Source organism: Kitasatospora sp. NPDC096128 (assembly GCF_040303105.1).
Taxonomy (GTDB): Bacteria; Actinomycetota; Actinomycetes; order Streptomycetales; family Streptomycetaceae; genus Kitasatospora.
In genome coordinates, this window is the sequence record NZ_JBEOSP010000016.1 from 24,176 (window position 1) to 136,524 (window position 112,349).

General features: G+C 72.4%; 99 protein-coding genes, 5 tRNA genes and 1 pseudogene (1 of these 105 cut by a window edge). 46 read left to right on the forward strand and 59 right to left on the reverse strand.

Annotation, left to right across the window (positions count from 1 at the left end; all coding sequences use genetic code 11):
* Positions 1-174: 174 nt before the first annotated feature.
* Both ABTY61_RS19175 and ABTY61_RS19180 read left to right on the forward strand, forming a co-directional pair.
* Complete coding sequence (locus ABTY61_RS19175) at positions 175-1,401, forward strand: hypothetical protein (protein WP_350506195.1); 1,227 nt, start codon at positions 175-177, stop codon at positions 1,399-1,401.
* Positions 1,402-1,482: 81 nt separating this feature from the next.
* Positions 1,483-2,259 (forward strand): MerR family transcriptional regulator, encoded by a 777-nt coding sequence (locus tag ABTY61_RS19180; RefSeq protein WP_350506196.1) that lies wholly within the window; start codon positions 1,483-1,485, stop codon positions 2,257-2,259.
* Positions 2,260-2,294: 35 nt separating this feature from the next.
* Here ABTY61_RS19180 and ABTY61_RS19185 read toward each other — a convergent pair whose 3' ends face one another.
* Both ABTY61_RS19185 and ABTY61_RS19190 read right to left on the reverse strand, forming a co-directional pair.
* The gene (locus ABTY61_RS19185; RefSeq protein WP_502895375.1) at positions 2,295-3,272 is read right to left on the reverse strand and encodes a helix-turn-helix domain-containing protein; all 978 of its coding nucleotides are present in this window, start codon (positions 3,270-3,272) and stop codon (positions 2,295-2,297) included.
* 187 nt (positions 3,273-3,459) lie between these two features.
* On the reverse strand, positions 3,460-3,600 hold the full coding sequence (locus ABTY61_RS19190; RefSeq protein WP_350506198.1) for a hypothetical protein: 141 nt from the start codon (positions 3,598-3,600) through the stop codon (positions 3,460-3,462).
* A 106-nt stretch (positions 3,601-3,706) separates the two neighbouring features.
* On the opposite strand from ABTY61_RS19190, the gene ABTY61_RS19195 reads away from it, so the two are divergent.
* A complete protein-coding gene (locus ABTY61_RS19195) occupies positions 3,707-4,321 on the forward strand; it encodes an RNA polymerase sigma factor (RefSeq protein ID WP_502895367.1) in 615 nt (204 codons plus the stop codon).
* Positions 4,318-5,727, forward strand: coding sequence for a hypothetical protein (locus ABTY61_RS19200; RefSeq protein WP_350506199.1), 1,410 nt, complete (start codon positions 4,318-4,320; stop codon positions 5,725-5,727). The genes ABTY61_RS19195 and ABTY61_RS19200 overlap by 4 nt, the downstream gene beginning before the upstream one ends.
* 100 nt (positions 5,728-5,827) lie before the next feature.
* Here the strand turns inward: ABTY61_RS19200 and ABTY61_RS19205 are convergent, their stop codons facing one another.
* On the reverse strand, positions 5,828-7,327 hold the full coding sequence (locus ABTY61_RS19205) for an aminopeptidase P family protein (RefSeq protein WP_350506200.1): 1,500 nt from the start codon (positions 7,325-7,327) through the stop codon (positions 5,828-5,830).
* Positions 7,328-7,452: 125 nt separating this feature from the next.
* On the reverse strand, positions 7,453-8,934 hold the full coding sequence (locus tag ABTY61_RS19210; RefSeq protein WP_350506201.1) for a PP2C family protein-serine/threonine phosphatase: 1,482 nt from the start codon (positions 8,932-8,934) through the stop codon (positions 7,453-7,455).
* Between the two features lie 622 nt (positions 8,935-9,556).
* Here ABTY61_RS19210 and ABTY61_RS19215 point away from each other — a divergent pair.
* Positions 9,557-10,237, forward strand: a complete 681-nt coding sequence (locus ABTY61_RS19215) for a bifunctional DNA primase/polymerase (RefSeq protein WP_350506202.1) — start codon at positions 9,557-9,559, stop codon at positions 10,235-10,237.
* Positions 10,238-10,454: 217 nt separating this feature from the next.
* On the opposite strand, the gene ABTY61_RS19220 is transcribed toward ABTY61_RS19215, so the two are convergent.
* The 4 genes from ABTY61_RS19220 to ABTY61_RS19235 all read right to left on the reverse strand — a co-directional run bounded on the left by ABTY61_RS19220 (position 10,455) and on the right by ABTY61_RS19235 (position 14,715).
* Complete coding sequence (locus ABTY61_RS19220) at positions 10,455-11,438, reverse strand: DUF5926 family protein (protein WP_350506203.1); 984 nt, start codon at positions 11,436-11,438, stop codon at positions 10,455-10,457.
* Between the two features lie 126 nt (positions 11,439-11,564).
* Entirely contained in the window at positions 11,565-12,152 is a 588-nt protein-coding gene (locus ABTY61_RS19225) for an ATP-binding protein (RefSeq protein ID WP_502895368.1), read from the reverse strand.
* A gap of 240 nt (positions 12,153-12,392) precedes the next feature.
* A complete protein-coding gene (locus tag ABTY61_RS19230; RefSeq protein ID WP_350506205.1) occupies positions 12,393-13,217 on the reverse strand; it encodes a glycerophosphodiester phosphodiesterase family protein in 825 nt (274 codons plus the stop codon).
* 79 nt (positions 13,218-13,296) lie between these two features.
* Positions 13,297-14,715, reverse strand: coding sequence for a purine-cytosine permease family protein (locus tag ABTY61_RS19235; RefSeq protein WP_350506206.1), 1,419 nt, complete (start codon positions 14,713-14,715; stop codon positions 13,297-13,299).
* 349 nt (positions 14,716-15,064) lie between these two features.
* Here ABTY61_RS19235 and ABTY61_RS19240 point away from each other — a divergent pair, with 349 nt between their 5' ends.
* The 7 genes from ABTY61_RS19240 (at position 15,065) to ABTY61_RS19270 (ending at position 22,950) form a co-directional block, all read left to right on the forward strand.
* Positions 15,065-17,071, forward strand: a complete 2,007-nt coding sequence (locus ABTY61_RS19240) for a S1C family serine protease (protein ID WP_350506207.1) — start codon at positions 15,065-15,067, stop codon at positions 17,069-17,071.
* Positions 17,072-17,134: 63 nt separating this feature from the next.
* Positions 17,135-17,222 (forward strand) — tRNA-Ser (locus ABTY61_RS19245).
* A gap of 130 nt (positions 17,223-17,352) precedes the next feature.
* Positions 17,353-18,180, forward strand: a complete 828-nt coding sequence (locus tag ABTY61_RS19250; RefSeq protein ID WP_350506208.1) for a MerR family transcriptional regulator — start codon at positions 17,353-17,355, stop codon at positions 18,178-18,180.
* A 46-nt stretch (positions 18,181-18,226) separates the two neighbouring features.
* Entirely contained in the window at positions 18,227-19,465 is a 1,239-nt protein-coding gene (locus ABTY61_RS19255) for an MFS transporter (protein WP_350506209.1), read from the forward strand.
* A gap of 117 nt (positions 19,466-19,582) precedes the next feature.
* Complete coding sequence (locus tag ABTY61_RS19260) at positions 19,583-20,947, forward strand: FAD-binding oxidoreductase (RefSeq protein ID WP_350506210.1); 1,365 nt, start codon at positions 19,583-19,585, stop codon at positions 20,945-20,947.
* Positions 20,948-21,403: 456 nt separating this feature from the next.
* Positions 21,404-21,733: a hypothetical protein gene (locus ABTY61_RS19265; RefSeq protein ID WP_350506211.1), complete on the forward strand. Its 330-nt coding sequence runs from the start codon at positions 21,404-21,406 to the stop codon at positions 21,731-21,733.
* Positions 21,734-22,173: 440 nt separating this feature from the next.
* A complete protein-coding gene (locus tag ABTY61_RS19270; RefSeq protein ID WP_350506212.1) occupies positions 22,174-22,950 on the forward strand; it encodes a pyridoxine/pyridoxamine 5'-phosphate oxidase in 777 nt (258 codons plus the stop codon).
* 97 nt (positions 22,951-23,047) lie between these two features.
* Here ABTY61_RS19270 and ABTY61_RS19275 read toward each other — a convergent pair whose 3' ends face one another.
* Positions 23,048-24,112, reverse strand: a complete 1,065-nt coding sequence (locus ABTY61_RS19275) for an EamA family transporter (protein WP_350506213.1) — start codon at positions 24,110-24,112, stop codon at positions 23,048-23,050.
* 163 nt (positions 24,113-24,275) lie between these two features.
* On the opposite strand from ABTY61_RS19275, the gene ABTY61_RS19280 reads away from it, so the two are divergent.
* Together ABTY61_RS19280 and ABTY61_RS19285 are read left to right on the forward strand one after the other, a co-directional pair.
* Positions 24,276-25,148: a DUF1906 domain-containing protein gene (locus tag ABTY61_RS19280; protein ID WP_350506214.1), complete on the forward strand. Its 873-nt coding sequence runs from the start codon at positions 24,276-24,278 to the stop codon at positions 25,146-25,148.
* A 183-nt stretch (positions 25,149-25,331) separates the two neighbouring features.
* Positions 25,332-26,993 carry a long-chain fatty acid--CoA ligase gene (locus ABTY61_RS19285; protein WP_350506215.1) on the forward strand — a complete coding sequence of 554 codons (1,662 nt, stop codon included), beginning with the start codon at positions 25,332-25,334 and terminating at the stop codon, positions 26,991-26,993.
* A gap of 62 nt (positions 26,994-27,055) precedes the next feature.
* On the opposite strand, the gene ABTY61_RS19290 is transcribed toward ABTY61_RS19285, so the two are convergent.
* On the reverse strand, positions 27,056-30,484 hold the full coding sequence (locus ABTY61_RS19290) for a PAS domain-containing protein (RefSeq protein WP_350506216.1): 3,429 nt from the start codon (positions 30,482-30,484) through the stop codon (positions 27,056-27,058).
* Between the two features lie 178 nt (positions 30,485-30,662).
* On the opposite strand from ABTY61_RS19290, the gene ABTY61_RS19295 reads away from it, so the two are divergent.
* From ABTY61_RS19295 to ABTY61_RS19320, 6 genes are all read left to right on the forward strand, one after another.
* Positions 30,663-30,756, forward strand: a tRNA-Ser gene (locus ABTY61_RS19295).
* A 174-nt stretch (positions 30,757-30,930) separates the two neighbouring features.
* Positions 30,931-31,006: transfer RNA gene (locus ABTY61_RS19300), tRNA-Arg, on the forward strand.
* A gap of 31 nt (positions 31,007-31,037) precedes the next feature.
* Positions 31,038-31,113: transfer RNA gene (locus ABTY61_RS19305), tRNA-Arg, on the forward strand.
* Positions 31,114-31,604: 491 nt separating this feature from the next.
* Positions 31,605-34,523: an Ig-like domain-containing protein gene (locus tag ABTY61_RS19310; protein WP_350506217.1), complete on the forward strand. Its 2,919-nt coding sequence runs from the start codon at positions 31,605-31,607 to the stop codon at positions 34,521-34,523.
* Between the two features lie 195 nt (positions 34,524-34,718).
* Positions 34,719-35,990 (forward strand): SPFH domain-containing protein, encoded by a 1,272-nt coding sequence (locus ABTY61_RS19315; protein ID WP_350506218.1) that lies wholly within the window; start codon positions 34,719-34,721, stop codon positions 35,988-35,990.
* Positions 35,987-36,985, forward strand: a complete 999-nt coding sequence (locus ABTY61_RS19320; protein ID WP_350506219.1) for a C40 family peptidase — start codon at positions 35,987-35,989, stop codon at positions 36,983-36,985. Before ABTY61_RS19315 ends, ABTY61_RS19320 begins: the two co-directional genes overlap by 4 nt.
* Before the next feature lie 56 nt (positions 36,986-37,041).
* Here the strand turns inward: ABTY61_RS19320 and ABTY61_RS19325 are convergent, their stop codons facing one another.
* The gene (locus ABTY61_RS19325; protein ID WP_350506220.1) at positions 37,042-37,995 is read right to left on the reverse strand and encodes an aldo/keto reductase; all 954 of its coding nucleotides are present in this window, start codon (positions 37,993-37,995) and stop codon (positions 37,042-37,044) included.
* 154 nt (positions 37,996-38,149) lie between these two features.
* Here ABTY61_RS19325 and ABTY61_RS19330 point away from each other — a divergent pair, with 154 nt between their 5' ends.
* Positions 38,150-38,350: a hypothetical protein gene (locus ABTY61_RS19330; RefSeq protein ID WP_350506221.1), complete on the forward strand. Its 201-nt coding sequence runs from the start codon at positions 38,150-38,152 to the stop codon at positions 38,348-38,350.
* Positions 38,351-38,404: 54 nt separating this feature from the next.
* Here ABTY61_RS19330 and ABTY61_RS19335 read toward each other — a convergent pair whose 3' ends face one another.
* From ABTY61_RS19335 to ABTY61_RS19370, 8 genes and pseudogenes are all read right to left on the reverse strand, one after another.
* Entirely contained in the window at positions 38,405-39,403 is a 999-nt protein-coding gene (locus tag ABTY61_RS19335; protein WP_350506222.1) for an endo alpha-1,4 polygalactosaminidase, read from the reverse strand.
* Between the two features lie 22 nt (positions 39,404-39,425).
* Entirely contained in the window at positions 39,426-40,121 is a 696-nt protein-coding gene (locus tag ABTY61_RS19340) for a spherulation-specific family 4 protein (RefSeq protein WP_350506223.1), read from the reverse strand.
* Positions 40,118-41,035 (reverse strand): NAD-dependent epimerase/dehydratase family protein, encoded by a 918-nt coding sequence (locus ABTY61_RS19345; protein ID WP_350506224.1) that lies wholly within the window; start codon positions 41,033-41,035, stop codon positions 40,118-40,120. The genes ABTY61_RS19340 and ABTY61_RS19345 overlap by 4 nt, the downstream gene beginning before the upstream one ends.
* Before the next feature lie 125 nt (positions 41,036-41,160).
* Positions 41,161-41,862: pseudogene (locus ABTY61_RS19350) on the reverse strand (nucleotidyltransferase family protein); the annotation flags it as partial.
* Between the two features lie 73 nt (positions 41,863-41,935).
* Entirely contained in the window at positions 41,936-42,928 is a 993-nt protein-coding gene (locus ABTY61_RS19355; protein WP_350506225.1) for an SDR family NAD(P)-dependent oxidoreductase, read from the reverse strand.
* Positions 42,929-43,009: 81 nt separating this feature from the next.
* Entirely contained in the window at positions 43,010-44,563 is a 1,554-nt protein-coding gene (locus ABTY61_RS19360) for a hypothetical protein (protein WP_350506226.1), read from the reverse strand.
* Complete coding sequence (pelF, locus tag ABTY61_RS19365; RefSeq protein ID WP_350506227.1) at positions 44,560-46,074, reverse strand: GT4 family glycosyltransferase PelF; 1,515 nt, start codon at positions 46,072-46,074, stop codon at positions 44,560-44,562. The genes ABTY61_RS19360 and pelF overlap by 4 nt, the downstream gene beginning before the upstream one ends.
* 114 nt (positions 46,075-46,188) lie before the next feature.
* Positions 46,189-48,561 carry a hypothetical protein gene (locus ABTY61_RS19370; RefSeq protein ID WP_350506228.1) on the reverse strand — a complete coding sequence of 791 codons (2,373 nt, stop codon included), beginning with the start codon at positions 48,559-48,561 and terminating at the stop codon, positions 46,189-46,191.
* Positions 48,562-48,978: 417 nt separating this feature from the next.
* On the opposite strand from ABTY61_RS19370, the gene ABTY61_RS19375 reads away from it, so the two are divergent.
* Positions 48,979-49,866, forward strand: coding sequence for a tyrosine-protein phosphatase (locus tag ABTY61_RS19375; protein ID WP_350506229.1), 888 nt, complete (start codon positions 48,979-48,981; stop codon positions 49,864-49,866).
* A 15-nt stretch (positions 49,867-49,881) separates the two neighbouring features.
* Here ABTY61_RS19375 and ABTY61_RS19380 read toward each other — a convergent pair whose 3' ends face one another.
* From ABTY61_RS19380 to ABTY61_RS19415, 8 genes are all read right to left on the reverse strand, one after another.
* Complete coding sequence (locus ABTY61_RS19380) at positions 49,882-50,832, reverse strand: RNA polymerase sigma factor SigF (RefSeq protein ID WP_350506230.1); 951 nt, start codon at positions 50,830-50,832, stop codon at positions 49,882-49,884.
* Positions 50,833-50,977: 145 nt separating this feature from the next.
* Complete coding sequence (locus ABTY61_RS19385) at positions 50,978-51,760, reverse strand: RNA polymerase sigma factor SigF (protein WP_350506328.1); 783 nt, start codon at positions 51,758-51,760, stop codon at positions 50,978-50,980.
* 333 nt (positions 51,761-52,093) lie between these two features.
* Positions 52,094-52,387, reverse strand: a complete 294-nt coding sequence (locus ABTY61_RS19390; protein ID WP_350506231.1) for a Dabb family protein — start codon at positions 52,385-52,387, stop codon at positions 52,094-52,096.
* Between the two features lie 12 nt (positions 52,388-52,399).
* Positions 52,400-52,564 (reverse strand): hypothetical protein, encoded by a 165-nt coding sequence (locus ABTY61_RS19395; RefSeq protein ID WP_188304848.1) that lies wholly within the window; start codon positions 52,562-52,564, stop codon positions 52,400-52,402.
* Positions 52,565-53,051: 487 nt separating this feature from the next.
* Positions 53,052-53,141: transfer RNA gene (locus ABTY61_RS19400), tRNA-Ser, on the reverse strand.
* A gap of 68 nt (positions 53,142-53,209) precedes the next feature.
* Positions 53,210-53,737, reverse strand: coding sequence for a tRNA adenosine(34) deaminase TadA (gene tadA / locus ABTY61_RS19405; protein ID WP_350506232.1), 528 nt, complete (start codon positions 53,735-53,737; stop codon positions 53,210-53,212).
* 50 nt (positions 53,738-53,787) lie between these two features.
* Positions 53,788-54,345, reverse strand: a complete 558-nt coding sequence (locus tag ABTY61_RS19410) for a tRNA adenosine deaminase-associated protein (RefSeq protein ID WP_350506233.1) — start codon at positions 54,343-54,345, stop codon at positions 53,788-53,790.
* Between the two features lie 329 nt (positions 54,346-54,674).
* Positions 54,675-54,911: a hypothetical protein gene (locus ABTY61_RS19415; protein WP_350506234.1), complete on the reverse strand. Its 237-nt coding sequence runs from the start codon at positions 54,909-54,911 to the stop codon at positions 54,675-54,677.
* A gap of 162 nt (positions 54,912-55,073) precedes the next feature.
* Between ABTY61_RS19415 and upp the strand changes: the two genes are divergently transcribed.
* Entirely contained in the window at positions 55,074-55,709 is a 636-nt protein-coding gene (upp, locus tag ABTY61_RS19420) for a uracil phosphoribosyltransferase (RefSeq protein ID WP_350506235.1), read from the forward strand.
* Positions 55,710-55,776: 67 nt separating this feature from the next.
* Here the strand turns inward: upp and ABTY61_RS19425 are convergent, their stop codons facing one another.
* Together ABTY61_RS19425 and ABTY61_RS19430 are read right to left on the reverse strand one after the other, a co-directional pair.
* On the reverse strand, positions 55,777-56,457 hold the full coding sequence (locus ABTY61_RS19425) for a LytR C-terminal domain-containing protein (RefSeq protein WP_350506329.1): 681 nt from the start codon (positions 56,455-56,457) through the stop codon (positions 55,777-55,779).
* A gap of 250 nt (positions 56,458-56,707) precedes the next feature.
* Positions 56,708-57,004, reverse strand: a complete 297-nt coding sequence (locus tag ABTY61_RS19430; RefSeq protein ID WP_030273186.1) for a type II toxin-antitoxin system VapB family antitoxin — start codon at positions 57,002-57,004, stop codon at positions 56,708-56,710.
* Between the two features lie 181 nt (positions 57,005-57,185).
* On the opposite strand from ABTY61_RS19430, the gene ABTY61_RS19435 reads away from it, so the two are divergent.
* On the forward strand, positions 57,186-58,745 hold the full coding sequence (locus ABTY61_RS19435; RefSeq protein ID WP_350506236.1) for a helicase HerA-like domain-containing protein: 1,560 nt from the start codon (positions 57,186-57,188) through the stop codon (positions 58,743-58,745).
* Positions 58,746-58,747: 2 nt separating this feature from the next.
* On the opposite strand, the gene ABTY61_RS19440 is transcribed toward ABTY61_RS19435, so the two are convergent.
* Both ABTY61_RS19440 and ABTY61_RS19445 read right to left on the reverse strand, forming a co-directional pair.
* Positions 58,748-59,914: a type II secretion system protein M gene (locus tag ABTY61_RS19440; RefSeq protein WP_350506237.1), complete on the reverse strand. Its 1,167-nt coding sequence runs from the start codon at positions 59,912-59,914 to the stop codon at positions 58,748-58,750.
* A gap of 86 nt (positions 59,915-60,000) precedes the next feature.
* A complete protein-coding gene (locus tag ABTY61_RS19445) occupies positions 60,001-60,759 on the reverse strand; it encodes a rhomboid family intramembrane serine protease (RefSeq protein ID WP_350506238.1) in 759 nt (252 codons plus the stop codon).
* Between the two features lie 92 nt (positions 60,760-60,851).
* Between ABTY61_RS19445 and ABTY61_RS19450 the strand changes: the two genes are divergently transcribed.
* A complete protein-coding gene (locus ABTY61_RS19450) occupies positions 60,852-61,370 on the forward strand; it encodes a YbhB/YbcL family Raf kinase inhibitor-like protein (RefSeq protein WP_350506239.1) in 519 nt (172 codons plus the stop codon).
* A 95-nt stretch (positions 61,371-61,465) separates the two neighbouring features.
* On the opposite strand, the gene ABTY61_RS19455 is transcribed toward ABTY61_RS19450, so the two are convergent.
* Positions 61,466-62,431 (reverse strand): helix-turn-helix transcriptional regulator, encoded by a 966-nt coding sequence (locus ABTY61_RS19455; RefSeq protein ID WP_350506240.1) that lies wholly within the window; start codon positions 62,429-62,431, stop codon positions 61,466-61,468.
* Positions 62,432-62,525: 94 nt separating this feature from the next.
* On the opposite strand from ABTY61_RS19455, the gene ABTY61_RS19460 reads away from it, so the two are divergent.
* Complete coding sequence (locus ABTY61_RS19460; RefSeq protein WP_350506241.1) at positions 62,526-64,094, forward strand: MFS transporter; 1,569 nt, start codon at positions 62,526-62,528, stop codon at positions 64,092-64,094.
* Positions 64,095-64,172: 78 nt separating this feature from the next.
* A complete protein-coding gene (locus tag ABTY61_RS19465; protein WP_350506242.1) occupies positions 64,173-64,394 on the forward strand; it encodes a KTSC domain-containing protein in 222 nt (73 codons plus the stop codon).
* A gap of 22 nt (positions 64,395-64,416) precedes the next feature.
* On the opposite strand, the gene ABTY61_RS19470 is transcribed toward ABTY61_RS19465, so the two are convergent.
* The gene (locus tag ABTY61_RS19470; RefSeq protein ID WP_350506243.1) at positions 64,417-65,070 is read right to left on the reverse strand and encodes an HhH-GPD-type base excision DNA repair protein; all 654 of its coding nucleotides are present in this window, start codon (positions 65,068-65,070) and stop codon (positions 64,417-64,419) included.
* 283 nt (positions 65,071-65,353) lie between these two features.
* Here ABTY61_RS19470 and ABTY61_RS19475 point away from each other — a divergent pair, with 283 nt between their 5' ends.
* The 4 genes from ABTY61_RS19475 to ABTY61_RS19490 all read left to right on the forward strand — a co-directional run bounded on the left by ABTY61_RS19475 (position 65,354) and on the right by ABTY61_RS19490 (position 69,793).
* Positions 65,354-65,701: a DoxX family protein gene (locus ABTY61_RS19475; protein WP_350506244.1), complete on the forward strand. Its 348-nt coding sequence runs from the start codon at positions 65,354-65,356 to the stop codon at positions 65,699-65,701.
* 177 nt (positions 65,702-65,878) lie between these two features.
* Positions 65,879-68,311 carry a terpene synthase family protein gene (locus ABTY61_RS19480; RefSeq protein ID WP_350506245.1) on the forward strand — a complete coding sequence of 811 codons (2,433 nt, stop codon included), beginning with the start codon at positions 65,879-65,881 and terminating at the stop codon, positions 68,309-68,311.
* A gap of 196 nt (positions 68,312-68,507) precedes the next feature.
* Positions 68,508-69,305: a VOC family protein gene (locus ABTY61_RS19485; RefSeq protein ID WP_350506246.1), complete on the forward strand. Its 798-nt coding sequence runs from the start codon at positions 68,508-68,510 to the stop codon at positions 69,303-69,305.
* The gene (locus tag ABTY61_RS19490; protein ID WP_350506247.1) at positions 69,305-69,793 is read left to right on the forward strand and encodes a DinB family protein; all 489 of its coding nucleotides are present in this window, start codon (positions 69,305-69,307) and stop codon (positions 69,791-69,793) included. The genes ABTY61_RS19485 and ABTY61_RS19490 overlap by 1 nt, the downstream gene beginning before the upstream one ends.
* 52 nt (positions 69,794-69,845) lie before the next feature.
* On the opposite strand, the gene ABTY61_RS19495 is transcribed toward ABTY61_RS19490, so the two are convergent.
* Positions 69,846-70,628 (reverse strand): ArsR/SmtB family transcription factor, encoded by a 783-nt coding sequence (locus ABTY61_RS19495; RefSeq protein ID WP_350506248.1) that lies wholly within the window; start codon positions 70,626-70,628, stop codon positions 69,846-69,848.
* Positions 70,629-70,692: 64 nt separating this feature from the next.
* On the opposite strand from ABTY61_RS19495, the gene ABTY61_RS42000 reads away from it, so the two are divergent.
* On the forward strand, positions 70,693-71,511 hold the full coding sequence (locus ABTY61_RS42000; RefSeq protein ID WP_502895370.1) for a cytochrome P450 family protein: 819 nt from the start codon (positions 70,693-70,695) through the stop codon (positions 71,509-71,511).
* A gap of 66 nt (positions 71,512-71,577) precedes the next feature.
* Positions 71,578-72,369 (forward strand): isocitrate lyase/PEP mutase family protein, encoded by a 792-nt coding sequence (locus ABTY61_RS42005; RefSeq protein WP_502895371.1) that lies wholly within the window; start codon positions 71,578-71,580, stop codon positions 72,367-72,369.
* A 31-nt stretch (positions 72,370-72,400) separates the two neighbouring features.
* Here ABTY61_RS42005 and ABTY61_RS19505 read toward each other — a convergent pair whose 3' ends face one another.
* Positions 72,401-73,177 (reverse strand): TetR/AcrR family transcriptional regulator, encoded by a 777-nt coding sequence (locus tag ABTY61_RS19505; RefSeq protein WP_350506249.1) that lies wholly within the window; start codon positions 73,175-73,177, stop codon positions 72,401-72,403.
* 277 nt (positions 73,178-73,454) lie between these two features.
* Between ABTY61_RS19505 and ABTY61_RS19510 the strand changes: the two genes are divergently transcribed.
* From ABTY61_RS19510 to ABTY61_RS19520, 3 genes are all read left to right on the forward strand, one after another.
* Positions 73,455-75,011, forward strand: a complete 1,557-nt coding sequence (locus tag ABTY61_RS19510; protein ID WP_350506250.1) for an MFS transporter — start codon at positions 73,455-73,457, stop codon at positions 75,009-75,011.
* Between the two features lie 173 nt (positions 75,012-75,184).
* Positions 75,185-76,027: an SGNH/GDSL hydrolase family protein gene (locus ABTY61_RS19515; protein ID WP_350506251.1), complete on the forward strand. Its 843-nt coding sequence runs from the start codon at positions 75,185-75,187 to the stop codon at positions 76,025-76,027.
* A gap of 9 nt (positions 76,028-76,036) precedes the next feature.
* Positions 76,037-76,759, forward strand: coding sequence for a helix-turn-helix domain-containing protein (locus ABTY61_RS19520; protein ID WP_350506252.1), 723 nt, complete (start codon positions 76,037-76,039; stop codon positions 76,757-76,759).
* A 12-nt stretch (positions 76,760-76,771) separates the two neighbouring features.
* Here the strand turns inward: ABTY61_RS19520 and ABTY61_RS19525 are convergent, their stop codons facing one another.
* Entirely contained in the window at positions 76,772-77,182 is a 411-nt protein-coding gene (locus tag ABTY61_RS19525) for a VOC family protein (RefSeq protein ID WP_350506253.1), read from the reverse strand.
* Between the two features lie 232 nt (positions 77,183-77,414).
* Here ABTY61_RS19525 and ABTY61_RS19530 point away from each other — a divergent pair, with 232 nt between their 5' ends.
* Positions 77,415-78,356: a molybdopterin-dependent oxidoreductase gene (locus ABTY61_RS19530; RefSeq protein WP_350506254.1), complete on the forward strand. Its 942-nt coding sequence runs from the start codon at positions 77,415-77,417 to the stop codon at positions 78,354-78,356.
* Between the two features lie 16 nt (positions 78,357-78,372).
* Here ABTY61_RS19530 and ABTY61_RS19535 read toward each other — a convergent pair whose 3' ends face one another.
* Complete coding sequence (locus ABTY61_RS19535; protein WP_350506255.1) at positions 78,373-79,458, reverse strand: alpha/beta fold hydrolase; 1,086 nt, start codon at positions 79,456-79,458, stop codon at positions 78,373-78,375.
* 189 nt (positions 79,459-79,647) lie between these two features.
* On the opposite strand from ABTY61_RS19535, the gene ABTY61_RS19540 reads away from it, so the two are divergent.
* The gene (locus ABTY61_RS19540; RefSeq protein ID WP_350506256.1) at positions 79,648-80,379 is read left to right on the forward strand and encodes a TetR/AcrR family transcriptional regulator; all 732 of its coding nucleotides are present in this window, start codon (positions 79,648-79,650) and stop codon (positions 80,377-80,379) included.
* A 107-nt stretch (positions 80,380-80,486) separates the two neighbouring features.
* On the opposite strand, the gene ABTY61_RS19545 is transcribed toward ABTY61_RS19540, so the two are convergent.
* Positions 80,487-81,635 (reverse strand): metallophosphoesterase, encoded by a 1,149-nt coding sequence (locus ABTY61_RS19545; RefSeq protein WP_350506257.1) that lies wholly within the window; start codon positions 81,633-81,635, stop codon positions 80,487-80,489.
* Positions 81,636-82,016: 381 nt separating this feature from the next.
* Positions 82,017-82,889, reverse strand: a complete 873-nt coding sequence (locus ABTY61_RS19550) for a helix-turn-helix transcriptional regulator (protein WP_350506258.1) — start codon at positions 82,887-82,889, stop codon at positions 82,017-82,019.
* Between the two features lie 153 nt (positions 82,890-83,042).
* On the opposite strand from ABTY61_RS19550, the gene ABTY61_RS19555 reads away from it, so the two are divergent.
* The gene (locus ABTY61_RS19555) at positions 83,043-83,474 is read left to right on the forward strand and encodes an SRPBCC family protein (protein ID WP_350506259.1); all 432 of its coding nucleotides are present in this window, start codon (positions 83,043-83,045) and stop codon (positions 83,472-83,474) included.
* A 29-nt stretch (positions 83,475-83,503) separates the two neighbouring features.
* Here the strand turns inward: ABTY61_RS19555 and ABTY61_RS19560 are convergent, their stop codons facing one another.
* Positions 83,504-84,082: a TetR/AcrR family transcriptional regulator gene (locus ABTY61_RS19560; protein ID WP_350506260.1), complete on the reverse strand. Its 579-nt coding sequence runs from the start codon at positions 84,080-84,082 to the stop codon at positions 83,504-83,506.
* Positions 84,083-84,214: 132 nt separating this feature from the next.
* On the opposite strand from ABTY61_RS19560, the gene ABTY61_RS19565 reads away from it, so the two are divergent.
* Positions 84,215-85,639, forward strand: a complete 1,425-nt coding sequence (locus ABTY61_RS19565; protein ID WP_350506261.1) for an alpha/beta hydrolase family protein — start codon at positions 84,215-84,217, stop codon at positions 85,637-85,639.
* 409 nt (positions 85,640-86,048) lie between these two features.
* Here ABTY61_RS19565 and ABTY61_RS19570 read toward each other — a convergent pair whose 3' ends face one another.
* The 3 genes from ABTY61_RS19570 to ABTY61_RS19580 form a co-directional block, all read right to left on the reverse strand.
* Entirely contained in the window at positions 86,049-86,204 is a 156-nt protein-coding gene (locus tag ABTY61_RS19570; protein WP_350506262.1) for a hypothetical protein, read from the reverse strand.
* A gap of 15 nt (positions 86,205-86,219) precedes the next feature.
* Positions 86,220-86,651, reverse strand: a complete 432-nt coding sequence (locus ABTY61_RS19575; protein ID WP_350506263.1) for an organic hydroperoxide resistance protein — start codon at positions 86,649-86,651, stop codon at positions 86,220-86,222.
* Between the two features lie 97 nt (positions 86,652-86,748).
* A complete protein-coding gene (locus tag ABTY61_RS19580; protein WP_350506264.1) occupies positions 86,749-86,925 on the reverse strand; it encodes a hypothetical protein in 177 nt (58 codons plus the stop codon).
* 152 nt (positions 86,926-87,077) lie between these two features.
* On the opposite strand from ABTY61_RS19580, the gene ABTY61_RS19585 reads away from it, so the two are divergent.
* A complete protein-coding gene (locus ABTY61_RS19585) occupies positions 87,078-88,001 on the forward strand; it encodes a helix-turn-helix domain-containing protein (protein WP_350506265.1) in 924 nt (307 codons plus the stop codon).
* A 567-nt stretch (positions 88,002-88,568) separates the two neighbouring features.
* Here ABTY61_RS19585 and ABTY61_RS19590 read toward each other — a convergent pair.
* From ABTY61_RS19590 to ABTY61_RS19630, 9 genes are all read right to left on the reverse strand, one after another.
* Positions 88,569-90,368 (reverse strand): acyl-CoA dehydrogenase family protein, encoded by a 1,800-nt coding sequence (locus ABTY61_RS19590; RefSeq protein ID WP_350506266.1) that lies wholly within the window; start codon positions 90,366-90,368, stop codon positions 88,569-88,571.
* Positions 90,369-91,732: 1,364 nt separating this feature from the next.
* Positions 91,733-92,293: an ATP-binding protein gene (locus ABTY61_RS19595; protein WP_350506267.1), complete on the reverse strand. Its 561-nt coding sequence runs from the start codon at positions 92,291-92,293 to the stop codon at positions 91,733-91,735.
* 148 nt (positions 92,294-92,441) lie between these two features.
* A complete protein-coding gene (locus tag ABTY61_RS19600; protein ID WP_350506268.1) occupies positions 92,442-93,176 on the reverse strand; it encodes a class I SAM-dependent methyltransferase in 735 nt (244 codons plus the stop codon).
* A 34-nt stretch (positions 93,177-93,210) separates the two neighbouring features.
* On the reverse strand, positions 93,211-93,897 hold the full coding sequence (locus tag ABTY61_RS19605; protein WP_350506269.1) for a class I SAM-dependent methyltransferase: 687 nt from the start codon (positions 93,895-93,897) through the stop codon (positions 93,211-93,213).
* 43 nt (positions 93,898-93,940) lie between these two features.
* Positions 93,941-95,308, reverse strand: coding sequence for a hypothetical protein (locus tag ABTY61_RS19610; protein WP_350506270.1), 1,368 nt, complete (start codon positions 95,306-95,308; stop codon positions 93,941-93,943).
* A 2-nt stretch (positions 95,309-95,310) separates the two neighbouring features.
* Complete coding sequence (locus ABTY61_RS19615) at positions 95,311-96,075, reverse strand: hypothetical protein (protein WP_350506271.1); 765 nt, start codon at positions 96,073-96,075, stop codon at positions 95,311-95,313.
* A gap of 43 nt (positions 96,076-96,118) precedes the next feature.
* Positions 96,119-96,703, reverse strand: coding sequence for a CYTH domain-containing protein (locus ABTY61_RS19620; protein WP_350506272.1), 585 nt, complete (start codon positions 96,701-96,703; stop codon positions 96,119-96,121).
* 150 nt (positions 96,704-96,853) lie between these two features.
* A complete protein-coding gene (locus tag ABTY61_RS19625) occupies positions 96,854-97,153 on the reverse strand; it encodes a hypothetical protein (RefSeq protein ID WP_350506273.1) in 300 nt (99 codons plus the stop codon).
* Between the two features lie 81 nt (positions 97,154-97,234).
* Positions 97,235-97,744 carry a nucleoside-diphosphate kinase gene (locus tag ABTY61_RS19630; protein WP_350506274.1) on the reverse strand — a complete coding sequence of 170 codons (510 nt, stop codon included), beginning with the start codon at positions 97,742-97,744 and terminating at the stop codon, positions 97,235-97,237.
* A gap of 425 nt (positions 97,745-98,169) precedes the next feature.
* Between ABTY61_RS19630 and ABTY61_RS19635 the strand changes: the two genes are divergently transcribed.
* Entirely contained in the window at positions 98,170-98,832 is a 663-nt protein-coding gene (locus tag ABTY61_RS19635; RefSeq protein ID WP_350506330.1) for an NUDIX hydrolase, read from the forward strand.
* Complete coding sequence (locus ABTY61_RS19640) at positions 98,829-99,242, forward strand: NUDIX hydrolase (RefSeq protein ID WP_350506275.1); 414 nt, start codon at positions 98,829-98,831, stop codon at positions 99,240-99,242. Before ABTY61_RS19635 ends, ABTY61_RS19640 begins: the two co-directional genes overlap by 4 nt.
* A 169-nt stretch (positions 99,243-99,411) precedes the next feature.
* On the opposite strand, the gene ABTY61_RS19645 is transcribed toward ABTY61_RS19640, so the two are convergent.
* The 5 genes from ABTY61_RS19645 to ABTY61_RS19665 all read right to left on the reverse strand — a co-directional run bounded on the left by ABTY61_RS19645 (position 99,412) and on the right by ABTY61_RS19665 (position 106,168).
* On the reverse strand, positions 99,412-100,164 hold the full coding sequence (locus ABTY61_RS19645) for a hypothetical protein (RefSeq protein WP_350506276.1): 753 nt from the start codon (positions 100,162-100,164) through the stop codon (positions 99,412-99,414).
* Positions 100,165-100,442: 278 nt separating this feature from the next.
* Positions 100,443-102,182: a relaxase/mobilization nuclease domain-containing protein gene (locus tag ABTY61_RS19650; RefSeq protein ID WP_350506277.1), complete on the reverse strand. Its 1,740-nt coding sequence runs from the start codon at positions 102,180-102,182 to the stop codon at positions 100,443-100,445.
* The gene (locus ABTY61_RS19655) at positions 102,172-103,062 is read right to left on the reverse strand and encodes a hypothetical protein (protein WP_350506278.1); all 891 of its coding nucleotides are present in this window, start codon (positions 103,060-103,062) and stop codon (positions 102,172-102,174) included. Before ABTY61_RS19655 ends, ABTY61_RS19650 begins: the two co-directional genes overlap by 11 nt.
* A gap of 248 nt (positions 103,063-103,310) precedes the next feature.
* Positions 103,311-104,132: a SpdA protein gene (locus ABTY61_RS19660; protein ID WP_350506279.1), complete on the reverse strand. Its 822-nt coding sequence runs from the start codon at positions 104,130-104,132 to the stop codon at positions 103,311-103,313.
* A gap of 242 nt (positions 104,133-104,374) precedes the next feature.
* Positions 104,375-106,168, reverse strand: a complete 1,794-nt coding sequence (locus ABTY61_RS19665) for a DnaB-like helicase N-terminal domain-containing protein (protein ID WP_350506280.1) — start codon at positions 106,166-106,168, stop codon at positions 104,375-104,377.
* A 281-nt stretch (positions 106,169-106,449) separates the two neighbouring features.
* On the opposite strand from ABTY61_RS19665, the gene ABTY61_RS19670 reads away from it, so the two are divergent.
* The 3 genes from ABTY61_RS19670 (at position 106,450) to ABTY61_RS19680 (ending at position 108,953) form a co-directional block, all read left to right on the forward strand.
* Entirely contained in the window at positions 106,450-107,154 is a 705-nt protein-coding gene (locus tag ABTY61_RS19670) for a helix-turn-helix domain-containing protein (protein ID WP_350506281.1), read from the forward strand.
* A 240-nt stretch (positions 107,155-107,394) separates the two neighbouring features.
* Positions 107,395-107,697 carry a helix-turn-helix domain-containing protein gene (locus tag ABTY61_RS19675; protein WP_350506282.1) on the forward strand — a complete coding sequence of 101 codons (303 nt, stop codon included), beginning with the start codon at positions 107,395-107,397 and terminating at the stop codon, positions 107,695-107,697.
* A gap of 11 nt (positions 107,698-107,708) precedes the next feature.
* Positions 107,709-108,953 carry a tyrosine-type recombinase/integrase gene (locus ABTY61_RS19680; protein WP_350506283.1) on the forward strand — a complete coding sequence of 415 codons (1,245 nt, stop codon included), beginning with the start codon at positions 107,709-107,711 and terminating at the stop codon, positions 108,951-108,953.
* A gap of 333 nt (positions 108,954-109,286) precedes the next feature.
* Here the strand turns inward: ABTY61_RS19680 and ABTY61_RS19685 are convergent, their stop codons facing one another.
* Positions 109,287-110,852 carry a class I SAM-dependent DNA methyltransferase gene (locus ABTY61_RS19685; protein WP_350506284.1) on the reverse strand — a complete coding sequence of 522 codons (1,566 nt, stop codon included), beginning with the start codon at positions 110,850-110,852 and terminating at the stop codon, positions 109,287-109,289.
* Positions 110,849-112,349 carry the 3' portion of a restriction endonuclease subunit S gene (locus tag ABTY61_RS19690; protein WP_350506285.1) on the reverse strand. Its footprint extends 53 nt past the window's final position, so the window shows 1,501 of its 1,554 coding nt (coding positions 54-1,554); its start codon lies beyond the right edge, outside the window — the gene reads right to left on this strand; it ends in the stop codon at positions 110,849-110,851. The genes ABTY61_RS19685 and ABTY61_RS19690 overlap by 4 nt, the downstream gene beginning before the upstream one ends.

Sequence of the window (112,349 nt, forward strand, 5' to 3'; positions counted from 1 at the left end):
CCAGGTGTCCTGGTCCTCCAGGTAGGTACCCGCGGAGAACTGGTGCACCCGGACCGCGCCCCGCCGCCCGGCGGCACCGTCCCCCGCGGACGGAGCACCGGGCGGCACGGGCGGTTCTCCTCCGTCACATAGGATGTCCGGCCGGAGGGGGCGGAACGGCGGGGAGAGGTACAGGTGCGGGGAGATCGCACGGCACGGGCCACCACCGACTACGAAGCCACGACCGGTCGGATCGCGGGTCTACCGCTCCGCAGGCACCACGTGCTGCTCACGGCGTGGACGGTGCTCTGGTTCTTCCTGGTGGAGCCCAGCGGAGGCTTCTCCTGGCACTACCTGCGCCAGGGCGAACAGCTGCTCTTCAGCAGCCAGCCCGACGGCGGCCTCTCGCTCTACGCCCACCACCCCGAGCTGCAGATCGGCCCGGTCAGCCTGGCCGCCGCCCGGCTCACCGCCCCGTTCTCGCCGCACATCGGCCAGCTGATCGCCGAGGCGGCGAGCGCCGGGCTCGGGCTGGTGATGCTGGTGCTGGTCGGCCGCACCGCCGCCCTGTACTACCTGGGCACCGGCACCAACCACCGCAGGCTCCAGCAGCGGCTGCTGATCGCCGGGCTGGCGTTCATCCCGATGTGGGTCGAGGTGTCGGTCCGCTTCGCGCACCTTGACGACGTCCTCGCGCTGTTCTTCACCACCCTCGCCGCGCACGCCCTGGCCCGCGGCAAGCCCTTCCAGGTCGCGCTCTTCCTGGCCCTGGCGGTCGATTCCAAACCCTGGGCGCTCGCCTTCGCCCCGCTGATCCTGGCCCTGCCCCGGCCCGCCTGGCTGCGCACCGTGCTCTGGTTCTGCCTGCTGGTCGCGGTCGCCTGGCTGCCGTTCTACCTGGGCAACCTGGACACCATGGCGGCGGCCAAGTTCACCATCCCGAACCAGCCCGCCTCCGCGCTGCGCTGGTTCGGGGTCACCGACCCGGCCACCCCCTGGTGGGACCGCCCGACCCAGTTCGCGCTCGGCATCGGCCTCGGCTGCGTGGCCGTCTGGCGCGGCCGCTGGCCGGCCGTGGTGCTGCTCGGCGCGGACGCCCGGATCCTGCTCGACCCGAGCGTCTACACGTACTACACGGCCTCGATCCTGCTCGGCACCCTGCTCTGGGACGCCGTCGGGCAGAAGCGGCTGGTCCCGTGGTGGAGCTGGATCGCGCTGGCCGCGCTGTACGGCGGCACGCTGTACCTGCCGTCCGACGCGGCCCGCGGCTTCGTCCGGCTCGCCTTCGTGGTGGTCTCCGCCGCGTACGTGCTGCTCTGGCCCACCCAGCGGGCCCGCCGGCCGCGCCCACCGGCGCAGGGCGGCGGGGAGGGGCGTCGCCGGACGGCCCGGCGGCGTGAGCGGGAGCTGGTCAGCGCCTGAGGCCTCCCCCTCCGGCACGGGCTTGACCCTCACGCGACGTGAGAGCGGAGGGTGGTGGTCACCACCAGGGAGGAGCTCCGGATGAACGGGGACGAGGGCTACGCGGTCGGTGCCGTGGCGAAGATCGCCAAGGTGACCGTCCGCACCCTGCACCACTACGACGAGATCGGACTGCTGTCCCCCGCGGGCCGCACCCGGGCCGGCTACCGCCGGTACGTGGACGCCGACCTCGACCGGCTGCAGCAGATCCTGTTCTACCGCGAGCTCGGATTCGCCCTGGAGGAGATCGCGGCGATCCTGGACGACGACTCGGTCAGCCCGACCGAGCACCTCCGGCGTCAGCACCAGCTGCTGACCGACCGGATCAGCCACCTCCAGGAACTCGCCACAGCCGTCGAACACGCCATGGAGGCACGCAGGATGGGCATTCAGCTGACCCCGGAGGAGAAGTTCGAGGTCTTCGGCGAGGGCTACCAGGAGGAGTGGGAGCAGGAGGCCGAACAGCGCTGGGGCAAGACCGAGGCCTGGGCCGAGTCCCAGCGCCGCACCGGCGCCTACGGCAAGGCCGACTGGCAGCGGATCCAGGCGGAGATGACCGGGCTCAACACCCGCCTGGCCGCGGCCGTCACCACGGGCGAGCCCGCCGACGGCACCGCGGCCATGGACCTGGCCGAGGAGCACCGGCAGCACATCTGCCGGAACTTCTACGACTGCACGTTCACCATCCACCGCGGCCTGGCCTGCCTCTACGTCGAGGACCAGCGCTGGACCACCACCTACGAGGAGCTCGCCCCGGGCCTGGCGCGGTGGCTGCACGACGCCATCGTCGCCAACGCCGACCGGCACGAGAAGGCCTGAGCGGCCCCTGCGGGCGAGGGGCGCGAGGTGCGGCGCTACGCCACCCCGCGCCCGAAGGAGCGCCGGTAGGCGGTCGGGGAGGTGCGCATCACCCGGCCGAAGTGGTGGCGGAAGGTCGCGGTGCTCTCGAAGCCGACCGCCGTGGCGATCTCCTCCACCGACCCCTCCGGCGACTCCAGCAGCGCCAGACTGGCCGCGATGCGCTGGGTGACGACCCAGCGCATCGGGCTGGTGCCGTTGCGGGCGGTGAAGTGCCGCAGGTACGAGCGGTCCGACATCCGGGCGGCCCGGGCCAGCACCGAGACGGTCAGCGGGTCGGCCAGGTGGTCCAGCGCCCACTGCATGCTGCGGGCGATCCCGTCCTCGTCCTCCTCGACCGGGCGGACCGCGGCCTCGATGAACTGTGCCTGCCCGCCGTCCCGGTGCGGCGCCACCACGAAGCGGCGGGCGACGCTGTTGGCGACCTTGGCGCCGTGGTCCCGGCGGACCAGGTGCAGGCACAGGTCGATCCCGGCGGCGCTGCCCGCGCTGGTCAACACATCGCCGTTGTCGACGTACAGCACGTCCGGATTGACCCGCACCCGCGGGTACCGCTGCTGGAGCAGGTCGGCGTACCGCCAGTGGGTGGTCGCCTCCTTGCCGTCCAGCAGCCCGGCGGCGGCCAGCGCGAAGGCGCCCGAGCAGATCGAGACGATCCGGGCGCCGCGCTCGTGCGCCGTCCGCAGCGCCTCGACCAGGTCGGGGGACACGTCGCCGCCGAAGGCGTTGCGCACGCCGGGGACGATGACGGTGTCGGCCGCCGCGAGGTCGTCCAGGCCGTGCCGGGCGGTCAGCGCGAAGCCTCCCACCGCGTCCAGCGGTGTGCCCGGCCGGTCCGCGCAGACCTTCAGCCCGTACCAGGGCGCGGCCAGCAGCCCGCTCAGCTCGGGGCGGGCCAGGCCGAACACCTCGACCACCACGCCGAGTTCGAACGGCGCCATGCCCTCGAAGGCGTACACCGCGAGGTCGTGCACGGGCTCCGGGCGGCGGCCGATGGTGACCGGCACCGGGCGGGGACGGGCGGGCCGGTCCTCGGTGGTCTGCTCGGTGGTCTGCTCGGCCATGCGAACCCCCTGCTCACGGGTGGCGGAATCCCGGTGAGTGTAGCCGTCGCGGCCATTCCGGAAATCTCTTCGAACCCCCCTGCAACCTCCACCCGCGTCACACGTCCATCGATACGGGGGTGGAGGGAACCGGGCCGAGGGCGGCTTCGAGGATCTCCCCGATCACGATCTTGATCAGGTGAACCGACGGGCCGGCGAAGACGCCGTCACCGTCCCGGGGGAAAGCAGAACCGCTCATGTCCATGGCCATCGGGCCGTTCGCCGCGCCACGGCCGGGACGCGGCCTCTCCGTCCCCGGAGTCCGTGGAGTCCGTGGAGTCCGTGGGTTCCGCGCCGTCCGTGGCGTGGTCGTCGCGCTGTTCGGCGCCCAGGAGGTCGACGAGCCGGGCGTCGTGCCCGCCACCGAGCAGCAGGCAGCGCAACGCCGTTCCGGCTTTCGGCTGCTGCGCGGCGGCGGCAGGCCCGCGGAGGACCGGCCCACCCTGACCGACCTGTACCACGCCCACCGGCTGGGCCTGGTCCGGATGGCCGTTCTGCTGGTCGACCATCAGGACCTGGCCGAGGACGTCGTGCAGGAGGCCTTCACCCAGCTCTACCAGCGCCACGGCGAACACCTGGACGATCTCGACAACGCGCTCGGCTACCTCCGCACCGCGGTGGTCAACGGCGCCCGCTCGATGCTGCGCCGCCGCAGGACCGCCCGGGAGTACGTGCCCCCGCACGAGGCGGACGCGCCCTCCGCCGAGGACCACGCCGTGCTCAACGACGAGCACCGGAGGGTCCTCGTCGCCCTGCAGGAGCTGACCCCCCGCCAGCGCGAGGTGCTGGTGCTGCGCTACTGGTCCGACATGTCGGAGGCGCAGATAGCCGAGGCCCTGGGGTTGTCCCGGGGCGCCGTGAAGTCCACCGCCAGCCGGGCCCTGGACGCCCTGGAAAAGCATCTGGAGAAAGTTCGATGACCGACGAGTTCCCCCGCTCGGGCGGCGCTGACCGCGACGGGCCGGACGAGACCCCGACGGAACGGCTGCTCCGTGAGGCGATGGCCGCACGGACGTCCCTGATCACCCCGCACAGCCTGCGCCCCGCCTCGCCCCCGAGGGGCCGGGTGCGGCGACTGCGCCCCGTGTACCTGGCCTCCGTGCCGATCTTCGCCCTGGCCGCCTCCGTGGCGGTCGGCCTGCTCGCCTTCCACGGCGACCCGGTCGCCAGGAAGGACGTCCCGCCGCCCCCGGCCGCCAGCCTGACGGCTTCCCCCAGCCCGACGGTCACCCCCTCCCCGACGCCCACGCCGAGCGCCACCGAGACCACCGTCGCGCAGACGGAGGCGCCGGCCGCCGACCCCACCCCGACGACGTCCCGGTCGACCACCGGTGCGCCGACGGGGCCGAGCACGCCGGGCGAGTTCCGCGGCGTCAGGTTCAAGGCGCCGGCGGGCTGGCGGATCCTGCCCTACGGCAAGGCCGACCTCCACCTGTGTGTGCTGAGTCCGGGGGCTCCGCAGGGGGCCACCGCCCAGGACTGCCGGCCGTACGGGGTGGACCTGGCGGTCTTCGACGCGGGGGCGCCGGGCTGGCCGGCGGTCGAGGACCTCGACGCCCAGGACGGTTGGAGCCACCAGCCCAACTGTCCGGTCTGGGACAACCCGCACCCGCCGGCCGCGGGCGAGTCCGTCCAGGCCGTCGGACCGACGAAGAGCACGCCCACCGTCGCCGGCCGTCCCGGGATCAAGTCGCAGTGGCAGGTGACCTGTGGCCAGGATCCCTTCACCGCGCAGGTCTGGGCCGTGCCCCAGGACCAGGTGTTCGTCTCCGCGGTCGGTCTCAAGGACGACTACCAGGCCGGGCTCAAGTCGATCGTCGACAGCCTGGACGTGAGCGGCCGCGAGTCCACGCTGTCGGCGACCCCCACCGCGAACGACGTCTCGGTCAGCATCGACGGCCTCGCGACCGGTCAGTCGCTGCGGGTGGGAAGCGCGGTCGCCACCTTCACGGTGACCTTCCAGAACACCAGCCCGCGCTCGTACGCCCAGGTGGAACCCCTGGTCTTCACGGACCGCTACGCGGGCACGCCCACCGTGCCCGGTTCGCAGCTGCCCAACGACGGCAAGCTGGAGCGGCAGGCCGACAGCGGCTGGGTGACGAAGCCGATGTCGCCGGACGCCGGGATGGCCTACGCGCAGGCACAGGACCAGGACCTGTTCGCGCTGGCCCCGGGGCAGCGCAAGACGCTGACCTACCGGCTGACCATGGGGCCCAGGAGCGGGCCGGGGGACATGCCGCTGCGGGCGCAGGCCGTGCTCCCGTACCACGGCGGTGACCTGACCGTGCTCGGCCGCCAGGACATCACGCTCAAGCTGGTCTGGTAGCGCGGAAGGGCCCGGCCCCCCGCATGGGGAGGCCGGGCCCTTCACCGGTCACCGACGGCCGGTCACCGGCTCAGGCGAAGTCGGGCGGGCTCAGGCGGGCTCAGACCAGCGAGGCCATCCAGGCCTCGACCTCGTCGGCGCGGCGCGGCAGGCCGGCCGAGAGGTTCTCGTTGCCGTCGGCGGTGACCAGGATGTCGTCCTCGATCCGGACGCCGATGCCGCGGTACTCCTCGGGCACGGTCAGGTCGTCCTGCTGGAAGTACAGGCCGGGCTCGACGGTGAGCACCATGCCGGGCACCAGCAGGGCGTCGACGTGCTCCTCGCGGCGCGAGTGGGCGCAGTCGTGGACGTCCAGGCCGAGCATGTGGCCGGTGCCGTGCAGGGTCCAGCGGCGCTGGAGGCCGAGCTCCAGGACCTTCTCGACGTCGTACACCGAGGCGTCCAGCAGGCCCCAGGCGAGCAGCCGCTCGGCGAGGACGCGCTGCGACGCGTCGTGGAAGTCGCGGAAGCGGGCGCCCGGCTTGACCGCGGCGATGCCGGCCTCCTGGGCGTCGTACACCGCGTCGTAGATCTTCCGCTGCAGCGCGGTGAAGGTGCCGTTGATCGGCAGGGTGCGGGTGACGTCGGCGGTGTAGAGGGTGTGGGTCTCCACGCCGGCGTCCAGCAGCAGCAGCTCGCCGGGGCGGACGTCGCCGTCGTTGCGGACCCAGTGCAGAGTGGTGGCGTGCGGGCCGGCCGCGGCGATGGTGCCGTAGCCGACGTCGTTGCCCTCGACCCGGGCGCGGCGCCAGAAGGTGCCCTCGATCCAGCGCTCCGAGGTGGCGACGGCCCGGCCGAGCTCGCGCACCACGTCGGTGAAGCCGTTGACGGTGGCGTTGCAGGCGGCGCGCAGCTCGCCGACCTCCCACTCGTCCTTGACCAGCCGCAGGCCGCTCAGGAACTCCTTGAGCCCGGCGTCCTCGTCGGCGTCCAGCACCTCGGCGAGCGCGGCCTCCAGGCCGGCGTCGTAGCCGCGGACGATCCGGGTCGGCACGGCGGAGTCCTTGGCGCGCTCGGCCAGCTCCTCGGCGGCCTTGCGGACGTCCCGGGCCGGCAGGCCGAGCAGCTGCTCCTGCTCGGTCAGGCTGTTCCGGCGGCCGACCCACAGCTCGCCGTAGCCGTCCAGCCAGAACTCGCCGTTCTCGCGGTCCGAGCGGGGCCGCAGGTAGAGCGTGAACTCGTGGCCCGCGTCGCCGGTCGGCTCGGCGACCAGCACGGCGTCCTCGGTCTGGTCACCGGTGAGGTGCACGTACTCGCTGGCGGCGCGGAAGCTGTAGTCGGTGTCGTTGGCGCGCACCCGCAGGTTGCCGGCCGGGACGACCAGCCGGACACCGGGGTGAGCGGCGGACAGCGCGGCGCGGCGCGCGGCGGCGTACGGGGCCTGGGCGATCGGGGTGAGGCCGTGCAGCTCGGTGTCGGCCCAGCCGGTCTTCATCGAGGCGGACAGCTCGTCCGAGATCTCGCCGTAGAGGCCGTTCTTGCGGCCCTTGAACTCCTGCGGCTCCTCGCCGCCCTCGGCCTCGGGGTTCTCGGCCACTGCGGGGGTCCGGTCCTCGGTCACGTGCAACGCCTCCTTGGGGGTGGTACCGCCGCCCTCGGGGGGAGGTGTCGGGTCGCGACACGCGCGGGCGGCCGTGCGTCCATGGTACGGACGCCCGGCCGCCCGTCGGTCCGGGGTTCGTACGGCTACTCGAAGCGCGCCGCCAGCAGCATCAGGTCGTCGGTGGCCGGGGCGGCGTCCGGGTCGGGGCAGACGGCCAGCAGGTGGGCGCAGAGCCGGTCCGGGTCGATCCGTACGTCGCGCGGGGCGTCGGCGGCGGCCCGGCGCAGGTTGGCCTGCCCGGCGTGCAGGGTCGGGCCGCAGCGGCGGGCCAGGCCCTCGGTGTAGAGCAGCAGGGTGTCGCCGCGGTCGGCGGTGAGCTCGACCCCGGGGGCCTCCCAGCAGGCCAGCATGCCGAGCGGCGCGGAGAGCGAGGTCTCCACGAACTCGGCGCCGTGCCGTCCGACCAGGACCGGCGGGCAGTGCCCGGCCCCGGCCAGGGTGATCCGGCGGTCCTCGGGTTCGATCCAGGCGTAGACGGCGGTGGCGGTGCGGGTCGGCTCGGTGGTCTTGAGCAGCAGTTCCAGGTCGCCGAGGACGGAGACCGGGTCCTCGCCCTCCAGGACGGCGTACGCCCGCAGCGCGGCCCGGACCCGGCCCATCGCGGCGGCCGCGCCCGGGGCGGAGCCGGGGCCCGCGCCGGGGCCGTCGCCGGAGACCGAGCCGACGGTGAGGCCGACGGTGCCGTCCGGCAGCGGGATGGCGTCGTACCAGTCGCTGCCGCTGGAGTGGTCTAGGCCGGCCGGGGCGAGCCGGGCGGCCAGCCGCAGGCCGGGGGTCTGCGGGAGGCGGTCCGGCAGCAGGCCGCGGCGCAGTGCTTCGGCGGTGCGCAGGATCCGTTCCGCCTCCAGCTGCTTGGCGAGCAGCGGGGCGGCGATCTCGCAGTAGTGGCGGGCCAGTTCGCGCTGGCAGGCGGTGGGTTGGGCGGGCCGGTCGTAGAACCAGACGGCGGCGGCGAGCGGGCCGTCCTCGACGGTGGCGAGCGGGAGGCCGTAGGCGCCGCCGAGGCCGAGGTGGACGGCGAGTTCGCGCAGTCGCCCGCCGACCGCCGGGTCGTCGGCGAGGTCGGCGGACTGCAGCTGTTCGGGCCGGTGGTGCTCGCTCAACAGCCGGGCGAGCATGCTCTGTTCGGTCGGGACGGTCTCCAGGGCGCCGAGGCTGGCCCGGTCGAGGCCGAGGCCGACCGGTTGGCCGGGGCCGCCGCCCGGCAGCAGGGTGACCAGGACGCCGCGGCTGGCGCCGAGCAGGGCGGCGCCGGAGGCGAGGACGGCGTCCAGGGTGGCGGTGGTGCCGCGGGCGCGGGCGAGCCGTTCGGTGTGCTCGTGCAGGCTGGTGAAATCGGACAGGCGTCCGGCCAAACGGTCCTGCACCGTGGCGGACGGCGCCGCGGGGTCGTCGGCGGTGCCGTCGGTGCCGTCGGTGCCGTCGGGGCCGCCGTCCGGCGCGTCGGTGGGGCCGGGCAGGCCCGGCGGCGGGTCGAGGACGGTGAGCCCGCCCGCACAGCCGGTCTCACCCGGCTCTACGGGCGTCGCCGGCGGCTGGGACGCCGACGCGTGGGATTTGGTCATGCCGCCACTCCTGACGCGGTGCTACGTGCCATGCGAAACCCCCAGATACGGCCAATGTGGATCGAGCACGGCCAAAGGACGCGTTTCGCCTCGATTCGCTACTACTCGTCATTGATCGACAGCAATGCCACCACTTCTACACAGCCCATTCGGGGCATGTCCAGATCCAGGACGACGCGGTGGCCTGTTCCACGTCCGCGCGACCCGGTCGGAGGGCGTGCGCCGAACGCGGTGCGCCGGTCGGGACCGGAGGCATGGAGCGAGCCGGGAACGGGCAGAACGGAGGGGACGGACCGGGCGGCCGTCCGGATCGTATGTCCGCGCCGCCCGCGATCCGGGCTGGCCGGAAGTCTCTCACTCGTACGGTGGAACCAAGCGCGCCCGGGCGGCGTCCATCCGGTCGCATACGGGATTCTCGTTCCAGGGGCTGTTCCAGTGCGCGGCCCTTCTCATGTCGTGCTCCACACCGTGCTCCACGTCGTAGCCGCGCCGTCCGCCATGCCGCCCGCCCCCGTTCCGCGCCGTCCGGGGCAGGCCGTGCCGCCGCGGGCCCGTGCGGCGGATCCCGACGGATGTCGGTGGGGCGGAGCGAACCGAGCGGTCAGGGAAAGGAACGAGCGCCATGCGTGAGAACCCGAAGAGCCCGAGGAGCCGGTCGCAGGAGTCGCAGGAGTCGCCCGAACCGCAGGGGTCGCCGGAGTCGTCCGCCCGGCTGGCCGCGGCGCTGACGGCCGCCGTCGAACACCGCTGGCCCGTGGTGCCCGGCACCGTGCTGCGCGGCGGCCGCTGTTCCTGCGGGGAGCCGGACTGCCCGGCGCCCGGCGCCCATCCGCACGACCCGTCGCTGCTGGCCGCCACCACGGACGCCCGGATGGTGCGCTGGTGGTGGGAGCGGCAGACCCCGGACGCGCCGGTGCTGGCCGCCACCGGCGGCGCGGTCTCGGCGGTCAGCCTGCCCGCGGCGGCCGGCGCCCGGGCGCTGGTCTACCTCGGCGCGCTGCGGCTGCCGCTCGGCCCGGTGCTCGCGATGCCGGGCCGCTACGCCCTGCTGGTGGCCCCGTACTCGCTCGACGCGTTGGGCGAGATGCTCGCCCAACTCCCTTGGGTGCCCGGCTCGTTGCGCTATCACGGACCGGGTGGCTTCCTGCCGCTGCCGCCCGGCGGCGGGGTCGGGCCGGTGCGCTGGGTGCTGGCGCCGCGGCCGGCTGCGGCCGGCGGGGTGCGGTTGCCGCAGGTCGGGCCGCTGCTGGGGGAGTTGGTGGAGGCGACGGTCCGGCTGGACAGCGGGCGCTCGACGTACTGACGGATCGCCTGGTGGGCCGGACTCCGGGCCCGGTGGTGCGGGGCGTTCCGGAGAAACAAAAGATCCGGCCGCTGGCGACGGGGGATGCACCAGCGACCGGACTCTTTAGACAGTAACAAGGATCCGCGCCCGCGCCAATTTCCAAGACGCCCTCCAGGCCCGGAAATTGCGGCTTCACCGCGACAATGTGACGCGTATCACCCGGATCCTGCGCACTTTAGTTCAAGGTGACCTGACGGTTCACCAGGTTCGCCCGGGCGCGCCGCTCCTCGGCGGTCAGCGGAGTCGCGTCGGCGAGGACGGCGGCGAGCCGCTCGCCGAACTCGGCGGCCGGCTTCTCGCAGTCGGCGGCGGTCATCGCGAGCGGGAGGTCCCACACCGGCACGGTCAGGCCGTGCGCGCGGAAGGAGCCCACCAGGCGGGTGTCCGGGCCGAGCGAGGCCTCGCCGGCGGCGTTCAGCCGGGCCAGCGCGTCCAGCAGCTGCTCCTCGGGGACGGTCATCACCCAGCGCAGGTGGTTCTTGTCCGGGGTGCCGCACCAGTAGGCGGCGTCGACGCTCGCGAGCTTCTCGGTCGGGATGGCCGAGGCGTTGGCGCGCTCCAGCGAGGCGGCGACCTCGCCGGTGGCGGTCTCGGCGTCCTCCAGCCAGAACTCGAAGCCGGTGTGCACGGTGGGCGTGAACGCGGCGTCGGCGTCCAGCAGGTCCTGCAGCCGGCGGCCGCCCGGGACGGTCCGGCGGGCCGGGACGGGGCTGCCCGGCTCGGTGGCCAGGGCCAGCTCCAGGGCGTCCGCGAGGTCGCGGCTGAGGTCGCCGGAGGAGGACTGGGTCTGCAGGCCGAGCAGGATCGAGCCGTCGGGGCGGCGCAGGGCCGGCCAGGCCAGCGGCAGCACGGTCGCCAGGGTCACCGACGGAACGTCACCCCCGGCGGTCGCGGCCACCCCGGCGGCCAGCGTCAGCGGCACCGTGGCGGCGGGCACCAGCTCGCGCAGCGCGACCCAGTCGGCCTCGCCCGGCAGGCCCTCGAACGGGCGGTGCACCAGCTCCTGCACCGCGTGCGAGGCCTCCCGGCCGTGGCACGCCTTGTAGCGGCGGCCCGAGCCGCAGGGGCAGTCCTCGCGGGCCCCGACCACGGGGATCTCGCCCGTGACGGCGGTGGTGGACTGGCGCTGCGGCGCCTTCTTGGCGGCCTTCTTGCCCATGCTGCGGCTCTCCCGGGGACGGTGGTCCTTTTCACCGGGAAGCCTACTGACGTTCCCCGGGCGCGCGGCAACGCGCCGGGGCGGGCGTCGAACGCCCGGGTGCCCGTCGTGCGTCGGCCCGTACGCCTACGCGCTGCGGGCGGTGTCGCCGCCGGTGCGCCGGGCGTGCCGGGCGCGGGCGGGCAGCGCCGCCCAGACCGTGACCTCGCCGGGCGCGTCGCGGACGCCCCAGTCGCTGGCCAGCTGGTCGACGATGGCCAGGCCGCGGCCGCCGCGCGAGGTCAGCGAGGGGCTGGCGGGCAGCGGCCGGGTGGCCGCGCCGCCGTCGGTGACCTCCAGGGTGAGCACGCCGTCGGCGTGCATCTGCCAGCGGACCAGTACGCCGCCGTCCGGCTCGGTCGCACCGTCCTCGGACTCCCGGCCGCCCGGCGCCGGGTGCGTCCCGGAGGGGACGCCGACCAGCACCTGGTCCACCACCTCGGCCCGGGCGCCGCGGCCCAGGGCGGGCAGCGGGCCGAGCGGACGGGCATATCGACAGGCGTTGCTCAACAGTTCGGAAAGGATCAGAACAGCATCATCGATGACCGGTTCCGGTATCTGCCGGTCACCCAGATCTCGACGCAGTCGGCGCCGTGCGACCCCGACACTCGCTGGGCCGTGCGGCACTGCCATGGTCGATGAAGTCGGCACTTCACGCGCCACCATCAACGCCACCCCCGGACCTCCTTCAGCGTATGCCGAGGGATGGATGCCCCTTGGTAATGCGTCGGAAACGACCGTCGGAGGATCCTGCGAGCCCATTTCGAGCGGCGCGACTCAGGGTCGACAAGAGGTCATTCCGCGCTCACCCTCCGTCGCCCGAACGCAAGAATTCCGGCAATAACGTGCGCGGAAGGTTTGACTGCCGACGACGGTGATCAGGTTCCCCGGGTACGGCCGGACCGCCGCACCGGCTCACCGGCCCAGCTGGGCCAGGACCTCGGCGGGCCTGTTGGTGATGATCGCGGAGACCCCGAGCTCCAGGCAGAGCTCGACGTCGGCCGGCTCGTCCACCGTCCACACGTGCACCTCGTGGCCCAGCTCGCGCAGCCGGGGGACCAGCTGCGGCTTGGCCTTGATCAGCTCGATGCCCGGGCCGGCGATCCGCGCCCCGCCCGGCAGCGGCTGCCCGGGGCGGAGCCGACCGAGCAGCGGCAGCATCCGTTCGATCAGGAACACCCGCCCGTACTCGGGCGCGGCGGCGGCCACCCGGTTCAGCGCGATCGAGGAGAAGCTCATGATCCGGGCCGACGGGCGGTCGCCCTCCCGGGTGGCGCCGATCTTGTACCGCTCCAGGGTGCGCAGCAGCTCGGCCTCGACCCGGCCGCGGAAGCGCACCGGGTGCTTGGTCTCGATCGCCAGGTCCACCGGGCGGCCGCAGTCGACCACCAGCTCCAGCAGTCGGTCCAGCCGCAGCACGCCGCGCAACTCGGGGTCGGTGCTGGGCCGGCCGGTCTTCCAGGCGCCGAAGTCGTACGCCTCCAGCTCGGCCAGGGTCATCGCGGAGACGGTGCCCCGGCCGTTCGAGACCCGGCCGATCCGGCGGTCGTGCACGCAGACCAGGTGGCCGTCGGCCGTCACCCGGACGTCGCACTCGACGGCGTCCGCGCCTTCGTCGAGCGCGCGCCGGTACGCCGCGAGGGTGTGCTCGGGCAGGGCGTGGGAGGAACCGCGGTGGGCGATCACCTGGACGGAGGGCGCGGTGCGCGCCGCCGTCGAGGGCAGGTCTGGGCTGGTCACGGCCCCAACGATAGGGGTCGGGGGTGAACCGGAGGCGAAGCCGGTGCCAACCTGCGGGGCCGGCTCCGCCTCCGGTGTCTCAGGCCCGGGCGGTGCGGCGGGTCAGCGGGGTGAGGGCCCAGGTGACCGCGGCCGGCACCAGGAAGGCGAACAGCGAGGCCGAGGTCCACTCCTGCGGGGTGAAGTGCAGGGCGTGCTGGGCCGAGGTCCAGGAGTTCACCCACCAGTCGGCCACCGCGGTCGGCGCGATGAACTGGTAGACGGCGAAGCCCAGCACCCACGGCAGCAGCATCAGCCAGCGGGACGGCGCCCGCTCGGAGAGGTCCCAGCCGTGCCGGCCGGCGCCGAAGAAGTAGTCCACCGCCAGCACCGCCAGCAGCGGCACGAACACCGAGCCGATCAGGCCGAGGAAGTTGCTGTAGGTGTCGGTGAACCGGTCGATCCGCAGGGCCAGCACCGTGGTCAGCACGCCGATCCCGCCGCTCAGCACCCGGCGGTCCACCCGCGGCAGCAGGTTCTGCAGCGACATCGCGGTCGAGTAGACGTTGGCGAAGGACTGGTCGGTCTCGCGCAGCACCAGCACCAGCAGGAACAGCCAGCCGGCCCAGACGCCGAGGAAGGAGTCGAAGATCCGGCTCGGGTCGCCGTCCGACTGCAGCAGCGCCATCAGCCCCAGCACATAGCACCAGACCTGGGCGACGGTGTAGCCGGAGAAGCTGCCCCAGAAGGACGAGCGCGGGGTGCGCGAGTGCCGGGTGTAGTCGGCGGCCATCGGGACGAAGGAGATCGACACCGCGATCATCGCGTCGGTGGCGCCCAGGAAGCCGTGCCAGTTGCCCGCGCCCGGGTCCGGCACGCCCTGCCGGCCCAGCTGGACGGTGAAGTACACCATCGCGACCCCGACCGCCGCGGCGACGAAGCGGCGCAGCACGGCGATCGAGCCCAGCGGCCAGATCGTCAGCACGGTGGTCAGCGCGCCCGCGAGCAGCACGAACAGCCAGCGGTAGCCGCTGGTGTGGGCGACGGTCTGCGCGCCCGCCGCGATGGTCAGCAGCTCGAACACGCCCCAGCCGACGCACTGGACGATGTTCAGCACGGTCGGCAGGTACGACAGCCGGGTACCGAACAGGCCGCGCAGGTTGGCCATCGCCGGGGCGCCGGTGCGGGCGCCGATCAGCGCGGCCACCCCGAGCATCGCGGTGCCGACCGCGGTGCCGGCCACGATCGCCGTCACCGCGGCGGCCAGCGACAGCTCACTGCCCTTGGCGCCGAGCACGGTCGCGGCGGTGGAGAAGCCGATCAGGCTGACGCCGAGGTTCATCCAGAGCGCGAAGTGGTCCCGGAAGCGCAGGGTGCGCGGCGGCTCGGTGTCGAGGACCAGCGGCGCCTCGACGCGGTGGTCGACCGGCGCGGTGGCCGCGGCCGAACCGGCGGGCCGGTCGGGGAAACCCTTGGACGCGGGCGCGCCCGAAGAAGAGGATGGCGAAGCAGGCGGCATGGCCGATACTCCCTACGCCGGCATTACCCGGACAGGTTCCGGCGGTCAGCGCCCCCTCGACGGTCCGCCGGTCACTGGCCTGGCGTACGGTCGACATGCGCACTCTCAGCCTGGTCGGTCCAAGCTCCCGCGTGTCAGTTTGGAGCGACAGGCTAACCGGCACGGATACGAACGCCAAAGGCCACGGGGTGCGCGGTCCGCATCGCGGGACGCCGGGCGGGGGTGGGGAGCCCCGGTCGTCGGCGGCGGCTAAGGATTCTTATGAGTTATTCAGAGGGGTCCTTACGGCAATCGAATCGCCGGTGCGAAAAACTATGGTCCTTGGTTCTGTCAGCTATGGAGGTCGTCCGTGAGCACCGAGCGCGAGGTTGGGCCCACCGGGCCGCAGGGGGAGCAGCCCGCGGGGGCTCCGGAGGCGGCGGGTGCCGCTTCCGACCGCACCGCCCAGGGCGGCCACAAGCCGACCATGGCCTTCAGCCGGGTGCCCGAGCCCAAGGCCGAGCCGACCGACGGGTCCGCGGACGGGCCGACGGTCGAGCCCGCGGCTCCGGTCGACGCGCCGGTCGACGGTGCTCCGGCCGACAGCGGGCACCAGCCGACCATGGCGTTCAGCCGGGTCCCGGAGCCTGCCGTCGAGCCCGCTGCGGCCGAGCCCGCTGCCGTCGAGCCCGTTGGGGCCGAGGCCGCCCCGGCCGAGGGCGGGCACAAGCCCACCGTCGCCTTCACCAAGGTCCCCGCGCCGGAGGCCCCGGCCGCCCCCGCCGTCGAGGAGCCGGCCGTCGACCCGGTCACCGGCTACATCGACGCCCCGCCGCCGGTGCTGCCGCCCGCGCCGCCCGCCGCGCCCGCGCCGGCTCCGGCCCCGCCCGCCGCGTACGCCCCGGCCGCGCCCGCCCCGGCCGCGCCCGCGCTGCCGCCGGGCACCCCGGGCGCCAACCCGTACGCGACCCCGACCCACGGCGTGCCCGCCGCCGGCGCCCAGGAGGGCTACGGAGTCCCGGCCGCCAACGCGCAGGAGCCGTACGGCGCTCCGGCCGCAGAGCCGTACGGCGCTCCGGCCGGCGGCGCGCCCGCCGCGCACGCCCACCACCCCTTCGGCGCCGGTCAGCCGCTCGGCGGCTGGGGCGCCGGCCACGACGCCGCCTCCGGCGGCGCGGGCTACCCCGGTGGCCCGGGCGGTCCGCTCGGCTACCCGGCCGAGTACCCCGGTGGCCCGGGCGGCCCCGGCGGCCCGCGCAAGAAGCGCGGCGGCCTGGTCGCCCTGCTCGCGGCCGTGGCGCTGGTCGCCGGCATCGCGGGCGGCGCGGTCGGCGTGGTCGCCACCGACCACAACAACAGCGGCAACTCGGCGGACGACCACCGCAGCACCACCGTCCAGGCCAGCAACACCCAGAAGAACGAGCCCGTCCCCGGGTCGATCGCCGCCATCGCCAAGACCGCGCTGCCCAGCGTCGTCACCATCAAGGCGCAGAACAGCTCCGAGTCGGGCACCGGGACCGGCTTCGTCTTCGACACCGAGGGCCACATCCTCACCAACAACCACGTGGTCGCGCCGGCCCTCAACGGCGGCAAACTGACCGTCAAGTTCGCCGACGGCACGTCCTACGGCGCCTCCGTGCTGGGCAACGCCGCGGGCTACGACGTCGCCGTGGTCAAGATCGACAACCCGCCGAAGAGCAAGCTGGCGCCGCTGCCGCTGGCCGACTCCGACAAGGTCAACGTCGGCGACACCACCATCGCGATCGGTGCGCCGTACGGCCTGGAGTCCACCGTCACCAGCGGCATCGTCAGCGCCAAGGACCGTCCGGTCGCCTCCGGCGACGAGACCGGCTCGCAGGCCTCGTACATGAACGCCCTGCAGACCGACGCCTCGATCAACCCCGGCAACTCCGGCGGCCCGCTGCTCGACTCCAGCGGTGCGGTGATGGGCATCAACTCGGCGATCCAGTCCAACGCCTCCGCCAACGGCCGGGCCGGCAGCATCGGCCTGGGCTTCGCCATCCCGATCAACCAGGCCCGGTGGGTCGCGGACACCCTGATCAAGACCGGCAAGCCGGTCTACGCCAAGCTCGACGTGCTGCGCAACGACGACTACAAGGGCGACGGCGCGCAGATCCAGACCCGGGACGTCCAGGGCCAGCCCGCCGTCACCCCCGGCGGCGCCGCCGACAAGGCCGGCCTCAAGCCGGGCGACGTGATCACCAAGCTCGGCGGCGCGCCGATCGAGAACGGCCCCGCCCTGGTCAGCCGGATCTGGACGCACAAGCCGGGCGAGACCGTCGACGTCGAGTACACCCGCAACGGCCAGACCATGACCACCAAGGTCACGCTGGGCCAGCGGGACGGCGATCAGTGACCTGCGGGCGCGCGGAATCGTGTGCACCGAACCCCGCCGGACCCGTTAGGCTGACCTCCGCCTGGAGAGCTGCCCGAGCGGCCTAAGGGAACAGTCTTGAAAACTGTCGTGGCGTGACCCGTCACCGTGGGTTCGAATCCCACGCTCTCCGCTGGTAGGAGAAACCACCTGCTCAGGGCGGGTGCCGACATCGTTCGGCACTCGCCCTCGGTGTTTTCCGGGGCGGACCGGCGGGCGGGGGTTGACCCTGACACCGTGGGAGGCGGTGGAGTGGGGGCACCATGTTGAACATCGGAGACTTCGCCGGCCACGGCCGGGTGTCGGTACGGATGCTGCGCCACTACGACGCCATCGGCCTGCTCAGGCCCGCCAGGGTGGACCCGGTCACCGGGTACCGCTCGTACGAGGCGGGCCAACTCGCCCGGCTGAACCGGGTGATCGCGCTCAAGGAGCTCGGCTTCACGCTGCAGCAGGTCCGGGCCGTCCTGGACGAGCAGCCGGACCCGGCCGAGCTGCGCGGGATGCTGCGGCTGCGGCGGGCCCAGCTCGCCGAGGCGATCGCGGCGGACGAGCGGCGGCTGGCCCGGGTCGAGGCGAGGCTCCGAACGATCGAGAGTGAGGGGACCATGTCCGAGCACGACGTCGTGGTCAAGCCCGTGCCGTCCGTCCGGGCGGCCCAACTGAGCGGTGTGGCCGCGAGTTACGAGCCGGAGGACATCACCCCGGTGATCGGCCCGCTGTTCGAGGAGCTGTGCCGACGGGTGGCCGAGGCCGGGATCCAGGTGGTCGGCCCGTCCGTCGCCCGGTACGAGGACGCGCCGGAGGGCGACGGCGCGGTGCTCATCCGGGTGGCCCTCCAGGTCGCGCCCGCCGTGCGGGACGACCGGGAGGACTTCGAGGTTATCGACCTGCCGCCGATCGAGGAGGCGGCGACCGTGGTCCACCGGGGCCCGATGGACGGGGCGGTGGGCAGCTTCCAGGCGCTGGCCCGCTTCATCGAGGAGAACGGCTACCGCTCGACCGGCTACGCCCGCGAGTGCTACCTGGAGACCCCGGACGACGTGACCGGCTGGGTCGTCGAGCTCCAGGAGCCGGTGGTCCGCGGGTAGCCGACGCTTGCCCTCGACCTGGTCGAGGGTTCTAGCGTCGCCCGGCATGACCACTTCGACCTCCGTCGGCGCGGCCCGGCGCACCGCGCTGCCCCGGCCGTACCTGCTCTGGCTGGCCGGGGCCCAGGCCGGGCTGCTGGGTGACGCCGCGTTGTCCTTCGCCCTCGGCTGGGCCGCCTCCGGGTACGGCGGCGGGGCGGCCGGGCTGGTGCTGACGGCGGTCACCGTGCCCCGTACGGTGCTGGTCCTGCTGGGCGGGGCGGTGGCCGACCGGTTCGGCGCCCGCCGGGTGATGCTCGTCGGGGACGCGCTGATGCTGGCGGTGACCGCCGGACTGGCGCTCGCGGTGGCCGGCGACCGGGGTGCGCCGCTGTGGCTGCTGGTCGGGGCAGCCGGGGTGACCGGGGCGGTCGACGCGTTCTACCTCCCGGCGAGCGGCTCGATGCCGCGTCGGCTGGTGTCCGCGGACCGGCTGCCCCGGGCCCTCGCGCTGCGACAGGCCGGCGGACAGTGCGCGGTGCTGCTCGGGGCGCCACTGGGCGGCCTGCTGGTCGCCGGGGGCGGGCTCGCGGGCGTGGCGGCGGTGGACGCGGCGAGCTTCGGGGCCGTGCTGTTGGTGCTGCTGCGGGTCCGGCCGGGGGAGCGGCCCGTGCTCCCGGCCGCCTCCGCTGCCGCGGCCGGGAAGGCGGGCCTGGTGCGGGAGGCGTGGTCGGGCGTCCGGCTCGCCCTGGGCGATCCGCTGCTGCGGGCTGCGCTGCTGCTCACCGGGGCCGCTGCCGGGGCGCTGCTGCCGGTGGTGTCGCTGCTGGGCCCGCTGCTCGCCCGGGCGCACGGCTGGGCGGCGGGCACGGCCGGGCTGGTGACCGCCGGTCAGGCGGCGGGGGTGCTCGCGGTGGCGGCCGCGGTCGCCTGGCGCGGCGGGCTGCCCCGGCCGGGGATCGGCGCCGCCGCCGGGCTCTGTACGGCCTCGGCGGGCATCGTGCTGCTGGCGCTGTCCGCCGGCCCGGCGGTGGCGGTGGCCGGCGGCGCGGTGGTGGGCGTCGGCTCGGGGCTGTTCGCCTGCCACCTCGGTCCGCTGGTGCTCGGCGGGGCCCCGGCCTCCCACCTCTCCCGGGTGCAGGCGCTGCTGACGCTGGTGCAGAGCCTCGCGCTGGTGCTGTCGACGGGGTTGCTCGGGCTGCTGGTGGACGCCACGGGCGCCGCCCCGCCCGCGCTCCTGTGCGCCCTCGCGACCGGGGCGGCCGGGCTGGCGGCCCTGGCCACCCCGGCGCTGCGCCGCGCCTGACCCGGCTGCCCGGGCTGAGCAGCCGGGCCCGTCCGGGTCCGAGGCCCACTTGCCCGCCCCCGGCCTGCCGGGCAGAGTGCGGAGGTGGCGGGGGTGCGGCGGCGAGCGGAGGCGGCGATGAGTGATCTGACGGACCGACTGGCGCGGGGCCTCCCGGCGGCGGCGGTGGTGGTGGATCCGGACGTGGCCGCCGCCTACAGCCACGACATGGCGGGCTTCTGCGCCGCCGGCACGCCCGCCGTGGTGGTCTTCCCGGAGACGGTCGAGCAGGTGCAGCACGTGCTGCGCACCGCGACCGAGCTGCGGGTGCCGGTGGTGCCGCAGGGGGCCAGGACCGGGCTGTCGGGGGCGGCGAACGCCGTCGACGGGTGCGTCGTGCTGTCGCTGGTGAAGCTGAACCGGATCCTGGAGATCGACCCGGTGAACCGGGTCGCGGTCGTCGAGCCCGGCGTGGTGAATGCCGAACTCTCGCGCGCGGTCGAGGAGTTGGGGCTCTGCTACCCGCCGGACCCGTCCAGTTGGGAGTCCTGCACGATCGGCGGCAACATCGGCACCGGCGCGGGCGGGCTGTGCTGCGTGAAGTACGGGGTCACCAGTGAGTACGTGCTCGGGCTGGACGTGGTGCTGGCGGACGGGCGGCTGCTGTCCACCGGCCGCCGCACGGCCAAGGGAGTGGCCGGGTACGACCTGACCCGGCTGTTGGTCGGCTCGGAGGGCACCCTCGGGGTGGTGGTCCGGGCGGTGCTGGCGCTGCGGCCCGCGCCGGCGCCGCAGCTGGCGCTGGCGGCGGAGTTCTCCAGCGCGGACACGGCCGGGGCGGCGGTCTGCGCGGTGATGGAGTGCGGGCTGACGCCGTCGTTGATGGAGCTGATGGACGAGGTCTCCGTCCGGGCCGTCAACGAGCTGGGGCAGATGGGGCTGCCGGAGTCGACCCGGGCGCTGCTGCTGGTGGCCTTCGACGGGCCGGACCGGGAGGCCGGCCTGGCCAGGGTCGCGGAGCTGTGCCGGTCGGCCGGGGCGACCGAGGTGGTCCCGGCCGAGGACCAGGCGGAGTCGGACCTGCTGCTGGCGGCCCGGCGGTTGGCGCTGCCCGCGCTGGACCGGCTGGGCACCACGATGATCGACGACGTGGCGGTGCCGCGCTCCCGGCTGGCCGAGATGCTCAACGGCGTCGCGGAGATCGCCGAGCGGCACGCGCTGACCATCGGGGTGGTCAGCCACGCCGGGGACGGCAACACCCACCCGATCGTGATCTTCGACGCCGCGGACCCGGAGCAGACGGCGCGCGCCCGGCGCTCCTTCGACGAGATCATGGCGCTCGGGCTGGAGCTGGGCGGCACGATCACCGGCGAGCACGGGGTGGGGCTGCTCAAGCGGGACTGGCTGGCCCGTGAGCTGGGGCCGGTCGGGCTGGAGCTGCAGCGGCAGGTCAAGGCGGTCTTCGACCCGCTGGGCATCCTCAATCCGGGCAAGATGGTCTGATTTTCCGGGCGGATATCTCTTCCCCATCCGCGTCCCTGGTCGGCCCGCATTTTCAGTACGACTTTCCGATGGTCTGTGAATGGCTGGAAAGTCGACATGGAAGGGTGGTCGAACTTTTTGGGGGCGCGTTCCTCTCTGCCCTGCGCCGGGGTGGTGCGCCCGGAGGTTCGTACGGCGCCGATGCGCTGTCGTCCGGCGCCCGGCGAAAGGCCGCCGATCGGGCGAAGTGCCAGCTCAGTAGCGGTGTGTCGGCGCACTGTCCGATTCGGTGCCCGTTATGCGCGGCCTCGGTGGATATCACGCGAACGGGCGAAAAGTGCTCCGTCGGCTAGTGCTTTGTCGATTTGTTGCGGAAGTCTTTCCCCCGGCGTCGCAGCCCGCAGGCGTTCGTCTGGCCGGCGAACCCCCGCAACCCTGCTCGACCAATGCACGATTAACAGCTTTTTGGAGGCTCACATGGCTCGCTTCAACACCCGCCGGGTGTCCGGGATCCTGCTCGCCGCCCCGCTGGCGGCGGGTCTGCTGCTGGCCGGTGCCGGAGTCGCCGCCGCCGACAACGGCGCGGGTGCCGCGGCCGGCTCCAACGCCGGCGTGGTGTCCAACACCGGTACCGGCAACGTGTTCGGCGGAGTCGACGGCAACTACGTGTCCACCCAGCAGACGGCCACCGGTTCCGGGGCCTCGAACCAGAACAACACCGTCGCGGTGAAGGACAACGCGGGCAACGTCCTGGCCGGTCAGGGCAACAAGAACGTCAACGTCATCTTCGCCCCGATCTTCAGCTGACGCCCCGGGCACCACCCCCGGCGGGGGCGCCGGAGGTGGACGGCCGCGGGCGGGCTGAGCGTCCGCGGCGGGGTTCGGAACGGTCACCGGGCGGGCTCCCGTCCCGGGTGGACCGGGGAGATCGGACGAACGCATGGACCGGCCAGCGGAAAGGGTCGCCGCGAAACCGGCCTCGTGGGCGGTGCCGCCATCGGCACCGCCCACGAGTGCGTCCGGGCCCGGGCTCCCCCTGACCCGCCCGTGCGCCCGGCCCGTGCGGGTCCCGCCCAGCGCGCGCCCCACCCGTGCGAGCGGCCAGGATCCTTCCAGCGAGGGCCCGCGCCCGGAGCCGTCGGTCCACGGCGGTACGGTTGCGCTCCGACAGCGCTCCACGTGGCCGGGCCCGGAACGGACGGCCCGGCCGGGGCGACGACCGCGGCAATCGGAAGGAAGGGCGCGCGATGGCGGCGGAGGACGAGGGCCTGACCGGCCCGGACGGGGCCAGGCCCGCACCGGAGCCGCAGCCGCAGGCGTGCCCGGCACCGCCGGACGAGCGCCGGCCCGAACCGAGGTCCGTCCCCGAGCTGCTGCTCGGCCGCCCGCCGATGGCCCGCCCGCTGCCTTCCTTCGACCCCGACGCCGCCCCCGCCGAGCCCGGCCCGCTGTTCGTGGACTGGCTCGCCACCGCCCTGGACGCCGGGGTGCTGGACCCGCAGGCCTTCACCCTCTCCACGGTCGACGCCGACGGCATGCCGGACGCCCGGGTGCTGGTGCTGCGCGACGTGGACGCGGCCGGCACCGGCTGGAACTTCTCCGCGGCCGCCGACAGCCCCAAGGGCCGTCAGCTCGGCCACCACCCGGCCGCCGCGCTGAGCGTCTACTGGCCGCAGCTGGGCCGTCAGGTGCGGGTCCGCGGCACCGTCGAGCGGGCCGCCGACCTGGTCGCCGCCGCCGAGTTCGCCACCCGCTCGCCCGCCGCCCGGGTCGGCGCGCTGGTCGGCCGGCAGAGCGAGCCGCTGGGCGGGCTGACCGAGTACGACGAGGCGGTGGCGGTCGCCCGGCGCCGGCTGGAGGCCACCCCGGACGCCGTCGCGCCCGGCCACGCGGTCTACACCCTGTGGGCGCACGAGGTGGAGTTCTGGCAGGGCGACGCCCAGCGCCGGCACGTCCGGCTGCGCTACACCCGCACCGGTCCGGTCCGCACCCCGGAGTGGTCCCGCACCCTGCTCTGGCCGTAGCGCCCGGGCGGCCCCGGCCGCCCGGTCAGTTCCGCCCGGTCAGTTCCGCCCGGTCAGTTCCGCCCGGTCGGTGCCTGCCATCCGGTCATCCGCCCGGTCAGCGCCGCCCGGTCAGCGTGGCCCCCACGCTGGCCGCGACCACACAGCCGATCCCGGCCAGCTGCGCCGCGCCCAGCAACTGTCCGAGCACCACCAGCCCGACCAGCGCGCTGACCGCCGGCTCCAGGCTGACCAGCACGCTGAACACCCGCTGGGGCATCCGCCGCAGCGCCGTCATCTCCAGCGCGTACGGGAGCACCGGCAGCAGCAGCGCCACCCCGGCCGCCGCGGCGAGCAGCGTCAGCGGGGAGGCGCCGGGGGCGGTCAGCCCGTCCCAGGCCTCGCCGAGCCCGAACGGCGCCAGGAACAGGGCGCCGACCGTCATCGACACCGCCAGGCCCTGGAAGCCGTGGAAGGCGGCGCCGACCCTGTCGGTGAACAGGATGTACAGCGCGTAGCAGCCGGCCGCGCCGAAGGCGTAGAGCAGGCCGACCGGGTCGAGCGAGCCGCCGCCGTCCCCTTCGCCGAGCAGGGTCAGCAGGACCACCCCGGCCGCCGCGAGCAGCGCCCAGAGCAGGTGGCTGGCGCGCCGGGCGAAGACCAGGGCGACCGCGAGCGGGCCGAGGAACTCGATGGTCGCGGCGGTGCCCATCGGCAGCCGGTCGATCGCCCCGGCGAACAGGAAGGTCATCCCGGCGGAGGCCATGCCGAGCAGCGCGGCCGCGGCGAGGTCGCGCGGGCGCTTGTCGCGCAGCCGGGGGCGGGTGACGGCGAGCAGGATCACCGCGGCGAAGCCCAGCCGCAGGAAGGTGGTGCCGCTGACCCCGAGCGGGCCGAACAGCGGCTTGGAGAGCGCGATGCCGGTCTGCACCAGGAACATCGCGACCAGACACAGAAGCGGCGCCGGGATCCGCTCCGGGCGCCGCAGGGCCTTGCCGATCCGGCCGGTGGACCGGCCGGGGCGGGCCCCCGGGGGCGCCGTGGATCCGGGCTCCCCACCTCGTCGCCAGCTGCCCCGTTCGCCGGCGGGCTCGCCCTTGGGGGCGGGCGGCATGGCAAGGGCCTCGGCGACGGCGGCGGCCGAGGTGGGGGCAGTGGTTTCGCCGGTGTGGGAGGTGGGCATGCTGACGAGTTTGCCGTAAGGAGTGACCAACCAGCAAGCTCGTTACAGCCCGTTCACGGAAAGCGGGACGGATGCGGACGGGTACGTCCGAAAGGGTGGACTCGAACGGGCCCCGCGGCGTGGTTGGCGCGTTCGTCCGATGGTCCGTCAGTATCAAGGCGGGGTGCGCTATCTCCGCCCCGCGGCCCTCCTCGCCGCCTCCCTCGTGCTCCTGCTGGCCACCGACGGGACGGGCGTGAGCGCCGAGGCCTCCGCCGCGGCAGCCGTCGGCGTCCCGCGCATCCGGGCCCTCCGGCTCCCCGACGGGATCGGCCCGCCCCGGATCCGCGACAACTGGAGCGGCGCCGCCTTCGACGTCTGCACCGCCCCCTCGACCGAGACCCTGCGGGCCTGGCGCGCGGCCTCCCCGTACGGGGCGGTCGGCATCTACGTCAGCGGGTCCCAGCGCGGCTGCGCCCAGCCCCGGCTGACCGCGGACTGGATCCACCGGGCGCGGGCGATGGGCTGGCGGTTCCTGCCGGTGCACGTCGGCCTCCAGGCGCCGTGCGCCGACCCGAGCCGCAAGCCCAGGCGGATCGACCCGGCCGAGGCCGCCCGGCAGGGCCGGGACGAGGCCGCCGAGGCGGTGCACGCGATGCGTGCGCTCGGCCTCGGCAAGGGCGGCCCGGTCTACCTGGACATCGAGGCCTACCCGAGGCAGGACGCCGCCTGCGGCCAGGCCGTCGTCGACTTCGCCCTCGGCTGGACCCAGGGCCTGCACGCGGCGGGCTACCGCTCCGGCTTCTACTCCAGCCTCGGCTCCGGCGTCGCCGACCTGGCCGCCGCCGCCCGGGCCGGCAGTTCCCCGCTGCCCGACGCGCTCTGGTACGCCCGCTGGGACGACCGCCCGGACACCGCCGACTCCGGCCCGCTCGGCCCGGACCTCTGGTCCTCCCACCAGCGCGTCCACCAGTACCGCGGCAACGTCCAGGAGACCTACGCCGGCGAGACCCTCACCGTCGACCGCGACCGGGTCGACGGCCCGACCGCCGGCTGAGCGGCCCCGGGGAGGAGCGGGGCCGGGTCCGGGCCGGGCCCTCCCCGGATCCGTGATCCGTGCAACGGGGTCGGGATGCTGACAGCGGGCGGACGGAACGGCACAATCGGGGACGTCCGCGCGCATTACCGCCCGGTAGGTGGGGCCGCGGAGCAGCCAGTGCCGCCAGGTCGAGGAGGACCCGTGTTCAGCACGATGCAGGACGTACCGCTCACCGTCGCCCGGATCCTCGAGCACGGGTCCACGATCCACGCCCGATCCACCGTCACCACCTGGGACGCGGCCGGTCCGGTCGTCCGGACCTACGCCGAGGTGGGCGAGCGCGCCGCGCGGCTCGCCCACGCGCTGCGCGACGAGCTCGGGGTGACCGGGGACGACCGGGTCGCGACGCTGATGTGGAACAACGACTTCCACCTGGAGGCCTACCTCGCCGTCCCGGCGATGGGCGCCGTGCTGCACACCCTGAACCTGCGGCTGCCCGCCCAGCAGCTGTCCTTCATCATCGACCACGCCGCCGACCGCGTGATCATCGTCAACGGCAGCGTGCTGCCGCTGCTCGCCGCCGTGCTGCCGGAGCTCGCACCCACGCTGAAGCACATCGTGGTGGCCGGCCCGGGCGACCGTTCGCTGCTGGCCGGCTTCGCGGGCGGCGTGCACGACTACGAGGAGCTGATCGCCGGCCGGCCCGCCGACTTCCCGTGGCAGCGCGACATCGACGAGCGCCGGGCCGCCGTGCTCTGCTACACCTCCGGCACCACCGGCGACCCGAAGGGCGTGCTCTACAGCCACCGGTCGATCTACCTGCACTGCATGCAGGTCAACACCGGCGACAACTTCGCCTTCACCCCGCGCGACACCGCCCTGCCGGTGGTCCCGATGTTCCACGTGAACGCCTGGGGCATCCCGCACGCCGCCTTCATGTCCGGCGCCAACCTGCTGATGCCGGATCGTTTCCTCCAGCCCAAGCCGATGGCCGAGATGATCGCCGCCGTCCGCCCCACCGTCAGCGCCGCCGTCCCGACCATCTGGAGCGGCCTGCTGGACGAGCTGGACGCGGGCGACTACGACACCTCCAGCCTGCGGATGGTCGTCATCGGCGGCAGCGCCTGCCCGCCCTCGCTGATGAAGGCCTACGACGAGCGCCACGGCATCCGGGTGCTGCACGCCTGGGGCATGACCGAGACCTCCCCGCTCGGCTGCTTCGCCCAGCCGCCCGGCGGCCTCACCCCCGAGGAGGAGTGGCCGTACCGGATCACCCAGGGCATCTTCCCGGCCTCGGTCGAGGCCCGGCTGATCGGCCCGGGCGGCGAGCGGATGCCGCACGACGGCGTCGCGGCCGGCGAGCTGGAGGTCCGCGGCCCGTGGATCGCCGCCGCCTACTACGGCGGCGCCGGGCAGGACCCGGTCCGCCCGGAGGACAAGTTCTCCGAGGACGGCTGGCTGCGCACCGGCGACGTCGGCACCATCACCGCCGACGGCTACCTGACCCTCACCGACCGGGCCAAGGACGTCATCAAGTCGGGCGGCGAGTGGATCTCCTCCGTCGAACTGGAGAACGCCCTGATGGGCCACCCCGAGGTGGCCGAGGCCGCCGTGGTCGCGGTACCGGACGAGAAGTGGGGCGAGCGCCCGCTGGCCACCGTGGTGCTGCGCCCGGGCGCGGCCGTCGGGCTGAAGGAGCTGCGGGCCTTCCTGGCCGAGCGGATCGCCTCCTGGCAGCTGCCGGAGCGCTGGGCGATCGTCGAGTCCGTCCCGAAGACCTCGGTCGGCAAGTTCGACAAGAAGGTGATCCGGGCCGACTACGCGGCCGGCGGGCTGGACGTCACCACGCTCGGCAAGGAGTAGCGGACGGCGCGGAGGGCCGGCCCCCGTACGGGACGGGGGCCGGCCCTCAGGCGTGTCCGGCCTCAGCCCGCGGCGGCGACGCCCGCCTCGCCCATCGCGCCGATCCGCCCGAGCAGGTCGACGATCCGGGACTGGACGTCCTCGGTGGTCGAGCGCTCGGCGAGGAACAGCACCGTCTCGCCGGTGCGCAGCCGGGGCAGCTCGCGCGGGTCGAGGTCCACCGAGGTGTAGACCACGAGCGGGGTGCGGTGCAGCCGGTCGTTGGCGCGCAGCCAGTCCAGCAGGCCGATCCGGCGGCGGCGGATCTGGAACAGGTCCATCACCACCAGGTTGGGCTGCACACTGCTGGCCCGGGCGACGGCGTCGTTCTCGTCCACCGCGTGCTCGACGTGCATGCCCCGCCGCTCCAGGCTGCTGATCATGGCGGCGGCGATGTCCGGGTCGCCCTCGACCAGCAGCACCCGCGGGGCGTGGTGCTCGCCGTCGCGCGGGGCCAGGGCGCGCAGCAGCACGGCCGGGTCGGCGCCGTACGCGGCGTCCCGGGTGGCCTGGCCGAGGCCCGCGGTGACCAGCACCGGGACCCTGCTGTTGAGCGCGGCGGTGCGCAGCGACTGCAGCGCGGTGCGGGTGATCGGGCCGGTCAGCGGGTCGACGAAGAGCGCCGCCGGGAAGGCGTTCGCCTGGGCGTCCACCTCCTCGCGGGAGCGGACGATCACCGGGAGGTAGCCGCGCGACTGGAGCGCCTGGCCGGTGGCCGGGTCGGGCTCGGGCCAGACCAGCAGTCGGCGGGTGTTGGCCAGTTCGCCGGACGCGGCCTGCGGCTGCTCGGCGTCGGGACGGTCGCTCCGGGCGGCGGGCAGTTCGGCCAGCGCGCGCGGCGCGGCCGGGGCGGGCGACTGCGGCGCGGCGGCGGGCACTGGGGCGCCGACCGGGGCGACGATCGGCCGCGGCGGCGCGAGCTCGGCCAGGCCGCTGGCGACCGGGCGCGGGCCGCTCGGCTCCTCGGCGGCGGGCAGCGCGGGCCGGGCGGGCTCCAGCGCGGTGCCGGGCTGCGGGGCGGGGGCTCCGGCCGGGGCGTCGGGGCCGGGACCGGGCGGTACCGAGAGCCGTCGGCGGCGGCCGGTCGGCGCGGTGGCGGGCTCGGCCGGGGCGGGCGCCGGACCGGTGGGCAGGGCGTGTTCCAGGCCGGGGTAGACCGGGGTGTCGCCCACGCCGGGCAGCGCGAAGCCGCCCGAGGAGTCCTCGGCGGAGGGCAGGGCGCGGCGTCTGCGCGGCTTGGCCTCGCCGCCGTCCTCGGCAGGGGCGCCGTTCGGCTGCGGGTCGGCGGCGTCGGCGGGTGCGGGGCCGAGCGCCAGGGGCTCACGGCCGTTGGGCCGGTTCTGCTGGGGGCGCGCGCCCTCGACGGGCACCGCGTAGGCGGGGCCGGAGCGGCCGTCGTCCGTGCCCCACGGGTCGCTCTGCGCCGCCTCCGGGGCGGCCGGGCCCCGGCGCCCGTACGCGGGGTCGTTGCCGGTGCCGTTCCACTGTTCGGGGACGGCCCGTTCGACCCGGGCGGGGGCGTTCGGCCACTGGTCGGCGGGGGTGGCGGGGTCGGTGGGCTCGGGCGCCGGCGCCTCGGCGGCGGGCCGGCCCCGGCGGCCGCGGCGCTCGGCCGGGGCCTCCTCGGCGGGCGCCTGCTCCGGCTCGGCGGTCTCGCGGCCCTCCGGTGCGTCGCCCGGTCGGCCGGAGCCGGCCGGGGCGTCGGCGGCGGGGCGGGTGGACTCGGCGGCATCGCCGCTGCTGGGCAGCTGAGGGATGCCCGGCAGCTCGGGCAGGACGGCGCTGTCGCCCTCCTTGGGCCGGTCCGAGCGGCCCTCGGCGGAGGCGCGTTCGGCGGCGGCCTTCGCGGCGGCCGGGTCCAGCGGCAGCTCCACCACGTACGTGGTCCCGGCCTTGCCGGGCAGCTCGTGCGGCTGGAGCACACCACCGTGGCGCTCGACCACCGCGCGGGCTATCGGCAGGTGGACGGGGCTGCCGCCGACGCCGGGGCCGCGGATCTCGACCCGGGCGACCTCGCCGCGCTGGGCGGCGGCCAGGACGACGGTCGGCGGCTCGGCGGGCGCCGACGGGGCGGGCGGGCCGCCCAGCCCGGGCGCGGACAGTCCGGGGACGGCCAGGCCGGGGGAGGGGGTGGTGGGGGCGTCCAGCGCGAGGCCGGTGCCGCTGACGTCGGCTACCAGGTGGGCCAGCGCCTGGGCGAGCCGTCGCTCATCGGCGATCACCTCGACCGCGGCGGCGTGCACCGAGAAGCGCACCCGGCCCGGGCCGACCAGCTCGCCGGCCTCCTCGACGGCCCGGCGGACCACCTTGTCCAGGCCGACCGGGACCTGCTTCGCGGCCTTGGGCCCGTTCTTGCCGTCCTTGCTCTCCTTGCCGTCCCGGCCCTCGGCCGGTCCGCCGTCACCGGCCTCGGAGCGCTGGTGCTCCAGCACGCCGTCGATCAGCCTGCCGAACCGGCGGCACTCGTCGGCGAGTCGGCGCAGGGTCCAGTTGGCCTCGGGCCAGAGCTGCCCGGCCGGGTCGGCGGCGAGGCGGTCCAGCCGCTGGTTCAGCGCGCTCAGCGCGCCGCCGAGCTCGGTCTCCAGGACGGCGGTGAGGTGCTCGTTGCGGGCGATCAGGGCGAGTTCGCGGCTGCGGTCGGTGAAGGTCATCACGGCGCCGACCAGCTCGTCGCCGTCCCGGACCGGGGCGGTGGTGAGGTCGACGGTGACCGGGCGGCCGTCCTTGCGCCACAGCACGGTGCCGCGCACCCGGTGCTTGCGTCCGGAGGTCAGGGTGTCCAGCAGCGCGGACTCCTCCAGCGCCAGCGGGGTGCCGTCGGCCCGGGAGTGCTGGATCAGCGGGTGCAGCTCGCGCCCGCCCAGCTCGCTCGCCCGGTACTCCAGGATGTGCGCGGCGGCGGGGTTGACCAGCACGCAGCGGCCATCGAGGTCCACCCCGAGCACGCCCTCGGCGGCGGCCCGCAGGATCATCTCGGTCTGCTTGTGCTGGCGGCGCAGCTCGGCCTCGACGCCGAGCCGCCCGGAGAGGTCGCGGACCAGCAGCAGGAGCAGGTCGGAGGACGAGGAGGCACGGGGGCCGTCGCGGTAGGGCTCGTACGGGGAGCGCCCGTAGCCGTCGCCGCCGTCGGTGGCGAAGTCGTTGCCGGAGACCTCGACCGGGAAGGTCGAGCCGTCGGTGCGGTGGGCGGTCATCCGGACCGGGCGGTCGAGGGCGTCGCCGTCGCGGGTGGCCGGGCGCATCGAGCCGGGGATCCGACTGGGGTCGAACTCGGGTAGCAGGCCGAGCACGCCCATGCCGACCAGCGAGGTGCCGGGCGCCTGTAGCGCCTGGACCGCTGCGCTGTTGGCGTCCACCACGGTGCCGTTGCTGTTCACCAGCAACAACGCGTCGGGCAGGGCGTCGAGTATGGCGTCGAGGCGAGCAGCGCCTCGGATCGGCCTGCTGCTCACGTCGACAGGTCTCCTCGGCTCAGGGCAGCTCCTCCGGAGTCGGCAGTATCTCATTCTTCTTTGCGGCGGGGACGACCCGCCTAGTAACGTTGGCGGTGGTTGGTGCCGAGCCCCACGGTTGTGGCATCATCACTGACACACGGAACGGGTCCGCAACGCGCGGGCGTGCTCCATGTGGGGAGGCTTCGCCTAGTCCGGTCTATGGCGCCGCACTGCTAATGCGGTTTCGGGGTTATTCCTGATCGAGGGTTCAAATCCCTCAGCCTCCGCCAGCCGGAGAGCCCCGTCGACGATCACGTCGGCGGGGCTCTTCGCATGTCCGGGGCGTTGGTCGCCGGGCGGCTCGGAGCGGGCGGACCAGGGCCGGATCAATCGATTTCGTCCTACGTCGCAGGTCATGTAATGTTGTCCACGCAACGCCCCGGAGACACCGTTCACCAGGGCGAGCGCTCATAGCTCAACGGATAGAGCACTTGACTACGGATCAAGAGGTTGCAGGTTCGAATCCTGCTGAGCGCACCAAACTCCGCAAGATCGGGTTCGCCCGTTCCTTGCGCTCATAGCTCAACGGATAGAGCACTTGACTACGGATCAAGAGGTTGCAGGTTCGAATCCTGCTGAGCGCACCAGCGAGAAGCCCCCGGCCACCGGCCGGGGGCTTCTCCGTTTTCCGGACCGGGCGGGGCCGGTCCGCTGCCCGTGCGTGACGCCCGTCACCCCAGGTCGGTCCGGTTGGCCCAGGGCAGCACGTGCCGCCGGTCCAGGACTCTCCTCCTGGCCCGTGAAGTCGCCGTGTTCCGGCAGAGCCGGCCCCGACGGCCGGATGGTGCTCCGGCGCGGCCCGGAGCTTCCGGTGGTCGCGCCCGAGCGCCCGTGGGTACTCGGTGAGCCGATCGGGCGCGTTCGGCCGTCCGGGCCGGATCCATTACCGCTCAATGGGTGAAATGCGGCCGATTCGGGTACAACCCGTCCTGCCGCCCGGACGGCCGCCAAACGGGTGGGACGCGGTCGAAAGCGAAGGTGTCGCAGTATGACCGGTCCGGGATCGTGATTCCGTTTTTGTCGGATCTTGTGCCCAGACTGCCCGCCACCCCGGCAGCCGACCGTGAAGGAGAGCCGGATGAGCCGACGGTTTCCCCGCACAGCCGCCGTCCTGGCCGTTCTCACGGTCGGGGCGCTGACCAGCTGGAACGCCCCGCTCTCGGTGGCCCGACAGGCACCTGACGCCTGGTCGGGCGAGCGCCGGGCGGTGCTGCCCTCCGGACTCTCCGTCCAGTTCGACCTCACGGCCGCACCGGGCACGGCGGTCGGCGCCGAGGCGGGCCGATTGGCCGACCGCTCCGGAGGGGGGCGTGCCGTCGTCTACGCGGACGGAATGCGCCCCGGAGACCCCGCCCAGACCTTCCTCCTCACCCCGGACCGTCCGCAGGCGGACGGTTCCTGGCGGACCGTCGGAACGCTCCGGCTGGGATTCTCCCGGCCGGTCCGAAATCCCCGGCTGCACCTCAGCGGACTCGCCGCGGCGGCCACCGGGAATTCCGGCACCACCAGCACCGCGGCCCGGCTGACCCTCACCGGCGGCTCGCCCGCCGCCCCCACCCTGGTCGGGCGCACCGACTGGTCCGGCTGGACGGTCGACGGCAACTCCCTGGCCCCCGCCGGGAACGACGGCTCCTCCGACGCCGCCGCCGGCTCCGCCGCCGAAGGCACCCTGGAACTCGCCGGGACGGTCCGCACCGCGGTGTTCCGGATCGAGCAGCGCTCCACCTCCCGGGCCGGGAGCACCACCGCCGCGCCCGCCCTGCGCCAGGCCTACACCGTCACCGTGGACGAGGACCTCGGCACCGCGCCGCAGGCCTACGGCAACGCCTCGCACGTGGTCTCCGACCTCTTCCTGGGCGCCGACGCCATCACCCCGGGGCGCCGCGACGCCGGCCGCCCCGAAGGCGCCCGGGCCGCCCGGCCGCTGGTCGAGCTCGACCACGACGCCGTCCGGCGCGGCAACCCCTTCGCGAGCCTGCCCGCCGGAGCCCCCGGCAGCCCGCCGCCCGAACTCCAGCCCGGCCGCGGCGAGTACCGGGGCGCCGACCCCTCGCTCGGCTTCCCCGACGGGGCTGCCATCGGCCGGTACTACCGGGTCACCGTCCCGGTCGCGGTGGGCGACCAACCCGCCACCCTGGCCGGCTGGATCGACTTCGACCACAGTGGCCGGTTCGACCCCGCTGACCGGGTGCAGGCCGAGATCCCGGCCGGCGTCGGCACCGCGACCCTGGAGTGGACCGTGCCGCCCGGCGCCGCCTCCGGCGAGACCTGGGCCCGGCTGCGGATCGGCCGCGACAACAGCCAAATCGTCCCCTCCGGCGGCTTCGCCGACTCCGGGCAGGTCTCCGACCAGCGGATCAAGCTGACCGTCGGCGCCGCCCGGCCCGAGATCGCCGAACCGGTGGACGGCACCGTCCTGGCCGACGCCCGCCCCCGGATCAGCGGCGAAGGCGCCGTGGCCGGCGCCTCGGTGGAGATCCGGGACGGCGACAGCACGCTCTGCAAGGCCAAGGTCGAGCGCGGCGGGGGCTGGTCCTGCCGCCCCGGCAGCGCGCTCGCCGCCGGGGGGCACGCCCTCACCCCGGTGGAGACCACCACCGGCGGCGTGGTGCTGCGCGGCGAGCCCGTCAAGGTCACCGTGAAGACCACCCCGCCGGCCGCGCCCGTGCTCACCCTCCCCGCCTACACCAACGACCCGGGGCTGCAGCTCACCGGCACCGGCGAGGCCGGCAGCACCGTCTCCGTCTCCGACCGGTCCACCTCCGTCGACCTGTGCAGCAGCGCGGTCCGGGCGGACGGCGAGTGGTCCTGCCTGCCGGTCGAGAACCTGGCCGACGGCAGCCACCAGCTCACCCCCGTCGCCGTCGACGCGGCCGGGAACCGGACGGCCGGACAGCCGGTCGTGCTGGTCGTGGACACCGTGCCGCCGGCCAAGCCGGTGCTCACCGCGCCCACCCCCGGCGAAGTCCTGCGGGTCAGCCGCCCGAAGCTCACCGGCCGGGCCGAAGCGGGCACCAGCGTGCTGGTCACGGCCGCGCCGGCGGCGGGCACCGGCGACCGTACGGTGCTCTGCGGGGCCACCGCGGCACTGGACGGGAGCTGGAGCTGCACCGCCAACCGGGACCTGGCGGACGGGGAGCAGTGGCTGACCGTCACGGCGACCGACCGGGCGGGGAACGGGACTTCGGGGGACCCGGTACGGGTGCGGGTGGCGGCGGGGGCGCCCAGCGCTTCGGCGGCCGCGAGTCCTTCGGCGCCCAGTCCTTCGGCGGCCGCGAGTGCTTCGGCCTCGGCTCCGGTTCCGGTTGCGCCTTCGCCCACGGTGTCGGGCTCGCCTTCGGCGGCGCCTTCGCTCTCGGTGTCGCCCTCGGCCGTGCCCACGGTGTCGGCCCCGCTCCCGGCGGCTGCGCCTGCGGTGTCGCCCTCGGCGGTAGGGCCGCCGAGCCCGACCGAGGTGCCGGTGCTCCGGCCGGTCCCGCCGGGGCTGCTGCCGATCGTCGTACCCCCGGTCGTGCCGGCGGTGGTCCTGACCCCGGCGGCGCCCTCGGCGGCGGTGCCACCGGTCCCGTCCGTCCCTGCGTCCCCGGCCGTCTCCACCACGCCCACCGTCGCCGCCATCGCTCCCACGGCCCATGCGGGCTCGGCCGGTCCGACGGTGCCGTTCGTTCCCGCTGTTCCCGCCCTCACCGCTCCGCCGTCCGGCGGCGCCGCTCCTTCCCCGGGCGGCGCTTCGACCGGTGCTTCCTCCCCGAGGCCCACCGGGTCGCCCGGAACCGTCGCCGAGCCCCGGCCGGCCGCCGAGCAGGACGGCTCCCGGGCGGGCCGCGCCGCTGCCCGGCCGCTGCCCGCGCCCCCGGCGGAGGAGGCGGCGGCCAGTAGTCGGCCACGGGAGCCCCGCCGGCACGGTGTGCTGGCCGGGGTCCTGCTGGTGCTCGCCGGAATCGGGCTGATCACCCGTCGGGTGTTCGCCCGTGGATCCGGTGCCCGACGGCGCTGACCTGCGCCGAACCGTCCCGACCATCCGACCATGTGCCTGCGCGTCAGGTCAGCTTCGGACGATTCGTCAGTAAATGTCGACACACCTCAGCTCAAATGTCGCATTTGATGACGTATGAACTTAGCCTGACTCTGGCACTGCCCGTCAGATCCGGGCCGCCCGTTGCGCGACACACCAGACCCAGAGGATCCGTGCATGGACGTCACCCGCGATTCTTCGCAGCGACCCGACAACCTGCCCAAGTCGTTCCCCCCAGCCCTGCCGGAACGTTCCGCCACCGGCGCCAGCCCGCTGCCCAAGGTCTCGACCGTCAAGGCCGCCGGCCCGGCCGGCCCGGTGGACAGCGGTCCGACGACCGCCCCGCTGGTCGTCGTCCCCGGACCGTCCCCCGCCGACGCCGCCGACCTGCGGGACCCGCTGGAGACGGCCGCCCCGGAGACCGTCGAACTCCCCGAGCTCGGCCGGGCCGGTGCCCCCGCCGCCACCTCGCGCCGCCCCCCGCGGGCGGACCAGGCGCTGCGCGAGCACACCGCCACCTCCCTGCCCGGCTGGGTCGCGCTGCTGGTGGTGCTGCTCGGCCTGGCCGGCGTGGTCTACGTGCTGCTGCGCACCGGCGTCATCCCCCACATGGACGCGCTGCCCGAACTGCGCAGCTCAACCGCGCAGGCCGGCGGCCGGTCCGGAATCGACGCCCAGGCGGTCGCCCTGGTCGGCGCGGTCGGGCTGCTGGTGGTGTTCGCGCTGGCCGGCCTGCTGGCCAACGCGGGCGGCGAGACCCGGGTGCTGAGCCGCTGGGGCCGCTACCGGGGCACGGTGCGCAGAACCGGGCTGGTCTGGGTGAACCCGCTGCTGCGCCGCCGCCGGGTCGACGTGCGGCTGCGGCACTGGCGCAGCGAGCCGGTCAAGGTCGTCGACCGCACCGGCACCCCGATCGTCGTCCGGCTGCTGATCGTCTGGCGGGTCAAGGACACCGCGCGGGCGCTGCTGGCGATCGAGGACCACGAGAGCTACCTGCGCGAGCAGGTCCAGGCGGTGCTCACCCGCACCGCCTCCACCCTGCCGTGCGACAGCAACGCGGCGCCCGGCCCGGCACTGCGCGACGGGCAGTGGTTCGCCGACGAGATGACCCGGGCCCTGGCCGCCGAGGCCGCCCCGGCCGGCCTGGAGGTCTACTCGGTGCAGCCGCTGGCACTGGACTACGCGCCCGAGGTGGCCGAGTCGATGCGCCGCCGCCGGCTGGCCGACCTGGACGCGGGCCTGCGGACCGTGCTGGTCGACGACGCGGTGGAGGCGGCGGCGCTGGCCGTCCGCCGACTGGAGCGCGCGACCGCGCACGAACTGGACGAGGCCGCCCGCAGCGCGCTGATGGAACAGCTGCTGGTCGCCTTCGTCGCCCCGGCCGGAGTGGCCGCCTCGGTACCGTCCCCGGCCGCCCGTGCCGGGCGGAAGGAAGGACGACCCGCATGAGGATAGCCACCGGCGCGTACGCCGAACCCGGTACCGGCCTCGACGCCGACCCCGGTCTGATCGGCTTCGAGGAGCGCCTGGGCAGCATCCCCGCGATCACCGGCTGCGGCTGCCCGAACTGCGCCGCCCGGCCGCGCACCGCCCGCGCCGCCGCGGCCGGCGGTGGCAGCCGAATACACCGGGCCGTGCGAAGTACCTGCCTGGCCACCACCGTGCTGGCGGGCGCCGGCGTGGTCGGCCTGACGGCGGGTGCCGGCTCCGCGCACGCCGCGGCGGGCAAGCAGGGCTGGGACGGGTCGAAGTACTGGTTCAAGAACGGCAGCGGCGAGTGGCGCTGGACCAGCCACTACGACGTCTACGTCAGCCGCACCGGCCAGTCCGGCTCCTCCGGCTCCTCCGGCTCCTCCGGCTCCTCCGGGGCCAAGGCCGTCTCGAACGGCTCGGCCTCCTCCTGGGGGCTGCGCCAGGGCTGGGACGGGTCGAAGTACTGGTTCAGGAACAGCAGCGGCGAGTGGCGCTGGACCAGCCACTACGACGTCTACGCCAGCCGCACCGGCCAGTCCGGCGGCGGTTCGGACCAGGGCTCCGGCGGATCGGGCAGCCGCCCGTCCGCGGACTCCACCCCGACCTCCGGGAGCACCGAGGCGGCCGTCGACTACGCGCTCGCCCAGCTGGGCAAGCCGTACGTCTGGGGCGGCAACGGTCCGTCCGGCTACGACTGCTCCGGGCTGGTCCAGCAGGCCTACCGGCGCAGCGGGATAGGGCTGCCCCGGGTGGCCGACGACCAGTACGCGGCGACCACGCCGATCAGCGCGGGGCAACTGCGTCGCGGTGACCTGGTGTTCTGGTCGGACAGCGGCCGTGCCTCGGGGATCCACCACGTGGGCATCTACCTGGGCGGCGGCAAGTTCGTCGAGGCACCCCGCCCGGGCCGGACCGTCCGGATATCCACCCTCAACCCGGGCTACTACCCGACCCACTTCGGGCGGCCGTAGCCGGGCAGCGCGCCGGGCCCCCGACAGCGACGTGCTGTCGGGGGCCCGGCGCGTGGTCAGGCGGAGGCGGTGGTGAGGAGGGTGGTCTGGGCGGGGGTGAGGGTGAGGGTGGAGGCGGCGAGGAGCGGGGGGAGCTGGTCGACGGTGCGGGCGCTGGCGATGGGGGCGGCGACCGTGGGGCGGGCGGCGAGCCAGGCGAGGGCGACGGTGGCGGGTTCGACGCCGTGGTCGGCGGCGACCGCGTCGAGGGCCTCCAGGACCTTGGGGCCGCGCGGTTCGGCCAGGTAGCGGGCGGCGCCCTCGGCGCGGGCGCTGTCGACGCCCGGCCCGTTCGGGCGGTACTTGCCGGTGAGGAAGCCGGAGGCGAGCGCGTAGTAGGGCACGGTGGCGAGGCCGTGCTCGGCGACCACCGCGGCCAGCGGGCCCTCGAAGGTGTCGCGGGACACCAGGTTGTAGTGCGGCTGGACCGCGACGTACTTGGCCAGGCCCTCGCGCTCGGCGAAGGACAGCGCCTCGGCGAGCCGCTCGGCGGATATGTTGGAGGCGGCGACCGCCCGGACCTTGCCCGCGCGGACCAGCTCGTCCAGCGCCGTCACGAACTCCTCGACCGGGGTGTCGTCGTCCCGGTGGGTGTAGTAGAGGTCGATGTGGTCCACGCCCAGGCGGCGCAGCGAGCCCTCGACGGAGGCCTTGATGTTGGCCGCGCCCAGGCCGCCTGCCTCGGGGTGCATGCCGACCTTGGTGGCGATCACGACGGAGTCGCGGTTGCCCCGGCTGCGCAGCCAGTTGCCGATGACCGTCTCGGACTCGCCGCCGGCGTTGCCGGGGGCCCAGGCGGAGTAGACGTCGGCGGTGTCGACGAAGTTGCCGCCGGCGGCCGCGTAGGCGTCCAGCACGGCGAAGGACTGCTGTTCGTCGGCCGTCCAGCCGAAGACGTTGCCGCCGAGGGAGAGCGGGTGGACGAACAGGTCGGAGGTGCCGAGGCGGACCCGGCTCTGGTTTCCGGTCATGCCCGCAGTCAACCTGCCTGCGAGGCAGCACATTCCGTCGGTCACACGGATTTCACGATCCGGTCGTACCACCGTCGCACGCGCGGGTGGTGGGTGCGCCCCGGGAGGGGTCCGGGGTGTGCCTGAGGTGGGCGGATTCGTTAGAGTCCGTGCCATGGCTGACAACGACTACGACCCCGCCGGTAGCACCCAGATGTTCCGGGCGTTCGTCGACGAGACCCCGGCGCCCCAGGCACCGGGCTCCGTCTCCACCTACGGCAGCAGCAAAAGCGGCAGTCGCACCGGCGTGATCGCGCTGGTCGCCGTCGTCGCCCTGGTCGTCCTGGGCGCCGTCGTCTGGCTGGCGGTCAAGTGACCCTCGCGCGGGTGGCCCCGGTGAGGGTCACCCGCGCGACGGGAAGCACCGGCTTCAGCAGGGCTTGCGCCAGGCGTTGAGGTCGAGCTTCTTCTGCATCGAACTGAAGCCCAGGGCCTTGGTCTTGGCGCAGAACTGGTCCGTGTCGAGCTTGTACTCGACGTGGAAGACCGCCTTGCCCGCCTTGATGAAGGGCGAGACCCGGTCGCACTCGTCGAACTGCGAGCACTCCTCGTTGACCGCGAAGTCGAAGTCCGGCAGCAGCGCGGGGATCTGGTCCAGGTCGTTCTTGAGGCCGATGGCCAGGCCGCGTTCGTGCGCGAGCTGGGCCAGCATGCGGTTGTAGGCGAGCTGGTCGGCCGGGGTCAGCGGGAAGCCGCTGTTCTGGTTGTAGGCCTCGATGGTGTCCGGCTCGATGGCGTCGAAGCCCTTGCTCCTGCACATGTCGAAGCGGGCGGCCATCAGCGGCTTCAGCTGGTCGAGCTTGCGGATGTCGAACCACTTCTCGCCCTTCCAGCCGGTGTCCGAGCCTTGCAGGGTCTTGGCGAAGGTGGCGGAGTCGGGGCGGAAGTCCTCCCAGGAGCCGGCGTTGATGTAGCAGATCACCTTGCGGCCCTTGGCGTGCAGCGCGGCGACCACCGAGGCGTCGTTCTCGAAGCCGTCGATGTCGTAGACCGGCACGTCCACCGACTGGTCCACGGGGCCGCCGCCGAGCTGCCACTGCCAGGTCAGGCCCGGGGTGGGCTGCCAGCGGGCGCCGGCCTGCGACGGGGTGGTGCCGGGCGGGGTGGTGCCCGGCGGGGTGCCCGGGGCGGTGGTGGCGCCCGGGGTGCCCGGGGCCGAGGTGGTGCCGGGGGCGCTGGGCGTGCCGGGGGTGCTGGGCGTGCCGGTGCCGGGGGTGCTCGGCGCGGTGGCCGTGGGCGAGTCGCTCTGGGTGCCGTCGGCCGAGTCGTGCTCGTCGTCCGAGCTCGAACTGCTGCAGGAGCTGACCAGCAGGGCGGCGACGGTGGCGAAGGCTATGGCGGCCGGCAGTAGCCGGGTGCGGCGGTTCACGGTAGTCGAACTCCGGATCGGGTCAGGTCAGTTCAGCGGCGGTCAGGCCGTGGGGCAGGGTGCGCCAGGGGTTCTCCCCGGCGCCCGGTACGGCGCAGCCGACGCCGGCTCGCCGGGCGGCGATCAGCGCGGAGGCGTCTTCGGCGGCCTCGGCGGGGACGTCGTAGACCAGGTGGCAGAAGCGGGATGCCGCGTGGCGGGCGGTCCACAGGGGCAGGGTCATGGCCCGGTACGCGTCCCAGTCGCCCTCGAAGGTGACCAGCAGGTCGGCCAGGCCGACCTCGGCGTAGGCCGGGTCCGGGTGCTCGCCGTGGCCGAACACCACGGTGCCGCAGCCGGCCGCCCGGGCCGCCGTCGCGAGGCGCCGGTAGTGCGCCAAGGCGCCCGGGTGGGTGGTGACCTGGTCGAGGTAGACGCCGGTGACGGCGTGCCGCTGACGGTACGTCAGGATGTCGGCGACCACGGCCGCGTGGGGTCGGCGGCCGTAGTCGGTGTCGGCGTAGCCGAGCAGCGGCAGGCCGGCCGCGCGGAGTTCGTCGGCGGCCTCGGCGAAGACGTTGTCCGGGACCTCGCCGGGACCGTCCGCGAGGTTGAGCACCACGGCGGCGATCCGGGCGGGGCCGGCGGCGGCGACCGCCCGCCAGGCCGCCGGGTCCACCGCGGGGTGGACGTACAGCGGCACCAGCAGGCGGCCGTCGGGGGTGGTCCCGGCGGTCATGCGACCACCGGGGTCGGCGCGGGCTCGGCGGTGCTGAGCCACAGGTCGCACAGGGTGTCGGCGAGGTCGGTCTCCGGCTGCCAGCCGAGCTCCCGGGCGGCGGCCGACACGTCGGCCTGCTGCCAGGAGACCGCGGCCGAGCGCTCGGAGCCCGCCCCGCTCTCGTCGATCCGGCCGGTGAATCCGGACGCCTCGACCAGGCCGTCGGCGATCGCCCGGACCCGCTGGGCCCGCCCGGAGGCGAGGTTGAGCACCCGGGGGAGCGGGCCCTCGGCGGCGACGGCCAGGCCGACCGCCCGGGCGATGTCCCGGGCGTCCACGAAGTCCCGGTAGGCGGAGAGGTCCCCGACCGTGACCACGGCGTCGGCGCCCTCGGGCGCCGCCCGGCGCAGTTCGGCCGCCAGCCGGCCGGGCAGCGAGCCCGCCGGGGCGCCCGGTCCGACCGGGTTGAACACCCGCAGCACCACCGCGTCCAGCGGCGAGCCGGCCACCGCGAGGGAGCCGGCCAGCTTGGTCGCGCCGTACACGCCCACCGGACGGGCGTCGGCCTGCTCGGAGAGCGACTCGCCCTCCGCGCAGACGCCGTACTCGCCGGCCGAACCGATGTGCACCAGTCGGGCCTTCGGGGCGCCCAGGGCGAGCGCCTCGCAGAGCACCGCCGGTCCGCGGGCGTTCACCTCGGCGAGCTTGACCGCGCTGCCGGCCACCGCGCCGGCGAAGTTGACCACCACGTCGGGGGCCAGTGCGGCCAGTTCCTCGCCGAGCGGGCCGGCCTGGGCGGTGCCCAGGTCCAGCCGGAGGTCGTGGGCGGGCCGTCGGCCCGCGGTCAGCACGGTGGCCCCGGGCAGTGACCGCAGGACGGCGGTGGCGTGACGGCCCAGGAAGCCGTCGCCGCCGAGCAGCAGGATTCTCACGCGGCCCGTCCGTCGCTCTCGGCGCCCGCGGCGACGGGCTCCTCGGTCGCGTCGTCCCGGACGGTGCCGGCGGCCGGGAGCGGCAGCTCGGCGACGCCCGGCACGGTGCCGGCCGACTCGAAGGGCATCAGGACCGGGCGGATCGTGGAGAACTCGGCGTTCGCCCGGTCGTAGTCGTCCGGGCGGCCGATGTCCAGCCAGTAGCCGCCGAAGTCGTACGCGGCCGGCGGAGTGTCGGCGGCCAGCAGGTCGAGCACCAGCTCGTCGAAGCCCAGCGGCAGGCCGGGGGTGTACTTGGCGAGCGCCGCGCGGGAGACGCCGTACACGCCCATCGAGACCCGGTAGTCGATGCTGGGCTTCTCCTGGAAGCCGGTGATGGTGCCGGACTCGGCGGTCAGCACACCGAAGTCGATCTTCACCTGACGGGCGTAGGTGGCGATGGTCAGCGGGGCGCCGGACGTCTCGTGGTGCTTGAGCACCCCGGCGAAGTCCAGGTCGGTGAGGATGTCGCCGTTCATCACCAGGAAGTGCTCGGGCAGGCGGTCCTGCATGGTGAGCAGCGGGCCCATGGTGCCGAGCGGGCTGTCCTCGACGGCGTAGCCGACCCGCAGGCCCCACTGCGAGCCGTTGCCGACGTAGGCGCGGATGATGTGGCCGAGGTGGCCGATGGCGAGGGTGACGGTCTTGAAGCCCGAGGCGGCGAGCTGGCGCATCACGATCTCCAGGATCGCGTGCTGGTCGCCGATCGGGACGAGCGGCTTGGGAAGCGCGGTGGTGTAGGGGCGGAGTCGAACGCCCTTACCGCCGGCCAGGATCACTGCGTGCATGGTGTTTCCCCCACGGAAAGATTGTGCAGGCCACGAACCTTGGTAACCAGGACGAGCATGATCGTTACGACGGTCAGACGTTGTAGATGTCGGTCTTGTAGCGGGCCAGGTTGGCCGGCTCGCGGAAGAACTCGATGGTCTGCTCCAGGCCCTGCTCCAGCGTGAACTGCGGCGCCCAGCCGGTGGCCGCGCGCAGTCGGGTGGCGTCCGCGACCAGGCGCATGACCTCGGAGTTGGTCGGACGGATGCGCTGCTCGTCCTCCTTCACCACCAGGTCCACGCCCATCAGCTTGCCGACCAGGGTGACCAGGTCGCCGACCGAGATCTCGCCGCCGGTGCCGGCGTTGAAGGTCCGGCCGACCACGGTCTCGGCGGCCGCGGTGCCCACCGTGCGGAAGGCGTTGGCGGTGTCCTTGACGAACATGAAGTCGCGGGTCGGGCGCAGGTCGCCGAGGGTGATCTCGGTCTGGCCGGCGGCAACCTGGGCGATCACGGTCGGGATGACGGCGCGCATCGACTGGCGCGGGCCGAAGGTGTTGAACGGGCGCAGGGTGACGACCGGGGTCTCGAAGCTGGCGTGGTAGCTGTCGGCCAGCCGGTCCCCGCCGGCCTTGGAGGCGGCGTACGGGGACTGGGTGTTGATCGGGTGGTCCTCGGTGATCGGCACGGTCTGCGCGGTGCCGTAGGTCTCGCTGGTGGAGGTGTGCACCAGGCGCGGGATCTCCAGGTGGCGCACGGCCTCCAGGACGTTCAGGGTGCCCGTGACGTTGGTGTCCACGTACGAGTGGGGGGCGCGGTAGGAGTACGGGATCGCGATCAGGGCGGCCAGGTGGTAGACCGCCTCGGTGCCCTTGACCAGGCCGTTGACCGAGCCTGGGTCCCGGACGTCGCCGAGGATGATCTCGACCGAGTCCAGCACCTCCGGCGCCAGGGTCTCCAGCCAGCCGAAGGAGGAGAAGGAGTTGTACTGGACCATCGCGCGGACGTGGTGCCCGTCGGCGACCAGGGTCTCGACGAGGTGGGAGCCGATGAAGCCCTCGGCTCCGGTAACCGCGACGCTGCTCATGCGTTCTTCGCTTTCTCGTTTTCGGGAGCGGCCGGACGTCTGAGCACGCCAGGCCGGTGGTGCCTCTGGAGAGGCGGATTCTCAGCGGTGTTGGGTGGTGCGGCCGAGCGCGGGCCCGGCGGTTGCGGTGAGGACGAGGGCGGCCGCCCCGCAGCCGATCAGCTGCAGGACGATCGGGTCCGCACCGGTCAGCAGCCCGACGCTCTCGGCGACCGCGGCGGCCAGACAGATGAGGGCGGTGCTCCAGCTGAACCCGAAGGCGTTCAGCAGCAGCGCCAGCCAGAGCGAGCCGCCCAGGAGCAGCATCGCGCCGAGCTGCGGCACACCGAGCGACGGGGCGCCCGGCCACAGCACGGTCGCGGCGGCGTCCAGCGCGGCCACGGTGGTGAGGTAGATGAACAGGCAGCCGAGCAGGATCCCGCCGGTGCGGCGGGTGAACTGCCCGGTGGTGTGGCTGGTGCGCAGCGCGGCCACGGCCATCGCCCGGTAGCGGAACAGCAGCCACTCGGCCAGGCCGAGACTGAGCGTCAGCGCGATCATGGCCGGGCCGGTCGGGGTGGTCTTCACCTCGTGCAGGGCGTGCGCGCCCTGGGCGGCGGTGTGCACCGCGTGGCCGGAGGCCCGCACGGCCTGGTGGATGGTCTCGCCGAGGCCGGCGATCAGCGTCAGCGCGCCGCAGGCCAGCCCGAACAGCAGGTGCGGGACCTCCTGGCGGACGGGCAGCCTCAGCTCCACGCCGTCCCGGTCGCCGCCGCGGGCCGCGACCAGCAGCTCCCGCACGGCCAGGCCGACCGCCAGCGCCACCGAGGCGAGCAGCACCACGGTGCGGACCAGCTCCGGCACGTCGACGGCCAGCACCACGCCCGCGCCGACCGAGGCCGGGGCGAGCGCCAGCAGCAGGAACTTCTCCCGCCCGAGCACCAGCAGCGCGGTGGCGGCCGCCAGGTAGCAGGACTGGCCCGCGGCGAACCACAGGGCGCCGAGCGGCCCGCCGACCACGTACGCGGAGGCGGCGGCGAGCAGCGCACCGACCGGTGCGCCGACGGCCAGGCAGATCGCGGCCTCCCGGCGGCGCAGCCGGCTCAGCCAGCGGTACGAGCGGTGCGCCAGCGCCTGGTTGAAGCCCCAGCTGACCAGCGTGGCGATGGACAGCGCGAGCATGCCCGAGGGCAGCCCGAAGCGCATCCGGGTGGTCGCGAACAGGTTGGCGCCGAGCAGGTAGCCGAGCCCGGGCAGGGCGAACACCAGGCCGCGCACCACGCAGCGCCAGGGGTCGGCCCGCCAGGGGTTGGCGAACTCGGAGCTCGGGCCGGGGTAGCGGCGCTCGATCTTCTCGAACAGCTCCTCGGCGACGGTGAACGCGTCGGGGCGGCCGTACAGCAGGGCGGCCTGTTCGTCGGAGAGGCCGTCGGACTCCAGGAAGGCCGCGATCTCGTACGGGTGGACGGCGTCGGCGCAGACTTCGCGCAGGCGCTCGGCCAGTTCGTCCAGCGGGTCCTCGGACAGGCCGAGCTGCTGGGCGGGGTCGGGTTCGGCGGGCGGGGCGGGGCGGCGGCGCTTCAGCGGCAGGGAGCGCAGCTGCATCGTCCGGTCGGCGCCGCCCTCGTCGGGGAGCAGCCGGATGGGACCACTCACGCGCCGACCTCGCTGGGCTCGGGCCGGGCGGCGGCCAGTTGCTGGCCCCAGTCCGGGCTGGGGACTCCGTCGGTGACGGCGACCATCCCGCCGGGCATCCAGCGGGAGGTGCCCAGGAGCTCGGTGTAGATGCCCCGGAAGCCGTCGATGTTCTGGCGGAGCGTGAACTGCTCGATGACCCGCAGCCGGGCGCCCTCGCCGAGCCGGGCGCGCCGCGCGGGGTCGCGCAGCAGCTCGATCGCGGCGGCCGCCATCGGTTCGGGTTCGCGCGGGGGGACGACCAGCCCGGTGTCGCCGACCGCCTCGCGCACGCCGCCGACGTCGGTGGAGACGGTCGCCCGGCCGCAGGACATGGCCTCGATCAGGGTGAACGGGAAGCCCTCGCTGATGCTGGAGAGCATCACCACGTTGCCCGCCGCGTACGCGTCGGTGATGTCGGCGACGCGGCCCTCGAAGGCCACCGAGTCGGCGATGCCGAGCTCGGCGGCCAGGGCTATGCAGCCGTCCCGGTAGGCCTCGCCGCCCTTGGGAGTACCCCCGAAGAGCCGCAGCCGGGCCTCGGGGATCTCCTGGTGGACGATGGCGAAGGCCCGGATCAGCGTCTCCAGGTCCTTGATCGGGTCGACCCGGCCGGCCCAGCTGAGGGTCGGCGTCTCGGGCTCGGGCCCGGCGGGCGGGAAGGCGGCCGGGTCCACGCCGTTGTAGACGGTGCGGATGTGGGTGGAGGGGGTGCCGCCGCGCTCCTCCCAGCGCCGGTTGTACCGGTTGCCGGGGGTGACCAGCGCGGCCTGCCGGTAGCTCTCCTCGGCGAGCATCCGGTAGAAGCCGAGCAGCAGGGCCTTGACCGGCCAGCGGTACGGGCCGGTGCGGTAGCCGAGGTAGCGCTCGCGCAGGTAGATGCCGTGCTCGGTGAGCAGAAACGGTACGCCGTACTGCTGGGCGGCGATCAGGCCGGGCAGGGTGGCGAGTCCGCCGCTGGCCGCGTGGGCGACGCCGTCGGTGGGCGGCTCGACCGAGAGCGGCCGCAGCGCGTGCTCCAGGAGGTCGGTGGCGTTCAGCGCGTCGTGCAGGGTGGGCCGGGAGACCGCGGTGGGCAGGTAGTCACGGGTCCAGACGTGCTGGAGGGTGCGCAGGGCGCGCTCGCTGCGCAGTGCCGGGCTGAGCAGCCCGCGCCGGGCGAGGTCGGCGAAGCCGTACAGCTCGGTGCCGAAGTGGGTGGTGTAGACCGGGTCGAGGATGGAGTGCAGGAAGCGCTCGTACGCGTTGAGGAAGCGGCGCATCTCCTTGCCGCGCGGTGCCCGGGCCTCCGAGGCCGGGCCCCACAGGGGTGCGGTGGTGACGGACCGTACGTTGGCGGGCAGCTCCCAGGCCAGCGGTTCCTGGCCGGTTCCGGTGACGGCGATGACGTCGAAGTCGACATCCGGCATGCCCTGGACGAGCTGGTCGCACCAGACGCTCACGCCGCCGTGCTGGTGCGGGTACGTCCCCTCGGTGAGCAGGGTGACGCGCATCTCCTGTCCCCCCTCCTGTTCTTGCGTCGTTTGTCCGGCCTGGGTGGCCGGAGCGGGAGCCGTGGCGGGGCCGGGCCGGGCGATCTGCCCGGCCCCGCCACGGGGTGCCAAGGGTTACCGGTTGCCGGGGCGTCCGGTGGTGGTGCCGTGCGAGGCCGTCCCCCCAGGGGCCTTGCCGGAACCGTTCTGGCCGTTGCCGGCCGGGGCGCCGTTGCCCTGGGTGTTCACGCCCGGAACGACGTCCTTGCCGGGCACCGGGGTGCCGCTGCCGGGGACGAGGGACTGGGCGGGCTTGCGGGTGACGTCGCTCGGGCCCGCCGGGACGGGCGTGGCGACGCCCTGCGGCACGACCTTCTTGTCCGCCGGCGCCGGTGCCGGGACGGACTTGGCCGCGACGTTCGGCGTGACGGCGGCCGGGGCGGCCGGCGCGCTGCCGGACGGGAGCTGCAGGGTGACGCTGCTCTGCAGGGCGCCCGGGGACACCCAGCCCGAGAGCGTACCGGCGTAGGCCGAACCGAAGGCGGCCGTGCCGATGGCCATCTTCTGAGCAGTTCCGGTCGGCATGGTGGCCTGGACCTGAACACCGGCGGGCGCGCTGACCGTGACGGTGTTGCCGATCTTGTAGGCGGTGACCTGGCCGGCGGCGACCGCCTTGTTCCAGGCCGCACGCTTCTGGAACTCCTGGCCGGTCTCGCGCTCGCCGAGGTTCACGATCGGGGTGTTGTCGGCGTGCAGCGAGCGGTAGGTGCCGAGGATCTTCTCCAGCACCGGGTACAGGATGCGGTCCTCGGAGAGGTTCGACTGGTGCACGAAGTGCGGGCGCGGGTCGTTGCTCAGCACGTGGCCGAGGTCGATCCGGGCCTCCAGCGGCACGATGTACGACTGGTAGCCGGTGGTGGTGTCCAGCGGCTGGGGCAGGCAGGTGGAGTTGGGGTTGTTCTCGCAGACGCCGCTGCCGCCGTTGGCCTTGCTGGTGTAGATCCAGTTGTACTCGTCGGCCTCCTCCTTCGCCGAACCGGCGTTGTAGAAGACGTTCATCGGGTACCGCGGCACGGTCAGCGTGGACGAACCGACGGCCCGCTGGGCGGGCTCGCGGGAGGCGTCGCTGCCGGTGAACCTGATGCCGTTGGCGGCCAGCGCCGGCGCCAGGTTCGGGTTGTCGCTGGTCTCCTGCGGGGCGGTGAGCAGACCGGAGTGCTCACCGGTGACGAGCACCTGCGGGTCGGGCTTGAGCCCGTTCTTGGCGGCCCAGTCGAAGTTCTGCTTGATCTGGGTGGAGATGGTGTTCTGGTCGGTCCAGACGGTGTTGCCCGACGCGTCCTTGGTGCACTTCCACGGGACCACGGTGACGTCCTGCACGCAGCCCAGGTACGGGTGGGTGTAGGTGTGGTTGATCCAGCGGTAGTTGGTCTGGTCGGCGATCATCTGGTCGGCCGTCGGGTCCACCGTGGTCTGGTGGTCGGCCTTCCAGTCCTCGCTGCCGCCGCCGTTGAACACCATGTCCAGCGTGAAGTTGTTGGCGGCCTGCCACTGCTTGAGGTGGTTGGCGTCGTCCGGGGTCATCCGGATCGGGTTGGTGCTGCCCGGGGTGCCGGGCGGGCAGGTGACGTCGCCGGGGGTGCACTTGAGCGTGGTGTCCCAGCGGTCGTCGGCCAGGAACACGTCGTCGACGTGGGTGGAGAAGTAGTTGCGGTCGTAGCCGAGGTGGACACCCTGGGTGATCCAGTCGACCATGCCGCGGGCCAGCAGCCGGTACTGCTGCTGGTACTGGTTGTAGACGAAGGTGACGACCAGTTCCTTGCGGCCGTCGTGGGTGTACTCACCGACCAGCGAACCGCGGCTGGTCGAGTTGGGTATCGCCGCGTCGACCAGCGGGACGAAGGAGGCGCCGGACGGCAGGTTGGCGAGCGGGGTCGCCAGGTAGCCGTAGCTCTCGCTGACCTTCGGGTCGTTGTCCTCGAACGGGACGCTGCCCCGGAGGTACCCGAACGGGCCCGAAGTCCCGGCCGCGGTGGTGGCGGCCTGGAATCCGTCGAGCGTCCCGAAGAATCCCGGATTCGAGGCGTAGTTCAGGCCCACGGCCGGGCTGGCCCAGGTGTACGCGTCGATCTGCCGGACGTTGAAAGCCGCCTCGTAGGTGGCGATCGCCGCCATCTCGGCGGCGCTGTTCGGGAAGGGGTTTTCGTTGGGCAGCACGATGCCCTGGTACTTGCCCCGGGGCACCCCGTTCACCGTGTCGCTCAGGAAAGCGGCGTTGATGACGGGGCGGTTGGTGTCATTGAGGGTGACGACCTTGTACGGCGTGCCCTGGCTCTTGAGCTCGGCGGTGATCGCCGCGACCGACGGACCTCCGTCGTCGATGACCAGGACGGTGAGGTCGATCCTGGGCGACGGCGTGGTGTCGCCGTGGGCCAGGGTGGTCTGCAGGCCGCTGGCCAGCAGAACTGCCGCTGCGCAAGCGGCAACTCTTCGGGTCGCTCGACCCATGTCTGATCCTCCCCTTGGGTCAGGCGCCGCGCTGCTTCGTCGCTCGCCTGCCCGTGTAGCTGTTCGCGGGCAGCAGGCTGCCCGGCGCCCATCCTGGTCGAGGGTCGGCAGTGCGAGGGACCAATTGGGCAAGAGTGCAGCGAACCTGTTACCAACGTTCATGGTGAAGCCATGGAGGCGCTGATTCTGACCGCAACCGGACCGCCCACGCAAATAATGAATTGAAAATGAAAAAACGGAAGCCGACTGCTACAGCTGGTTACCGCCTGTGCGGCTCACACGGCTCTGTGGGGCACCTACACTGTCGTCGTCGCGCACGACAACTCTCGCACATCCTGCTGCGCCAATGGGCAGGTTCATGCAATATCGGGCACCGCTGTGCCATGTGACCGTCCGAATATGCAATGGAGGCCGCGGGTGGCCGATCGTCAGATCGCATCCGAGCGAATCGGGGACGCACGGAATGCCCTCGCGGAGTCGGACGGAGCCGTCCTGGTCGGCCGCAGTCTCGGTCTGCGCGGTGCGGTCAACGCCCGCGATCTGGGCGGGTACCGGACGGCCGGCGGACGGGCGCTGCGCGGTGGCGTGGCCCTGCGCAGCGATGGCCTGAACCACGTCACCGCCGAGGACCTCGACCCGCTGGGCGCGCTCGGCCTGCGCGCGGTGGTCGACCTGCGCAGCGCCGACGAGATCCGCGAGTCCGGTGCCGACCGTCTTCCGGACGGCGTGACCGCGCACCATCTCCCTCTGCTGGCAACGGACTTCGACATCCACGGGACACTGCGCAGCGCCCTCGCCGACGGCAGCCCGCGCAAGCAGCGCGCCCTGCTCGGCGACGGCCGGGCGGCCGCCCTGATGACCGGCCTCTACCGCTGGTTCGTCACCGCCCCGCAGGCCCGGGAGAGCTTCGCCGCCCTGCTGCGGCTGCTGGCCGCCCCGGACGGCGTGCCGCTGCTGTTCCACTGCTCGGCGGGCAAGGACCGCACCGGCTGGGCGGCGGCGCTCGTGCTGACCGCGCTGGGCGTGGACCGCGAGACCGTGCTCGCCGACTACCTGCTCACCAACGAACGCTCCGCGCCCGTGGTCGACTCGGTGCTGGCGGACTTCGCCCGCCGGGGCCTGATGCGCGAGCCCGAGCTCCTCCTGCCGGTCTTCCGGGCCGACCGCGACTACCTGGACGCGGCCTTCGCGGAGGTCGAGGCCGGCTGGGCCGACTTCGACGCGTTCTGGCGGGAGGGGCTCGGGCTGGACGAACGCGTGCTGGCCGGACTGCGCGCCAACCTGTTGGACGGCGACGGCGGGTGACCAGCGCGGCGGCGGTCAGCTCTCGCTGATCAGCCCCGCGCGGAGCTGGGTCAGCGTCCGGGTGAGCAGCCGGGAGACGTGCATCTGGGAGATCCCGATCTCCTCGCCGATCTGCGACTGGGTGAGGTTGCCGAAGAACCGCAGCATGATGATCCGGCGCTCGCGCGGCGGCAGCTTGGCCAGCAGCGGCTTGAGCGACTCGCGGTACTCCACGCCCTCCAGCGCGAGGTCCTCGTAGCCGAGCCGCTCGGCCAGCGGCCCCTCGCTGTCCTCCTCGCCGGGGCCGGAATCCAGCGAGCTGGCGGTGTAGGCGTTGCCCACCGCGAGGCCCTCGACCACGTCCTCCTCGCTGACCCCGAGGCAGGCGGCCAGTTCGGCGACGGTGGGGGAGCGGTCCAGCCGCTGGGACAGTTCGTCCCCGGCCTTGGTGAGCGCCAGCCGGAGCTCCTGGAGTCGGCGCGGCACCCGGACCGACCAACTGGTGTCCCGGAAGAACCGCTTGATCTCGCCGACCACGGTGGGCATCGCGAAGGTGGGGAACTCCACCCCGCGCTCCGGGTCGAAGCGGTCGATCGCCTTGATCAGGCCGATGGTGCCGACCTGGACGATGTCCTCCATCGGCTCGTTGCGGCTGCGGAAGCGCACGGAGGCGTACCGGACCAGCGGCAGGTTGAGCTCGATCAGGGTGTCGCGGACGTACGTGTGCTCCTCGCTGCCGGGCTCCAGCGCGGCCAGCCGCAGGAAGAGCGAGCGGGAGAGCGTCCGGGTGTCCAGCCCGGAGCCGGGCGGTGCCGCGGTGGGCGTCCCGGGGCCCGGTGCTGCGGCGGCCGGCGCTTCCGGCCCCGGTGCTCCGGTGGCCGGCCTTTCGAGGGACGTGGCCCGCTGGAGCGGGATCCGGTCCTCGGCGACCGCCGTACCCTCGGCCTGACCAGCGTGGATCTCCGCAGTGCCCAGCTCTCCGGACATGCACCCACCCCCTTGTGACTGACAGTTGAACGGGGGCCGTCGCACGGAGGTTCCCGGCGGGGGCCCAACCCCCTGCATACCGGAACACGGGCCACGGCAAACCCGAACGTCGCAAGATGTCACGTCGGAGTAACGCGCTGCAATCTCACTCTTCCCAGGAGTTGCCGGTCCGAAGCCTCGTCAGGATCCGCGACAGCAGCCGGGAGACGTGCATCTGGGACATCCCCAGTTCGGTGCTGATCTGCGACTGGGTGAGGTTGGCGAAGAACCGCAGCATCACGATCCGCCGCTCCCGTTCGGGGAGTTGGACCAGCAGGTGGCGGACCATGTCGCGGTGCTCGACCTCGGCCAGCGCGGCGTCCTCGTAGCCGAGCCGGTCCAGCAGGGCGAGTCCGCCCTCGTGCTCCTGGGCGGCCTCCAGGGAGGCGGCGTTGTAGGCCCGCCCGGCGTCCAGGCAGGCCCGGACGTCCTCCTCGGGGATCCGCAGGCTGGCCGCGATCTCGGGCACCTTGGGGGCCCGCCCGTGCAGCACCGTCAGCTCCTCCATGGCGCCGCTGACCTGGACCCACAGCTCCTGGAGCCGGCGCGGGACGTGCATGGTGCGGACGTTGTCCCGGAAGTAGCGCTTGATCTCGCCCAGGATCGTCGGCAGCGCGTAGGTGGGGAACTGGACGCCCCGGGTCGGGTCGAAGCGGTCGATCGCGTTGATCAGGCCGATGGTGCCGACCTGGACGACGTCCTCCATCGGCTCGCTGCGGCTGCGGAAGCGGGTGGCGGCGTAGCGGACCAGGGGGATGTTCACCTCGATCAGGGCGGCCCGGACCCGCTCCCGTTCGGGGGCGTCCGGGGGCAGCTCGCTGAGCCGCTCGAACAGCACCCGGGTGAGCGTCCGGACGTCCACGACGGGGCGGCCACCGGGGCCGCGCAGCCCGTCCGGGCGGAGTTCGCCGGCCGGGCTGATGATCGCAGCCAACACCTCGTCCACGGACACGTCACCCCTCCCAAGTTCGACAATGGCGGGCCCTGCGGATCGGGTGTCGCGGCTGGTTGATCACCTCGCCATGTCCGGCAAAACCGGTCATAGCATCACAAGCTGGGCGCAGGTCGGGCAAGCACCCGGTGGAGGTGTGTTGGTGCGGTGCTCAGCCGGTGGGGGGCCGGTCGGCGAGGCGCCGCAAGGGTTGTTCCGGGGCAGAGCAAGACGCCCCGTCCGGGGACCGGACGGGGCGGGCGCGGGCCGTCCGGGGGACGGCGGCGGGGGTCAGACCTCGATGTCGGCGATCACCCAGGTCGCGAACTCGCGCCACTGGCCGGCCGCGGCCTGGTGCGCGGGGTGGGTCAGGTACGCCTGGAGGGCCGTGCGGTCCTCGACCAGGCTGTTGATCGCGTAGTCGTAGGCGATGTCGCGCTCGGTGGTGTTCCAGCCGCACTCCCACTCGCGCAGCTCGGGGATCAGCGAGCCCAGCTCGTCGAACGCCTTGGCGCCGGCGAGCACGCGCTGCTCGTCCTTGGCGACGCCCTCGTCGAGCTTGAACAGGACCAGGTGGCGGATCACGATTGCCGCTCCTTACTTGATCAGACCGGTCATGAAGGTGCCGACCGCCTTGGCCGCGTTCGAGATGCCCTCGAAGCCCAGCTGGACGAGTTCGGCGGACCGGGCCGGTGAGGTGATGATCGAGTAGAGCACGAAGATGAGCAGGAGGGCCATGCCGATCTTCTTCGCCTGCGCCATCGTGACCTTCCTCCCTGCGGTGGGCCGCCGTCATCCGGTCCCCGAGCGGCCTTGCAGGGCAGCTTATCCACCGGACGGCCTATCAAGTGTGCGACGCGTTCGCCCGGCGGGACGAAGGTCCCCGCGAGTGGGGCCTTTCTCCGGGTGCCCCGTCCGGGCCCGGGCGGCAGGATGGAAGACGTGCCGAGGATCTGGCAGGAATCCCCCGGCACGTGGATCCGGAGCCCCCGCTGTGGGACCGGTGGTCGCGGCTTCCCCCCACGCGGCGCCGGTTGTGGGGCTCCGCCGGGGGAGCGGTCAGTCCCCCGAGCCGCTCCCCCTCCAAGGCTCCGTACGAGCCGGGCAATGGTGGTCATCGGCCCGGAGTGCGGAGCCTTTTCCGCGTCCGGGGGAGCCGTTCCGGCGTCAGGGGGCGGACCCGCCGCCTCCGGCGGTGCGCGCGAACGACGAAGGGCACCCCCGGAATTTCGGAGGTGCCCTTCGTCTATGGCGGTAGCGGTGGGATTCGAACCCACGGTGGAGTTGCCCCCACACACGCTTTCGAGGCGTGCTCCTTTGGCCGCTCGGACACGCTACCGAGGGGAACTCTACCGGACGGGTGGCGCGGTCACGAAATCCGTATCGGGCGGGCCGTCGCCGGGCGGCTCAGCGGTGGGTGTCGAAGAAGGCGCGCAGCTGTGCGCCGCACTCCTCGGCGAGCACGCCCCAGATCACCTCGGGCCGGTGGTTGAGCCGGCGGTCGCGCATCACGTCGAAGAGCGAGCCGGCGGCGCCGGCCTTCTCGTCGAGGGCGCCGTAGACCACCCGGTCGATCCGGGACAGCACGATGGCGCCGGCGCACATGGTGCAGGGCTCCAGGGTCACCACCAGGGTGCAGCCGCTGAGCCGCCATTCCCCGATCCGTTCCGCGGCCTGCCGGATCGCGACCACCTCGGCGTGCGCGGTCGGGTCGCCGACCGCCTCGCGCTCGTTGTGGCCGCGCCCGATCACCTCGCCGTCCGGGCCCAGGACGAGCGCCCCGACCGGGACGTCCCCGGTGGCCGGCGCCAGGGCGGCCTCGGCAATGGCGAGGCGCATCGGCGCCGCCCAGCGGTCGCGGACCGGGTCGGGGCGGACGGGGGCGGGCAGGGGGGGGATGTGCGGGACGGTCAGCGGGGTGGATGCGGGCTGCATGGCATCCAGTGTCGGGCATCCGGTGGTGGACACCGGTGCGACCGGTGCCGCTACCGGACCGCCTCCAGGACCTCGCCGCAGCCGAGGGCCTCGGCGATCTCCTCCAGGGCGTCGCCCGGCACCGCGCCCTCGCCGCTGAGGCCGAGCAGCTCGTCGGCGGCCAGGCCGAACTCGGTGAGCAGGTGGGCGTCGCCCAGCGGGCCGACCGGGACGCCGCCGTGGGCGTCCGCGTCCTCGTCGTCCTGCTCCTCGGCCTCCGCCTCCTCGTCCAGCAGGTGGTCCAGGTCGCCGAACTCGCTCTCGCCGGCCTGGTCGACCAGTTCGTCGGTGAGGACGGAGCCGTAGGAGCTGCGGGCGGCGGCGGCGCCGTCCGACACGAAGATCCGCGGATCGTCCTCACCGTCCACCCGGACGATGGCGAACCAGGAGTCCTCCTGTTCGATGAAGATCAGGACGCTGTCGTCGTCCTGCGCGGAGTCGCGGGCCAGTTCGGCCAGATCGGCCAGGGTTTCGACGTCGTCGAGCTCGGTCTCGCTCACATCCCACCCGTCCTCGGAGCGAGCAAGCACTGCAGCGAAGTACGCCACCAGGGACACTCCCAAGATCATCGGTCTCGGCTTCGGCGTGCTCGGGCGACGCGGAAATCTGGCCGCCCCCGCGCCAGAGGCGGTCCGCTTGTTCGGACCGTCCCATCGGAATCGTGACAGAAAGCCCGCCCTTGCGGGGGGTGTTCGGCAGCGCGTCTTTGCAGGTCGTGTCGGAAGGGCCGGGCGGCGTACGGCGGATCCGGGCCGGGGCCGTCCGAGGCCGGTCGAATTTTGGTCCGAACGCCCGTCCGGGGCGCGACGGAGTCGCGATGGGGCCGGGTCGGGGTCGGGTCGGGGTGGGATCGCGGGGGGATCGGACGGGAAGGGGGTGGGTCGGGGATGGGGCGGGCTCAGATCCGGAAGGTCCGCATCCGCATCGCCTCGCGCATCCGCCGCTCCTTGGTCCGCCGGGGCTGGACCCGTTCCCTCAGCTCGCGGGCCTCGGCGAGTTCGCGCAGGAAGACGGCCCGCCGCTTGCGGCGCTCCGACTCGGTCTCCGGGGGGTCCTGGGGCGGGCCGGCGCGAAGGGCCGCCCCGTCGACGGGCTCGTCGGCCGAGCCGTCCCCGGCCTTCGGGTTGCTCGTCATGAGACGTGACATTCCCAGAACTGCCGGGTTGATACCACAGGAGCTGGTTCCATTCGGACATTCGCGACGTGTCACGGCGTGTCACCGAACGGTGACCGCCGCCGGTCGGCGGCCTGGCACGGCGTGTCGTACAGGCGTCCAGGACCGGGCTAACCTCGGTACATGCGTCTCCACGTCGTCGACCACCCCCTGGTCGCCCACAAGCTCTCCACTCTGCGCGACGAGCGCACCGACTCGCCGACCTTCCGTCGCCTGACCGACGAGCTGGTGACCCTCCTCGCCTACGAGGCCACCCGGGACGTCCGCACCGACGAGGTGGAGATCACCACGCCCGTGGCGGTCACCCTCGGCACCCGGCTCAGCTACCCGCGCCCGCTGGTCGTGCCGATCCTGCGGGCCGGCCTCGGCATGCTGGACGGGATGACCCGCCTGCTGCCGACCGCCGAGGTCGGCTTCCTCGGCATGGTGCGCAACGAGGAGACCCTGGAGGCCTCCACGTACGCCACCCGGATGCCGGACGACCTCTCCGGCCGCCAGGTCTACGTGCTCGACCCGATGCTGGCCACCGGCGGCACCCTGGTCGCCGCGATCAAGATGCTGATCGAGCGCGGCGCCACCGACGTCACCGCCGTGGTGCTGCTGGCCGCGCCGGAGGGCGTCGAGGTGATGCGCCGCGAGCTGGCCGACCTGCCGGTCACCGTGGTCACCGCGGCCCTGGACGAGCGGCTGAACGAGAACGGCTACATCGTCCCCGGCCTGGGCGACGCCGGCGACCGGCTGTACGGCACGGCCGGCTGAGCACCCCTTCCGAACGTCCGAGAGCCCCCGGCGCTGCCGGGGGCTCTCCTGGTTTCTCGCGCGGGGGTCAGCAGCTGCCGGTGGCGCTCGGGGTGGGGGAGGGCTTGATGGCCAGGGCGAGGGCCGCGGCCGCCTGGGTCTCGTCCAGCAGGGCGTTGTAGCTGTCGCCGATCACGAAGTCCACGCTGGTGTCGGTGCGGGCGTCGGCGGTCACGGCGGCCCCGGCGATCTGCGAGCCCACCAGGGTGCCGGCGGCGGCGCCGGTCGGGCCGGCGATCACCTGGGCGGTGCCGGGCACCTTCTTGTCCAGCTCGGCGGGGGCGTTGCCGACCTTGCCGATGGTGAAGCCGCGCTTCTTGAGCTCGTCGGCGGTCCGCCCGGCCAGGCCCGCCTTGGTGGTGGCGTTGTAGACGTTCACCGTGACGGCGGAGGGCGCGGGGACGGCGTGCGGGTCGACCGGTGCGCCGGGCGCACCGGAGGCCGCCGGGGCGCCCGGGGTGGCGCCCGCCGTCGGGGCGGCCAGCGGCTTCCCGGACGGGGCGGCGCAGGCCTGGGCGGAGGCGTTCTTGTCCTTGCCGCGGAAGATGTCGTACAGCTGCACGCCGCCGAGGCCGATCAGGGCCAGGGCGAGCAGGGCCGCGAGCGCGGCGATCACCTTGCGACTCTTCTTCGGGGGCCGGCCCAGCCGCGGGTAGGCATTGCCGGTGACGCGGTACTGCTTCCCCTTGAGGCCTTGGGGAGTCAACATGCTCACGGTTTGTCTCCCCCTCGTGCCGGGGCGGGGTCGGGATGACGGGTTGGCCGGGTCGGGGATCCCCGGGAGCGGGCGGATCCCCTGGTCGCGGCCGTAGTCAGCAGCGTAGTGCCGGACGGCTGCGAAGGTACTAAACGATCATCATCTGGAGTACCCCGGTACCCGAAAGGAGGTACCCGGGTAAGCGCGGACCGCCCTCCGCCGGGTGGCGAGGGGGCGGTCCGGAGTCGTTGCCGTGCGGCCGTCAGTCCATTTCCAGGACACGGGCGTGCAGCACCTGGCGCTGCTGCAGTGCGGCCCGTACGGCCCGGTGCAGCCCGTCCTCCAGGTAGAGGTCGCCGTGCCACTTCACCACGTGGGCGAAGAGGTCCCCGTAGAAGGTGGAGTCCTCGGCCAGCAGGGTTTCCAGGTCGAGCTGGCCCTTGGTGGTCACCAGCTGGTCGAGCCGCACCGGGCGTGGGGCGACGTCAGCCCACTGTCGGGTGCTCGTCCGGCCGTGATCCGGGTACGGCCGCCCATTGCCGATGCGCTTGAAGATCACACGGAAAGCCTACCGTTCGGACGGCGCGCGGCGCAGCAGCCGCGGCGCCGCCACGCGCACCGGTGCGAGCTGCGCGAGGGCGATTGCGGCTGTTTGATGGGAAATGTCGTGAACATCGCCCGGTCCCGGCCGGGTTCAGGACTGGCTCCCGACCGCCGATCCCGTCCAGGAGCGTGCACCGATGGACTCCGCCCCCACCCCGACCGCCGTCCGGGAGATCGCCGACGGATACGCCTTCACCGGGCCCGCGCTCGACCTCGGCGCGGTGCTGCTGGACGGCACCGCCTACCCCGACGCCCAGGTGCGTGTCCCGCTCGCGGTGCTCAACCGGCACGGGCTGGTCGCCGGGGCCACCGGCACCGGCAAGACCAAGACCCTCCAGCTGATCGCCGAACAGCTCTCCGCCCAGGGCGTGCCGGTGTTCCTCGCCGACATCAAGGGGGACGTCTCCGGCATCGCCGCGCCCGGCACGCCCGGCGAGCGCACCGCCACCCGCGCCGCCGAGGTCGGGCAGCAGTGGACGCCCCGGGGCTGCCCGGTCGACTTCTACTCGCTCGGCGGCCAGGGCACCGGCATCCCGATCCGGGCCACCGTCACCAGCTTCGGGCCGCTGCTGCTGGCCAAGGTGCTGGACCTGAACGAGACCCAGGAGGCCTCGCTCAGCCTGGTGTTCCACTACGCCGACCGCAAGGGCCTGGAGCTCTACGACCTCAAGGACCTCACCGCCGTCATCGGCCACCTCACCTCCCCCGAGGGCAAGGAGGAGCTGCGCACCATCGGCGGCCTCTCCGCGGCCACCGCCGGGGTGATCCTGCGGGCGCTCACCGTGCTGGAGAACGAGGGCGCCGCGGCGTTCTTCGGCGAGCCCGAGTTCGACACCGCCGAACTGCTGCGCACCACCGCGGACGGACAAGGCGTCGTCTCGGTGCTGGAACTGCCCGCCGTCCAGGACCGGCCGCGGCTGTTCTCCACCTTTCTGATGTGGCTGCTCGCCGACCTCTACCAGGAACTGCCCGAGGTCGGCGACCTCGACCGGCCCAAGCTGGTGTTCTTCTTCGACGAGGCGCACCTGCTGTTCCGGGGCGCCTCCAAGGCCTTCCTGGAGGCGATCACCCAGACCGTGCGGCTGATCCGCTCCAAGGGCGTGGGCATCTTCTTCGTGACCCAGACACCGCGCGACGTCCCCGCCGACGTGCTCGCCCAGCTGGGCAACCGGGTGCAGCACGCGCTGCGCGCCTTCACCCCGGACGACGCCAAGGCGCTCAAGGCCACCGTCTCCACCTTCCCCCGCTCCTCCTACGACCTCGCCGCGGTGCTCACCTCGCTGGGCACCGGCGAGGCCGTGATCACCGTGCTCTCCGAGAAGGGCGCGCCGACGCCGGTCGCGGCGACCAGGCTGCGGGCGCCGCAGTCGCTGATGGGGCCGATCGAACCGGGGGCGCTGCAGGCGGCCGTGGACGCCTCGCCGTTGACGGCGCGCTACCGGGACGCGATCGACCGGGAGTCCGCGTACGAGAAGCTGGCGGCCCGGGCGCCCCGGCCGGAGGCGGAGCCGGTCGAGCCGCCCGCCCCCGCGCCGGCCCAGCCCGCGCCGCGGCGGGCCGAACCCCAGGGGGCGGGCGGGCTGCTGGGCTCGCTGCTCAACAACCCGACCGTGAAGTCCTTCGCCCGCTCGGCCGGGAAGCAGCTCGGGCAGGAGATCTCGCGCAGCCTGTTCGGGACGTCCAAGCGGCGGCGGTGAGTTCAGGCTTTGAGCGCCGCCCCGATCCGGTCCAGCGAGGACAGCCGCATCAGGCCGTAGTGGTAGAACTCGACCTCGGGGACGCCGAGTTCGCGTAGCACGGCGAGCTTGGCGGCGAGGTTCTCCGGGCCGTCGCAGTCCGCGGCCATCGGGCGCAGGATCACCGCCATCCGCTCCGGGCGGACGCCGTGCAGGGCGAACGCGGCGACCTTGTCCCGGACTTCGCGCGCGGTCGCGGCGTAGCCGAGGGTCTCGATCTGGTCGGTGGCCCCGGCGAGGGCGGACAGGTCGATGCCGGACAGCCAGCCCTTGCCGGGGCCGCCGCCGTCCAGGAAGCTCAGCCGCAGGCCGTGCCGGCGGGCCTGCTCGGTGAGGTCGGCGGCGAGCGCGGTGACGGTGGCGGCGGAGGCGTCCACGTAGGCGGCGAAGGCGCCGTCGGCCAGGGCGCTCAGATCGGCCGGCTCGGCGGCGGCCTGCCGGTCGGCCAGCCGGCGCCGCAGTTCGGTCCGGACGGCCTCGGCGACCTGCTCGGCCGGGACGCCCGCGCGGGTGGCCGCGGCGCGGCAGTGCGGGCAGAAGCAGACGCCGAGCAGGGCCTCGGCGGTCGGGCCCAGCTCCTCGAAGTAGCGCTCGTGGTGGTAGCCGTGGCGCAGACCGTGGAAGTGCAGGGACTCGGCGCGGATCGCGTCCACGCCGTAGCGGGCGAGCTCCTCGACCAGGGTCAGCGCGTACTCGCGGACCTCCGGGTGGGCCGGGCAGAGCTCGGTGAGGTGGCGGTCGCCGAAGGCGTTCGCCGGGGCGCAGTCGGGGTGGGCGAAGCCGAGCCGGTCGTTGTGGCAGAAGACCGTCCAGGCGTGCAGCTTCAGGCCACGGCGGCCGGTCTCGACGGCGGCCTCGGCGAAGGGGTCGCGGTCGCCGATCGCGGTGGACGGCACGGGCGCCAGCCGGCGCCCCCGCCAGCGGGCCGGGTCGGGGCGGAAGTAGGCGGCGCCCGGCTCCAGGTAGCGGATCACCCGGCGGGGGTTGTGCGGGAAGACGTCGCGGGCCTCGTGGTAGACGGAGGCCAGGGTGACGCCGCCGACGCCGGCCCGGTCGGTGAGGTTGCCGAAGAACGGGTCGGCGCCCTCGTCGAGCAGGTCGGTGGCGAAGGCGAGGACGGACGACTCCACGGTGCGGCTCCGGAGCTGGGGGCAGGTGCGCCGCTCACGCTAGCCGCAGGGGTGGGAATGGTCTATACCTGGCGGGGCCGGTCGGGCTAGAGGCCCAGGTCGTCGAGCTCCTTGAGCAGGGCGGCGTTGGGGCTGTTCGGGTCGGTGGCGGTCGGCTTGGCGGTCACTTTGGTGGTCGGCCTGGCGGTGGAGCCGGCCCGGGAGGCGGTCCGGGCCCCGGGCACGGCGGCCGGGCGCGGAGCCCGGTTGCGGAAGATCCAGGCGCCGGCCAGGCCGCCGATCAGACCGCCCAGGTGGGCCGCCCAGCTGATGCCCGGGGCGACCCCGGGCAGGGCGCTGGTGACCATGTAGGCGTAGGAGGCACCGAGCACCACGCCGACCAGGGTGTCGATCAGGTTGCGGTCGATGATCCCGCGCAGCACCACGTAGCCGAAGTAGCCGAACACCACGCCGCTGGCGCCCGCGCCGACGGTGTGCGGGGGGTCGAACACCCAGGCCGTCAGCTCGCTGGTCAGGGCGAGCAGCAGGGTCAGGCCGAGGAACTTCTTCACCCCTCGGTAGGCGGCCAGGAAGCCGAAGACGAACAGCGGGCCGGAGTTGGCCTCCAGGTGGGCCCAGTTCCAGTGCAGGAAGGGCGCGGTGACGATGTTCGGCAGCCTGGTCACGTCCTGCGGGATCACGCCGAAGCGCCTGCCGAGGTCGTAGTCGTCCATCCAGTTCACCAGCTGGATCAGCCAGATCGCGGCGAGTACGCCGACCATGGTGAACAGCGCCCGACGGGCGTCCGCGATCATGCGGACGGGGTCGAGGTCGCTTGCCGTGCTGCTGGGGTGCTCCGAGGCCATGGCACCGACTGTAGGGGCCACCGGATCGGACGTGCACCCCATTACAGTGACCGGTGTCGTCCCGACCGTGAGAACTTGTGAGAGGTGCACCCATGAGTGTTCGTCCGCCGCTGCCGTACGAGTTCCTGCCGCAGGTGCCGTCCTTCCCGTTGAGCAGCCAGGACTTCGCCGAAGGCGGCACGCTGGCCGAGGAGTTCATCTACGCCGGCGGCAACCTCTCGCCGCAGCTGGCCTGGTCGGGCCTGCCGGAGGGCACCCGGAGCATTGCCGTCACCTGCTACGACCCGGACGCGCCGACCGGCTCCGGCTGGTGGCACTGGCTCGCCCTCAACCTGCCCGCCGACACCGCCGGACTGCCGCGCGGCGCCGGCTCCTCGGACGAGGACCTGCCGGGCGCGGACTCCTTCCACGGGCGCAACGACTTCCCCGGCAACAAGTACGACGGTGCCGCCCCGCCGCCCGGCGCCCCGCACCGGTACGTGTTCGCGGTGCACGCGCTGGACGTGGAGAAGCTGGACGTCACCGCGGACACCCCGCCGGCCCAGGTCGGCTTCAACCTCACCTTCCACACCCTCGGCCGGGCGCTGCTGACCGGGGAGTTCGGGGTCTGAGGGGCTGCTGACGTCCGGTCGTCCGGTCGCGGTCCGGCGGTTGCCCGAGGCCGAACCGCGGGCGGGCTGCCGGGCCCGGGCTCGGCAGCCCGGGCCTAATCGCCCCGGTCCGCCGCCCGTGCGGCCCGTGCGGCGAGGGTGCGCAGGTGTTCGCGCAGCTCCGGGGGCTCGTGCACCTCGAAGTCGCAGTCCAGCATGAGCAGTCCGGCCGCCATCCACTTCAGCGAGTCGGCGCGGGCGCGCAGCCGGCAGCTGTGGTCGTCGATCGGCTCGATCTCGTGGTCGCCCGTCCAGGGCATCCAGCCGTCCACCTCGGCAGCCGGGCGGTGGACGGTGGCCACCATGGAGCGGGTCGGCGAGCGGCGCAGCCGGTTCGCCACGAACACGGCGGCGTCCTCGGCGGGCAGCGGGCGCGGGGTGAAGCGGGCGCCGGTGGCGAACGGGTCGGCGATCCGGTCGACCCGGAAGAGCCGCCAGTCCTCCCGGTCCACGTCGTAGCCGATCAGGTACCAGCGGCGGCCGGTCGAGACCAGCCGCTCGGGTTCGACGTTGCGCCGGGTCTCGGCGCCGTCGCGGGCCCGGTAGTCGAAGCGCAGCCGCTCGTGGTTGGTGACGGCGCCGGCGATCAGGGTCAGGGCTTCCGGGTCGACGGTCGGGCCGTCCCCGGTGAGCAGCGGCACGGTGGCGGTGTTGAGGGTGCCCACCCGGTGCCGCAGCCGGGCCGGCAGCACCTGGAGCAGCTTGCCGAGGGCCCGCACCGAGGCCTCCTCGATGCCGACCACGGCGTGTCCGGCGGCCGCCCGCAGGCCGACCGCGATCGCCACCGCCTCCTCGTCGTCCAGCAGCAGCGGCGGCATCGCGGTGCCCGCGACCAGCCGGTAGCCGCCGACCGCGCCCATGCTGGCCTGCACCGGGTAGCCGAGCTCGCGCAGCCGGTCGATGTCGCGGCGGATGGTGCGGGGGCTGACGCCGAGCCGCTCGGCGAGTTCGCTGCCGGGCCACTCGCGCGGGGTCTGCAGCAGGGACAGCAGGTTGAGCAGCCGGGCCGGGGTGTCGGTCATGCCGTCCAGCATGCCCGACCAACTGGGACAGCTCCTGACCTACATGGCCGCTACCGTTCCGGACGTGCAGCGGCGGACGAGCGAGGAGAGCGGAATGAGTACGGCAGGAGCCGACCGGCGGAGGTGGATCGCGCTGGCGATCGTGATGGTCGCCTCCTTCATGGACCTGGTGGACGTCACCATCGTCAACATCGCCATCCCCAGCATCCAGCAGGACACCGGTGCCTCGTTCAGCGAGATCCAGTGGGTCACCGGCGGCTACGCGCTGGCCTTCGCTATCGGGCTGATCACCGGCGGGCGGCTCGGTGACGTCCACGGCCGCAAGCGGCTGTTCCTGATCGGGATCACCGGCTTCACGCTGGCCTCGGCGCTGTGCGGCCTGGCCACCGGCCCGGAGATGCTGGTCGCGATGCGGATCCTCCAGGGCGGGACGGCGGCCCTCATGGTGCCGCAGGTGCTGTCGATCATCCACGCGACCTTCCCGGCTGAGGAGCGCGGCAAGGTGTTCGGGATGTTCGGCGCGGTGGTCGGTCTGGGCGCGGTGTCCGGTCCGATGATCGGCGCGCTGCTCACCGAGTGGAACCTGCTCGGCCTCGAATGGCGGCCGATCTTCCTGATCAACCTGCCCGTCGGCATCGCCGGGCTGCTCCTCGGCCGCCGCTTCATCGACGAGTCCAAGGCCGAGCACGCGCTCAAGCTCGATCTGGTCGGCGTCGCGCTGGCCAGCCTCGGCCTGCTGATGCTGATCTACCCGCTGACCCACGGCCGGGAGGCCGGCTGGCCGCTCTGGGGGTACCTGTCGATGGCCGGCAGCCTGCCGGTGTTCGTGCTGTTCGTGGTGTACGAGAAGGCCAAGACCCGGCGGGACGGCTCGCCGCTGGTCGAGCTCTCACTGTTCCGGGTGAAGAGCTTCGCGGCCGGGATCTGCGTGCAACTGGCCTTCGGCGTCGCGCTGGGCATCTTCTTCCTGGTCTGGACCCTCTACATGCAGGTCGGGCTCGGCTGGAGCCCGCTCAAGGCCGGTACCACCGGAATCCCCTTCTCGATCGCCGTCTCCACGGCGGCCGGGCTGTCGGTGCAGAAGCTGGTGCCGCGCTTCGGGCGCAAGGTGCTCCAGGCGGGCGCACTGGTGATGGCCGCGGGCGTGCTCACCTACATCTGGGAGGCGAACCGGTACGGGACGGCCATCACGCCCTGGCAGATGGTGCTGCCGTTGGTCGTGATGGGCCTCGGGATGGGGCTGATCGTCGCGCCGATCACCGACGCGGTGCTGTCCGAGGTGCCGCGCCGGCACGCCGGATCGGCCTCCGGGCTGATCAACACCGTGCAGCAGGTCGGCAACGCGCTCGGGCTCGGGCTGGTGTCGGTCGCCTTCTTCGGGGCGATGGACGACGTGGTCGCGCCCGACGCGCGGGGGACGGCCTTCGGCGGGGCGTTCGTGCACGCGATGTGGTGGGTCACGGGGGTGCTGGCGGCGGTGTTCCTGCTGATGTTCGCGCTGCCGCGGAAGCGGGCGGCGGCGGGCGGGGCCGGTGCGGTCGCTGACGGCCCGGTGCTCGACGGTGCGGTGCTCGACGAGGCGGTGCTCGACGGTGAGGTCGCGGCGGATGCGTCGGACGGGGCGAACGGGGCTCCGGAGGACCGGAAGTCCGCCCTGGTGTGACGGCTCCGCTCCCGGAACCCGGCTGAGGGCCCCGGTCGCACTGCGCGACCGGGGCCCTCGCCGCACACTGGGAGGGTCATGGACCGTGCGGCGGTGGACTCCTCGGTGCTGCGCTCGGTGGGCTACGACCCGCGGGCGCGGGTGCTGGAGCTGGAGTTCACCGGCGGGCGGGTCTACCGGTACGCGGACGTGCCGGCCCGGGTGCACCGGGAGCTGCTCGCGGCGGAGAGCCACGGGCGGTACTTCGTGCGGTCGGTGCGCGGGCGGTACGCCTATCGGTCGGTGCCGGCCCGCCGATAGCCGCCTCCGCCCCCGGGCGGGCTCAACGGACCCCGCCGGCACCCGCGGTGGCGGCCGCGGCGGTGGACCGGGTGGTGGTGCGGGGCTTGGCGGCGGCCTTGGCCTCCTTCGCGGCGCGCTTCATCTCCTGCTTGAACTCCCTGACCAGGATCAGGGATTCGGGCCCGGTGATGTCGGCGACCGAGCGGTGGGCGCCCTCCTCGCCGTACGCGCCGGCCGCCTCGCGCCAGCCCTCCGGCCGTACCCCGTACTGCTTGCCGAGCAGGGCCAGGAAGATCTGCGACTTCTGCTTGCCGAAGCCGGGGAGCGCGTTGAGGCGGCTGAGCAGCTCCTTGCCGGTGCGGGCGTCCTTCCACAGCGCGGCGGCGTCGCCGTCGTACTGCGCGACGAGGAACTGGCACAGCTGCTGGACCCGTTTGGCCATCGCGGCCGGGTAGCGGTGGACGGCCGGTTTCGCGGACAGCAGGGCGACGAACTCCTCCGGGCTGTAGGTGGCGATCTCGTGGGCGTCGAGGTCGTTCCCGCCGAGCCGACGGGCGATGGTCAGCGGGCCGGTGAACGCCCATTCCATCGGCACCTGTTGGTCCAGCAGCATGCCGACGAGCGCGGCCAGCGCGCTCCGTCCGAGCAGTTCGTCGGCCTCGGGCTGCTGCGCGAGCCGCACGGTGACGTTCATGAGCTTGGGCCTCCTCGGAGTTGACGTCGGTCGGCGCCCAGTCTGGATGACGCGGTGTGGGCGGACGCCGTCAACACGCCCGTAGCTGGGGAAGTCTTGGTGTTCCATCCCTTGCCAGGTCTGCTTTGTTCGTTGGCGGAGCGGTTGTTGGGGGCTGCTCGGAGGGGCGGCGGAAAAATTTTTGTCCGTGGCGGTCACATCCGTCGCACGGGCCGGGTCAGTGCTGTGTCCGACCGGATCCGATCGCCTCGGACCGACCAGCCACCGAATGGGGAGCACTCCAATGTCCGTCGCCCACATCGTCGTCACCGTCCTCGGCGCCCTCATGGTCGGCTTCTCCGCGTACTCGGTCTTCGCCAAGGCCGAGTACGTCGTGGGGCCCCTCGCCGAGTACGGCGTCCCGCGCGCCTGGTGGACCTGGCTCGGCGTCGCCAAGGCCGCCGGCGCCCTCGGCCTGCTGGTCGGCCTCGCCGTCCCGGCCGTCGGCTACGCGGCCGCCGTCGGCGTCATCCTCTACTTCCTCGGCGCCGTGATCACCGTCGCCCGCGCCCGCGCCTACGCCCACATCCCCTTCCCGCTGATCTACCTGGCCCCGGTCGCCGCCTCCCTCGTCCTGGGCCTCGCGGCCTGACCGGCCCACACCCCCGGGGGGCGGACCACCGACCGGTGGCCCGCCCCCCGGGGGTGTGGGCGGGCATTGTGCCAGGGGGGTGGCATCTCGTATGACTGTTTCGGTTGTGGCGGTGCGGCGATGTGACGGCAGGTCATTCTTGGTCCCCAACGACGTGTCAAGAAAGGCCAGCCCGCCGTGACCCAGCCGTTCGAACTGCCGTCCTTCTACGTGCCGCACCCGGCGCGGCTCAATCCCCATCTGGAGGAGGCACGGGCCCACTCCTCGGTCTGGGCCCGGGAGATGGGCATGCTGGAGGGGTCGGGGGTCTGGGACCAGGCCGACCTGGACGCCCATGACTACGGGCTGCTCTGCGCCTACACCCACCCCGACGCCTCCGCCGAGGCGCTGTCGCTGGTCACCGACTGGTACGTGTGGGTCTTCTTCTTCGACGACCACTTCCTCGACATGTACAAGCGCACCAACGACCGCGAGGCGGGCAAGGAGCACCTCGACCGGCTGCCGCTGTTCATGCCCGCCGACCCGGCCACGCCGGTGCCGGAGCCGGAGAACCCGGTCGAGGCCGGGCTGGCCGACCTGTGGCGGCGGACCGTGCCGGTGATGGGGGAGGACTGGCGGATCCGGTTCGCCGAGAGCACCCGCAACCTGCTGAACGAGTCGCTGTGGGAGCTCGCCAACATCGACGCGGGCCGGATCGCCAACCCGGTCGAGTACATCGAGATGCGCCGCAAGGTCGGCGGCGCGCCCTGGTCCGCGCAGCTGGTGGAGTACGCGGCGGGCGCCGAGGTGCCGAAGGAGGTGTCGGGTTCGCGGGCGCTGCGGGTGCTGATGGACGCCTTCTCGGACGCCGTGCACCTGCGCAACGACATCTTCTCGTACCAGCGCGAGGTCGAGGACGAGGGTGAACTGAGCAACGGCATCCTGGTGTTGGAGCACTTCCTGGAGTGCTCGACCCAGGACGCCGCCGAGGCGGTGAACGACCTGCTCACCTCGCGGCTGCAGCAGTTCGAGAACACCGTGTTCACCGAACTGCCGGTGCTGTTCTCGGAGACCGGGCTCGACCCGGTGGGCCGCGCCCGGGTGATGGCGTACGTCAAGGGGCTGCAGGACTGGCAGTCCGGCGGACACGAGTGGCACATGCGCTCCAGCCGCTACATGAACGGCGGTGGGGCGGCGGCCGGTTCGGCCGGTGAGGTGCCGCCGGGCAGCGGGGGCGGGCTGCCGGGGCTGCCGGGACTTCCCGGGGCCGGCAACTGGTGGGACCGGTACGCGATCGGCGGGATCGGGACCTCGGCGCTGGACATCCTGCGCCAGGGGACGGCGGCGGCCGGGATGGCGGGCACCGGGCCGACGGCGGCGCCGGCCGTGCGGCGGGCGCGGTCGCACGGGCACGTGCCGTACGGGGCCGTCGGGCCGTCCCGACTGCCGGAGTTCCGGCTGCCGTTCGACCTCACGCTGAGCCCCCACCTGGACGGCGCGCGGGAGCGGGTGGTCGAGTGGGCCGAGCGGGTCGGGCTGCTGGCCGACCACCCCGCCGCCCCCGGATCCGGCATCTGGGACGCCGAGTCGATGCGCGACTACGACCTGGCGCTCTGCGCGGCCGGGCTCCACCCGGACGCCACCGCCGACCAACTCGACATCGCCTCGGCCTGGTTGGCCTGGGGCACCTGGGCCGACGACTACTACCCGGTGGTCTTCGGCCGCACCCGCGACCTGGCCGGCGCCAAGGCCGCCACCGCGCGGCTGCCGCTGTTCATGCCGGTGGACGGCACCCCCGCGCCCGAACCCGCCAACGCGCTGGAGCGCTCCCTCGCCGACATCTGGGAGCGCACCGCGGGCCCGATGACGGTGGAGAACCGGGGCCGGCTGCGGGAGGCGATCGAGGTGATGACGGCGAGCTGGATCTGGGAGCTCGCCAACCAGATCCAGAACCGCGTCCCGGACCCGGTGGACTACCTGGAGATGCGCCGCTCCACCTTCGGCTCCGAGCTCACCACGCTGCTCGCCCGCCTCGGCCACGGGCGGACCGTGCCGCAGGAGGTCTACCGGCACGGCTCGATGCGGGCGCTGGAGAACTCCGCGATGGACTACGGCTGCATGGTCAACGACCTGTTCTCGTACCAGAAGGAGATCGAGTACGAGGGCGAGCTGCACAACATCGTCCTGGTGGTGCAGAACTTCTTCGACTGCGACTACCCGTCGGCGGTCCGGATCGTCGACGACCTGATGCACTCCCGGCTGGCCCAGTTCCAGCACGTCGCGCAGAAGGAACTCCCCGTGATGTACCAGGACTTCGGGCTGTCGGCGGAGGCCCGGGAGCTGCTCGACGGGTACGTGCGGGAGCTGGAGAACTGGCTGGCCGGCGTACTGAACTGGCACCGGGAGTGCCGCCGCTACCGCACCGAGGACCTGGAGCGGCACTTCGGCGCCGAGCGGGACCTCGCGGGCGCGGTGCGGGCCCGGGCGGCCGGGGCGACGCCGGTGGCGGTGGCCGTGCCGGGGCCGGCACCGGCGCCCGTCTCGGCGATCGGCGTGGTGCCGCTCGGCCCGACCGGTCTGGGCACCAGCTCGCTGCGTCCGCCGCTGGGCGCGGCGGCCCCGGCGAGCTGACGGACGCCCCCGTACGCAGCCGCACCCGCGCGGGCCGGCCGCTGTGTCCGTGGGCGTCGTGACGAGGACCGAGGACGCAGGCGCACCCGCGCGGGCCAGCCCGCGCGGGTGCGCCGCGTCGTGGCTAGGCTGGCGAGTCGGGGGCCGCGCGCGCCTTCCGACGCGCGCCCGCACCGTCGCACACGAGGGCTGAGAGATGGCTGCGCTACCTGAGGGCACACCCTGCTGGGCCGACGCGATGTTCACCGACCTGGAGGGCGCGAAGGCCTTCTACGGGGACGTCCTCGGCTGGACCTTCGGCGAGAGCTCGTCGGAGTACGGCAACTACACCCAGGCGTACTCGGACGGCAAGGCGGTGGCCGCCATCGTGCCGCCGATGCCCGGCGAGCAGGTCAAGTCCGCCTGGTGCCTGTACCTGGCCTCACCGGACGCCGCCGCCACCGCCGAGCGGATCCGGACCAACGGCGGCGAGGTGGTGATGGGGCCGATGCAGGTCGGCGACTTCGGCACCATGGTGGTCGCCAAGGACCCGGGCGGGGTGGTGTTCGGCGTCTGGCAGGGCGGCACCCACGAGGGCTTCGAGAAGCAGGACGCGCCCGGCGCGTACGCCTGGGCCGAACTCGTCACCCGCGAGCCCGGGAAGGCCGACGCCTTCTTCCCGGCGGTCTTCCCGTACGGCGTGCGCAAGATGGACTCCGAGCAGTTCGACTACCGGATGTTCCTGGTCGGCGGCCGGCCGGTGCTGGGCCGGATGGGGGCGGAGGGCGACTTCCTGCCGCCCGAGGCGCCCTCGTACGTGAGCGTCTACTTCGCCGTGGACGACGCCGACGCCGCGATCGGGCGGCTGACGGCGCGCGGCGGCACGGTCTACTTCGGCCCGATGGACAGCCCGTTCGGGCGGTTCGCGGCGGTCGGCGACCAGCAGGGCGCGGCCTTCGGGCTGATCGACCTGGGCCGCACGGTGGGCGACCAGCCGCCGACGGTGGACGTCTGATGGGCGAGCGCGAGGACCTGGTCGAGACCCTGGACAAGCACCGCGGCCTGCTGCGCCGCACCGTCCGGGACCTCACCGACGAGCAGGCGGCCCGGCGCACCACCGCCAGCGAGCTGTGCCTGGGCGGCCTGATCAAGCACGTCACGGCCGTGGAGGCGCGCTGGGCGCGGTTCATCACCGGCGGTGCGGCGGCGATGCGCGGCGGCGACGACGGGGACTGGGCGGAGCAGTTCCGGATGGCGGAGGGCGAGACCCTGGCCGGGCTGCTCGCCGCGTACGAGACGGTCGCGCGCGGTACGGACGCGCTGGTCCGGGGCGTGCCCGACCTCGACCTCGGCCACCCCCTGCCGCCGGCGCCCTGGTTCGAGCCGGGAGCGAGCTGGTCGGCCCGGCGGGTGCTGCTGCACCTGATCGCGGAGACCGCGCAGCACGCCGGGCACGCGGACATCATCCGGGAGGCGCTGGACGGGGCGAAGTCGATGGGGTGAAGGCGGAACGGGGTGAACCGGCGGCCGGGTGGGCGCGGGCGGGCCCGGGCCTTCAGGACACCTCGACGCCGAGCAGCTCGTGCAGCGCCCGGCCGCCGTCCGGGGTGACCCGCAGGGCCCGGCCGGAGCCGATCCGCTCGACCCAGGAGCGGTCCAGCGCGGTGCGGCAGAGCGCCGCGCCCAGTGCGCCGCCGAGGTGGCTGCGGCGCTCCGTCCAGTCCAGGCAGCTGCGCACCACCGGGCGCCCGCCCGGGCGGCCGGCCCGCGGCGGCAGCTCGATCCGCTGCTCGGCCAGCCAGGCGTGGCCCCGTTCGGTGACGGCGAGCCCGGCGTGGTCGCTGACCAGGCCGCGGTCGAGCAGGGCCTCGGCGACGGCCACGCCGAGGCGGCCGGCCAGGTGGTCGTAGCAGGTGCGGGCGCGGGCCTCGGCGCTCTGCCGGGTGGCCTCGCGGAGCGTACGGGGGGCCGGGCCGGGGCGGCGGGCGGGTCCGGCGGAGGACCCTCCGGGCGTGGCCCCGGCGGCCTCCGGGCCGGTTTCGGCGAAGACGGTGAGGTCCTCGATCAGGGTCGCGACGGCGGGGGAGGCCAGCCGGACGTACCGGTGCCGCCCCTGGCGGTCCTCGCTCAGCAGCCCGCCCGCGATCAGCCGGGACAGGTGCTCGCTGGCCGTGGACGGCGCGACTCCGGCCGCCCGGGCCAGCTCGCCCGCCGTCCAGGCGCGGCCGTCCAGCAGGGCGGAGCAGAAGGCGGCACGGGTGGGGTCGGCGAGCAGCGCGGCGAGGGCGGCGAGCGGGGAGCCCCGGTGGTCCACCGGAAGGCGTTCGTGGTCGGGCATGCCTCCATGGTCGTCCCGGCACGGTTCGGCAGGGGCCGAAACGACTCGGGGCCACGATGACGGCATGGACGATCCGACGCCCCACAAGCCGGCACCTCACGACCCGACCTCCCGCGAAGTGACCTTCGTCCGCCACGAGGACGTGACCGCGGCCCTGGCCGACCCCGCGCTGGTCCCGCCGCCCGCGACGCCCGGCCCGTACGGCACCGCGGCCTGGCTGCGGGCCACCGTCGCCCGGTTCAGCGCGGGCGGGCCGCACGCCCGGCGCCGGGCGCTGGTGCTGGCAGACCTGGAGCGGCTGGACCCGGGCGAGCTGCGGATCCTGGCCGCGGGCGGCTACGAACCGGACCTACGGCTGCGGGTGGTGCGGGTGCTGGCGACGGCGCTGGGCCTGGCCGGGCCGGAGGCCGTCGCACGGGACGTGAAGGCGGTGGCCCGGGCCTACTTCGACCCCGCGCCGGACGACCCGGAGGCGGATGCGGCGGTGGCCCGGCTGCTGCCCGCGATGGGGGACGCGGACCCGGAGACGGCGGCGAACCGGATCGGCCTGCTGGTGCAGGCCTGCGAGGCCACCGCGACCCTGGTCGAGCACGCCCGGCGCGGCGGCGGGGCGCCGGACCTGGCCGCCGTGCTGCGGGAGGATCCGCCGGTCCGGGCGATGCGCCGGTTCGCGGCCCGGGCGACCGTGGTCGGCGGGGTCGCCGTGCCCGCCGGGGCGCACGTGCTGCTCGACCTCGACGCGGCCCGCGAGCCCGGCCGGGGGCCGCTGGCCTTCGGCGCCGAGCCCCGGCTCTGCCCGGGGCGCTCGCACGCCCTGGTGATCGCCGAGGGCATCCTGTACGGCTCCTCCGACCCGTCGGACACCTCGATGCCGCCCGCCTAGGAGCCCCGGCACGACCGAGGGCCCGACCACGACCGACCACCCGAGCCCGACCGAGGAGCAGACTCGATGACCACCCCCGCCCCGCTGACCGCGTTCGCCGCCCTGCACCACCGCCCCGGCCGCCCGCTGCTGCTCCCGAACGCCTGGGACCACGCCTCCGCCGCCGCCCTCGCCGCCGTCGGCCACCCCGCGATCGGCACCACCAGCCTGGGCGTGGCGGCCGCCGCCGGGCTGCCCGACGGTGCCGCCGCGACCCGCGCGGAGACCGTCCGGCTGGCCCGCCGGCTGGGCCGCGACAGCTACCTGCTGAGCGTCGACGTGGAGTCCGGGTTCAGTGACGATCCGGCCGAAGTCGCCGAGCTGGCACTTGAGTTGGCCGGCCTCGGGGCGGTCGGCATCAACCTGGAGGACGGCCGGCCGGACGGCACCCTGGCGCCGGCCGAGCTCCACGCGGCGAAGGTCGCGGCGGTGAAGGCCGCCGTGCCGGAGCTGTTCGTGAACGCCCGCGCCGACACCTACTGGTGCGGCCACGACGACCCGGAGCCGGAGACCGTACGGCGGCTGGACGCCTACCGGCGGGCGGGCGCGGACGGCGTGTTCGTGCCCGGGCTGAGCGAGCCGGCGGCGATCGCCGAGCTGGTCGGGCGGCTGTCCGTCCCGCTCAACATCCTCTGGACGCCGGCCGGTCCGAGCCTCGCCGAGCTGGCCGCGCTCGGGGTGGCCCGGGTCAGCACGGGTGGGCTGCTGTACCGGGCGGCGCTGGCGGCGGCGGTGTCGACGGCCGCCGCCGTGGCCTCGGGCGGGCCGGTCGGTCCGCTGCCCGGGTACGCCGAGGTCCAGGCGCTGAGCGGGAGTTGACGGTCTGCGGACGGGGCGCGGCGGTCCGGGCTCAGGCCTTGGAGCGTCGCGCCTCGATGCCGTCCAGGATCATGGTGAGCCCGCGGCGGAAGCTGCTGTCCCGGCCCTCGTCGATCTCGTCCGGCACGTGGGTGGTGTACAGCCGGTGCAGTCGCGGATGGCCCTTGGTGGCCTCGATGACGGCGGGCATCATCTGCGCCATGAACTCCTGCTCGCTCTGGCCGCTCCTGGTCAGGGCGCTCAGCCAGGCGGCCTCCACACAGGCGGTGCCGATGGTGTAGCCCATGGCCACGCTCATCATGTCGTTGGCCTCGGAGAACTCGAAGCCGGCCGTCTCCGCCACGGCGAGCAGGGCCTCGGAGAGCCGCATCCAGTTGGGCCCGAGGTAGATCATTCCGACGTCGCCCATCACCGAGACCATCCACGGGTGGCGGGTGATGGTCGCGCGCATGGCCTCGCAGCTCTCCATGACGGCCGCGCGCCAGACCTCCGGGTCCTCGGCGCCGGTGACCCGGGGCAGCGGGAGTTCACCGAAGACGTGGTCGACGACCAGGGCGAGCAGCTCCTCCTTGTTGGCGACGTGGGTGTAGAGCGAGGTCGCACCGGCGTTGAGCCGGGCGCCGAGCTTGCGCATGCTCAGCGCCTCGATGCCGTCGGAGTCCAGCAGCGCGAAGGCCTCGGCGACGATCTGCTCGCGGCTGAGGGCCGGTTGGGTCCGCCGCTTCTGCGGGCGGTTCCACGGCGAGGTGATGCCGGGCTGCGCCTCGCTCCGGTGCTCCGGTGCGATGTCCTCCGACTTGGCCGTCATCAGGCCCTCCATTCCACGTGCCCCCTGGTCGGGTGCGGTCCGTCCAGCATAGGCCCCGACGCCGAACACCGTACGGCCTTACGTACACCGTACGGCTGGCGCACGCCGTACGGCCTTGCGCACAGTGTTCGGTCTCCGTACAGTGTTCGACGTGGCGCACACCGTTCGGTCGGGGACGGCGGACGGTGTGCGCCACGGGGACTTCCGCGCGGCTGCCGCCGACGCGAGGACGTGCGCGGGGCTGCGGCCGACGTGCCGAACCGAAGGGGGAATCGCGGTGGATCGTCACCCGCGTCGCTGGCTCATCCTGGTCGTGCTGTGCCTCAGCAGCCTGGTGCTGGTGATCGACAACATGGTGCTCACGGTGTCCATCCCGCCGATCGCGGAGGACCTCAAGGCCGGGGCGCAGGACATCCAGTGGATCATCGACTCGTACATCCTGGTCTTCGCCGGCCTGCTGCTGACCTCGGGCAGCCTGTCCGACCGGTTCGGACGACGAAAAGTGATGATCATCGGGCTGGTGCTGTTCGGCGCCGCCTCACTGGTCGCCGCGGTCGCCGGCAGCCCCGGTGAACTGATCGCCGGCCGCGTGCTGATGGGCGTCGGCGGCGCCCTCGTCATGCCCAGCACGCTCTCCATCCTGATCACCGTCTTCGACGACGAGGAGCGGCCCAGGGCGATCGCCGCCTGGAGCGCGGTGGCCATGATCGGCCTGGTCGGCGGCCCGGTGCTGGGCGGCGCGCTGATCGCGCACTTCTGGTGGGGTGCGGTGTTCCTGCTCAACGTGCCGGTCGCGGCCGTGGCCATCGTCGCGGCGGTCGTGCTGATGCCCGAGTCCAAGGGCCCCTGGCGCAAGCCCGACCTGCCCGGCATGCTGCTCTCGATGGTCGGCATGACCGCCCTGGTCTGGTCGATCATCGTCCTGCCGCGGGACGGCTTCGCCCACGTCAACACCCTCGGCTCGCTGGCCGTCGCGATCGCCGCACTGGTCGGCTTCGGCGTCCGCCAGGTCCGCACCGACTCGCCGATGGTCCCGCTCAAGCTGTTCCGCAACCGGGTCTTCACCGGCGCCAGCTTCTCCCTCGTCCTGCTCACCTTCGCCACCGGCGGCCTGATGCTGGTGCTCACCCAGTACCTGCAGTTCGTGCTGGAGTTCTCGCCCACCGACACCGGCCTGGCCTTCATCCCGCTGGCCGTCGCCTCGCTCGCCTTCAACGTGATCGGCGCCGCGCTCGGCAAGAAGCTCTCCGCCCGGGTGCTGACCTCGATCGGCATGGTGATCATCGCGGGCGGCTTCGGCCTGCTGGCCACCCTCTCGGTCGGCGACGGCTTCGCCAAGGTCGCCCTCGCCATGCTGGTCCTCGGCATCGGCTCCGGCCTCGGCATGCCGGCCGCCGCCAACGCGCTGATGGGGGCCATCCCCGGGGAGCACGCCGGGGTCGGCTCCGCGCTCAACGACACCATCCAGCAGTCCGGCGCCGCCCTCGGCGTGGCCATCCTCGGCACCGTGCTCTCCAGCACCTACACCGGCGCGATGCCCGCCGACGCCCCCGCCCCCGCCCGGCACGCCGTCACCGACGCGCTCGCCCTCTCCGCCGGCAGCGGCGACGGCGCCCTGGCCCGGGCCGCCCGGGAGGCCTTCAACGCCGCCACCTCCACCACCTTCACGGTCGGCGGGATCGCGGTCCTGGTGGCGGCGGCACTCACCCTGGTGCTGATGCGGGGCAAGCCGGCGGGTGCGGGTGCGGAGGCGGGTGCGGAGGCGTCGGCCGGGGTCGAACCCCAGGAGCCGGCCGTCGAGGCTCCGGCGGCCTCCGCCGGGGTGGCGGCCTGACCACCCGCCCTCCGAAGGCCCCGACCGGTCCGCCGGCATCGGGGCCTTCGGGCGTTCCGGCGCCTCCGTCCGAACCCCTGCGGGCGGGCGGGCCAGGGCCTGTCCTAAGGTGCACTGACCCCGCTCGGATGGCCCGCCGCCGCCCCGGGCAACCCGATTCCAAGCAGGTTCCCATGCAACGGCTGCTCCCCGGCCTCGCCGCCGCGACCGGCGGGCTGCTCGCCTGCGCCGCCGCCCTGGGCTGGGTCGTCTTCCGGCGCCCTCCCGTCAACCCGCGCTCGCACCGCGGGAGTTCGCCGGTGGTCGTGGTGGCCGGCGACAGCCTGGTGCACGGCACCGTCGGTACCGACTGGGTCGCCTCGCTGCGCCGGCGGCCCGACTGCCGGGGCCTCGACTTCGTCAACGCCGGACGCAACGGCGACAGCTGCACCGACCTGCTGGAGCGGATCGGCCGGGACGTCCTCGACCGGCGGCCGGCCGCGGTGGTGGTCATGATCGGCACCAACGACCTGCTGGGCGGCGCCGGGCCGGAGCGGTACCGGGAGCGGCTCGGCGCGATCGTCGACCTGGTCCGGACCGGCAGCCGCGCCCGCATCGCGCTGGCCTCGCTGCCGCCGTTCGGCGAGGACCCGGACTCCCCGGCCAACCAGCGGGTCCGCGCGTTCAACGTCGTCGCCGCCGAACTCGCCCGGGGCGTCGGCGCCGACTACCTGCCGGTGCACGAGCGGATGGCCGAGGTGCTGCGGGAGCGCGGCACCGGCGCGCCCGCCTTCGGCTACCGGGTCGGCCTCGCCTTCCGCTCGGCCGTCCGCCACCTGCTCCTCCGGCACTCCTGGGACGGCATCGCCCGGGGCCGGGGCCTCCACCTGCTGGTCGACCACCTCCACCTGAACGACCGGGCCGGGGCGATCGTCGCGGACCTGGTCGCCGACCACCTCGCCGACCGCCTCGCCGACCACCTCGCCGGCCGGACCGCCGAAGGCTCCCGGGACGCGCTGCCCGCCCGGCGCGCGTAGCCTTCGAACATGCCCACCGAATACGCGGAACGCGCGTCCAGGCTGCCCGGGGCGGTGCTGTGGACGAAGGGCGCGAGCCCGGGCGGTGGCGGCGGCGGTGATGACGGTGACGGCGGCGCGGACGGTCTGGTGCTGCCGGACGGCTGCATGGACCTGCTCTGGAGCGAGGGCCGGCTGCTGGTCGCCGGACCGGACACCCGGGCGTTCCGGACCGGGCCGGGGCTGCGCGGGCCGTGGGCGGGCGTCCGCTTCCGGCCCGGCGCCGGGCCGCTGCTGCTCGGTGTGCCGGCCTACGAACTGCGCGACCGCCGGGTCGAGTTGGCTGACCTGCTGCCCGCCGCCGAGGTGCGCCGACTGACCGGGCGGATCGACGCCGCTCCCGACCCGGCCGTCGCCCTGGAGGAGCTGGCGCTGCGCCTGGCGGCCGCGGCGCGGCCCGAGGACCCGCTGGTGCGGGCGGTGGCCGGCGCGCTCGCGGCCGGGCGCAGCGTCGCGGCGACGGCCGAGGCGGTCGGGCTCGGTGCCCGGCAGCTGCACCGCCGCTCGCTGGCGGCCTTCGGCTACGGTCCCAAGACGCTGGCCCGGATCCTGCGGCTGCAGCGCGCGCTGGGGCTGGCCCGCGCCGGCGTCCCGCTCGCCGAGACGGCGGCCCGGACGGGCTATGCGGACCAGGCTCATCTCTCCCGTGATGTACGGGAGTTGGCGGGGTCCCGGGTGACGGATCTGCTGTGAGTGTTCCGGCCCTCACGCGCCCTGGAGCGGTGCCAGCAGGTCGACCCCGTTGCCGTCCGGGTCGCGCAGCGAGGCGTAGCGCTGGCCCCAGAAGGCGTCCCAGGGCTTGAGTTCGCCGTGGTGGCCGGCCTCGGTCAGCTCCCGGTAGACGGCGTCCACGTGCGCCGGGCTCTGGCAGCGGAACGCCAGCGCCGCCCGGGCGCCGCCGGTCGGCGGCTGCCAGTCCGGGTGGAAGGAGCGGATGGTCGATTCGGCGTCGAGGACCAGGAGCAGTCCGCCGGGCAGCTCGGTCTCGACGTGCGGCTCCTGCTCGGAGCCCTCGGGGAAGGCCAGTCCCAGCCGCCGGTAGAAGGCGACCGAGGCGGCCATGTCGGAGACGGCCAGGCCGATGAAGGCGAACCGCGGTGCTGGTGTGCTGTTCATGGTCGCCACGCTAGGCGGCCTGCGGGCGGGGGTCTTGAAGGAATCGGACGTCTGCGGCCGCTACCCTCCGGTCATCTCGAACACCGCCCCTGAGCTGGACGAGCCGATCCACGTCGTCCCGTACGACCCGGCCTGGGCCGCGCGGGCGGAGGGGGGCCTGAGCGACTCGTTGTCAGTCCCTTCTTGTACCGTCGATCCCGGGAACAGTGGAATCAGCACGGGGGTATGACGCATGTTCAAGACGACTCCGGAGACGCCCGACGTCTTCCGCACCCCGGTCGACGAGGTATTCATCCGCAACCACCTCGGCCGGCCCCAGGGGCTCGACGCCGCCAGCTGGACGCTCACCGTCGAGGGCCTGGTGGAGCGGCCCCTGCGGCTGGACTTCCAGGCCCTGAAGCGTCTGCCGCAGACCGAATTCACCGCCGTCCACGAGTGCTTCGGCAATCCGCTGCACCCCACCGTGCCGACCCGCGCCGTCACCAACCTGGAGTGGGTCGGCGTCCCGCTCGCCGAGGTGCTGGCGCTGGCCGGCCCGCTTCCGGAGGCTCGGCACGTCTGGCTGGAGGGCGCCGACCGGGCCGACTTCGCGGGGGAGAGCGACGTGAACTTCCTCAAGGACCTGCCGCTGGAGCAGGCCCGCACCGAGGTCGTCCTGGCGCACCGGATGAACGGCGAACCGTTGCGCCCCGACCACGGGTACCCGGTGCGCGCGGTGGCGCCGCTGATGTTCGGCACCAACTCGGTCAAGTGGCTGACCAGGATCGTGCTGGCCGCCGACCGCGCCGAACACCTGTTCACCACCCGCCTGTACACCCGCGTCCTGCCGGGGGAGAGCGAGGTCCGGCCGGTCCGTGAGAAGGACGTCAGCAGCAAGCTGCTGAGCCTGCGGGACGGCTCCACCGTGCCCGCCGGGGTTCGCGAACTGGCGGGCTACGCCTGGAGTTCCACCGAGGTGACGGCCGTCGAGGTCGCGGTGGACGACGCCGACTGGCAGCCCGCCGAGCTGGACGCGCGCGGTCCGCACCCCACGTGGCAGCGGTTCCGGCTCCGGCACGACCTCGCCCCGGGGCGGCACCGGATCCGCTGCCGGGCCACCGACTCCGCAGGGCGGGTCCAGCCGCTCACCGGTGACCGCAACGCCGTCCACGAGATAGCCGTCGTGGCGGAGTGACACCGGCCCGCCCGGTTCAGCGGGCGGCCGGCCGGGTGGTGATCGCCGGGCGGACCTTGGTGAGCATCAGGTCGAGGAACCGGTCAGGGTGGCGGAAGCTCGCGAAGTGGCTGGCGTCCTGGATCAGCGCGAACTCCTTCACCGGGGCGGTGACGTCGTCGAAGAACCGCCGGGCGGGCGCGGGCGGGGTGAGGACGTCGCTGTCGCCCTGGAAGACGAAGAACGGGATCCGGAAGTCGGTGCCCTCGGCCCGCTCGTCGAAGGTTGCAGCCTCCAGTTGGAGCTTCTCGGAGAACTCCATGGCCTTCAGATACGACCGCAGGCCGCGCAGGGTGTGCAGGGGGGAGAACCAGAGCGAGCGCATCACCACGGTCTTCATGGTGTCGTAGGAGAGCGGGTCGCTGGTGAGGACCAGCTTGTTGTACTCGGCGACGTCCTTGGTGGTCCACCGGGTCCGGTCGGCGCCCATGGCCAGGGCGGTGGCCAGCTCCTTCTCCTTCTTCCGGCCCGCCGCGCGCAGCCGGTCGACGAGGGCGTCGTAGGCGGTGCGCTCCCGGCCGCCGTCGATGATGTTCTGGTCGGTGCCGACGTAACCCGAGTACAGCTCGGGGTGGTTGCGGGCCAGCCGCAGGCCGAGGACGGTGCCGAAGGAGTTGGCGACCAGCAGCAGCCGGTCGACGCCGAGCCGGGTCCGCAGGTGCTCGGTGACCTCCAGGGCGTCGCGGTACAGCTGCGGGTGGCTCAGCTCGCCCTGCCCCTCCGGGCCGCCGGCGGCGAAGGTGAAACCGGCGCCGCGCATGTCCCAGCGGACGATCGTGAAGTGCTTCTCCCAGCTGTGGGTGCGGGGGAGGAAGGCCAGGTTGGAGGCGCCGGGGCCGCCGAGGATCTCCAGGATCACCGGGTTGCTGCGGTCCTCGCCGCGGATGGAGATCCACTGGTCGATGCCGCCGATCCGGACGAAGCCGGACTCCTCGACGCCGTTCGGCGCGGTGATCCGCAGCTTCTTCGTGAGTGCCGCGCGCTTGAGCTGTCGGTAGCCCAGCACCCCGGCGACGGGAGTGGCGAGGGCGGCGGTGGTGGCGATGGCGATGGTGGCAAGCATGGTGTATCCCCCAAACTGTTTACTGCGTCAGCAGATGTGTTTAAGGTATATACAGTTCGAGGTGCTGTCAACGGACGGCGCACGGAAGCCGCAACGGACGTGCGGAGGCCGCAACGGACGTGCGGAGGCCGCGACGGCGCGGAAGCCGCACAGGATTCGACGATCCGAAGATTCGAAGAGGAGACCGGGATGGCCAAGGAGAAGGCACGCGACCTGCGCGCGGGCATCGCACTGCTGTGGGGCGAGCGGGACCAGCCCACCCGCGGGCCCAAGCCCAGCCTGACCCCCCAGCGCATCGCCGCCGCCGCCGTGGTGATCGCCGACGCCGAGGGGCTGGACGCGGTCTCCATGAACAAGGTCGCCGCCGAGTTCGGCGTCTCGGCCATGGCGCTCTACCGCTACGTGCCCGGCAAGGCCGAACTGGTCGAGTTGATGGTCGAGTCCGTGCTCGCCGGCGTCCCCGACCTGTCAGCCGCCGGCGACGACTGGCGGCAGCGCATCACCGAATGGGCCCGCCGCTCCGCCGCGCTCCACCGCGCCCACCCCTGGCTGCTGGCGGCCACCGCCATGCGCCGCCAGCTCATGGGCCCCCACCAGCTCGGCTGGCTGGACGCGGCCCTCGCCGCCCTGGAGCCCTCCGGCCTGAGCGCCGCCGAGCAGCACCGGGTCTTCGTCCTGGTCGCCGGCCTGGTCCGCACCCTCGTCCAGCAGGACCTCGACTTCGACGAGGAGCACAGCCGGGAATGGGGCCGGCTCACCGATGAACTCCTGGAACGCCACGCCGACCGCTTCCCCACCCTCACCCGGGCCATCGCTGCCGGTGCCTTCGCCCCCGACCCCGTCGACCCGCTGGAGTTCGGCCTGGCCCGCATCCTCGACGGCGTCCAGCTGCTCCTCGACCAGCCCGGCCGCCCGGTGTGAAGCCGCGGGTGTGACGTCCCCGGCTTGACGTCCCCGGCGTGACGCCCCGGGGGTGTGCTGCCTGCCGGCCGGGGCGGCTGTGCTGCCTGCCGACCGGGGCGCCTGCGCTACCCGCCGGCCGGGGCGTCGCCCGAGCGCAGGGTGAGCACGGTGATCTCGCTCGGGGCGAAGACCCGGAAGGGAGGTCCCCAGAAGCCGGTGCCCCGGCTGGTGTAGAGCCGGGTGCGCTCGCCGTGCCGGCTGAGGCCGTGCACCACGGGCTGGTCGATCCGGACGAGAAAGTTGAACGGCCAGATCTGGCCGCCGTGGGTGTGCCCGGAGATCTGCAGGTCGACGCCGGCGGCCGCGGCCTGCGGGACGTACTTGGGCTGGTGGGCGACGAGCAGGACGGGCCGGTCCGGGTCCGCGCCCGCCAGCGCGCCGAGCAGGTTGGCCCGGTGCCCGGCCAGGCCGGAGGACTCCGCGGTGACGTCGTCCACGCCGGCCAGCACCAGGGCGTCCCCGCCGCGCTCGACCACGACGTGGCGGTTGTGCAGCGGCTCCCAGCCGAGGTCCGCCATCCGGTCCAGCCAGCCCTGGGCCTCCCCGCCGTACTCGTGGTTGCCCGTGACGTAGACCTTGGCCAGCCGGGCCCGGACGGTGCCGAGCGGCGCGGACTGCTCCCGGCGCTGGGCGGGAGTGCCGTCGGCGATGTCCCCGGCGTGGACCACCACGTCCGGGTCGAGCGCGTTGACCGCCGCGGCGACCCGGGCCGACCAGTCCGCCCGGTCGATCGGCCCGTAGTGGGTGTCGGCGAGCACCACGACCCTGGTCCCGTCCAGCCCGCCGCCGAGCCGCGGCAGGTGGACGTCCAGCCGCTTCACCCGGGGCACCCGCATCGCCTCGCGGTGCCCCCAGGCGAGCAGCCCGGCCGAGACCGCGGCCACCGCCGCCGCCACGGTCCTGGCCCGGTCGGTGCCGCCGACGTCGAGCCCGCCCAGGACGAGGTTCACCAGTCCGCCCAGGACGGACCAGGTGAACAGCACCCAGACCACCCCGAGGCTGGTGTCCGCGACGCGGGCCGCCCGGTCGTTCCGCCGCGACCCGTGGCCCGCGATCATCAGGAACGGGAAGGACACCAGCCAGGCGGCGAACACCACCGTGCCGGCCAGGACCACCGGGAACGGCCAGTCGGCACCCGAACCGAGGAGCGTCCACCAGGGCGCTCCGCCCAGCAGCACGAGCACCAGCACCAGCACGGCCAGCCGCCGGGCCACGGACCGCCGCCGTCCCGGGCCCGCTGCCGCCCCGCCCTCGGGCCGCGCGGCAGCCGCGATTGCCCCGGACTCCCCACCGCCCGCCGGGAGTTCCGGTCCCGCACCGCTGGTTCCGCTGTCACCCACTGCGCTGCCCCTCACGTCTGCTCCCCGTGCTCCTCCCCATCATCCGCCACCCGCCGTCCCCGCCCTGCACGAGTCACCGCAGGACGTCCGCGACGACGTCACCCTCCTCGGGCAGCGGATGCTTGGGATCCTTTGTGAGGCACCGGCCATCGGCTGCACCGACTCGCGGTCGATGCACGAGTGGGCATCGCGTGATCTCCACGCGCGGGCCGGCGGGCCACCGCCGGGGGAGCCGGCGCAGGAGAGCGGGGAGGCCTACGCGCGGGCCGCCGTCCTCGCGGGGCGGGCTTTCGTCCCCCAGCTGGCGAGCAGGCTCAGCGCCTCGGCGGACGGGGAGCCGGGCTGGGCCGTATTGATGACGAGGGCCTGATCGGGGTCGTCGGGCAGGCGGAAGGTCTCGTAGGACAAGGTCAGCTCCCCCACGATCGGGTGGTGGAAGCGCTTGGTCCCGTTGGCCTTCTCGCGGACCGGGTGTTCGGCCCACCAGCGTCGGAAGTCCTCGCTCAGTTCGGAGAGTTCACCGACCAGGGCCACGAGCAGGGGGTCGTCGGGGTGGCGGCCGGCGTCCATCCGCAGGTCGGCGACAGCGTCCCGGGCCACCTGTTCCCAGTCGGGGTACAGGTCTTTGACGGAGTCGTCGAGGAACAGCAGGCGTATCCCGTTGCGTCCGCTCTCGGGCAGTGCTGCGAAGTCGGTGATGAGGGCGCTTGCCAAGCGGTTCCAGGCGAGTATCTCAAGACGCCGTCCGACCACCATGGCGGGCGCGTTGTCGAGGGTGTCGAGCACCCGGAGCAGGCCGGGGCGCACCCGGTGGGTAGGCCCCTGGGGCCGGACGCGGGCGGGAGCGGGCTGCCCGGGCCTGGCCAGGTGGTGCAGGTGGCTGCGCTCGGCATTGTCCAGGCGCAGGGTTCGGCAGACGGCGTCCAGGACTTCGGCCGAGACGTTCACGTCGCGGCCCTGTTCCAGGCGGGTGTAGTAGTCGGCGCTCACCCCGGCCAGTGCGGCGAGCTCCTCCCGCCTCAGCCCCGGCACCCGGCGCCGACCGGCTGGGGGGAGACCGACGTCCTCGGGAAGCAGCCGCGCTCGGCGGGATCGCAGGAAATCGCCCAACTCAACTCGTCTGTCCACGCCACAAGTGTGGCGTACCCCGCCGACCGGGTCCTGGGTCCGGCAGACCCAGGACCACGGTTCCCGGAGCCGACAGGGCTCTGGCTGGAGGCCGTGCGGCTGTCGAAGATGGCATTCGTTCGAATGACCGCAGAGCAGACAGGACGGGCGACCATGCCGAAGACGACTGTGAGTACCTTGGTGGAAGCACCCGCTGACGACGTGTGGGGTCTCATCCGGGACTTCAACGGCCTGGGCGACTGGCACCCCCACATGCCGCCGAGCCGCATCGAGGGCGGCGGGCCGGCGGATGCGGTCGGGGCGGTCCGGATCTTCTCGATCGGTGGGACCGAGATCCGCGAGACCCTGCTGGCCTTCGACGAAGAGGGCCGCAGCTACACCTTCAGCCTCCCGGACGGCGTCTTCCCGCTGCGCAACTACCGGGCGTCGTTGCGGGTTCTCCCCGTCACGGAGCTGAACGGGAGCTTCGTGGAGTGGAGCGCGACCTACGACGTCGAGGCCGCGGCGGAACGGGACATGGCGGAGTCCGCTCGCGGGGTCTTCTCCGCAGGTCTGGCCGCACTGCGCGCACGCTTCGCCCGCTGACGGTGCGACCGGGCGGCCCGATGGCCCCGTTACGGTCGCAGTCCGCGGAACGCCAGTGCGAGAACGTCTGCCACGTGATCGGTCGAGAGCGGTGCGATGCGCAGGAGGAGCCGGTAGTACAGGGGTGCGTACAGCAACTCCACCGCGGCGTCGAGGTCGACGTCGTCCCGGATCTGCCCTAGCCGCTGGCCCTCCTTCAGCAGGTCCGCGCATTCCCGGGTGCGCGGCCTGACGATCGTGTCCAGGATCGCCTCGGTCAGCACCGGGTCGGACTGGGCTTCGGCGATCAGGCCGGTGAAGATGTCGCCCATCTCGGTGTTGAGCAGCCCGACGACCGCGCTCATCTGCCCGGTGAGATCGGCGATCACGTCACCGGTGGAGCGAAAGTCGATCCCGCTGCCGACCTTCTCGTTGACGGCTTCCAGGACGACCGTGCCCTTGGACGGCCACCACCGGTAGATCGTCTGCTTCCCCACGCCCGCGCGGGCCGCGATCCCCTCGATCGTCACCTGGGCATAGCCGACCTCGGTTGCCAGCTCGAAGGCTGCCGCGAGCGTGGCCTCATGGGAACGCCGACTGCGGCGCCCGGAACTGGCTGGCGATGTCATGGGGGAATCATAAGGCAAACATGAGACGAGACGTATCGTCTTGACCCGTCCTGAAGCGCCGTGCCATTCTCCAAACGAACCGGAACGTCTCGTCTCGTCTCGTTGAGCTGGAACACTCCCAGGGGGAATCACATGAACACCGCGATCACCAGACCCGCGATCCGTGCGGCGGCAATCCTCGCCGCAGCGTTACTCCTCGCCACCCTCACGCCGGGCACGAGCCGAGCGGAGTCGCCGCCGCACGAGACGCCCACCGGCCTCGGCAGCCAGGAGACGACCCTCCACAACGCCGGCCCGAGCCTGAACGCGACCATCCTCTCCCCCCTCGACGGTGCTCGGCGCCACCCCGCGATCGTGCTGGTGCAGGGTGCGGGGCCCGGCGCCCGCGGGCAGTACCGGACCGAGGCCGAGGCGATGGCCCGCGCCGGATTCGTCGTGCTCAGCTACGACAAGCGCACCGTCGGCTACTCCCAGACCCAGCGCTCCTACCGACTCCTCGCCGACGACGCACTGGCAGCGGTGCAGACGCTGCGTACCAGCCCCGGCGTGGACCCGGACCGCGTCGGACTCTGGGGCTTCAGCGAGGGCGGCTGGGTCGCTCCGCTGGCCGCCGCCCAGTCGCCCGACGTGAAGTTCCTCGTGCTGGTCGGCGCCAGCGGAGTCTCCCCCGCGCGCGCCCAGGCCTGGTACCTGACCAACAAGCTCCGCAGGACCGGTGTACGAGGATCCATGCTGGGCCCGATCGCGCAGTCGGGCACCCGCTTGATGGCCGACGCGGGCCTGTTCCCCGAGGCCGACCACGACGCAGCCGGAGCGCTGGCCCGCCTTCAGCAGCCCGTCCTGGCCCTGTGGGGCGGACAGGACCACCAGGAGCCGCCGCTGGAGAGTTCTCGGATCCTCCAAGACGCACTGCGCCAGGCCGGTAACAACCGCTCCACCATCCACTTCTTCCCCGACGCCGAACACAAGCTGCACACCACGACGGACGGCTTCGACCGCGGCGCCGATCTGACTCCTGGCTACGTTCCCCTGATGGCCCGGTGGGTCGCCGACCTGCCCGACGTCGCGCCGTCCGCGGACACCGGGACGCCCCCGCGCCAGGACTTCGCCAGTCCCGAACTGGCCCCGGCCCCCTGGTACCGAACATACGGAGTCCAACTCGCCCTGCTCCTGGTCCTGCTGACGTCCTTCACCACCTACCCTCTGGTCGCGCTCCTGCGTCGACTGCGCGGGCGCCGGACCGCACCACCTGCCGCGCTTTCCGCCCGCCTGCTCAGTGCCACCGGGGCAGTTGCCACTCTCGGCTTCACCCTCTACCTGCTCTACGTCCAGGCCACCATGGACGCCGGCCCTGTCATCGCGGGACGGGCCGTCGTCTGGCTCACACTCCAACTCCTGGCAGGCGTCACCGTCGCCGCCACCATCGCCACCGCCGCCCAGTGGTGGCGCAGCACATCGCAGGCGACCGCTCTCCTGCGCATCAGGCTCGGCCTGCTGGTGACAGGCGGCCTGGCCTTCCTCCCGTGGGCCGCGTCCTGGGGGCTGCTCACCCCGTGATGAACGCACTCACGGGTGAACTGCCACCAGACTGTGGGGCTCCGTGGGTGACGGTGCAGTGAGCGCGTGCGCGATCGATGCGGCGGCGGCCGGCAGGCGCGAACGCGAGGGCTCGGCCGAGGGCCCGCCGATCGGACGCGGTCGTGCAGCCGGCCATTCCCCAGTGGATCTCGGCCACTGCGACCACGAGACGACGAAGGCCCCGACCGGCGCTTGAGTTCCAGGGATCGTTGCGACACCCCAGTTCGAGGGGTGCGATGTTCGAGATCCGGAAGAACCGGACGGTGGCTCAAGGGCCCAGGACCCTGGTCCGTGAGCGGGTGGAATACCTCCGGCTCACGGACCGGGGTGAACGCAACCAGCACTGCAACCACGGCCCGGTCGGGATCCCCCTGCCTCCCGGCTTCCCTCATCGAGGGGCGGGGAGGCCGACAGCGCTCCATTGCTCGTCGATGACGGCGGCGGTGCGGGTGCCGGTGTCGTACGGGGTCCAGCCCGGGGTGCTGTGGCGGATGAAGTCGAGCCAGGCGCCGTGTACCCCGATGTCGGCTGTCCGTCCGAGCATCCGATCGCGTGCGCGTCAGTTCTCCTCGATCAGCACCAGTTCGACCTGGACGTTGCCCCGCGTCGCGTTCGAGTACGGGCACACCTGATGGGTCGCCTCGAGCAGTTCCCGTGCGGCCTCAGAGTCCACGCCGGGCAGCTGGGCCTCGATCCTGGCCGCCAGACCCAGCCGGCCCTCGGCGAGCGACCCGACCATGGAGACGGTCACCGAGATCGCCGATTCCCTGACGTCCAGCTTCTTCGCCCCCGCGACCAAGCGCAGGCCGCTGTGGAAGCAGGCCGCGTAGCCGGCGGCGAACAGCTGCTCCGGGTTGGTACCGGGGCCGTTGTCGCCGCCCAGCTCCTTGGGCATGGACAGCGACGCCGTCAGACGGCCGTCCTCGGTGGCGACCTTGCCGTCGCGGCCGCCCCAGGAGGTGGCGGTGGTGGTGTAGATGGTGTCGCTCATGTCCGGTTCCTTCGATGAGGACGCGCCGGATGAGGGCACGTCTGATGGGCGCTCCCGCGCGGGTGTGCTGTCGACCAGCTCCCGCTGGAACGGCTGGTCAGTTGGTACTGGTGCCGGTACCGGTGGTGGTGCCGGTGCCGGCGGATCCGGACGCGGATGCGGCGGGCATCGCGTCATCCCTGGTCTGCCTGGTCTGCCTGGTCTGCCTGGTCTGCCTGGTCCGACGGGTCTGCCGGGTCTGCCTGGCGGCCGGCTCGGTGCCAAGTATGTGCATCCGGGCTCCCGCACAGCCTGCCCCTGCCAGGGGTAGGTCCGGGAAAGGGCTTGTGGATCCAGCGGGTTGCCGGACACCGGGGGCTGCGCCCACGGGTGGGTGACCCCGGCAGGGGCAGGCTGCACGGCGCCGGCGCGTACATACTCGGCTGCATGAACAAGTCAGTGCGGTTGGGGGAGTTCCTGCAGATCCGCCGGTCGCTGCTGCAACCGGCGGATGTGGGACTGCCGGATTTCGGAGAGCGACGGCGCGTGCCCGGGCTGCGCCGCGATGAGCTGGCCCAGTTGGCGGGGGTGAGCCTGTCCTACTACACGCGGCTGGAGCAGGGGGTGTCGCTCAACGCTTCGCCGGAGGTGCTGGACGCTCTTGCCCGGGCCCTCGGCCTGGATGAGGTGGAGCAGGCCCACCTGCACGATCTGGCTCACGCCGCACGTCGCGGCAGCAAGCGCCGCAGGCTGGCGCCCGAGTACGCGGATGACGCGACCAGGCAGCTGCTCGGAGCGTTCGGTGACGCACCGGCGGTGGTGCTGGGGCGCCGCAGCGACGTGCTGGCCTGGAACCGTACGGGACACGCCTTGTTCGCCGGACATCTGGACCCGCACATCCCCGATCAGCCGGACCGGCGCCCGAACATGGCGCGGCTGGTCTTCCTGGACGCTCACACCCGGGATCTGTTCGTGGACTGGCCGAGGAAGGCCAGGGCAGTGGTGGGGAAGCTGCGGCTTGCCGCCGGCCAGTATCCGGACGATCCCCGGCTGGCCGCGCTGATCGGCGAACTGGCCATGAAGAGTGCGGAATTCGCCACCATGTGGTCCGAGAACCGGGTCCGGAACTGGGACATCGCCGGCTATCGCATGCACCATCCTCTGGTCGGCCGGCTGCACCTCAACCTGCAGACCCTGACGATCCCGCAGGCGAGTGGGCAGCGCATCGTCGTCGCGACCGCTGAGGCCGGCTCAGGCTCACAGGCCGCACTGCACCTTCTCGCCCGGGCCGGTGCCCCGGTCGACCGGCGGGCAGGCCGGCACAGCTCCGGGACCGCCGGAAGCGGCCACCCTCAGACCAGCGCGAGCTGATCCCGGAACGGCGCATTCATTGAGCCGAACGCGGCCAGGGAGACCGGTTGCCACTGACGCCAGGTGCTCAGACGCTCCTCGTAGAGGGCGGCGACGTCGGGGAAGGACCTGCCGAGGAGGACCCTGAGAGGGGGCTTCTCGGCATCGACGATCCGAAGAATCGCATCGCGGGTCGCGTGCGGGTCCAGCCATCGTCGCCCTCACGCTCCGCGACCGCTCTCCCGAGGTGGGAGTGGGCGGTGAGCCCCGGGAACCCAACTGAGAACACGAGACGACGAAGGCCCGGACCGCTGAGTGGTCCGGGCCATCTGCCGGCGGCGGATGCGAGATTCAAACACGTGCGGGGTTGCCCCCAACACGCTTTCCAGGTCCGGGCGTTCGGTGGCGGCCGGAGATGTCCTGACCTTCGGCGGAGTGGCTCGCTCGCCGGGCTCCGGACGGGGCTGGACGGGGCTGGACGGGGCTGGACGGGGGTGAGTGCAACCAGAACCGCAACCAGAGGCAGCCGCGTGTGCCGTGGGCACGAGGGCGCGGCCGCAGTCGGCGACGGGCCGGCCTGCCACCGATTCAGGAGCGGGGAGCCGGGACGGCCGTGAGCATCGGGAGGGAGGACAGGTGCTCCTCAGGGATGTCGAAGGCCTCCGTCAGCGCGGACAACTGCGGAGCGAGCCGGGTGACCAGCCTCTGCCGGGTCTCGGACAGCGCACCGACCTGCTCGGCTGTCAGCGCCTCCTCGACCAGCAGCAGTCCGCTGCGCGACTCCACCTGTCCGAGCAGGAACAGAGCGCACAGGTCTTCCAGCACGGCTCGCGTGGACCGGTCGGTCACACGTGTGCAGGCCGCGACGAACGCGTCGGCGGCCTGCCCTACCGCGTACGCCTCGACCAGGGCCAGCGCGGCGTCGGACGCGTTGTTCCAGCGACCCAAGCCGTTACGCGACAGGCCGCCGCGAAGGTCGCGCCGGGCGGCCAGGTGCCAGTGGCGCTCGGCGGCGGCGAGGGTCCGCCGGAGGAAGCCGGGGTCGGTCAGATCCTCCGCGCCGGTGGCGCCCTCGGGCTTCGGGGTGAGCGTGTGGCCAAAGATCATCTCGGCGCCGGCCTTGCACCAGATCGCCAGGTTGTCACCCTCGGCCGTGATCGCCCCGTCCGCGTTCGCGGAGTACTCCGCCAGTCCGTTCACCGGGAAGAGCCCCTGGGCCCCGCAGCGCTCCCGGCTCTCGATCGTGATGTCCCGGGCCTGCCAGGTGATCCAGCCCTTGGTGACGGCCACCAGGCGTTCCGTCTCCGCGCGTTCCTCGGGCCTGTGGGTGATCCACCGTTCGGTGACCGCCCGGTGGAGGAAGGTCATGGCATAGGCGGTGGCCACACGGTCGAGCAGCCGGGCGTGGTGGCTGCGGTGCGCGGCCAGCGGGACACGCTGTCCGGTGGCCGAGCCGGAGATGTGCCGCACGTACGCGTAGCGGACCGCGGTCGCCAGCGCCGCTCGACAGCCCCCGAGCGTGCTCGCACTCATGCAGAGTTTCCCCACTGTCACCCGGCCGATGGCGTGCAGGAAGCGCTTGCGTGAGCTGCCCACTGCGCTGGTGAAGGTACCGTCCGGCAGCAGTTGTCCGTGCGGCCCCTGAATGAGCGCGGTCCGCGGCAGCCGCACTCGGTCGAAGCCGGTGACACAGTGGTCCACCGGGCTGCCGATCCGTTCCGGCAGCATCGTCACGGTGACTCCCGGCATCGCTCCCCGGTGGTCGCTCAGCGGTGTGAGGAACAGGAAGACGCCCTCGTCCCGGTCATCGACCAGCAGCCTGGCCGCGACGACCGCGGTCTTCGGCCCGCCCGCCGGACTGGTGTTGGGCATGAACTTCCATGCACCGTCGTTCGGCGTGTGCAACACGAACTCGTCGTGCTCACGGTCGTAGCGGGCGACCGTCTCCAGCGCGGCCGCGTCGTTCCCGTGCGCCCGCTCCGTGCACAGGAAGGTTCCGGTACGGGCCAGGGACGCGAACTCGCCGAGGTCGCGCGCCGGCGACACCTGGTCGTCGAGCACGCTGCCCAGGAAGAGGTTGTAGTGGATGCCGGCCACGGTCGCCGTGGCGCCGTCCACCACCGCGGCCCATTCGTGGAGTGCGGCCAACTCGCGCGGATCGCAGGCCAGCCACTCGGCAGGGAGGGGGAGTTCGTCGTTCAGTCCGCGCAGACGGTCGTACGCGAGCTGCCACCTCTCCTCGATTCGGGCCTCGGGGCGGTAGCGGAACAGTTCGGCCGAGATGGCCTTGCGCCAGTGCGCGTGGACGTAAGCACCCTCGGGGCCGTCCTGGAACAGGGCCTCGGATAAGCGGCTGTGGTCGAGTGTGACGGGAGTGTCGGTCGTCATAGGCACGCCCGGTTCAACGACGGCGGACGGCGGGCAGAAACGATCTTTCGGTTGCCGTTGTGTTAAAACGTGGCGACACGCGACATGCCGTCGCGCAGCCGCGTCGGCGGTCTCCAAGCGGACGCCGGAGCGCAGGGCCATGGTGGGGTGGGCGGCGAGCACGATCGAACCGCCAGTGCGGATTCGTCCGGCATGCCCGATGTGAATGCGACCAGAATTGCGACTACGACGAAGGCCCCGACCGCTGGGCGGTCGGGGCCTTCGTTATGGCTGGTGAGCCATGGCGGAGGATACGAGATTCGAACTCGTGAGGGGTTGCCCCCAACACGCTTTCCAATTCTCACGAAGCGGGTCCGCTGGGGTTCACACCCGTTCTGACCTGCGGTGGAGCGGACCGCTGGGCAGCGGCTGAACCCGGCCGGACGGGGGTGAATGAGACCAAAACTGAGACCAGGTGGTGCTCAGTTGCGGCCTGCTGGTGCGGCTTCCACCGCGCCGGTCCACGCCATTGAGGGGGCACGTACGCGAGTGCCGTGCCGGCTGAACGGACTACGCCCAGCAATCCGGCGGTGCGTCGGATCTACCTCTACGGTGCCGAAGCCCGGCTGCCACAACGGTGCTGGCGCGGTGGACCAGTCGGGCGCTTCAGGGCGTGTAGTACGGAGTGCACCCCTGCCGATGCCGTGATTCTCGCCCCCGCAGACACAGTCGCATGGGCTGTCGGGTGCGGCGTCTGCGCAGGCGGTCGAGCCACAGATTGGGGGGCCATCGCCGTCTGGGTGGTGGGGGCAGAGCCTGGGGGAGCATGGTGTCTGGAGGTACCAGTCGAGGCATGCGATCGCACCGGTCAGTTCGCGGTCGAGGACAGCGAGCATGACGGGTATGACGTCCTCCAGCGTGGTGATGACGCTCCAGTAGGACACCGGGGGCACGCTACTAGAGATCATTTTCTGGTAACCGGAGGCGAAGGTTCGTGCCACTGCGTGATCGCTGACCGCGCACATGTCCGCGCTCAGACCAAGCGGACGGTAGTCGCCGATGACCCATGAGTCATCGGACAAGTGAGCCCACCGACTGCCAGTGATATCGCACCAGACCTTGCCGCCGCGGATTTCGCCCCACTCATGGACCATACCGACGAGAACGGACTCCGTATCTCGACCATCGGCGAGCTTCCGCTGTTCGGCGGGTGCCTTCGCGAGGACAGCACGGAGCATGTCCTCACCAGGCCGGCTCGCGGGCTTCTTGGAACGTGACTCGCCGCGCAACGGCTTCAAACAGCACCTCTCACGACGTGCAGCAGGGGATCGAAGCGATCCTGCTCGCTGTATGACACTCGCAAACCAGCGCCAGGGTCGTCGGTGCTACAGCTCGCGCAGGCCGACCAGTACGCGGCCTATCAGCAGCGGGTCGGACACCGGACCGGTGGCATCGCCCGGTCCATCTCGCGGCTCGGCCTGCTTGACGTGCTCCGCTCTGGGCTGGTGTGCACCGCGGAGTGGGAGTTCGGCCCAGACCACCTTCCCGGCCGCCATCGGGTAGTGGCCCCAGCGGCTGGCCATCTCGCTCACCAGGAAGAGCCCGCGTCCGCCAGTGGCCTCCACGCCCACCTCGCGCCGTACTGGCGGTCGGGGATCGCGGTCTGCGACTTGGACGAGTAAGCCCGTTCCCGTCAGCTGGAGTCCGAGCGTGAACGTGCCGACGTCGGCGAGGCTCGGATATCCGGTGCTCTGCGGCTGGTCGTTGGCCGGGTGGCGGATCGCGTTGGTGGTGAGCTCGGAGACGATGAGGTTGGCCGTCTCGATGACAGCGTCCGGGACCTGCCAGCGGCGCAGGATGTCGGCGGTGTGCCGGCGGGCCCAGGGGACCGCGTTGGGGGTGTCGGCCAAGGTCAGGTGGCTGACGTACGGATGGCCTTGCGACAAGAGGTGCCTCCCGCTCGGGGCTGCGTAGGCGTGCGGGTGCCTGCTGTTGGCGTTGATCAGGTGGTCCCGCCGTCCCGTGGTGGCCGGATTGCCGGCCACCACGGGCAGAGGTCCTATGCGCTCCCGTGCGGATCGCTCGCGGGCGCGGCTACTTCGTGGCGATCACGTAGACGCTGGCCCACTGGCGCTTCGGGTTGGCCAAGGTTGGGTCGAAGGTCCACGGCTTGACGGTCTTGAAGCCGGCCTCGGTGAAGAGCTGGGCGAGCTTCTCGTGGTCGTACGCCCAGTAGTGGGGGTTGTAGGTCGGGTCGTCGTCCTGGTCGCGGAAGACGTAATTGATGAGGTCGAGGTAGGTGTTGATGTCGCCTCGGCACTGCCGCTTGGCGTACCACCGCTCGATCATCTCGGCAGCCCGGTCCGGCGGTGCCGGGTACTGGTTCAGGACGAAGGCGGCGTCGGGGACGCCGGTGATGAGCTGCCCACCAGGGGCGAGGACACGGTGGGCCTCGTGGGCGTAGTGCTTGGCGGAGCGCGGGTAGTCGATGTGCTCCAGGAAGTGCTCGGAGAAGATCGTCTCGGTGCCGGCGTCGTCGAGCGGGATGCCCTCGCGCACGTCCCACAGGAGGTCAGCCGGCGGGACGATGTCGATGTTGAAGAAGCCGTCGATGCGGTGGCCGCCACCGCCGATCTGGACCTTAGCGGGGCCGGGCTTGAGGACACCGTCGGGCAGAGCAGCGACGCTGGCCCGGTGGTGGCGGTGCAGTTCGACTTCCTTGACGGCCGCCCGGAGGGTGCGGGCGAGACCGTGCGTGGTCGCAGGTGAGTCGAGGGCCTGGTCGAGCTGGGCGCACAGGGCGGCTATCTGCTGGTCGTGCGGCGTCATTGTGTCTCGCTTCCTGGGTCGCCTGGGGTGAGGGTCAGGTGGTGCGGGAGCTGAGCTGGTCGATCGTCCACAGGCCCAGTCCGTTGCCGGGGTGGTGCCGGCCGCCGTCCGTGAAGTCGGCGTCGAAGTGCTCAACGGGTTCGGGGAGGTGGAACGGGGCCGCCTGGAGGTTGAGCGGGCGCCAGTGGGTGTCCGTGGTGTCGCGGTTCTCAGTGAGGCCGACGTAGGTGGTGGCGAGCAGGTACGTCGACCCGCTGGTGGCCAGGCTGTCGAGGAAGGCGAGCACCTCGTGGTGGGTGAGGTGGACGAGGCAGTCCCGTGCGATGACGAGGTCTGCTGCTGGGATGTCGTCCCTGCTCAGGTCGGCCTGCCGGAAGGAGACGCGCTCGCTGCCGTGCCGTTCCTGGTTGAGCTGGATGATGTCGGGGACGACGTCGAGGCCGAGGTAGGCGTCCAGTCGGTCGAATCCGTCGACGTGGCGGATCCAGTTGACGTCGCCGCATCCGGCGTCCGTGACGGTACGGATCGGGTAGTGCGCGAGCACCGAGGCGAGGGCGGCTCGGACGGCCTCGGTCTGGCGCATCTCGGAACCGGGTCCCGATACCGACTCGGGGGATCCCCAGTGGTTGGTGCGGTAGATCTCGGTGAAGAGTGCTTCGGCCGGCCGGGTGGGCGCCGGCCAGGCGGTGGTGGATGGGGTGGTAGGGCCGTGGGTGGGCATGCGTCTCCTCCGCGATCGGTCGTCGAGGGGTGTGGGGCAGCGGTCAGCGGCTGCTGTTGCGCATGAGTGTGTACTTGATGTCGACCAGGCGCGGCGCGATGCTCAGCGCCAGCTGCTCGGTCGGGTGGAGGCGCCCGGAGTCGTCCGGCTCGGCACGCCAGACGCGGTAATCCAGGTTCGGGTAGGCCGGGTTGATGCCGATCTCGCCCTTGGGCATCGTGCCGTTAAACGGCACGACGATGTCCATGTGGTTCCAGTAGTTCCAGGCTTGCAGGGCCTTGTGCTGGTCGAAGTAGAAGTAGAAGTCGGGGTACCGGCCGAAGCTGCGGAGTTCGCGGTGGATGAGGTGTCCGAGCAGCGGGCCGAGTTGGGTGGCGAGGTTGTCGAACTCCCAGCGTGTGCGGTGCCAGGCTTCGGGCACCTGCCCGCTGGTGAAGAGCCGCGCGGCTACGAGGTAGCTGATCCTCTCGACCATGTAGGCGCCGGCATGGTCGGCGTCGATGGTCGGATCCACCCGCTGCAGGAGTGTCGCCAGTTGCTGCGGGCGGGGGCGGAACCTGGCGAGGTTGAATTTGCCGGCCATGTCCGGGAAGGAGGCGAAGAGCATCTCCTTGTAAAGCCAGTTGTTGAACTCCCCGAGGTCGGCCAGCTGTCGGGTGCGTGCGGAGGTGGAGTGGAGCATGAGGTACTCAGCGAGGGCCTCGAAGTAGAGGTAACCGAGGATCGGTAGCCGGGGGATGGCCGCATCCAGCAGTTGGAGGAAGCCCTCCGTGGCCACGGTCGAGCCCTGGTAGACGATGCCGGCGGCCAGGGCCAGGAACGCGGCGGAGTTCTTGATCCGGCCGACGACGGTCTCGCGCAGGTGGTGTCGCTCGGTCTTGCTGAGCAGGTACTCCAGGTCGGTGTAGATCTGCAGGTGGATCGAGCCCAGCCGCAGGTAGTCCACGCCCGCCAATCCGCGGTACGCCTGTGGCGGCGTGGTGATCTCGAAGATCAGCGGTGTGGGCGTGCGCTCGCTCAGGCCGACCTTGGCGAGGAAGGCCGGGGCCTCCTTGGTGAGGACGTAGGCGGCCAGGTTGTGCATACGGAAGCCATGGTCCGTCTGTGTGAGCGGCGCGCAGTAGATGCTGCCGACGAGGCATCCGCCGGAGGGGTAGAGCACCCCTTCCTTACTGATCTCCTCCAGGGCGTGGGTGACGTGGAGCAGGTGCAACTTGCCGTCGCTGCTGAGGCTGTCGAAGAGCGCGTTCTTTCGGAGCAGGCTGCCGTTCGGCGTCTCGTCGGTCAGGCGCTTGTGCCAGACGGCCGTCTGGGCCGTCAGCGGGTCGTCGTGCCTGGCATCGGGCAGCAGTGCGGAGTCGAAGAAGGCGTGCGCGTCGGCCCACAGGGCGTAGGCGTCGCGGAGCTTCACGGCTACACCAATCCCTTCTCGGCGAGCGCGAACCGGACGGCTTCGGCGCTGCTGGCTCCGGCGAGGTGCGCGGACTCGGAGATGACGACGAGGTCGAAGGCGAGGGCGCGGAGCTGGTCGAAGGCCGGCTCACGAACGTGTCGCACGTCGGGCCACCAGTCGAGCTTCGGCAGGCGGTAACGGTCGAGCGCGTCGGCGGCCTTCACCAGGTCGCAGATGAGTACGGCGCGGGCGTAGTCGGCTCGATCGTCCGAGCAGAAGGCGTCGTACGGCAGATCATGCAGACGGATGGCGGTCGCTGCCTGGATGATCCGTCGGGGCGTGGCCACCGTGCCGAAATGGGTCCAGACCGTATCGGCGTTCGCGGCCAGCCAGATGGCCGCACGGGCACCGTGCCCCCGGTCGTCCTGGTCGTGCAGGCGCTGGCAGTCGTGGACGGCGGCGGCCAGGACGACCGTGGCGGTGTCGATGTCGTCCAGCCCGTGGATCTCGGCGAGCAGGGCGGCCAGCGCGGCGGTCCGCATGCTGTGCCGGATGCCGTGGAGCGAATCCTGGAGGCGGGGCTCCGCCAGCCACGCTGTCGGAAGGGCGGACCGGCTCAGGAGCTGTGTCGAGCCCGGCCGCAGGGGCGGAGGCCAGGCCGCGTCGAGGTCGGGCCGGTTGGCCTTGATCCACTCGATGGTGGCCGGGTCCATGTACTGGTGGTGCGGCAGCTGCTTGCGGGCAGCCAGGTCAACCAGGCTCGTGGTCGTCGGGGTCGTGCTCATCTGTGCCCACCCCCTTCTGGTGGTCTACCGCGGTGAGGGGCTCCTACCGGATCGGCGCGGCCTGTGCCTCGCGGGCCTTGCGCTCCTGCTCGGCGGCCTCGAACGCGGCGGCGAAGTCGGCCAGCTCCTGCTCGCTCATCAGCGCAACGCCGAGTTCGAAGGCGACGTCGACGATCTGGGCAGATGCCTCGTCGCGGGCCGCGTCCGAGGCGCCGTCGTCGAGCAGCACCTCGAACTCGGCGTGGTAGCCCCACGCCTCGCTCCACTTGAGCGCGATCTCCACACCCCGGAAGCGGAAGTTGTGCCGAAAGTTGAACGCCTCGTGCATCGCGGACTCGAAGCCGAGCGCGTTGAACACCTTCACGGCCGCCGGGACGTCCTCGCGCGCGATGGCGAACTCGGTCTCGGGGAAGGCCGCGCCCTGGCCGATCTTGCTGCCCTTGAGGGTGATCTTGGCGGTGCCGGCGGCGGTGTTGTCCGTGACCTTGAGCAGCTGCTCGGGCAGCACGTAGAAGTAGATGTGCTTGGCGTCATCGCCCAGGTCCTCGCTGTCCTTCGTCAGGCGGTCCATGAGCCGGTCATGGGTCTCCTTGTCGAAGCGGGCGCGCATCTCGATCTCGACAGCCACGGTCTTGTCTCCTCGTTTCAGGCATGGCGGATCCAGCCGAACCAAGGTGGGGTGGCCCCTGGCTGGTTCGGATGGGGCGGTATGGAGTTGGTGGTGGTGCCGGGTGGTGCGGCCGGCCGTCACTTCACCGGCCGCACCACCCGAGATGGATCAGCCCAGGTCGCCGAAGCGCTCGCGGATCACACCGGCGTGCAGGTAGTTCGGCAGCGGGACGCCGCCGACCGCCACGCGGGTGGTCGCCGCCTGGTCCTCGGTCTCGCTCGGGAAGCCCTCCAGCAGCTGGAGGCACTGCTGCACCCACTCGCGGGACTTGGGCCAGTCGCCAGCATCCCGGAGGCGGACCGCCAGCGCGTAGGCGGTCTCGGTGGCCGCCCACCGGTCGGTCGCCAGCTCACGCTGGAAGATCGACTCCAGCTCCTCGGCGGAGGCCAGGCGGGTCTGGTTGGTCATGGTGCCCTCTCAGATCGGACGGTGGTGCCCCGGTGGTGGTCAACGCAGCGACGTCCCCAGTGGTGACGCCGCGACCTGCCGTCAGTTAGTGAAGATCTCGGCCAGCGTGCGGTACTCGTGCAGCTCGTCCTTGTCGAACCACAGCTCGACCTCCTGTGCGGCCTCCTCCTTGTTGCCGGAGGCGTGGACCAGGTTGGCCACGGCCTTGCCGACTGCCACGCTGCCCGCGGAGCTCATGTGCGAGAGGTCGCCGCGGATCGTGCCGGCCGGAGCCTGGTTCGGGTAGGTGCTGCCCACGATCTTCCGGACGGTGGCGATGGCGTCGTAGCCCTCCAGCACCAGAGCGATGACCGGCCCCTGTTGCATGAAGGTGGCCGTGAGGTTGTAGACGTCCGCCCCGAGCCGCTCTTCGAGGTCGAAGTAGTGCTTGCGGGTGAACTCCTCGTCCATCCACTTCATCTTGACGCCGATGATCTTCAGAGCGGCGTCCTCGAAGCGCGAGATGATCCTCCCTCCGAGGCCGCGTACCAGCGCGTCGGGCTTGAGCAGGACGAGCGTGCGCTCGACCGTGTGGACCTGGTCCTCGGCCATTAGTTCCCTTTCAGCTTTCTGGCATTCAGATATGACGGACGATCAGCCCGTCATGAACTGAGGTTACCGGCGCTGGCGAGCCACTTTCGGCGCTCCGACCTGCCCCCCGAATGGGTGAACCCTGCGCGGCCTGGTGGCGTTCGATCCGCCATCCTGCCGACACGGCGATCTCGCGGGCGCAATCGCCCAACTCGCTGCCCTGCTTCGGGTACTCACCTAGAATCTCCGAGGGGGTTGGCGTGTGTGTCCTGTCGCTCCCGGGCGCCTCCCAGAGCTCAAGTTGCCTAGGCGAGCCTGGCTTTGGGGTGCCGACTGCAAGTCTTCCGGTATCCACGCCGCGCAGCGATGAAGCGCCAGTGCAGTCGATGTGCATCTTCGCCGCGCGCTTCCTGCACTGCAGTGACCACGACGGAGAGGGAACGGCGTTGGACGTCATCGAGGTCTGGAGCGGCCGTTACGCCTGCCTGCTCCAGTCCGCTCTCCGCCTCACCAACGAGGGTTTCGCCAACCGGCTCGGGATCGCGGTACGGACGGTGGCCACGTGGCACTCCGACCCCTCCGTCGTACCGAGAGTCGAGATGCAGCAGCTCCTCGACTCCGCCCACGAGAAGGCTCCCGATGCCGCCCGGCAGCGCTTCGCCCTCCTGGTGGCGAAAGAACGCGGCGAAGTCCCCGAATCCGGCGCGCCGACCGCGCAGGCCTTACGGGTGGCCATCTCGGTTGTCCTCCGGCAGAACGACGTGCTGCTGGTCTGCCGGCGCGACGACGACGCGTCCGGGATCACCTGGCAGTTTCCGGCTGGGGTCATCAAGCCCGGCGCGAAGCCGGAGACTGCGACCGTCCGGGAAACGCTGGACGAAACCGGCGTCCACTGTGCCGTCCGCCGGAGCTTCGGCAACCGACTCCACCCCGTGACGGGCGTGCTGTGCGAGTACTTCCTGTGCGAGTACCTAGCTGGCGAGGCGACCAACAGCGACACCATCGAAAACGTCGACGTGATGTGGGTTCCTCGAAACTCGGTGACCCGCTTCATCGACGCCGATACGATCTTCCCACCCGTCCTGGCCGCCCTGGAGGAGCAGACGTGACACAGCAGACTGCGGACGAACGCCCAGGCATTGCCGCCGCGATCGTGGTCCACGAAGGCCGCGTCCTGATGGTCCGGCGACGGGTCAGCGAGGGCCAACTCTCCTGGCAGTTCCCGGCCGGTGAGATCGAGGCTGGTGAGTCGCCCGAGAAGGCGGCCGTCCGCGAGACCGCGGAGGAGACCGGGCTTGGCGTTGCCGCGATCAAGCTGCTGGGTGAGCGCGTGCATCCGAAGACGGGCCGGCTCATGTCGTACACGGCCTGCGAGGTCGTCAGCGGCACCGCCGAGGTAGTCGACACGGAGGAGCTGGATCAGCTCGCGTGGGTGGCTCTCGCGGAGATCCCCGAGTATGTGCCGTATGGGCTGTTCGCGCCGGTGCAGGAGCACCTGGACACCGCGCTCAAGAGCTGACCACCCTCGACCGGAAGGGTCCGTGGGCGACCACCAAACGCTGGCCGCCCACGGACCCTTGGCCTACATTCACTCAGTCGACGCGTTGGTGATACGGCCTGTGGGTAGTTGAGGACTCCCAGGTGCACGGCAGGCCCGGCAGGCGAGGAGCGCTTGAGGGGGACGGACCCTAGAACGTGGGCGCGTTCTTCCAAGTAGCCGACACCAAGCTTCCCGCCGAAGTGTTCTTCAGCAGATCCTCCCAGCCAGCGAGCGTCATCTTCTTGGACCAACGGAGCTGACCTGTGACGGAGATTCGGTTCGCCAGCCCGTGCGTCGTCAAGACGGCAAACTGGACCAGGACGCTCAGCGCGTTCGTAGCATGATGCGAGTGGATGGCGATCTTGTTTCCCGGCGTCAACGTCACGATCCCCGGGTAGGCCGGAGGCTTCTGAGCCTTGTCCTGGTGAGCGAAGCCGTGGCGGACCTTGACCATCGCGTCCAAGAAATCAGAAGCATCAGTGCCCTGGTACTGCGTGGCCCCGACACGCCAAGCGCTGCCCTGTCCGAGCTCGGCGGGAGCGACCTGCACCAGCCAGTCCCAGTCGGCTGTCGGGTCGTACCGGAAGAAGGTCCAGAAGAGCTTGCGTAGGTTGTAAGGGCTCGGGGTCTGCACCATCCCTTGCTTGCCGTCGATCTTGTACCAGTTCAGCGGCGGGGTTGCCTGCGGATCGAGTGGTTGCGCGGTCAACGCGAGATCCTCACTGAACGCTTCGAGGGCTCCGACAGTCGCCACCACGACGGCACGGTTGAGGGAAGAGTGCTCCTTGCCGGGCTGCCCGCCACCGGGCTTCCCCTGAGCCCGGCGATCTGCGGTCGTCTTCTGGAGCCGCTCCTGGATCACCTCATGTATGAGCTGAGCGTCGCCCATGTAGTCGATCATGCGGTCCAGCGGGAGCTGGAGAGGGTGCAGTGCCATTCGGTGCCTTCCACGCAATGCCAGAAGCCCGCAGCGCATTCGATTCACCATGCAGGCTGCATCGCACGCTAGTTGATGGAGAGTAGGGCTGACGATCTGGATCAAGCTACGGTCGAGCCACAGCGTGTTTGGTGCGTGGCTGCCTGCGGCTCCTATGGCATGGGTGGCACGGAGTGAGGACGAGGGCCTGACCGGCGCGTGCGTTGCGGGGTGGGGCTCGGGGCATCGGCTTCTGGTCGGGGTCAGCGTCGGCGCGTTGGCTCGTTGGCGGTCCTGGTGCCGGTCGGTACGGCGGGTGCTGTGAGCGTGGACTTCGCGGTGGTGCTGGTGGTGCGGGCTTGGGCGGCCTGGGCGCGCTGGTCGATGCGGTCGGCGGTGGCGTTGCGGAGGCGCCAGAGGAGGACTTCGGCGGGGCGGTCGGCGGTGGTCAGCTCCCGTTGCTGGGCTGCCTCGGTGAGGGCTCGGTGGGGTGGTTGGCCGGCGGATTCGGCCTGGGCGAGCGCGGTGGCCAGGGCGGGCCAGGAGCGGTCGGCGAGGATGCGCTGGGCGTGCTCGGGGACGGCGGCCTGGACCTGGGCGGCGAGGCGGTCGGTGGTTTTGGGGGTGGGGGTGCGGCGGGTGAGGTCGGCGATGACGGGCTCGGCCGTCTGCCGGTAGGCGGTTCGCAGGTGGACGAGGGACTGCTGGGCGGCTGCGGCCTGCTGGCGGTGGCCGTGGGCTTCGTGCCAGCGCGCGATTGCGATCAGGACGAACACGGCGGTGGACAGCAGGGCGGCGGCGGTGGCGCCGTCCTCGCCGGAGCCTGCGGTGTCCAGGAGTTCCTTGGCGGCCGAGCGGAGGGCTGCGGCCTGCTGGTGTTCGGCACGAATGCGGGACCGGCTGGCGCGGTTGAACTCGGTTGCAGCAGCTCGTAGTTCGGCTCGGATGTGGGTGGGGGCGGTGAGGGCGGCGGTGTGGAGGAGTTCACCGAAGGCGGCGGCCTGGGCCTGGACCACGGTGTCGGAGTCGGGGGCGTCGGGGTGGTGCTGGCCCTGGAAGGCGAAGCTGGCGGTGTTCCGCAGGGTGGTCTCGGCCTGCCGCCACCGGTCCGGCTCGACCGCAGCTGGGGTGGGTGTGGTGGGCGCCTGGGCGGTGAAGCGTTCGCGCAGGCGGTTGATGGACAGGTCGGGGGAGAGCTTGGAGCCGCCGAAGTAGACGGGCTCGCCCGCGGCGTTGACATCGCCGGGGCGGGCGAGGCTGTAGCCGATGACGTCCCCGCTCTCGGGTCCGATGCGATAGCGGACCTGGACGCCGAGGGTGGTGAGGGTGGAGAAGTACTCCTGTTCGTCGCGGACGGCGGCGGCGATGGCCAGGGCCTGCTGCTGCAGCCACTCCTTGGCGGTCAGTTGGTGGTCGGCGCGCTGGGCCTTGGCCTGTTCGGCGCTGGTGGGCATTGGCGCGGCGGTGCCGTCGCCCGGGTTGAGCTGGCGCAGGCCGAGTTCCTTCTCGATCTTGCGGCACTCGGCCTGGGCGCGCTGGCCGTCGCGCTTGTTGCGGGGACGGCGGCGGTCCTCGCGGACGGTGGTCGCCATGATGTGGATGTGGTCCTCGGCGTGGCGTACGGCGATCCACCGGCAGCCCTTGTCGTCGCCATCGGGCGCGATGCCGGTGGCGTTGACGATCCGGCGAGCGACCTCAGCCCACTCGGCGTCGGTGAGGTAGCGGTCGCCGGGCGCGGTGCGGACGGGGCAGTGCCACACGTGCTGCGGGACCTTCGTGCCAAGGCGCCTCTCGCGGGCGCGGACGGGCTGGTCGAGGTAGTCGGCGAGCTGGTCGAGGAGGGCGTGGCGCTGGTCGAGGGGCGCGCGGCCGGGGTCGGGCAGGCCGGGCATGGCGAACGCGGCGACGATGTGCGGGTCGGTGTGCTCGTCGCGGCGGCCGGGGCCGAAGAGGTAGGAGAGCAGGCCGCGCGTGCGCGAGCCGGTGGAGACGTCAGGCACCACGGCGGTCTCCCGGCAGGACGCGCTGGTAGGCGTGGAGAGCCTCGGTGGCGCAGGCATCGAGGCTCTCCAGGACTTCCATGGCTCGCTCGGGGATCGGTCCGCTGTAGACCTCGACCATGAGCTGGTTGAGGTTGTTGCCGGCCCGGTCGATTGCCCGTTGGTGGGTGCCGACTGCTTCGGTGAGGAGGGCGATGGCCTCGTAGTCGGGCATGGGGACGAAGGCATCGAGGCGGCCGGTCCTCATGTACGCCAGGGCGACGCTCATGACGGAGTCCGCCAGGAAGGAGGAGCGCGAGCGCTTGAGCTTCTTGGCCACGAAGTCGATGAGCTCCTTCTCGGCTGGCTCGACGGAGCAGGTGATCTGGTCGTCGCGGTTGGTTCCGGAACGCGGCCGGTACATGCGTTCGGCAATCGGAGCGGTGTTGTCGTCCACCGGAAGTGCGGGGCGGTCGAGCACCGGAACGCGCTCGTGGATGAACTCGGCAGGGGTCACGGTCGGCGCTTCACGCACGACGCGGTCGGCGGCGTCGGCACGCTCGGCGTCGATGTCGCTGTGCGGCTCGGTGTCGTGCGCGGGAGGTTCGTCCTGGTCGTGGCCGCCCTCGGTCATGACCTCCTGGTCCGGCGCGCCCTCGCGCCGGTCCTGCCCCGCCACCCCTGGGGCGGGGTCAAGCGCAAAGTCCCCGGCGCCAACGGCGTTGTGGACTTTGCCCCAGCTTGCTCCGTCGTTGTCGTGACCGTGGTTGGTCCAGGGCAGGGCCTGCTTGACGCGGGTGAGTATGCCGCCACGGCCGGGCTTGCCGCTACCGGCTCCGCGTTGCTGAGCGTCCTGCTCGGGCGAGGCGAATGCAGGGTCGAGGTGGTGTTGCTGGTCGGGCACGGGGATCTTCCGGTTCTCCTGTCGGGGCAGGTGGTTGTCGGTTGGCGGGGTGTTCGCCGGATGCGGGGTGATGGTCCGGCGGAAGCGGGGTTTGGCGGTGCCGGAGTTCCGGTGTAGACGGCACCGGTTCAGGACTTCCGGTACCTCCGGATGGGCGCGGGGGAGTTCTGGTGAGCGTCGGTCAGCGCCGGTGAGGGGCCGCTCGCTCGGTTCCGCAGCAGCCGGTGCTCGGGCGGGCGGCGGGGGCGTCAGGCCGCCGAAAGGCTGGCTTGGGCGTCGGCCTGCTCGTCCTTGAAGCGCTGGACCAGCACGCCGATGCGCTCGTTGGAGGCTGGCATGTCGGCCTCACGCAAGGCATTCCTGATCACGGCGTGAGTGGGACCGTGCTCCTCAACGGCGGGCCGGGCGATCTCGGACAGCTCGTCGAGGCTGGCCGCTGGCTTTCGCCCGGTGCGCTTCGTCCCCAAGACCGGGTCCCGCTTGGCGAGCGGGCCACCCTCGGCAGGATCGGAGGCCGACTGGGCTTGCTCGGCGCCCGCCGAAGCGGCGTGCTTGGGTGACGGCTGCGGTGTGGCGGGGGCTGTGGCCGCAGGTCGGGAGGCGTGTTCAGCTTCGGGATGCTCGTCACGGCTGTGGCCGGTCCCACTGGGGGTCGGCGAGTGGAGCAGACGCAGGAGGGGGAGTCCGACGCTTCCCCAGCCGAGGAGGAGGGCCGGGGCGACGGCGTCGAGGATGGCGCGGCCGTAGTGCCCGGCTAGGACGGGCTCGGCGGTGTTGAGAGCGAGGGTGAGCAGGCCGCACAGGTGCATCAGGCGGGTGGCCGGGCGGAGTTGGGCGGGGTCGGTGTCGGCGGCGACGAGGTGATGGAGGACGACCAGGAGGCCGACGACGGACAGGTCGACCATCGGGGCGATCAGGGGGGCGACGGGGCGGGAGATGCCGAGTCGTAGGGCGAGGGCCCAGACGTTGCCGAAGGAGAACGCGAAGGCGAGGGCGGCGGTGGCGGCCATCACGAGGGTGATGGTGGCGCGGACGAACCTACCGGAGCCGGTCGGCGGGGTGCTGATCATGAAGAGGATGCGGTCCTTGCCGTGAAGGTGTGGTCGGGGGGATCGCCGTCTGCTGCTGGAGCCGCTGACCGGGAGGGCGGGCTCGTGCCGCAGGTGGTGCTGTCGGACGCGGCGGGTCCGGCTGCGCGTCTCTGCGGGCACGTGCTCAGGTGGGGGGCGTTTACGCGAACCCCCCTTCTAAAGGGGGGGTCGCGCGAAAACGCTCGGGTGCGACAACGGCGTAAACGGTCGCGAAAACGCTTCTACCTGCGGTTTTTCCTGGGAGCGTCCGGCGCGACAACGGGTTGTACGACGGTCGCGGCGGTGGAGGTGCGTGAACGCTCGCGAAAACGCCCTGTTCCTCGTGATGTGGCCGTCGCGGCGGTGACCCGGCGGCTCTCGGCGTCGGTGAGGGCAGGCTCGGCGGGCGCTTGTGCGGTGGTGTTCTGCGGTGCGGCCGGTACGACGGCCAGCGGGATGGCGGGCTGCTCGACCAGGGTCGGCGGGGTGCCGGTGCTGATGTGGCGGGCGGAGGTGAAGTAGCGGTCCTCCTTGCCGCCACCGATGCCGCCGGCGGAGCCCTTCTCCACTTCGGCGAGCCCGGACTTGACCTGGGTGTTCAGGCGTCGGCGGGCCCGACCGATGGCTGCGGCGTCGGGTTTCTTGTCGCCGGTCATGGCGGTGGCCAGCTGCTTAGCGGTCACGCCGTCCGGCGTCGCGCGCAGGAGTTCGGCGATGTCGATGGTCTCCTCGACGGCGCTGGTACCAGCCTCGTGGTCGTGGACGATGGTGAGCGGGCCGATCTCGCCGGTGACGGTCTTGAGGTGGTGGAGGTTGACGACGGGGTCACCAGCCTCGCCGGCGATGAACAGCACGCTGCCCGCGCCGGAGGTCAGCCAGGTGGAGCCGTACACGCGGTCGAGGGTGGGGCGCTGTCCGCGCGGGGCGTCCGCGGCGGCCTTGCGCTGGTGGTGCAGCTCCAGGACCTGGATGCCCTCGCGCAGGGCCCGGTTGCGGGCGCTGTTGTAGGCGATGGCGAGGCTGTCGTCGACGAGGGTGCTGACGGCGTCCTTGAGGCTGTCGATGACGATGGTGTCGGCGCCGTGCGCGGTGGCCAGCTCGGCGAGGAGACCGGGCTCCCTGTCCAGGCTGGTCGGCAGCGGGCCCTCCCAGATGAGGAGCCGTTCGCGGACCATCTTCTCGTGCTCGGGCCGGACCAGTCGGGCCATGGCGCGGGCGATCTGCTGGGGCCGGTCCATCGCCAGGTACAGGACGCGCTTGCTCTCGGCGACGGGCATGCCGAGCGCCGAGTCGCCCAAGCCGATCCGGGCGAAGATCACCTGGTGGGCGATGGTGGTCTTGCCGACGCCGGGGGCACCGACGATCATCAGGCTCTCGCCGGCTGCCCAAGCGGTTTCCCCGCGCGTGCCCCACAGGGGCTCCTTGTCCGCCCCGGTCTTGGTCACGAAGTCCCAGCCGTCCACCATGAAGCGCGACAGACGGCTGTTCCCGGAGGCCAGCGCGCGCTCGCGTCCCTCGCGGACCTCGGCATCGAGCGCGCTTCGGATCTCGTCCGGCTGGGCGCCGGGCAGCAGGGCCTGCTGGACGGTCCGGATGCCCGTGGCGTGCAGCTTCCGCAGCTCCGACTCGCGTCGCACGATGGCCGCGTAGTAGTCGGCGTTGTTCGCCGATGGCGGCGCCTCGGCGGCGAGCCGGACCAGGTAGTTCACGCCGCCCACGCGGTCCAGGACACCGGCGCCTCGAAGTCGGTCGGCGACGGCCACCGCAGCTGTCGGGGCCCCCTCGAAGGCGAGGTCGAGGATCGCGCGCCAGATGGTCTCGTGGGCGGGCCGGTAGAAGTCGCCGGCGTCGAGAATGGCGCGCGCGGCGTCGATGGCCGGCGCGCCTAGCGCCATGCAGGCGCCGACGACCGCCCTTTCGGCATCCAGGTCGTTCGGCGGTGTCCCCTTTGGGAACACCGCGTGGTCGTCGTCGAAGACGGCGTCGGCCGCACCGGAGCTCGACGGCCCGTGTGCCGGGCCCGTAGGCTGGGACATGGATTCCCTCCCGCCGTGCATCAGGCCCTGGCAGGCCGCACAGCGGTTGATCGTCTTGATGGGTGGTCACATAGGGAGCCTTCACGGCCCTCGGTGCGCTAACACCGGGGGCCGCCCTCGTTTCCGGGCTCGTGCGGCCGATCGTGCTGGCCCGAGTCCGAAAACGTACGCAGAGTAAACACACACCATCTGTGCTTCGTCAAGGCAGATGTTGTGTCGCTACTACACGGCGACTGTGCTGGATGTTGACTCTGCCTGTGTCGGCTCGCTATCTTGTTGCCATGACGAACCCCAAGGACTGGCAGGCTGGCGTGACTGGCCGCGTTGCCGAGGCGGTCCGGCGCTTCCGCGAGGAGCGGGGGATGAGCGCGCAGGACGTCGCTGCGGCCTGCGCGAAGCTGGGTTACCCGATCGCGCGGAACGTCATCGCCAACCTTGAGAACGGCCGGCGTTCCAGCATCGACGTGGCCGAGGTGCTGGTCCTCGCCAAGGTGCTCGATGTTCCCCCGGTCGTCTTCCTCGTTCCCCTCGGTGAGGTCGGGGAGGTCGAGCTCCTCCCTGGCTTGATGTACCCCACCGGCGAGGCGCTCCAGTGGGTCTGCGGGGAGCAGCCGTTCGATCACGAGCCGACCAATGACCTGGAGCTGCGGTTCGGCGCGATCCGCGATTACAACGAGACGCTCCGCGGTCTGCAGAAGACGATCAGCAGCTCGGAGGAGTTCCGCCGAAAAGTCGCCACGGCCCGTGATGCGCAGACCCGCGAGGCCAACGTCAAGCTGGTCAACCAGTTCGATGAGATCATCGGCGACTACTCGCAGGACGTCCAGGATCAGAGATCGACGATGCGTCAGAAGGGCATCACGCCGCCGGCCCTGCCGTCAGAACTCGCCTACCTCGACCTCAAGGATCACGACGACTGGGGGCACGTCTCCGAGGAGACCCCCAATGCGTCTGGCAGTCAGCCTTCTGCGGATGAGGAAATCTAGAGCCCGGGGGACCTGCACAAGCACCCGTCTCGTGAGGCCGCTCAGCAAGCAGTGAGCCCACGGGAGTACCTGTCTGACCCGACTCTCCGAACCATGCGGCACGCGTGACGGACCGCCAGACCCGTCCGCGTCTCGCTCCAGGTGTTAGCGCGCCTGGGCGGGGAATCGCGCCGCCATGACCACCCATCACACGATCAGGCCGCTCGGGGTGCCAGCCCTGTGCGGTCGACGAGGAGTCCCATGCCTCAGCCTGCCCTTTCTCTCGCCCGCCTCTCGGAGGCCCTGGGCCTGCCCGAGCAGAGCCTGCTCGCTCTCGTCGCGAGCTGCGACACCGCTCCGGACCCCACGCTCGTCGCCCTCACGGTCGAGGAAGCCGCCCGACGCCTTGGTGTCGGCCGGACGACCATGTACGCCCTGGTCGCCTCCGGTGAGGTCCCGTCCGTGACGATCGGCCGTCTCCGCCGCGTGCCCGCCGAGGCGCTCAAGGAGTACGTGACCGCCCGTACGCAGGCCGCCGCTTCGACCGTCGCGCTTGTGGCCTGAGGGGGGAACCGATGGCGAACACCCGCAAGCCCAACGGCGACTCCTCGATCTACGAGGGCAGCGATGGTCGCTGGCACGGCCGCGTCACGGTCGGCGTCAAGGACGACGGCACCCCCGACCGCCGCCACGTCAGCGCCAAGACCCGACCCGAGGTCACGGCCAAGGTCCGCAAGCTGGAGAAGCTGCGCGACGACGGCAGCGTGCCCAAGGCCGGCCAGAAGTGGACGGTCGCCAAGTGGCTGACTCACTGGATCAAGGAGATCGTCCCCGGCGCCGTCAGCGAGAACACGTACGCCGGATACGAGGTCGCCGTCCGCGTGCACCTCATACCCGGCCTCGGCGCGCACCGCCTGGAGAAGCTGGAACCCGAGCACCTGGAGCGCTTCTACAAGAAGATGCAGGCCGCCGGCAGCGCCGCCGGCACCGCCCACCAGGCCCACCGTACCGTCCGAGTCGCCCTCGGCGAGGCCGTGCGGCGCCAACACCTCACCCGCAACGTGGCCACGATCGCCAAGGCCCCGAAGCTCGAAGAGGAGGAGGTCGAGCCGTTCGAGATCGAGGAGGTCCAGGCGCTCATGGAGACGGCGCGCAAGCGCCGCAACTCCGCCCGCTGGATCTTCGCGCTCGCTCTCGGTCTGCGTCAGGGCGAGGTGCTCGGGCTCCTGTGGAAGGACGTCGACTTCGCCCGCGGCGTCGCCTGGGTCAAGCGCGGCCGGCTGCGGCCCAAGTACCGGCACGGCTGCGGCGACCGCTGCGGGCGGAAGCCCGGCTTTTGTCCCCAGAAGGAGCCGATCCGACGCGAGACCAAGGACACCAAGTCCCGAGCCGGTCGACGCGCGGTGCCGCTGCCCGAGCAGCTCGTCGTGATCCTCCGGCAGCACAAGGAGGAGCAGGATCGCGAGCGGGCCCTCGCCCGCGAGCTCTGGACGGACAAGGGCTACGTCTTCACATCGGAGACCGGCGAACCGCTCAACCCCAGCACCGACTACCACCACTGGAAGCGGCTCCTGCGCGAGGCTGGCATCCGCGACGGTCGCCTCCACGACGCCCGCCACACCGCCTCGACCGTCCTCCTCCTGCTCGGAGTGCCGGAGCGGATCGTCATGGCGATCATGGGCTGGTCCTCGACCTCTATGGCCCAGCGCTACCAGCACGTCACCGAGCCCATGCTCAACGACGTCGGGATGAAGATCGGCAAGGCGCTGTGGGGTGAGGCCGGACGTGTCCCGGGGGAGCCCGACGAGGATGCGGCCTGATCCCCTGGTGGCTCCGATCACCTGACGCCAGAGCCCGGCGGCTATGCCGTCGGGCTCTGGGTGGTCGAGAAGCGCAGCCGGATCGGCTTCTTTGAACATTGGCTTCTCTGAACTATGTGAAGCCGGATCTCATTCGGAGTGTGTGGTCGAAGCTCAGGAGCGAGGCACAGACAGGGCGGCCATCGAGGATGCCTTCAACGAGGCGTGTGCACAGCGGCAGGCTGTGGACCGAGCGCAACATCCGGGGAAGTACGGCGACACCGACCAGTGGTGACCGGACGATAAGCGGGCGAGCCCTGACCGGTCTTGGACAGGGCTTGTCTGCTGCAGTTGTTACACCAGCGGTGGCAGCTTCACGCCCAAGTCTGTTGCCAGGTGCTCCAGCTCGGCCAGCGCTCCGCGTAGGTCCGCTGAAAGTGCGAGTGTCAGCTCAGGCAGGGACTTGGCCTGTGTGGCGGCTTCGTCACTCGTGTCAAGCAGACCGATGTCGAGGTTGACGTCCTTCGTGTCGACGAGTTCGGCGCCGTCGAAGACCTGGAGGCGTCCTTCGGGCGAGCGCCGGGCGATTGCGGTGCCACGGTCGCACTCACCGACCCCGAACACACGCTTCTCGAAGTCCTCAAGGTGTCCAGGGAGCAGCGGGTTCTGCTTCAGTGTGAAGCGATTGCCGGTCCGCAGGTCGTATACCCAGAGCTGCTTTGTGTGCGGGGGCTCGTCGTTGCTGCGGCGGGGCGGGGCGGCATCGAAGAACAGGACGTTTGCCTTCACTCCGCCCGCGTAGAAGATGCCGGCGGGCAGGCGCAGCATGGTGTGGAGGTTGTAGCGCTTGAGTAGTTCGCGGCGGATGCTCGCCCCTCGGCCGCCTTCGAAGAGGACGTTGTCCGGGAGGATCACTGCAGCCCGGCCGTTGTCGGTCAGCAGGTTCGCGATGTGCTGGACGAAGTTGAACTGCTTGTTGGTCGTGGTCTCCCAGAAGTCCTCACGGTGGTAGGACATGTCCTCGCGGCTGACGGAGCCGTTGACGTTGGTGATCACGATCGAGGACTTCTTGCCGAAGGGCGGGTTGGCGAGGACCAGCGAAGCCCGCTTGCCAGGGGCCGGCCGCTTAGCAAGCGCGTCCTCCACGTGGATGAGGGGCTTGCCGTCGGGCCTGCCGATCTTGTGGAGAAGTAGGTTCATCGCGGCGAGGCGGGCCGTCGCGGGGACAAGTTCGGTGCCCCAGATGGCGCCTTCATCAAAGCGGGCGGATTCCTCTGTAGACATGTCGCGCCCGTGCTCCTGCACGATGTAGTCGTGCGCGGCGAGCAGGAAGCCGCCGGTCCCGCAGGCCGGGTCCGTGATCGTGTCGTCCGGGGTGGGCCGCATGCACCGCACGATGGACTCGATGAGTACACGGGGTGTGAAGTACTGCCCGGCTCCAGCCTTGGTGTCCTCGGCGCTGCGGGCGATCAGTGCCTCATAGGCATCGCCCTTGATGTCCTTGCTTGCACTGAACCAGTCCTCCTTGTCGATCAGGTCAACAATGAGACGGCGAAGGTTAGCTGGGTTCTGGAGGCGGTTGCGAGCCCGATAGAAGATCAGGCCAAGGGTGGTGTTCTGGCCCTCGTCCTGCTTGCCGAGGTCGGTGAGCAGCTGCGTGTATTCCTCCTCCAGCGCGCTGCCTGTGAGGTCCAGCAACTCAGACCAGCCCCGGCCTCGCCACTCCTCGGTGTCGGGCAATACATGGCGCCGCTTGTCTGCGTGGAGGGTCTTGCCAGCCTCCTCCATCTCGGCGGCCATCTTGAGGAACACCAGGAAACTGAGCTGCTCCAGGTACTCGAGGCTTGAGACACCATCGTCGCGGAGTACGTTGCAGTAGTTCCAGAGCCGGTCGACGAGACGGCGAGCTTCCAGCTTCACGCGTTGAACTCCAGGGGGAGAGTGTTCTGTTCGCCCTCGGAGAGGGGTGTGTCGGATGTACGGGCCGGCGGTGGCGGCGCCTGCGCGGGAGTGGACGCCTTGGGCCCAACGGGACTCTTACGCCTGACCTGGGTTGCCCTACGGACCGCTTTCCGTTCTGCCTCAGCGGCCTCACGCTCGGCACGGATGCGCTTGGGGAGATCCTCAGCGGATTCGTCGTCCGGATCCTGGGGGACGAGGCGGCCAGCAAAGGCTTCAGCGAGGAGGGCGTGGCGGAGGGCGTTGGCGTGTGCGAGGCCGTTCTCGCAGGCTGTCACAAGGTGATCAAAGCGTGCGAGGACCCGCTCTCCCAGTTCAACGAAGGCTGCCTGCTTCTCCTCGTCTGGTGGAGGCACTGGGACGGGAAGCAGTTTGACCTTGGAGATGCTGATGGAAGCGAGATTCACGCTCTGCTTGCCATTGGCCTCGAACCAAGAGCGTGCAGCTGAATTTACATACCACCCAAGGAGCTTGGGGTGCGTTGACGAACCTTGGATCCGTGCACGGAATAGATGGTTCTGGTGAATGCAGTCCTTGATCTGCTCCTCCCAGATCCATCCTCGTCCGAGCTTGTCTCTGTCACCGCCCTCGGACATCAGAAGGTCACCGTCACGGAGACGGAGCTTATCGAGGGCCTTCGGCGCAACCCGGATTTTGGCTACTTGTGAGAGATCCAGCCGGGCGCGCTGGGCATTTGCCACGCGCAGGTACGGTACCTCGGGCAGGTCTGGGTTGTGCTGGTTCTTGGAGTCCTTTGTGACTCCCCCTACGACATCGGCGATGTCCTGGAGTCGGCCCCATTGCCACCCCGAGGCAAGTGGCGGCAATGCGCCGTCTTTGACTGCTAGTGAGCCAGCGATAGGCATGTGCTGCGGGTCGGCATCCCAGGCAAGGGCACCTGTCGCCGCGGCGGTCATGACAAAGTCGCGGAGCTTCTCCAGGCGCTGCTGGGCAGCCACAAGGCGCGACTCGAGTTCGTCCAGCCGAGTAAGGCGCGCGCCGAGGGCGTCGATGATGCGGTGCTGCTCGGCAGTGGGTGGAACGGGGAATTCAATGGGCTTCAGCCGAGCAGCCGAGAGGTGCGCGATGTTCGTAGTGATGCGCGCCTCACGCATGAAGCGCCCGGAGTGCAAGTGATGGCGGAAGACGAGCAGCGCCCACTCGGGCAGGACCCCGTCATCGGCCTGAAACCTCAGAAGGCTATTGGTGAAAGCCACGCCCGGAGGCTCGCCGCGATACAACGCAGGGCGCCCCACGAGGTGCGGACTCTGGCCTTCGTTGAGGAGAATGTCACCTGCTTGAAGCTGATATTTGTCGAAGACCCCGGAAAAGTCCATTTCCATGAGGCTCGTAGTGTCGATACGGTCCTCGAACACGTTGGCTACCCGCAAGTAGGGCCGCATCTCGGGACCCGTATGCCAGTCGGGATGACGCTGGCGCCCCAGCTCCACCTCGCCG

Excerpts from the sequence above, each read along its gene's own strand:
- ABTY61_RS19180 (WP_350506196.1), top strand. The coding sequence starts at position 1,483 with ATGAACGGGGACGAGGGCTACGCGGTCGGTGCCGTGGCGAAGATCGCC.
- ABTY61_RS19190 (WP_350506198.1), bottom strand. The coding sequence starts at position 3,600 with ATGAGCGGTTCTGCTTTCCCCCGGGACGGTGACGGCGTCTTCGCCGGC.
- ABTY61_RS19200 (WP_350506199.1), top strand. The coding sequence starts at position 4,318 with ATGACCGACGAGTTCCCCCGCTCGGGCGGCGCTGACCGCGACGGGCCG.
- ABTY61_RS19210 (WP_350506201.1), bottom strand. The coding sequence starts at position 8,934 with ATGACCAAATCCCACGCGTCGGCGTCCCAGCCGCCGGCGACGCCCGTA.
- ABTY61_RS19215 (WP_350506202.1), top strand. The coding sequence starts at position 9,557 with ATGCGTGAGAACCCGAAGAGCCCGAGGAGCCGGTCGCAGGAGTCGCAG.
- ABTY61_RS19220 (WP_350506203.1), bottom strand. The coding sequence starts at position 11,438 with ATGGGCAAGAAGGCCGCCAAGAAGGCGCCGCAGCGCCAGTCCACCACC.
- ABTY61_RS19235 (WP_350506206.1), bottom strand. The coding sequence starts at position 14,715 with ATGCCGCCTGCTTCGCCATCCTCTTCTTCGGGCGCGCCCGCGTCCAAG.
- ABTY61_RS19250 (WP_350506208.1), top strand. The coding sequence starts at position 17,353 with ATGTTGAACATCGGAGACTTCGCCGGCCACGGCCGGGTGTCGGTACGG.
- ABTY61_RS19255 (WP_350506209.1), top strand. The coding sequence starts at position 18,227 with ATGACCACTTCGACCTCCGTCGGCGCGGCCCGGCGCACCGCGCTGCCC.
- ABTY61_RS19260 (WP_350506210.1), top strand. The coding sequence starts at position 19,583 with ATGAGTGATCTGACGGACCGACTGGCGCGGGGCCTCCCGGCGGCGGCG.
- ABTY61_RS19265 (WP_350506211.1), top strand. The coding sequence starts at position 21,404 with ATGGCTCGCTTCAACACCCGCCGGGTGTCCGGGATCCTGCTCGCCGCC.
- ABTY61_RS19270 (WP_350506212.1), top strand. The coding sequence starts at position 22,174 with ATGGCGGCGGAGGACGAGGGCCTGACCGGCCCGGACGGGGCCAGGCCC.
- ABTY61_RS19275 (WP_350506213.1), bottom strand. The coding sequence starts at position 24,112 with ATGCCCACCTCCCACACCGGCGAAACCACTGCCCCCACCTCGGCCGCC.
- ABTY61_RS19310 (WP_350506217.1), top strand. The coding sequence starts at position 31,605 with ATGAGCCGACGGTTTCCCCGCACAGCCGCCGTCCTGGCCGTTCTCACG.
- ABTY61_RS19315 (WP_350506218.1), top strand. The coding sequence starts at position 34,719 with ATGGACGTCACCCGCGATTCTTCGCAGCGACCCGACAACCTGCCCAAG.
- ABTY61_RS19320 (WP_350506219.1), top strand. The coding sequence starts at position 35,987 with ATGAGGATAGCCACCGGCGCGTACGCCGAACCCGGTACCGGCCTCGAC.
- ABTY61_RS19325 (WP_350506220.1), bottom strand. The coding sequence starts at position 37,995 with ATGACCGGAAACCAGAGCCGGGTCCGCCTCGGCACCTCCGACCTGTTC.
- ABTY61_RS19330 (WP_350506221.1), top strand. The coding sequence starts at position 38,150 with ATGGCTGACAACGACTACGACCCCGCCGGTAGCACCCAGATGTTCCGG.
- ABTY61_RS19340 (WP_350506223.1), bottom strand. The coding sequence starts at position 40,121 with ATGACCGCCGGGACCACCCCCGACGGCCGCCTGCTGGTGCCGCTGTAC.
- ABTY61_RS19355 (WP_350506225.1), bottom strand. The coding sequence starts at position 42,928 with ATGAGCAGCGTCGCGGTTACCGGAGCCGAGGGCTTCATCGGCTCCCAC.
- pelF (WP_350506227.1), bottom strand. The coding sequence starts at position 46,074 with ATGCGCGTCACCCTGCTCACCGAGGGGACGTACCCGCACCAGCACGGC.
- ABTY61_RS19370 (WP_350506228.1), bottom strand. The coding sequence starts at position 48,561 with ATGGGTCGAGCGACCCGAAGAGTTGCCGCTTGCGCAGCGGCAGTTCTG.
- ABTY61_RS19380 (WP_350506230.1), bottom strand. The coding sequence starts at position 50,832 with ATGTCCGGAGAGCTGGGCACTGCGGAGATCCACGCTGGTCAGGCCGAG.
- ABTY61_RS19395 (WP_188304848.1), bottom strand. The coding sequence starts at position 52,564 with ATGGCGCAGGCGAAGAAGATCGGCATGGCCCTCCTGCTCATCTTCGTG.
- tadA (WP_350506232.1), bottom strand. The coding sequence starts at position 53,737 with ATGCAGCCCGCATCCACCCCGCTGACCGTCCCGCACATCCCCCCCCTG.
- ABTY61_RS19410 (WP_350506233.1), bottom strand. The coding sequence starts at position 54,345 with ATGATCTTGGGAGTGTCCCTGGTGGCGTACTTCGCTGCAGTGCTTGCT.
- ABTY61_RS19415 (WP_350506234.1), bottom strand. The coding sequence starts at position 54,911 with ATGACGAGCAACCCGAAGGCCGGGGACGGCTCGGCCGACGAGCCCGTC.
- upp (WP_350506235.1), top strand. The coding sequence starts at position 55,074 with ATGCGTCTCCACGTCGTCGACCACCCCCTGGTCGCCCACAAGCTCTCC.
- ABTY61_RS19425 (WP_350506329.1), bottom strand. The coding sequence starts at position 56,457 with ATGTTGACTCCCCAAGGCCTCAAGGGGAAGCAGTACCGCGTCACCGGC.
- ABTY61_RS19435 (WP_350506236.1), top strand. The coding sequence starts at position 57,186 with ATGGACTCCGCCCCCACCCCGACCGCCGTCCGGGAGATCGCCGACGGA.
- ABTY61_RS19445 (WP_350506238.1), bottom strand. The coding sequence starts at position 60,759 with ATGGCCTCGGAGCACCCCAGCAGCACGGCAAGCGACCTCGACCCCGTC.
- ABTY61_RS19450 (WP_350506239.1), top strand. The coding sequence starts at position 60,852 with ATGAGTGTTCGTCCGCCGCTGCCGTACGAGTTCCTGCCGCAGGTGCCG.
- ABTY61_RS19455 (WP_350506240.1), bottom strand. The coding sequence starts at position 62,431 with ATGACCGACACCCCGGCCCGGCTGCTCAACCTGCTGTCCCTGCTGCAG.
- ABTY61_RS19460 (WP_350506241.1), top strand. The coding sequence starts at position 62,526 with ATGAGTACGGCAGGAGCCGACCGGCGGAGGTGGATCGCGCTGGCGATC.
- ABTY61_RS19465 (WP_350506242.1), top strand. The coding sequence starts at position 64,173 with ATGGACCGTGCGGCGGTGGACTCCTCGGTGCTGCGCTCGGTGGGCTAC.
- ABTY61_RS19470 (WP_350506243.1), bottom strand. The coding sequence starts at position 65,070 with ATGAACGTCACCGTGCGGCTCGCGCAGCAGCCCGAGGCCGACGAACTG.
- ABTY61_RS19475 (WP_350506244.1), top strand. The coding sequence starts at position 65,354 with ATGTCCGTCGCCCACATCGTCGTCACCGTCCTCGGCGCCCTCATGGTC.
- ABTY61_RS19485 (WP_350506246.1), top strand. The coding sequence starts at position 68,508 with ATGGCTGCGCTACCTGAGGGCACACCCTGCTGGGCCGACGCGATGTTC.
- ABTY61_RS19490 (WP_350506247.1), top strand. The coding sequence starts at position 69,305 with ATGGGCGAGCGCGAGGACCTGGTCGAGACCCTGGACAAGCACCGCGGC.
- ABTY61_RS19495 (WP_350506248.1), bottom strand. The coding sequence starts at position 70,628 with ATGCCCGACCACGAACGCCTTCCGGTGGACCACCGGGGCTCCCCGCTC.
- ABTY61_RS42000 (WP_502895370.1), top strand. The coding sequence starts at position 70,693 with ATGGACGATCCGACGCCCCACAAGCCGGCACCTCACGACCCGACCTCC.
- ABTY61_RS42005 (WP_502895371.1), top strand. The coding sequence starts at position 71,578 with ATGACCACCCCCGCCCCGCTGACCGCGTTCGCCGCCCTGCACCACCGC.
- ABTY61_RS19505 (WP_350506249.1), bottom strand. The coding sequence starts at position 73,177 with ATGACGGCCAAGTCGGAGGACATCGCACCGGAGCACCGGAGCGAGGCG.
- ABTY61_RS19515 (WP_350506251.1), top strand. The coding sequence starts at position 75,185 with ATGCAACGGCTGCTCCCCGGCCTCGCCGCCGCGACCGGCGGGCTGCTC.
- ABTY61_RS19520 (WP_350506252.1), top strand. The coding sequence starts at position 76,037 with ATGCCCACCGAATACGCGGAACGCGCGTCCAGGCTGCCCGGGGCGGTG.
- ABTY61_RS19525 (WP_350506253.1), bottom strand. The coding sequence starts at position 77,182 with ATGAACAGCACACCAGCACCGCGGTTCGCCTTCATCGGCCTGGCCGTC.
- ABTY61_RS19530 (WP_350506254.1), top strand. The coding sequence starts at position 77,415 with ATGTTCAAGACGACTCCGGAGACGCCCGACGTCTTCCGCACCCCGGTC.
- ABTY61_RS19535 (WP_350506255.1), bottom strand. The coding sequence starts at position 79,458 with ATGCTTGCCACCATCGCCATCGCCACCACCGCCGCCCTCGCCACTCCC.
- ABTY61_RS19540 (WP_350506256.1), top strand. The coding sequence starts at position 79,648 with ATGGCCAAGGAGAAGGCACGCGACCTGCGCGCGGGCATCGCACTGCTG.
- ABTY61_RS19555 (WP_350506259.1), top strand. The coding sequence starts at position 83,043 with ATGCCGAAGACGACTGTGAGTACCTTGGTGGAAGCACCCGCTGACGAC.
- ABTY61_RS19560 (WP_350506260.1), bottom strand. The coding sequence starts at position 84,082 with ATGACATCGCCAGCCAGTTCCGGGCGCCGCAGTCGGCGTTCCCATGAG.
- ABTY61_RS19565 (WP_350506261.1), top strand. The coding sequence starts at position 84,215 with ATGAACACCGCGATCACCAGACCCGCGATCCGTGCGGCGGCAATCCTC.
- ABTY61_RS19570 (WP_350506262.1), bottom strand. The coding sequence starts at position 86,204 with ATGCTCGGACGGACAGCCGACATCGGGGTACACGGCGCCTGGCTCGAC.
- ABTY61_RS19575 (WP_350506263.1), bottom strand. The coding sequence starts at position 86,651 with ATGAGCGACACCATCTACACCACCACCGCCACCTCCTGGGGCGGCCGC.
- ABTY61_RS19580 (WP_350506264.1), bottom strand. The coding sequence starts at position 86,925 with ATGCACATACTTGGCACCGAGCCGGCCGCCAGGCAGACCCGGCAGACC.
- ABTY61_RS19585 (WP_350506265.1), top strand. The coding sequence starts at position 87,078 with ATGAACAAGTCAGTGCGGTTGGGGGAGTTCCTGCAGATCCGCCGGTCG.
- ABTY61_RS19590 (WP_350506266.1), bottom strand. The coding sequence starts at position 90,368 with ATGACGACCGACACTCCCGTCACACTCGACCACAGCCGCTTATCCGAG.
- ABTY61_RS19600 (WP_350506268.1), bottom strand. The coding sequence starts at position 93,176 with ATGACGCCGCACGACCAGCAGATAGCCGCCCTGTGCGCCCAGCTCGAC.
- ABTY61_RS19605 (WP_350506269.1), bottom strand. The coding sequence starts at position 93,897 with ATGCCCACCCACGGCCCTACCACCCCATCCACCACCGCCTGGCCGGCG.
- ABTY61_RS19615 (WP_350506271.1), bottom strand. The coding sequence starts at position 96,075 with ATGAGCACGACCCCGACGACCACGAGCCTGGTTGACCTGGCTGCCCGC.
- ABTY61_RS19625 (WP_350506273.1), bottom strand. The coding sequence starts at position 97,153 with ATGACCAACCAGACCCGCCTGGCCTCCGCCGAGGAGCTGGAGTCGATC.
- ABTY61_RS19630 (WP_350506274.1), bottom strand. The coding sequence starts at position 97,744 with ATGGCCGAGGACCAGGTCCACACGGTCGAGCGCACGCTCGTCCTGCTC.
- ABTY61_RS19645 (WP_350506276.1), bottom strand. The coding sequence starts at position 100,164 with ATGATCGACTACATGGGCGACGCTCAGCTCATACATGAGGTGATCCAG.
- ABTY61_RS19660 (WP_350506279.1), bottom strand. The coding sequence starts at position 104,132 with ATGATCAGCACCCCGCCGACCGGCTCCGGTAGGTTCGTCCGCGCCACC.
- ABTY61_RS19665 (WP_350506280.1), bottom strand. The coding sequence starts at position 106,168 with ATGTCCCAGCCTACGGGCCCGGCACACGGGCCGTCGAGCTCCGGTGCG.
- ABTY61_RS19670 (WP_350506281.1), top strand. The coding sequence starts at position 106,450 with ATGACGAACCCCAAGGACTGGCAGGCTGGCGTGACTGGCCGCGTTGCC.
- ABTY61_RS19675 (WP_350506282.1), top strand. The coding sequence starts at position 107,395 with ATGCCTCAGCCTGCCCTTTCTCTCGCCCGCCTCTCGGAGGCCCTGGGC.
- ABTY61_RS19680 (WP_350506283.1), top strand. The coding sequence starts at position 107,709 with ATGGCGAACACCCGCAAGCCCAACGGCGACTCCTCGATCTACGAGGGC.